The organism is Nitratidesulfovibrio sp. HK-II (genome assembly GCF_003402415.2).
GTDB lineage: Bacteria > Desulfobacterota > Desulfovibrionia > Desulfovibrionales > Desulfovibrionaceae > Cupidesulfovibrio.
Map to the genome: position 1 here is coordinate 2,222,071 of NZ_AP036014.1, position 109,541 is coordinate 2,331,611.

Sequence of the window (109,541 nt, forward strand, 5' to 3'; positions counted from 1 at the left end):
CCAGGTCGGCGTCGTCGATGCGCAGGACGGCCGTGCCGGTCAGCACCACCTGCGGCGAAAACCATGGCGTGGCGGCCGGGGAACCGGGGCGCGGCGCGTCTTCAGAGGGATGAGGGAAGGATTGGGGGACGGATTGAGGGGAAGAGTGGAACGCTGGAGCGCCCCCGGCAACTGGGGAGGTTACAGAGGCGGCACCGGCCGCGGACACGGAAGCCGCAGGGGCGTCGATGGCGGAAGGCGCGGCCTGCGTGCCAGCACCGGCCTCGGCCCCCGCCTCGCCACCGGCTCTCGTGCCAGCCGCACGGCCGAGCAGGTCGTCCCATCCGTTGCGGCCATCGCCGTCGGTCAGCAGCAGCAGGCGCGGCCGGTCCACCTCCACGCCGCGCACCTCCACGCGACCGGAAAACAGGGCCGCCAGCCCCAGGTCGAGCCGGACCTCGTTCACGCGCAGCAACGGTTCCTGCCCGGCGAAGGGGCCGGTCTGGGCCATGACCACGTTGCGGGCCACCACCGTGGGGTCGGGGTCGAACACCACCCGCACCCCGCCCTCCACCCGGCTTTCATGGCCGGTCAGCGCGGTGAGCGTCTCGCCCAGTTGGCGCGCCGCCACGTCAGAATCCACCAGCCGACGCAACGCCACGTAGCCGCCGCCGACGGCGAGCAGCATGATGCACAAGATGATCAGCAGGAGGCGCAAACGCATGAATGTTCCGGTTCGACGGTGTGGCGCGGGCGGCGCGGATGGCGCGGCGGCGCGGCTTACGCAGCGTCACATGCTATAGCGAACCGCCCGCGAAAACGCCACCCCCGGCGGGGGGAAACGGGGCCGCGCCCAGCATGCCGACCAGATCCCCCGCGGCCAGGGGCGGCGCATACAGGAACCCCTGCGCGTACCGGCAGCCCAGCGAGGCCAGGATATCGGCCTGGGTGTGCGTTTCAACCCCCTCGGCCACGATCTCCAGCCCCAGGTGCAGCCCCAGAGAGAGGATGGACCGCACGATGGCCTGACCGTCTCGGTCGTGCTCCAGCCCGGCCACGAAGCTGCGGTCGATCTTGATGGAGTCCACCGGCAGCCGCTTCAGGTAGCCCAGCGAGGAGTACCCCGTGCCGAAGTCGTCCAGACACAGCCGGATGCCCAGTTCGCGCAACTGACCCATGACCGTGATGGCCTGGCTGCCATGGCGCATCAGCACGCTTTCGGTCACCTCGAAGCGCAGCGTGCGCGGGTCGGTGCCGGTGCGGTCCAGCAGGGTTTCCACGGCGTGGGGCAGCCCCGGCTGCATGAACTGGCGGCCGGAGATGTTCACGTGCACCACGCCCGGCGGGGGCAGGCCCGCGTCGGACCAACGGCGCAGTTGCGCGCACACTTCTTCCAGCGCGAAGGCCCCGATGGAGGTGATGAGCCCGGTGTCCTCGGCCACGGGCACGAACTCGGCAGGCGAGATGTCGCCCCCTTCGGTCCGCGTCCAGCGCAACAGCGCCTCCACTCCGTGCAGGCCGCCGTCCTCCAGCGACACCACGGGCTGATAGTGCAGGCGCATTTCCTGCCGTTCCACGGCGCGGCGCAGGTCGGTCTCTATGGTCAGCAGGCGCAGCGCCTCTTCGCGCATGCGCTTGTTGAACACCTTGAAGCGCGACTGCCCCTGCTCCTTGGCGCGGTACATGGCGGTGTCCGCGTCGCGCACCAGCTCCTCGGGCGTGGAATACTGGTCGGTGCGCAGCACGATGCCGATGCTGGCGGTGGTGAACACCTCGTGCGGGCCGATGCGCACCGGCTCGGCCAGACGCGCCCGGATGCGCCGGGCCACGCGCACCGCCGTGCCCCGGCTGGGGGTTTCCTCCAGCAGCACGCCGAATTCGTCGCCGCCGAAACGGGCCACGGTGTCCACGTCGCGCACGCACTCGCGCAGCTTTTCGGCCACCACCTTCAGCAGGGCGTCGCCCACGTCGTGGCCGAGGCTGTCGTTGATGACCTTGAACCTGTCAAGGTCCAGGTACAGCATGGCGAAGGTGTAGTTGCGGCGGCGCGCGGCGCGCTTCAGGGCCATTTGCAGGCGGTCGTGGAACAGCAGCCTGTTGGGCAGGGCGGTGAGCGGGTCGTGGAAGGCCTGGTGCTCCAGCCGTTCGCGGCTTTCGTGGCCCAGGGTCACGTCTTCCAGAAAGCCCTCGTAGTACATGGTGGCCCCGTCGGCCCCCGGCACCCGCCGGGCGTTGACCGAAAGCCAGACGTACTCGCCGCCCTTGCGCCGGGCGCGGAACTCGAAGCCGGTCACCTGGCCGAGCTCTTCCATGCGCTCCACGAATTCGGCGCGCCGGGCGGGGTCCACATACACGGCGGTGCCTATGGACTCCACGACACCCAGCAGTTCCTGCTCGTCGTCGTACCCAAGGATGCGAGCCATGGCCGGATTGACGCTGAGAAAGCGCCCCTCGGGCGTGCTCTGGAAGATGCCTTCCAGCGCATGTTCGAAAATGCCGCGAAAGCGCGCCTCGGCCCGGCGCAGCGCCTGTTCCACCGTGCGGCGTTCGGCGTTTTCCAGCATCAGTTGGGCGTTGGCGCGGCTCAGTTCACGGGTGCGCTCGCGCACCTTGCGCTCCAGCAGCCCGTGGGCGCGGTGCAGGGCGTCCTGGGCACGGCGGCGTTCGGTCACGTCGCGCACCAGGCAGATGCCGTAGGTGGTCCCCATCACCTGCCGCCGCACCAGCGAAAGCTCCACCCAGCAGGGCGTGCCGTCGCGCCGCACCGCCGCCACCTCGCCCGAACGCAGGGCTGCCCCCACGCCAGCCCCCCCGTCGCCCGTGCCGCAGGGAGGCGCGGCCACCGGCCCCGGCAGGGTGCAGGACACGCCGGGCATGGGGTCGCCCGGCACGTCGGCCCCCGCCAGAAAGGCCAGCAGGGCCGCGTTGTCGTGCACTTCCGGCTCGGGGGCGATGTCCTCGCCGTCCTCGGTCTCGAAGGCGAATTCGTGAATGGCCACGCCCGGCGGGGGGGCATCGGGTGCCACGAAGCCGAACACCTCGCCCACGGGCTTGCCGTCGGGGTCCGCATCCAGCCCGAACATCGCGCACAGGGCCGCGTTGCTGCGCAGCACAAGCCCCTGCGGATCGGTGACCAGCAGGCCGTCGGCCATGCCCGCCACGATGGTGGAAAGCTGTTCCAGCGCGCCGCCCAACTCCGCCGTGGCCTGGCGCACCGAATCCTCCAACCCTTCCACCAGACCGGCGAGATCGCGCGACATGGTGTCCATGGCGCGGGAAAGATCGCCTATCTCGTCGTCGGCCTTGGCGGCAGGCAGTTCGGGCGGCGCGGAAAAGTCGTGCGCGGCCACCCGGCGGGCCTGCTCGGTCAGATGCATGAGCGGCCGCGAGATGGAATGCAGCAGCACCCACGCGCCCACGGCGCACGCGGCGAAGAAGGCGAGGCCCAGCCCCTGCTGGCGCAGGATGGCCCCGTCGATGTATTCGCTGATGCGCCCCCGGTCCATGCCGATGTGCACGAAGCCGCCAACGCCGGAAAAGACCGGCATGGTCACGTGCATCACCTCTCGCCCGGCCTTGCCCGCCGGATCGTCGATGCGCAGCCTGTCACGCAGCACGGTGACCTCGTGCATGCGCGCGCCAGCCAGCGAGGCGGCAAGCTGGCGCACCGGCTCGGGCACCACCGGCACGAAGGTGTGGGCCAGGGTTTCGCCCCGACCGTCGGCCACCAGCACGTAGGAAACTCCGTCTATGCCCAGGAACTGGTCGATACGCGACTGCACCGTGGTCACGTCCCGCCCGATCAGGCTTTCCAGGTCGGCCCCGGCGATGGCACGGGCGATGGCCAGCGCCTTGCTTTCGTATTCGCGGGTCAGCAGGGTGTGCAGCGTCCAGCCGGAATAGACGGACGTGACGGCGGCGTACACGCCGAACAGCACGATGAGCCCCCGCAGGGTGCGGCCGAACAGGCGGGAACGCTTCATCGCCGCAACTCCGCGAAGTCGGAAAGCTCCACCACCGCGCCGCCGCGCACCGTGGTGAAGCGCACCAGCCCCAGACCCTGCATGGCGGGCGTGTGGCGGTACGGCAGGCCCACGCCGAGGTCGCACCCGTCAAGCCCGGCCAGGGCGGCCGGGAGCCCGGCGGGGTCCGGGTCCTGCCCCATACGCTCGAGCGCCCGCACCACCAGGCGCGCCGCCAGATACCCCTCGAAGCTCACCTCGTCCGGGATACCCGCCGTCGATGCGGCTCCTTCTGCGGATGCGAGCGGCGCGGGGGGCGCATAGCCCGCCTTGGCCAACCGCGTCATGTCGCGACGAAAATCCACGGCGGCGGGCAGGTTGCCGTCCCAGGGCGGCACCACCTCCACCATCACGAGGTCTTTGGTGTAGTCGCGCCGCGCGGCGTGGCCCAGATCGGCCAGCAGCCCCAGCAGGTGGCGGCTGTCCACGAACGAGGGCATGGCCACGGGAATGGCCGGACCGGGCGGCAGCGACGCCGAAAGGTCGCGCAGGTCACGAATGAAGGTGGCGCAGGCCGCGTCGGTGCCCACGCAGACCACGGCATCCGGCCTGCCCTCCAGAATCAGCCCGGCCTGTTCGCTGAAATCCGCCTCGCTGCCCGCGCCGCGCGGATACGAAGCTTCCGCCGTCAGGGCCAGACAGTGGCAGGCCAGCGCGTCGCGCAGGTCGGCCCAACCCTCGCGGCCGTAGGCGTCCGCCTGGTAGAACACGGCGATGCGCGCGCACCCCGCCCCGCGCAGCCGTTCCACCAGCGCGGAGAATTCCCTGTCGTACGGGGCGCGCAGACGGAACACCAGGCCCGCGTGGCGCGGCAGGTACAGGGGACGCGCCCCGGTGAAGGGAAACAGCAGCGGCACGGCGCGGTCCGGATGTGCGCCGATCAGCGGCAGCACCCGGGTCACCGTGGGCGTGCCCACCAGGCCGAACAGCGCGAAGACGCGCTCGTCCTCGATGAGCCGGATGACGTTCCAGACCGTGCGCTCGGGGTCGTAGCCATCGTCCAGGGCCACGATTTCCACCCGCCTGCCGTGCACCCCGCCCTCCGCGTTGACCTGGGCCAGGCAACTGGCCGCGCCGCGATGGAATGCGCGCCCCAGCGAGGCGCCGGGACCGGTGAACGAAGCGGACATGCCGAGACGCACGGGCGCGCCGGGGGCCAGCGCGGACTGCGCGGATAGACTGGGTTGAGCGGGTGGAGCGGGTTGCGCACCGGGCTGGACGGATACGGCCTGGCCGGGCGCATCCACGTCCTGCCCCGCTCCGGGCATGCATGCCGCGTCTGCCGCGGCAGCAGCACCCGCAAGCAGCAGCGACAGCAAAAGGACCGTGCAGGCCACGGTCACGCGGTGCGGCTGGTGCTTCATCGCGGCATGCGCCATGCCCATGGTTCCCGATCCCGTATGCGTCTGGTGCTCCCCAATGCGGCCGCGGGCTTTACCCCGGCCCGGCTCTCACGTAGAATTCAAAAGGTTACGTTCAGACTTACTGGACCCAACGCCACGTGGCAACAGAAAAACTCTTTCGGAGCACACCCATGCGTATCGTCGTACTGGACGGCTACACCCTGAACCCCGGGGACAACCCGTGGGACGCCGTGGCCGCGCTCGGCGAACTGACCGTGCACGACCGCACCCCGCGCGAGGCGATACTGGAGCGCGCCGCTGGCGCGCACATGGTGCTGACCAACAAGACGCCGCTGGACGCCGCCACCATCGCGGCTTTGCCCGACCTTGCCTACATCGGCGTGCTGGCCACCGGATACGACGTGGTGGACGTGCGCGCCGCCGCAGCCCGGTCCATACCCGTATGCAACGTGCCCGGCTACGGCACAGAGGCCGTGGCCCAGCACGTCTTCGCCTTTCTGCTGGAGCTGTGCCGCCGCATCGCCCGCCACGACGCCAGCGTGAAGGTGGGCAACTGGAGCGCCAACAAGGACTGGTGCTTCTGGGAAACCACGCAGATTGAGCTGACCGGCAAGACCATGGGCATCGTGGGCTTCGGCAACATGGGCAAGCGCGTGGGGCGGATCGCCAACGCCTTCGGCATGAAGGTGCTGGCCTATTCGCCCAACACCCGCACCATGCCGGGATACGAGCCCTTCTCCTACGTCTCCCTTGACGAACTGTTCGCCCGGTCCGACGTGGTCACCCTGCATTGCCCGCTCACCGACGCCACGCGCGGCATGGTCAACAAGGTGCGCCTGGCGTCCATGAAGAAGGGGGCCATCCTCATCAACACCGCGCGCGGCCCCCTGCTGGACGAAGCCGCCGTGGCCTCGGCGCTCAACGACAATCACCTGGGCGGCCTTGGCGTGGACGTGGTGGCGGTGGAACCCATCCGCCCCGACAACCCGTTGCTGACGGCCAAGAACTGCCTGATCACCCCGCACCTGGCCTGGGCCACCCTGACCGCGCGCCAGACCCTGATGCGCGTGACGGCGGAAAACATCCGCGCCTTTCTGGCCGGGTCGCCCGCCAACGTGGTCAACGCGACCAAGGCCTAGCGCACGGCCGGGCGCACGCACAACCGCCCGTTCCCCGGCCCCCCTCGGCATGTACCTCCCCGTCCCCCCCTCCGGCCCGCGCGCCGGGCGGGGCGGCGCGTTGTCGGAGGGGCATTCCGCCGGGCCAGCCCAACCCGCCCCGCAGACGCAGAAAACGGGAGGGACATGCATCCCCCCCGTTTCCGGATTTCCGCCGTTTCCGCCCGTGGCCGGGCGTCCGCGCGCGCTGCTACAGCGCGCCCTGCGGATCGTCGCGCAGCATCTTCACCGCGCAGAACTTGCCGCACATGGCGCACTCTTCCTCGTTGCGGTGCTCGCCCCGGCGGGCGTCCACCATTTCCGGGTCCAGGGCGCGGCGCTTCATCTCGTCCCAGTCCAGAGCCATGCGGGCCTGCGACATGCCAGCCTCGCGCTCCAGGGCGTGGCGGCGGCCAAGGGCCACCTCGCCCGCCTGCGCGGCGATGCGCGAGGCCATAACCCCGGCCTTCACGTCGTCGATGGTGGGCAAGGTAAGGTGTTCGGCGGGGGTGAGGTAGCACAGGAAGTCCACCCCGGCGCGCACGCCGATGGCCCCGCCGATGGCCCCGGCGATATGGTCATAGCCCGGCGAACTGTCGATGGTCAGCGGGCCCAGCACGTACAGCGGGGCGTTGTTGGTCAGCTTCTTGATGCCGATGATCTGCGCCTCCACCTCGTGCATGGGCACGTGACCGGGGCCCTCGATCATGCACTGCACGCCCTCGGCCAGGCCCGCCTTGGCCAGGCGACCCAGCATCATCACCTCGTCCCACTGGGCGGCGTCGCCCGCGTCGGACCCTGCGCCGGGGCGCAGGCCGTCACCCAGCGACAGGGTGACGTTGTGCTTGCGGGCAATCTCAAGGATGCGGTCGTACCGTTCAAGCAACGGGTTCTCCTTGCCGTTCTTGCGCATCCAGCGGGCCAGGATGGAGCCCCCCCGCGAGACGATGCCCAGCACGCGGCTACCCTCGGTGGCCCATTCCGCGCCACGCCGGGTCAGGCCGCAGTGCACGGTCATGAAGTCCACGCCCTGCTCCGCCTGCATCTCTATTTCGGCGAACAGTTCTTCCGGGTCCATGCCGGCCGGGTCCTTGCCCTTGTCCAGGTACTTCTGGGCCACGGAATACAACGGCACGGTGCCCAGCGGCAGCGGGCAGGCGGCCAGCATGCCCTTGCGGATGGCCAGAAGGTCGCCCGCGATGGAAAGGTCCATCACGGTGTCGGCCCCGGCGGCCAAGGCGGCGGCCAGTTTTTCGATCTCGCGTTCGGGATTGTTGCACAAGGGAGAGGTGCCGATGTTGGCGTTGACCTTCACGCGGGAAGGCTGGCCGACAAGCAGCGGGCGCAACGAAGGGTGCGACGGGTTGCCGAGCAGCACCATGGTGCCGCGCTCGATGCCGTCGCGAATGGTGGAGGGTGCTAGGCCCTCGTCCGCGGCCAGGGCCGCGAGGTGGGTTTCGAGAACGCCCGCGAGCGCGGTGTTCCGGGTAAGGATGGACATGATGGTCCCCGCTGCTGACTCAACGGGAAGGGGCCGGTGACGCCGACAACACGACGCTCTTCCCCTACCCGTTCGGGAAGCGGCTGGCAAGGGGCGACCACGACCGGGCGCCAGCGCGGTCCGCCGAGGCGTCGCGCATGCCCCATGCGCCCGATGCGCCCGGTGGCCCGCCGTCCCGCGTTGCGCCCGCAGCCACGGCGCGGTATACCCCGGCCATGACTGATGAACGCGGAAGGCGCATGCGCAAGCTTTTCTGGATCGGCAGCCCGTTCTTTTCGCAGGCCCTGCGCGAAGAAGGCTGGCAGGTGCACGCCATGGACTTCCAGCAGGTGGCCGTGTTCGGCTGGGAGGACATCGTGCGCGCCGCAGGCTGGGAGCCCGACGTGGTGGTGGTGGCGGACAAGAGCCGCCCTCCCTTCGTGCTGGGCATGGAATCGTTCCCGTGCCTGACGGTGTTCTACTGCGTGGATTCGCACATCCACAGTTGGTACCCGCTGTACGCCCAGGCCTTCGACGTGTGCCTGATGAGCCTGCGCGACCACATCCCCCTGGTGGCCGGGCGGCGGTTGCCCGACGAGCGCATCTGGTGGACCCCCGCCTTCGCCAAGGACGCGGATCTGCCCCGCCCCCCCGCACCGGAATGGGACCTGCTGTTCGTGGGCACCGTGGACGCCGCCCGCACCCCGGCCCGACACGCCTTCCTGCAACGGCTGGGGCAGCGCCTGCCCGGCCTGCACGTGACCAGGGGCGACTACCGGACATTGTACCCGCGCGGACGGCTGCTGCTGAACTACTGCGAACACGGCGACCTGAACTTCCGGGTTTTCGAGGCCCTGGGCTGCGGCGGCTGCCTGGTCACCCCGCGCATCGGCCACGGGCTGGCCGACCTTTTCGAGGACGGGCGCGATCTTTTGCTGTACGAGCCCGACGACATCGAAAGCCTGCTGGCCGTGGCCCGCGCCGCGCTGGCCGACCCGGAGCGATGCGCGCGCATTGCCGCCTCCGGGCTGACCAGAGTGGACGCCGCCCACCGCGCACGCCACCGGGCGCGTACCTTCACCGAGCGGCTGCGCGCGCTGCCTGACGCCGTGGTGGACGAACGCCGCGCGGCGGCGGAAGACATCCGCCGCACCCACCTGCGCCTGATCTACCTGCTGCTGGCCGAGCAGATGCCCTCGCCCCTGCTGCGTGAAGCCTACCTTGCCGCCTCGCGCTGAACGCAAAACGCCCGGCGGGCCAGTTGGCGCGCCGGGCGTGGGTGATTTCCGAAATCCTGATTCCTGCGTCCAGCGCTCCTGCTGCTGGCAGGCGCTTTCGGCGCGGGCTACGCCGCGCCTTCACCGTCCCCGGGCGGGAACTCCTGCGCGACGGTGGTGCGATGCTGCCGCCTGTGCTCGTCGCGCTCGGCGCGCAGCACATCGGCGGTGATGAAGCCGAGCAAGGCCAACACTTCTTCCTGCGGCAGGGGGTTGCCGGTATTGCGGCGGTAGGCTTCCGCCTTGGCCACCTGGTCCTCTGAAACCAGCCCCTTGCGCAGCAGCCGTTCGGTCAGGCTCTCGCGCTGTTCCGTGGCCGTCTGCGCGGCGCTTGCGCGCAATTCCACGACGCGGTCGGCCTCGCGCTCCGCATGCGCGTGCAGTCGCCCGCGCATGGCGGCCACGCTGGCCTGCAGGGTGCCGTAGGTTTCGGCCAGGTTGGCGAGGCGCAATTCCATCAGCTGGATGTCGCGCTCAAGGGCCGCCTCCGCAAGCCGGGGCGCACCCCCACCGCGCAGCTTGGCGTACAGCAGCACCGCCGCCACGCAGCAAGCCAGAAGGATGAAGACGATTTCCATGCGCCCTCCGCCGTTCACAACCATCCGGATACGCCGCGGGACCTGCGTTCCTCGGCGTCCTGGGGATTGAAGCCCCTGCCCGGCCTTGCCAGCAGAAATCCAAAGCGGCACGTGGCGGCCGACCTTGCCCGCCCTCAAGCCACCGGTGCGGACCGCCCCTGCCTAGTCGTCCAGCTTGAGGTCCGGCAGGTTGCCCTTCCCGCCGCGCGAGGCGCGGGCATCGGTCCGGCGCTCGCGGCCTTCACGGTAGGCGGCGGCATCGTCGCCGAACGAAAGCAGGTCGGATTCGCTGGCCCCAAAGGCGGGCCGGGCATCACGGGCATCGGCCTGCCCCTGGGCCGCTCCGCCGAAGGCCGAAGTGTCCAGCGTCGAGGCGTCCAGGCCATTGGCCAGGCCGTTGTCACGGCCGCGTGGGGCACCGGAGCCCGGAAGGTCCAGCCGGGGCAGTTCCACGTCCTGCGCGGCGTGGGCCGTGGCCGTGTCTTCGTGGCGGTCCACCAGTTCCACCGGCAGTTCCCCCGGCTCCTCAAAATCCATGCCCAGGCCGCCCGGCAGGGAGGATGCGTCGTCCGCCTCCTGCACCAGGCCGTACAGCGGGTCGCCGCCCGCTCCGTACCCCGTGTCGGTCCGGGCGTCGGGGCCGGTGCCGTACTGCACGTGGTACTGGCCCGCCGGTTCGTCGAACGCGTCGTGCGCCGGATCGGCATGGGCGGTGGGGGGCAGCCCGGCCGCGGCCGCGCGCTGGGCGCGGGCCAGTTCGTTCACCCGCGCTTCAAGGGTGCGCAGGCCAGAAGCCAGCATGGCGTGCTCGTCACGAATGCCGCGCGCAAGCTCGTCCATGCCGCGCAGCACAAAATAGAACATCACCAGCAATCCCGCGAAACACAGCAGGATGAACATCATGAACATGGTGGCGTTGTCGAACATGGTTCCTTTTCTCTCCCGGAAAAAAAAGGCGGCATTCCCCCGGCCACCGGCCTGCGGGCCGGATATGCACTTGCCGGGGAACCCCGCTTGCAGTAACCATCCGGCACCTAGCACATCCAACGATGCACCACAATACATGAGAACAAAGGGCACCACATGGCCTCATCCAATATCCGACCCCATCTCGTCGTGGCCGACGAGAACGGCGAGATATACGACCACCCGGACCTGCTGATGGTCTGTCGGCGCGGGCACGAATTCGCCCTGCCCCGCCCGGACGAACTGATGCCCCTGCCCGACGAGAGCGAGCTGTTCCTGCTGCCCGGCCGCCGCGCCGTAGGGCTGGACCCGGAAACAGGCGAGGCCGTGGGCATGGACGAACTGGCCGTGGCCGCCTTCGCCGCGCCCGCGCACACCCTGACCGCCCACCCCGCCTACACCAGCGAGCCGGACGCGCCCACCCTGCCCCTGTTCGCATACGGGGCCGTGGGCTTCGCCAACGGGCGCTTCTACGTGTGCGCCAAGCGCGTGGACGAATCGAACCGCCAGGTGTTCCGGGGCATCCACCGCAAGAAGGTGGAACAGACCGCCCGCGAACTGATGCGCCGCTACCCGGACAACCGGCTGATGCAGCACCTGACCGCCAAGTGCGCCCTCACCTATTCCTGCCCGGCCGCGCGCAACCTGTGCCTTGGCCGGTACGAGGCCCCGCTGCCCGTCTCGCGCGCGTGCAACGCCCGTTGCGTGGGGTGCATCTCGCAGCAGGAGGCGGGCTCGCGCATCTGCGCGACCCCGCAGAACCGCATGGCCTTCACCCCCACGGCGGCGGAGATCGTGGAGGTGATGCGCCACCACGCCCGCAACGAGGTGCGTGAACCTGTCTTTTCCTTCGGGCAGGGCTGCGAGGGCGAACCCCTGACCGAGGCCCCGCTGATCGAAGAGGCGGTGCGCCTGTTCCGCGCCGAAGGCGGGCGCGGCACGGTGAACCTGAATTCCAACGCCTCGCTGCCGGGGGCCGTGGAACGCATCGCCGCTGCGGGCCTTACCTCGCTGCGGGTCAGCCTGAACAGCGCCCGCGAAGAAACCTACAGCCGCTACTACCGCCCGCACGGCTACACCCTGGCCGACGTGCGCGAAAGCATCGCCACGGCGCGACGGAACGGGGTGTTCGTCTCGCTGAACCTGCTGTACTTTCCCGGCATCACCGACACCGAGCCGGAACTGGAGGCGCTGCTGGACATGGTGCGCACCTGCGGGGTGAGCTTCATCCAGTTGCGCAACCTGAACATCGACCCGGAAATGTACCTGGAATTGCTGGAAGGCATCGAATTCGGCCCCAGCATGGGCCTGGTGAACTTCCGCAAGCGGCTGCGCCGGGAATGCCCGTGGCTGGGCTTCGGCTACTTCAATCCGTATCTGGGCGACCACCCGGACCTGACCGCGCCCCTGCCCGGCCAATGGCAGCCCACGCCGCTGGCCGACCTGCTGCGCGACGCGCCAGAGGCCCTGCCCGACGCAGGACCCGATGCCGACCGCACGGCGGAGGGCGACCTTTCCGGCGTCGAGGACACCGAGCCCGACGACGCGGACGAAGGGCTGCCCAGGGGCCACCGCCACGCCGGAACCGGTGTGCCGGACGACGACGAGGCCCCCGGCTGCGAGGACTGATCCCGCGCCACGCGGCACCCAGCCCGAACCCACGCATGAACGCACGACGGGCCGGAACCCCATGGGGTTTCGGCCCGCCTTCATTCCCGCCTGCCAGAGAAAACAGACGGGGCCGCCCCGAATGGAGCGGCCCCGATGGAAGACTGTGGTCTGCCCCGGTCTGCTAGAACGCGATCTGCACCTGTTCCGCCGTCTTGTCGCGGCGGCGACCGATGGTGCCGATGCGCCAGGCCTGGGCGTGCATGGCGTTGACGCGGCCCAGCACCTCGTCGCACACGTCGGGCGAGACGATCATGATGTAGCCGATGCCGCAGTTGAAGATCTGCAGCATTTCAGGCCAGGTCAGGTTGCCCTGGGCCAGCAGCCAGCTGAACACCGGCGGCACGGTCCACGAGCCGAAATCCACGTGGGCCTCGACGGTGGCGGGCAGCACGCGGGGAATGTTGTCGTAGAAGCCGCCGCCGGTCACGTGCACCATGCCCTTGATGTCGAAGTCGCGCATCACCGAGCGCACGATGTCCACGTAGATGGCGGTGGGCTCCATCAGCACCTCGGCCACGGTGCGGTCGGAGCCGGGCAGCTGGGCGTCGCCGCCAAGGCCGCTCTGGGCCAGCACCTTGCGGGCCAGGCTGTAGCCGTTGGAATGCAGGCCGGTGGAAGCGATGCCGATGATGGCGTCGCCCACGCGGATGGACGAGCCGTCCACGATGCGCGCGTTGTCCACCAGGCCCACGCAGAACCCGGCCAGATCATATTCGCCGGGGGCGTACATTTCGGGCATTTCGGCGGTCTCGCCGCCCAGCAGAGCGCAGCCCGCACGGCGGCAGCCCTCGGCCACGCCGGAAATGACGCTGGCGGCCACGTCCACGTCCAGCTTGCCGGTGGCGAAATAATCAAGGAAAAACAGCGGCCGCGCGCCCTGCACCAGAATGTCGTTGACGCTCATGGCCACGAGGTCGATGCCCACGGTGTCGTGCTTGCCGAACTGGAAGGCGCACTTGAGCTTGGTGCCCACGCCGTCGGTGGAGGAAACAAGGACCGGGTCGTCCATGCCCGCGAGGTCCGGCTTGAACAGGCCGCCGAAGCCGCCGATGTCGGATATCACGCCATTGGTGTGCGTGCGGGCGACAATGGACTTGATGCGCGACACGAGGGCATTGCCGGCGTTGATATCCACCCCCGCATCGGTGTAGGCTTTGGAACGGTCCTCAGACATTAACGTAGGCTCCTTGGGTCATCTGGCTTCGGATTTTCCGGAAGCCCTTCATAGGCTTTTACCCCCCGAAGCGCAAGAGGAACACGCCATGAAACCCTTGTCGGCACGGCCTTTCCCTTATGGTATACTGGCAGCGGTCATGCTGTCCACAGTGATGACGCCGGGCGTTGCGCCCACGGGCAAGGCCATGGCCGCGCAGGCAGGCAGCCACACCCGAACCGAGCAAACCGTGACCGGCGAAACCGCCGCCACGGGCGGCATCCCCCCGCAGCAGGAACAGCCCCGCAACGACACCTTCATGGGCACCGGGGGCGACCAGTCGTACATCGGGCGCGACCCGGCCACGGGCGACCGGATCATGGAATCCAAGGGACCGCCCCGGCATCAGGACATGCCGCAACAGCAGGTGCCCATGATCATCGCACCGGAAATCAACGTCAACGGCACGTGGGGCCAGCAGCAGCCCAACTGGTCGGGCGGGCAGGGCAACCAGGGCGGCCAGAGTGGCCAGGGCGGCGGCGTCATGCGGCCCACCCCCCTGCCCAAGGGCGGCATCGGGACGGGAAAACGGCAGTAAGCCGTCCATCCCCCTGTCACCCCCTGTCACTCCCTGTCCCCCCCCGCCATCGCCTGCCGCCAAGGAGCATCGCCATGCTCGACGCACGCCTCTGGAAGCCCCTGCCCCCCGCCACCGGCTCCCCTGCCGACGCCACCGGTTCCGCTGCCGCAGAAGCGGACGGCGGGCGCGTGCAGTGCCGCCTGTGCAGCCATTACTGCGTCATCCCAACTGGGGAAACGGGGCGCTGCGGCGTGCGGGTGAACCGCCCGGACGCGCATGAGCCCGGTGAAACCGGTACCGGCAGGCTGTTCACCCTGGTGGGCGACAACGTGGCCGCCGTGAACCTGGACCCGGTGGAAAAGAAGCCGCTGTTCCACTTCATGCCGGGCACGCTCACCTATTCCTTCGGCACCATGGGCTGCAACCTTTCGTGCAGCTTTTGCCAGAACTGGTCGCTGTCGCGCCCACCCTCCGAGCAGGGCATCGTGCGCGGGCAACGCACCACCCCGGCCAAGCTGGTGGCCGAGGCGAAAGCCAGCGGTGCGGCTTCGGTCTCGTTCACCTATTCCGAGCCCACCATCTTTTTCGAACTCATGAGCGACACGGCCGACGCCGCCCGCGCGGCGGGCCTTGCCACCATCATGGTCTCCAACGGGTTCCAGTCGCCGGAGTGCCTGGCCGAACTGGAACACCGCATCGACGCCGCCAACATCGACCTCAAGGCATTCACAGAGCGCTTCTACGCCGAGCAGTGCGGCGCGCGGCTGAAACCCGTGCTGCACACCCTGCGCGCCATCGCCCGCATGGGCTGGTGGCTGGAGGTGACCACCCTGCTCATCCCCGGCCTGAACGACGGTCCGGACGAATTGCGCGACATGGCCCGGTTCATCCACGACGAACTGGGTCCCGACGTGCCGTGGCACCTTTCGCGCTTCCACCCTGCCTACCGGCTGACCGACCGGCCGCCCACGCCCCCCGCCACGCTGGAACGGGCCTGGGAAATCGGCCGGGGGGAAGGACTGCGCTTCGTCTATCTGGGCAACATGCCGGGCCACCCCGCCGAATCCACCCATTGCCCCGCCTGCGGCGCGCTGTTCGCCGGGCGCGAAGGCTTTCACACCCATCTTCCCGCCTCGCCAAGGTGCGCCCGCTGCGGGGCCGCCATGCCGGGCGTGGGCTGGGACACCCCGGAGAACTGATGCTGCTGATATACACCGGCAACGGCAAGGGAAAGACATCGGCCTGCGTGGGCCAGGCCATCCGCGCCCTGGGCCAGGGAATGGCCGTGGCCTTCGGCCAGTTCATGAAGCGCTCCGGCCAGGCGGGCGAACAGGTGATGCTGGAACGGCTGCTGGGCGAACGCTTTCGCGCGGGGGGCAAGGGCTTTCTGCGGCGTGAAGAGGACCGCCCGGCCCACCGCAAGGCCGCGCAGGACATGCTGCAATGGGCCGGGGAAACCCTGCCCGGCGTGGACATGCTGGTGCTGGACGAGGCGCTGTACGCCCTCGGCTACGGCATCGTGACCCGCGAAGAACTGGAGCACCTGCTGGAACTGGCGGAAACGGAAGGGAGGCACCTCGTGCTGTCCGGGCGCGGCCTGCCGGACTGGCTGGCCGAGCGGGCCGACCTGATCACCGAGATGACCGAGGTGAAGCACCCCTGGCAAAAGGGCGTGCAGGCCACCAGGGGCATCGAGTTCTAGACGGGGCGCGCCGTGGCCCCCGGCTGCGGCGTGGGCAGGGGTATGGACGCACGCCATGCGGGCATGCCTTCAGGCAGCGCCACCGTGCGGAAATCATTGCCGCTGGCGTGCGCATGCCTATATATTGTACGTACGCATCGACCCCTTTCAACCCGAAGGAGGCGCTATGGAACCCCTCGCCATGACCTCGTTCACCGGAGCTTCGGGCAAGACCTACACCTTCGCGGTGTACCCGCTGGGGGCCACCCTGGCCGACTTCAGCGGGGTGTTCATGTTCGCCAGAAAGCCGCAGGCGGTGCTGGACATGGGCTACAGCCCCATGTTCATCGGCCACGCGGCGGAACTGGGCAGCCACCTTGGCACGCACGGCCGACGCGCCGCAGCCGTGGGCCAGGGGGCGGACTGCCTGTGCGTCCACCCGGCCGATGACGCGGAGCGCGCCGCCATCGCCAACGATCTGCTGCAATCGCACCCCACCCCCTGCAACTGACGCGCAACGCCACGCGCGGGCGCATCCCGGCCCCGCCCCACAACAGCAAGCCCCCGCCAGCATCGCCAGCGGGGGCTTTGTCATGCGGGCGGAAACGCCTACGCGCGGCCCGGATGGACCAAAGAAAAACTCCGCAAGGGATGCCCGCGCCAAACACCTGCGCCAAACGCTTGGGCCAGACGCTTGGGCCAGACGCTTGGGCCAGACAGGCATCCGCGCCGCCGCGCCTACCCGGCCATGCGCCGCACCGCGTCGAGAAAACGAGAGCACAGCGCCTCGCCCATCAGCGCGCGTTTGACCGGGCCAAGGCGCAGAAAGCCGCCCACCAGTCCGCGCATGAACTCCTGCGTGCGGCTGTTGGGGTTGTCGAACACCAGGTTCTGCAGGGTGCCGCGCTCAAGGCTTTGCAGAATGACCCGCTCGAAGCTGTCGGCCGGGTGCAGTACCTTGCGCTCGCGGGGGTGCAGTTTCAGCGCGCCTGTGGGGCACTTCAGGGCGCAGGCCCCGCAGCCCAGACAGTAGGCCTCGTCCACCAGGCAACGCCTGTCACGCTTGCGGCCGCCGGGCGGCACGGGCAGCGACACCGCGTCGATGGGGCAGGCCCGTTCGCACAGGCCGCAGCCGTTGCACAGGCTGGCGTCGCACCGGGCAATGAACGACGAGGTGACCAGCACCCCCGCGTGCCCCCACTGGCGAATGCCCTGCATGAGATTGCAGCAGCAGCTGCAGCAGTGACAGATGAACCCCACGCCCTGCTGCACGTTGTCGGCGGACAGGGTGAAGCCGAGGTCGCGCGAGCGGGCCAGGATGTCGTGCATGGCAGCCTTGTCGATGCGCCGCGCGAAGCCGTGCCGGATCAGGTATTCCGCGCCGGAGCCCATGGAAGTGCAGGTTTCCATGTCCACGTCGCACTGGCGGGTGCCGAGATGGTGCTTTTCATGACGGCACGAGCACAGCCCCACGGCGAAGGTGCGGTTCTGCTCCACCAGCGCGGCGGCGCGCTCGTAGTCCAGGATTTCCACGTGGTCGCCCAGGGTCTGCTGGTGAGGCAGGGCACGCATGACCGAAACGCGCTGCCCGTCGCCGAAGTTGGCGTCCAGAAAGGCCCGGTCGCCGAACATGTAGTCGTGGAACAGTTCCGCCCAGCGCTTGCTGGGCAGTGCGCCGCCGGTGCGCATCATGGTGAACTCGAAGATGCCGATGACTATGGGGCTGATCATGTACAGGCAGCCGTCGTCGGCGTCCGGGGAAGCCGGGGCGGCGTGCGTGTGGGCGTGTGGGGCGTGGACATGGGGATGGGAGTGGACGGCATGGGTATTGTCATGCGGGTACGGGTGCCCGGCATGGCCGTGCGCCGACTCGCCCAAGCGCTCGGCGGCATCACTTGCATCAGGGGCGCGGTCGCCGTCCTCCCGGATGTCCAGCACCAACCCCTTGTCGCACAGCCGGTCCAGCAGCGGCTGCAACCGGGCGCGGTCCATGCCGGTGACCCGCGCGAGCCGCCCGATGGACGACGGGCGGTACGGCATGCGCACCACCAGTTCCGCTTCCTCCGGCGTGTACAATTCGCGCAGCATGGCGTGGAAGGCGTCGTTCCACGGCGTGCGCACCGGCGTGTTGTCGATGGCGTGGCCGAGGCGGCGGTAGATATCCCTGGCGGCGATGTGCCCCATGTTCGGCTCCGGATGGGTACGATGGAGGTGGCGGGAAGACCGTGCGGCCGCTGAAGCATCAGGCCCGAACGGCTGTGGGAATGCCTTCGCCAGACCGCAATGCCCCATGCGGGCGGGGGTGTCAAAGCGCAGTCCGTTGTCCGATCATCCCGGCAAAGGACACGAACAGCGCCACCCCGCAGGCAAACGAAAAGCCCCCGGCGGCACGCAACCGACGGGGGCCTTCAGGCTTCGGGACACGGCCGGAGCCGTGGCGGGCCGCCTAGCGTTCGCGAAAAACGATACGGCCCTTGGTCAGGTCGTAGGGAGACATGGCGACGCGCACCTTGTCGCCGGGCAGGATGCGGATGCGAAACTTGCGCATTTTGCCGCACAGGTGGCTGAGCACGGTATGCCCCGTCTCCAGTTCCACCCGGAACAAGGTGCTGGGCAGGGCTTCCTGCACAACGCCAGCAACTTCGAAATAGTCGTCCTTGGGCATGTGGTCCTCCTCCGGCTTGTGGCGCGCGTTCGCGCCGAAAAGAAAAGGTCCCGCCCGAAAGGGGCGGGACCCGGTCCAGACGATGGGGAGCGAAGACCTACCAGCGGGGCTGGCGGGGAGCGCGTTCCTGCGCTTCGTTCACCTTCAGGCTGCGACCCTGGAAGTCGCGACCGTCCAGGGCTTCCATGGCGGCGCGGGCACCGTCGTCGTCCATTTCCACGAAGCCGAAGCCACGGGGACGACCGGTTTCGCGGTCCATGATCAGGGCGACGGACTGCACTTCGCCGTGGTTGGAGAACAGGGCGCGCAGGTCGCTTTCGCTGCTGGAGAAGGGAAGGTTGCCGACGTAGAGCTTCTTGGACATGTGTGATACTCCGGAATTTTCTCAGGCTCTTCTTTTCATCTGTCCGGAGCTTTGCACATGCGAAGATCGAACGAGGGAAACAAGAACGCTGCCAATTGGTAAGGAAAGGCGTAAATACGCATCTTCCCCACCGCCGTCAAGCGCGCCGCCCGAAAAATAACGCGATGCCCCACGAAAAATGTCGTCGCGCCGAAAAACATCCCGCCACGGTTGATGCATGGCGCATGACCGGAGAGCTTCGGGGGGTAAAAAAAGGGGCGCCAATGGTGCGATGCGCCGCGTACCTTCTTGGTCTCGCGCGCGGACGCCAGGATCAGCCACGCACGGCCCGCATGGTGACGCCGAAGCGATGCCTCCGTGCTCCGCGTGAAGCCAGCGCCTGGCCGCAGGCCATGGGACGCAAAGCCCCCATCATGCCCGCTGCCGGAACCTGCATCAGGACCGCCGTCTGACGCCCGCCCACCCTTTTTCCTTGCGCCACGACACGCTTTCGACTATCTGACCACCGTACGCCACGGCGAGAACGCCATGGCCCCACCGGAACGTAGCGCAGCCTGGTAGCGCACCTGCCTTGGGAGCAGGGGGTCGCTGGTTCGAATCCAGTCGTTCCGACCAGTAAATACAATGGCTTACGGCATGGTCGTAAGCCATTTTTCAGTTTAGGGCATACAGTTAGGGCATACAGCCTCCAAAGGGCGCATGAAGGCCCTTTCAGAAAAATGTGTCCTTTCGGGTCATTACCCAAAGCCTCCTCCTCCCCGCCAGTGCAATGAGCTTGCACGACCTTGCACGGGGTTGCACACCGCGCAATGAGCCACAGCGGGCGATAGCCAAGGAGGCCCAAGGAACACGCCGGGGATTGCACCCGGAGCCCGGTTGCACAATCGCGCTCGAAAAAGGCCGAAGGTTTGGGGCGGAGGAGTGATTTTTTTCGGGGGGCGCTGGGTTTTCGCGGGCGGGCTGGGAACGCAGCGCGGCGCATGACGGCTGCGCCACCTGGTGGGCGATTGCCCGCGCGGGGCGGGCGCGCCGGGAGAAAATGGAAAGGGCCGGGAGTGTATCCCGGCCCTGGTTCGTTCATGGGGTAGTGCGCGTGGCCGTGCAACGGTGTGCAACGGCATTGATGCCTACGTGATCAGGCTGCCACCTTGGGCTTGGCCTGAAGCGAAACGCCCATGGCCCCGAGCAACTTGACGATGGTCCCGTAGCGAGGCTGGGCACCAGGCGCGAGGGCCTTGTACAGGCTCTCACGGCCGAGGCCCGAGTCCTTGGCAAGCTGGCTCATGCCCCGGGCCTTGGCCACGTCGGCAACAGCCGCAAGGAATACGTCCGGGTTTGGATCTTCGAGCGCGGCCGAAAGGTATTCGGCGATGGCTTCTTCGCTGTCGAGGAATTCGGCAGCGTCGAATCTAGCAATCTTAGTCATGGCTATCCTCCAATTCCCGCGCCAGCTTCTTGGCGAGCACGATATCACGCTTCTGGCTGGACTTGTCGCCACCCGCGAGCAGCAGGTAGATCGTCTCGCCCCGGCGAGTGAAGTAGACCCGATATCCCGGCCCCGCGTGAATGCGCATTTCGGAGACGCCCTCGCCTACCGGTTCGCAGTCACCGAAGTTGCCCGCCTCAGCCGACCGTATCCGCACGAGTATCCGGGCCTTTCCCGCCGCGTCCTTGAGGCCGTTCAGCCACTTGGCGAAAACATCCGTGCGGAAAAACGTGTTCATGCGGTATGTGTATCCATTTGGATACACTTCGTCAAGCATCTTGACGCTCCGAGCCTTCTTTCATCTCACGCGACGGCATACGATCCATGACGCCCAGCAGGCGCGCGCAGGCCAGCTCCGCATACTCCGGCGACAGCTCGACGCCCAGGTAGCGCCGCCCGGTGCGCAGGCACGCCTCACCGGCGCTGCCGCTGCCCGCGAAGGGGTCAAGCACCACCCCGGCCGGGGCGGTCACAGCCAGCAGGTCCTCCAGGAGCGGGACCGGCTTTTCGGTGAGATGGATCTTGCGCGCCGTCTGCACGTGGTGGCGGTAGACGCCGGGCGGGCACGTGCGGGTGTGCATGACCGGCTTGCCCTTGCTGCCGGTGATGACGAACTCCGCGTCCCGCTTGAAATCGCCCAGGCTGGGCCGGGCGCTGGGCTTGTGCCAGGTCACCACGCCGCGCCACATCCACCCGGCCGCCTGCAGGGCGTCGGTCATGGCGGGCAACTGCCGCCAGTCGGTGAACACCATGATGCGCGCCCCGTCGCGGGCCACGCGCCAGCACTCCGCCAGCCACAGCGATGCCCACAGGGTGAAGCTCCGCTGGTCCCGGTTGTCGCCGATCATGGCGGGGTAGGACCGCTTCGTGTTGCTCTGCTGGTACTTCTGCGCGGGGTCCGCCTGCCGTGCGGCCATGGTCATGCCGCCGCTCGAATAGGGCGGGTCGGTCAGGACGGTGTCGACGCTGGCGTCGGGAAGGGTGCGGAGAACGGCGAGGGAATCGCCCTGAATGAGGGTAGCGCGGTCAGTCGAGAGGATGGTCTGCATGCGAGGCTCCTTGCCGTGGCTCATGGCCATCCGGATTGGGCCTCGCGGGCCTCACATGGTTGTCCGCCCGGCAGCGCGGGCAGCGGATATGCAGGTGTACGACGACTCCACGGGCCAGCAGCTTGCCGCAGTGCCCGCAGCGGATCTCGTCCGATGTCACGCCGTGATGCCTCCTATGCGCCCTCGGTGGGTGCCCAGCCGGGATGCGTGGTTCGCCACCGCGCCGCCTTCCGTGATGGCCGTCGTGGTGGGGTGGGTGTGGGAGGCCAGCACATCGAGCGCCGCCTTGATTTCGTCCAGGCAGGCCAGCAGCTCCACGAACAGGCTTACCCCTGCCCCGCTGCCGGATGTCGACACGCACGAGATGGTGCCCGCCTTCAGCGCCAGGTTGGCCGCCTCTATGGTGCGGTCGCCCCCGGCCTTTTCAGTGCTGCTGCCGTCCACCGTTAGCTCGTGGTCGCCGCCCACCGTGCCGGACTGGTTGCCGTCCACGGCCACGGTCCTGTCGCCGCCGATCTGCGTCTGCTGGCCGCCCTGCACAGCCTCGCTGCGGCCCCCGGCAACGGTGATGTACCGGCTGCCCTTCACCGTGCTGGCGTGGTCGCGGCCCACCGTTTCGGTGGCCGCGCCCGCCGTGGTGTGGCTGGAATCGCCCCCGGCGGTCAGGTTCAGCGCGCCCAGGGTGCCAAGGTCGGCCCGCAGCCCGGCCAGCAGGGTGAGCACCGCGCCCGTCTCCACAGTGTACGTGCCCTCCACCTCGGTGGTGGAATGCTCCGACACGCGGCGGATCTCGCGCGCCACCTCGGTCACCGCCTCCATGGCCCGGACCAGCCGGGTCTGCGATTCGTCGGTGATGGCCGCATCGGTCTGGCGGGTCCAGTTGCCGTCCGCGTCGGCCCGCTGGAACACGGCGGGCGACTGCTGCGCCAGCCATTCGCGCGGGGCCACGGACGGCAGCGACGTGCCCATGGGGTACACCTGCCGGATGATGGGATGGTCCGGCCTGCCGTAGGCAAAGCCCACCACCACCAGCGCGCCCGGCTCCGGAAAGGCGTAGGTTCCGCACTCCTGCCCTGCCCCGCCGGGCACCGGCAGCGGCACCGCCGGAAACACGGGGAAGGCCGGGTCCGGCTCCAGCTCCGGCGTCAGGATCTGCACGTCCACGGCATAGCGCGGCCGGAACCGTTCGCAGGTCACGCCCTCGCCGGGCTGGTCCGCGATGGCCACCACCCGGCCGTACCTGTCCAGATGCAGCCCGCCGGACAGCTCCGGAAACAGCCGCAGCACCGCCGCCCTTATTGCGTCCTGCATGTGACCTCCATCTGGTGCCCGGCGAACCGCACCGCCGTGACGCGCCCGCCGTCCAGCACCGCGCCGGGGCGCAAACCGGGGATGGCCGTCACCGTGCGCGCGCCCGTGGCCATGGTCTTTCCCCATGCCTCGTCCGGCAGATCCACGGCGCGCCCGGCCCAGCGGGAATCCGCCCACGCCCCCACGAACACCTGCCCGTCGCCCTGCGCCTGCCACACGTAGTCCTCGATGCCGAACACCTGCCCCAGCTGCGCCATGCCGTGGAAGCCGGATCCCACCGCGCCGAAGTACGGCACCCGGGTGGCGGCATACGGCCTGTCCGGCACGATGAAGCGCACCCGCGCGGCCTGCGCGTAGGCGGCCAGCACCTCGTGCAGCGTGGGGTGGCGCAGCGCCAGCGGGATGGCCACGTCCAGCCGGGCCGACACCTCGCGGCAGAACAGCCGCTGCTGCGCGCCGTCCACGGGCGTGCACCGCTCCACGTCGCCGCTGAAGAACAGGGTAAGGGCCGCATCCCAATGCCAGCCCATGGCGAACGACACCTCGCCGGAAAGCGGGGCATCCGCCCGCACCTGAAACACGGCCCTGCCGGGCCGGTCCAGATCCAGGCGCACGTCCTCGCTCACCAGCGGGACTTCCGCGCCCGCCACGGTCAACCGCTTTTGCAGCCTCATTTCCCGGCCCCGCTGCCCGTGCTGTCATAGTCGCCCAGCGCGTCGCTGGCGGCCTTCAGCTTCTTCTCGAACCACGTCAGTTCCTGCGCCGGTTCGGCATCTTCCGGTGGCGCCACGGCCTGCCCGGCGTTCTGCTGGGCGGTGGCCGCCTTGGCTGGCTCGCGCGCCTCGGCCCGCTCCGGCACGGACACGTGCTCGGACAGGCTGAAGGACACCAGCCAGCAGCGGCGCTCCTCCTGCTCCTCGGCCTTGAAGTCGCCGGTGAACCGCCCCTGCCGCATTCCGGCCGCGTTGGCCGTGCGGTTGGTGACGGTGTAGATGCGCCCGTCGCCGCCGCTCTTGGCCTCTGCCACGCGGGTCAGGGCGCGCAGATCGTCCTCGTCCGTGAACCGGATGAAGATCTTCGCCTCCAGCTTCTTGGCCTTGGTGCCCTTGCTGGCCTTGGACGTGCTGCTGGTGTCGCCGCTGGCGTCCTCGTCCTTGAAGGGCAGGGTCATGGAGGCGACCAGGCCGAAGCCCGGAATGGTGAAATCGTCAAGGCGCAGAAAGCTCACAGGATACCCTCCAGCGGGTTCTCCAGCCCGAAGGCTTCCTTGTAGTAGGCCACCTGCCGCTTGGTGCCGTACCAGCACACGGCCGCGCAGCACTTGAAGGCGGCATCCATGGGCGGCGCGAACTTCACCAGCAGCTTGGCCAGTTCCACGGCCAGCCCTTCCAGGTACACCCCGAACCACCCCGGGTCGCTGCCGGTCATGGACCCGTGCAGCGCATCAAGGTCGGCCTGCCGGGCAGCCATGGCCGCCTGCCGCTTGGCCCCGAACGCGCCCAGCCGCGCAACCGGCGACGTGCCGACAGCGGAAAGCCCCTCCGCCATGGCCAGTTGCCCGCCCAGCGCCCGCGACGTGGCCAGCCCCGGTCCACCCCGCTGCGGAGACGATGCGCCCCACGCCGGATAGCCGGGCGCGGCCGGGATGGTGAACTTCTGCCGCTCAAGCCCGGCCAGCCCACCGGCGCGGCGCTGCGCCTGCTGCAATTCGGTGATGGGGAAGACGCCGTTGAACCGGCCCAGCGAAGTGGCAAGGCCGCCCTCGTCCGGCGCGGCCATGACCAGCAGCACCATGGCCGTGTCCATCTCCGTGAGGTCCGGAAGCGCTCCGGAGGCCAGCAGATCTTGCGCCTCGCCCATGCGCCCGGCCACCGCGCTGATGGCCCCCTGCGGCGTCAGGTAGGCCCGGTCGCCCCGGCGCTGCCCCACGCCCTGCTGGTACGGCGTGACCGCGATGTACGGGCACGGGCTGGCCAGCATGCCGGAGGCTTCTGTACGCAGATCCGCGGTCTCCTCTCCGCCGGGGGGCGGCCCCTCCGGCAGGCCCAGCCCGGCAAGGGACGCCGCGCCGCTGGCCACGGTGGACCCCACCGCCCCCAGCGAACCGGAAAGCCCGTCGCCCACCGCGCCGATGCTGGCCGGGGGCGTGAACGTCACGGGTTGCCACAGCATGGACCGCTCCCCCCGCTGCTACGTCGGGTAGCTGACCACGATGGCCAGCACGGCGGGCACCGGGGCCGCGTCAGCCTGCGCGGCCAGCAGGGCCTGTTCCAGTTCCACCCGGCGGGCGGTCAGCCGCGCCACCAGGTATTCCAGCCCTTCGGGGTCCGAGACGGCCATCAGGGCCGAGCCCACGGCCACGCCGGTGGCGGTCGCTTCCGCACCGGCCAGCACGCCCGCAAGGGCCGTGTCGTACCCGGCGCGGATCTCGCGCGCCTTGGCGGAAGCAACCGCGTCCAGCGTCGGATCTGGCCGATCTACGGTTATAGGCTGACCATCCGGCCCGGCCAGAATGACCAGCCCCTGCGCCTGGGCAGCCAACAGGGCCGCATGCTCGTCAGCCGAGATGGGCACGGCATCTTCGGGAATGTCATGATGCATGCCATCGCGGTAAAACCAGCCCGAAGACGGGGAATAGTAGTGTTGCATGCAGCCTCCTTACTTGCCGATGGCGAGATAGAGAAATGGTTGCGGTGAGTTAAGCGAGTTTTCAGCGACAAATCCCCCCTGCGTTTTGGAGGAAATGACAACATGACTATAACTGTCGGCTGTCGGACCAGAGACCGGAAGCACGACAAAGCAGGCGTTGGGGAACGCCACAGGAAACGCATTGACGGGAGCTGTGGCTGCGCTGCCTGTGCTTGCGGATGCGGTGCCCGCCCCCCACTGGAGAATGAGGCCGCCGGGCAACTTCTGCCATCCGTTGTCGCCATGGCTTTGCGACCAATCGCTGCGGTCCACCTTGCCCGCCAGCGTGGTGGCCAGCGCGGCCCAATCAAGCTCGCCTGTGTTCACCACGGCATCATAAGCCTTGATGCACGGCAGCCAGTTGACGGACTTGGGGCGTGCTTCAGTGCCGCCCACGGCGTTGGTCTCCGGGGTGTCGGTAATGCTGCCCGTCTGGTCGGTGATGTAGTTGGACTTCGTTTGGCCGGTCGCCTTGGCGCCGTAGAAGGTGCGCGCCGAGGTGGGGTACGGGACGCCGGTCAGGTGGCTATGGCTCTTGTTTTCGTCCGCATCGTACTGGCCCAGGGCGCGCCCCCCGGCCGGGTACGCCGCGCGCGCGAAGTCGCGCCAGCGCGGGCAGCGGAAGGTGGTGGCCCCGTCCCCGCTGGAGAACTCGCCCACCGACGACTGCACGGCGGCCTTGGCCTGCCATGCCGCCTCGGTGATGATGTTGCCGCTGGCCTGCGCCACGGCCCACAGTTGCGGGTACGCCTCACGCAGCAGCAGCGGCCCGTCCACGATGGACAGACACCCCGCAGGGGGCGTCGTGCCGGGAAACAGGAACGGCATGCCGATGGGCAGGCCGGATACGCGCAGCAGCGCCGCCTCCAGCTCCTCGTGCGTGACCGCGCCCATCTGCTCCGGGGCGATGCCGATGCGGCGGGGCCGCAGATCCGTCACGCTGCCGTCGGCCTCGATGCGGGCCACCTTCTCGCAGTAGTGCTGGGTGTTGTGCGGCGCGGCCGCAACGTAGTCCGGGCTGTCCGTGCCGATGGCCAGGCACAGCGGCGTCACCATCGTGACCACGTCCGAGCCCTGCCCCTGCATGGAAACGTCCAGCCACACCTCGCACGGGGTCACGGTGGGCACCACGGGCGCGGGATCCTGCAGCGCGGCGCGGATGCCCTCCACGTAGCCGCGCCCGGCCTCGAACCGGTACGCCCCGCCGGTGTGCGTCAGCAGCCAGCCGTCGTCCAGAAACGCGGCGCGCCCGTAGATGTCGCGGTTCGACAGGCGTTCGCGCTCGTCGATGCCCTTCAGCCGCACCGTGAAGTCCAGCTGCCACACCGCCGCCTCGACGGTGATCTGCGTCAGCTCGCGCGCGCCGCTGAACTCCAGCAGGAAGTTGCGCGTCAGGTTGTTGCCCTGGGTGTTGGTGGCCGGGTCATACCGGCGCTTCTCCAACCGGGGGAAGGTGGCCACGGCCACCAGCGTGGCGTGCTCGGTGCAGTACAGGCCCTGCCAGTTGAACGAGAACGGCCCCACGTCGCTGCCCAGCAGCGCGGAGTACACCACCTGGTTGGGGGCGACAAAGGCCCGGTACTCCTGCGGGATGGGAAACTCGTGCACCACGTTGGCCGTGGGCACGCCCTGCGCGGGGCTGGCGGGCTGGGTGTGATCCTGCCCGGGCACGTCCGCGAAGATGAACCGGTCTATGACAAGGGGGGTGCCTTCCGCCTGCAGGCGGGCAATCAGGGCCTCCCCGGCGGCGGTCAGGGTAACGCTCATGCGTGGGCCTCCGTGGTGTGGTGGCTGTTGTCGAACGCGGCGGCGCGCATGCCCGCCGTGACCATGGTAAGGGGGTTGCTCACGGCGCACACCGTGGCGTGATCGTCGTCGAAGGCGCAGGCGGCAACGCGCACGGCCTGCGGAATGCAGCTGATGAAGCGGTAGCGGCGGCAGGTGCGGCCATACTCCTGCACGATGATCTCCAGCACGTTCTGCTGGTCGGGGAAGGCCGTGTCGTCCACCACCACGCCGATTACGTCCCAATCCTGCCCGGCCACGCGCTCTTCCAGCGCCACGCCTCCCAGCTCCAGCCGCTGGAAGATGCGCCCCCACCCCGCCACGCTGCCCGCGTCGCGGGCGTTGGCGTAGGCATGGGCCACACGCAGGCGGTACAGCCGCTCCGGTTCGCCCTGGTAGGTGGTGACGTTGCGCTGCCAGGCCAGCAGATCCAGCACGGTGGACGTGCAGGTAAGCGGGTCCAGCTGGCGGGCGGGCAGGGCCGCCCATTCGCCAAGGCGCGTGAACCAGTTGTGCGCGGCCCGGGCGAGCTTGGAACACTCCTCGCCGCCCATCCAGAACGGCAGGCTGGGCTGGTCGAGCTGGGGCAATTCGCTCATGCCCCGCCCCCAAGGGTAACGGTCAGGCTGCCCAGCACCGGCAGCTGCAGCTGCGCCACGATATCAGCGCCCACGGCCCCGCCCTCGCCGTCGTGGGTGAACTCCACGCTTTGCAGATCGGGCAGCGCCGCGTGCAGCTCCTCCGACAGGCGCGAGAACGAGAACCGCGAAAGCGGCAACGTCCTGGTCATGGGGAAGTCGGCATTCTCGCGCCACGCGCAGCGCACCCGGTTCTCCACGGCCAGGCGCAGGGCCTCCGCCCGCGCCGTGCTGGCCGTGGCCACCGGGTACACCGTCACGGCCAGCGCCACCGGCATGGCCGCCATGGGCATGCACAGCATGTCGTCGCCGTGCCCATGGTTGCCGGAGGCCCGCACGTAGGCGTTGATGGTGTCGATGAACTCCTGCGGCGGGATGCCGCTTTCCACCATCACGTGGCAGTTGGCCGTGCCCGGCCCGCGCGGCCCGTCCTTCTCGAAATGCAGGTAATCGGTGCGCACCCCGGCGAACTCCGCGATCAGGGCGCGGTATGCCGCGTCGTGGTGGTACTGGCCCACGGCGGCGAACTGGTTGCGCGCCCGCAGCCGCAGCGATTCGTCGTCCTCGGTGTCCGCCCCGGGCGAGGTCAGCCAGTCGGCCCCGTTGGTCACGGCCGTGATGCCCGGCACCGGCCGGATGAGGATGGAGTAGTAGCCCGGCCCAAGGTTCCACGCGGCTCCGGCCTGTTCGGCCTGCACCGGCACGGCCAGCGACAGTTGCCCGGCGGGTATGACGGCTTCCGCCACGGTGGCCACGCGGTAGGTCACGTCGTTGATGGGGGGCGATTCCACCAGCGTGCCCGCCGGGATGGTAAGGGCTCCGGTTGCCGTGGCCCGCGTGAACGTGACCACCCCGGCGGCCGTGGCCGCCGCCTTGCGCTTCACGTCCACGCCCCAGGCGAACACGTCCAGCCAGGCGTCTGCTGCGAACCGCAGGAAGGTGTTGGGCAGGGCGTGCTCCACCAGCAGGCCCACCAGCCACTGCGCCGGGGCCGTGACGATGGCCGAAATCAGCCGCCAGAACGGCGACCACGCGCTGTTGTTGGTGATCTGGCTGCCCTCGGCCGTGTTCAGGGCGTCCCACTGCTGCTGCATCTCGGCCTGCGTCACCGGCATGCCCGACTCGCGCAGCATGAGGGTAAACAGTTCACGCGCGGCGCTGGTGATGGCCATTGCCCCCTCCCGTTCGCTTTCTCCCTTGACCGGGTGTAACCAAGATGGTTACGCCTTCAACACGAGCAGATGGAGGCAGCATCATGCGTACCCGCACCAGAAAGCCCGCGCACCCTGGGGGAATCCTGTTCAGGAAGCACATGGAACCGTTGGGCATCACCATCACCGAACTGGCGCACCGCCTGGGCATTTCGCGCAAGGCGCTTTCGGCCATCGTCAACGGGCGCGCGTCCATCACACCGGACATCGCCCTGCGCCTTTCCCGGGCGCTGGGCACCACGCCGGAACTCTGGCTGGGTATGCAGCAGGCGTACACCCTGTGGGAAACCGCCAATACCCGGATGGAATGGCGGGACGTGCAGCCTCTCAACGTTGAAGATATTCGCAAACTGCGCCCGCTCACCGACGGTGCGCGCAGCCGGGGCTTTTCCGACGCCCAACTCACCGCCAACGCGGAAAGCGACCCCGACAACCCCCTTCTGAATGAAGCGTTCTGGGAACATGCCCGGCGAGCGTCCCCCGCCTGCAAGACGCCTCGATAGCCCCTCACCTCACGCCCCCAGCTGCAGCGAAATGCTGCCGTATTTCACGGTGGTGGCCGTCAGCCAGTATTCGCCAAGGGCTGATTCGCTGATGACCGTGGTTCCGGGCACGATGCGCTCGTCGTCGTCCACGGCCATGGTGATGCGCACCAGGTTGGTGCGCCGCGCGCGGGCGTCCCGGTTGGCGATGATGTCCACCAGCAGGCCGCTCTCGCGGATCATGTGCTGGATGTCCTGGGCGATGGAGGCCCGGCCATCGAGCAGCACGGGCTGCCCCCCGGCGTCCAGCGTCACGTCATCCTTGGAAATGCGCAGGTCGATGTACTCGGCCATGGTCTACCCCGCCTGCAGGGCGGCCCATTCGTCCAGTTGACCGGGCGTCATGGGCTGGTCGGCGTTGATGGTCACGCTGCCGATGGTGGTCTGGCGCGTGCGGCCCTTGTTGATCTGGTTGGTGGTGGCCTGCAGCAGCCCACCGGCTGGTATGGCCGGGGTGCGGGCGGCTTCCAGCGAGGAAAGCGGGCCGGTGGCCGACGCGGAGGTCAGCGCGGTGGCCGTGCTTTCGATGGCGGCCTGCGGCGCGCCCGTGGCGGCGCTGATGGCTGCCGTGGTGGGCGTGGCGGCCAGACCCAGCTTCTGCTGCAGCCAATCCCACGTTTCGCCCAGGGCGCGGAACGGAGCCATCACGGCATCTATGGTCTTCATGAGGGCCTGGCCCCACGTCGTGTCCAGGAACGCGGCCTTCAGATCGTCCCACCAGTAGACCAGCGCTCCCACGGCGGCGATCAGCGCCACGATGCCCAGCACCACCCACGTGGTGGGGTTGGCCCACAGGGCCGCGTTGAACAGCCAGGTGGCCGCCGTTTGCAGGCCGGTGAGCTTGGTGAGCAGCCCGAAGGTGAACGCCACCAGCTTCAGCGGCCCGCCAAGCGCCATCAGCGCGATGCGGTTCACCGCCACCACGGCGGTGAAGATCCCCATCACGGTGGCCAGCGACATGACCGCAATGGCCCCGTAGCCCACCCACCGGGCAAGGTTGGGGGCAAGGTCGATCCAGCGGACAAGGTTCTGCAGCACGTCCACCACCTTGCCCACGATCTCCTCCAGCGGCGGCAGCAGCTTCTGGCCAAAGCTGCCCGCGAGCACGTTGACCGTGCCGCCCAGCCGCCCCCAGATATCGGTCATCCTGGCGGCCATGCTGGTCACGTTGTCCATGCCCTTGATGTTGGCGATGTTCGCCATGTTGGCCTTCAGCCCGTCCGTGTCCATCATCAGCTGCTTGATCAGCGACACGGCCTCGTCGGACCCGAACGCCTTCTTCAGCTGGTCGCTTTCGGCCACGGACAGGGTGTCGCCGAACTTGCCGCGGATCCTGTCCAGGATGTCGACCATGCCCAGCATGTTGCCCCGGGTGTCGGTGAACGTCAGGCCCAGCTCCTTCTGGGCCGTGCCCACCCCGGCAAGGAACGCCTTGTACTTGGTGCCGGATTCGCTGCCCGACATGGTGGCCTGCAGCGTGCCGAGGATGGCCATCTGCTCCGCAGCGCTCCGGCCCGCCGCCGTGGCGTTGGCACCCAGCGCGGTGAACGCGGCGGACATTTCCGCCCCGGACGACTTGAACAGGCCCACGGCGTAAGCCGTCTGCCCGGCGATCTCCTCTACCCAGCGCGACTTGCCCATTCCGTCAGCGGTGTTCTTGAAGATCCCGTACATGGTGCCCATGTACGAGGTCATGGTTGCCACGTCGGCCTTGGACGCCTTGGCCAGAACGCCGGATGCGGCGGTGAACCGGGCCAGCTCCCTGTCCGTCAGCCCGTCGATGGCCGACTGGATATCGTACCCGGCCCGGATGACCTCTGCGGCGCTGCCGCCATAGGCCATGGCGAACTTCTGCGCCTCGGCCTGCAGCACTGCCAGCCCGGTATCCGACCGGCCAAGGCTGGACACCTCGCCCAACGCCCGGTTCAGGTCGATGGCCGGGGCCACCATCTGGTGAATGGAGTAGCCGGTGGCCACCGCGCCCAGCACGCCGTCGCGCGCCTGACCGAACTGCCTGCTTGCGGATCCGGTCAGCTTGTCCAGCGAGGAGCGCAGTTGCCCCAGCTTTCCCGATGCCTGGTCCTTCATGCCGATGGCAAATTCCAGCCGCTCCAGCTTGGTGGCCATGCCCTACCCCCCTATCCGTTGAACGCCTTGGCGATGCCGTTGCACACGGCCACCGTCATCTTTTCCCAATGGTCCCGTTCCAGCCACAGCGCCTCGGCCATGGCCTCCGCGTCCACAGCGCGGCCGGGGAACCACCTGCGGGACAGCGCGACGAGCTGCGCCGCGCCGTTCTCCGCAAGGGCCGCCGCCCGCGCCTCTACTTTCCCACCTCGATCTCGATGTCGGGCGTGTAGTCCTCGAACAGCTTGCTGGCGATCTGCACGGCCATGCCGGGCAGCTGCAGCAGCTCCTGCAAGGCCGCCTTGCTTTCGTCGGCAACGCTGCGCGTGCACAGGTTCTGCGCCGGGCCGACCTTGCTGGAAGGCTGCAACTCGTTGATGTAGCGGTTGTAGATCCCGAGGCTCATGTTGAAGGTCAGTTCGCGGCCGTTCACGTTCAGCTTAATAGTCTTGTCCACGGTCATCTCCTTGTGTCGGTTGCGATTCACGCCGGGCACCCAGCAGCGCGGCCAGAACGTCGGCGATGCGTGTCTGCAGGGCGTCCAGAACGGCCCCGCCGGAATAGGCGGATACGGATGCGCAGGCCACGCGGGCCGTCTCGGGCAGCGAGGTCAGGTCCACCAGGATCAGGTTGGTCACTACCCCGGCGAACAGCGCCACCAGGACGGAGCAGAACCACGCCCACAGGCTGCGTTCCCCGCACTTTGCGGCGCGGGCCATACCGCCAGCCACGGACAGGGCAAGCACCAGCCATGTGCTGGCCAGCCACTCTTTGACCTCGGTCATTTGCCCTGCCCCGTGGCGGTATCCTCCGCCCATGCCCGTAATTCCGCCTTGTCGGCATTGCATCGGTTCACGGCTCCTTCCAACTGCTTGGCGAACCCCGACAGATCACCGTTGGTCACGCCGCTCCACTCCGGAACCGCCGTCTCCCGTGTCAGCGAGGCCGGGGGCAGCACCCGCTCCGTCACCGGCACGGGCACCCGTTCCACCCTTGCCGAACAGCCGGTGCACGGCAGCAGGCACAGGCACAGCATCCCAAGCGCGAGTAGCTTCATCATTCTGCACCTCTTCCTTGTAGGCGCGCAGGGACGCCGCCTGTTCCCTTTCCAGAGCCTCCACCTTTCTGTCGCGGCGGATGATGGCGTCGTCCCGGACCTTGATGTCACCGCGCAGCAGCGCAATGGTCTGGGCGTTGGCCTGCCGCGCCTCTTCCAGGGTGGCCACCGACCGGCGCTCCGTCTCCAGGTTGCCCCGCAGATCCTTGATGGTCTCCGCCTGCCACCACAGGGCCAGGCACAGCACGGCGGCACCGGCAACGATGGCCAGCAGCCGGTTCACGCCATCCCCTTGGCGCGCCGTATGGCCGCCGCGTAGGTGGCCGGGGCGTAGTGGTCCGCCCAGCCCCTGCCGTTCTCGTGATCCACGATGGCGCGCATCAGCGGCTCCAGGTTGTCCTTCACGCTGATGGGCGCGCCGGGGGCCACGCCGATGCGGGCCGCCACGTGGGCGATGTAGCCTTCGGTGTCGTTCTCGGTGTCCGGGGCGTACTTGTTCAGGATGCCCCGCACGGTGTTCAGGCCGTCGCGCTCGTACTTCAGCAGCACCTTGGCCAGCGCCCGCAGGCCGTCCTCGTCCCGCACGAAGGTGCAGAAGGCGGAATCGGTCTGCGCGGCCGCCAGCCCTTCCCACGGCGAACCGTGCCGCAGGTTGCCGGGGTTGTTGTTGCGCACGCCACGGGGGGGATTGTTCCGGTCGATCATGCTTCCAGCTCCTTTTGGCAGGTGATGCACAGGCGCACGCCGGGCACCGCCGCGCGCCGGGCCTGGGGTATGGGGTCGCCGCATTCCTCGCAGGTGGCCCGGCTGGTCAGACCGGTCAGGCTGGTCCGCTGCGCGCCGCGCGCGGCGTGCAGGCGGGCCAAAGCCTCCTGCCGCAGGATGCACTCGCGTTCGGTGGCGATGTCCGCTGCGTCGGCCATGCTAGTTCTGCGAGCCCATCAGCCCTTCCGTGTCCGCCTTGGACAGGTAGGGCACGCCGTTGATGCGGATGAAATCCGGGCTGGTGACCATGTATTTCAGCTTGGTCACGTGCTTCTCGCCGCCCTTCTTGTCGATATCCAGCAGCCCTTCGACCTTGAACTTGCAGCCGAAGGCCTCCACCTTCATTTCCTCGCCGTCGCCGGTCTTGGCGTAGAAGAGGATGTCGAACACGGGCAGGTCGCGGTACGACCCGGCGCTGTTCGCCGCCTCGCCCAGCAGGCGCACGCCCGTGGCGTCCAGCTCGATCTCGCCGTCGGCCTTCGCGTCGCCGGAAACCCAGCCGTTGGGCACGCCGTTGTCCTGGGCCACCTCGGTGTTGTCCTCGATGTTCAGCGATGCCTTGGACACGGTGATGGCCAGCGTGCCGATGGTGATGTCGAAGTTCTTTCCGCTGATGCGCTGCATGTGCTCACCCCCTCTAGGCGTAGTTGGTCAGGTCCAGCAGGATGTTGCAGGTGATGGACTTGGGGCAGTTGTAGGGCCGGACGGCCATCCAGATTTCGACGGCGTACTTGCTGGGCCACGTGATGACGATGTCGCCTTCCTTGGGCGGCTCCACCTCGCCGGGGAACACCTGCCCGAGGATCTGGCGCGACCGGCTCATCTCCCGCAGCGGCCGCATGAAGTACATGGCGGCCGCCGCCATGCTGCCGGGGGTGTTGTTCAGGCGTCGGTCGGCCACGCGGGCCACGGCCAGCGGATAGACGCGGCGCATGGCCTTCTGCACCACCCGCAGGTTTTCGACGGCCTGGTAGTCGCCGCCGGGCACGTCCAGCACGTTGCCGTCGGTCCAGTAGACGCCGGGGTAGTCCGGGTACCACTGCGGGGCGGAGAACCGCGCGGCGTCCAGCGCCGAGATCACCGACATGTCCAGGATGCGTCCGTTCTTGTCGGTGGGGCGCACGGACCACCCCTCGCCCAGCAGCGGGCCGGTGGCCACGCGCATGGGCGAATCGGCCACGGTGACGGCGCTGTTGCACAGCCGCCCGGCATACGCGCCCAGCTCCGGCCCCCAGATGGTGGCCACGGGGTTCACCTGGTCGGCGGCGATGTTGCTGGTCAGGGGGCGGACGGCATCCAGCCAGTCTTCCCACGTCTCGGTGGGCAGCGGCCCCCGGCAACGCGGGATGAAGAACAGCGGGCGCATGTAGCGGGCCATGATGCTTTCGGCCTTGGCCTGCATGGCCTCCAGCTCCGTGGGCAGGGCCACGGCATCGGTGATGACGATGGCCTCCACCGTCACCCGCTCCATGGCGAAGTCCACGGCATCGGCCCACGTGTCGCCGCTGGCCAGCGGGATGGCGCAGCCGTTCCAGTTCTGCCCGGCGTTCAGCCGGGCGGCGGCCACGTGGGTTTTCAGGTCCGAATCGGCGCTGCCGAACACCCCGTCGAGGTCCGTCTCGGTGTTCAGGGTGATCAGCTTGCCCTCGTTGGTGCCCGCGCCGCGCCCGACGAACAGGAAGTAGTTCTCCACTTCCTCCAGCGGGCCCTGAATCAGGTTCAGGTTGTTTACCTGCACGCTTCCGAGCATGGGTGGTCTCCTATCCGGGCACGCGGCCCAGCACGTTTTTGGCCAGCCGTTGGCACATCCTGTCCGCCTCGGCGGCCGTCACGCCCAACGCGGCGCGCTCGGGCACCGTGTCGCGCCATTCCTGCACCCCCTTGGGCTTGCCGGTGCGCATCAGCCGCAGCACCAGGCCCGCCTGCCCGAGGGTGAAATGCTTCTCCAGCCACATCACGGACACGCGCCGCGTTGCCCTGCCGCCGCCCTTGCCGGGCACCGGCAGGCGAAACCCTTCCCGCAGCAGCGCCTTGGCCTGCCTGCGGGTGCACCGGGCCTTGTAGTCCGGCACGCCGTAGGCCCGCGCCGCGCGCTGCGGCCCCCACTCCTCGCCCACGCCGTGCTGGTGCCGGTAGGCGATCCGCGCGTCGCGCGGGTTCTTCCACGAAACAACCACCCCGCCATCCGGCCCGCGCGGGATGATGGCCAACGTCCTTGCCAGCCCGGTAAGCATGGCCCGCTTGTCCCGCTTGTCGCGGCGCTGCGCGAAGGGCGCGCCCTCCACCGTCTCCTGCTTGCGGATGTTGCGCCGCGTCTGCGTGCGCACGTACCCGGCAAGACGGCGGGCATGCTTGCGACGGTCGCGGATCTCGCCGCCAAGGGCGTCGATCTGCGTATCCAGCCGGGCCGACCGGCCATGGTCGGGCGAAACGGAAAAGCTAACCTGCATCGCCGCCCCCGCGCCGCGCGCCGAAGGTGAACGAACCCGCCGCCACGATCTCTGGCGCGGCCACGCTCCAGCGCCTGCCGTCAAAGGGCACGGCCCCGTCCGGGTCTTCCACCACGGTGATGCGTTCCTCGAACTCCACGGCCAGCTCCACGTCGCAGGTGCGGGCATCGTTGATGTCCACGTCCAGCTCCGGCTCGGCCAGCCCGTCGCGGTCGCCGTCGTGGTCGGCCAGCCAGCCAAGCACGATGGCCATCAGCGTGGGGCCGTCGCCCGCGTAGCGTTCCAACCGGATCACCGCGTCGTACTTCCACACGCCCACTTCCAGTTGCGCGCGGCCATCGGGCGTCATGCCCAGGTCGCGCCCGGTGGGCTGCAGCTCGCCCTTGTCCGCAAAGGCGTGCGCCTGCTCGCGCGGCAGGCGGGTGGTGGTCAGCAGGTGTTCGACGAGGGATGAAATCTTGCGCATGCCCGCCTCACACCAGATCCGCGTCGATGCGCCCGCGCCCGCGCAGATCCGCAATGGCGTCGTGCGCCCAGGCATAGAAGCGGTCGGCCACGTCCGGGCCTTCCTTGGCGTCTTCGCGGGCGGCCTCGCGCCGCTCCACGGTGGCGAACTGGCCCAGCAGCAGCGCCTTGGCGTGGCAGAACACCGCCCGCTTGAAGAGCCGCGTTGCCTCCCCGGCCATGCCGAACACGGGCACGGCATCAAGGCTGGCGAACCCGGCCGCCTCCTGCGCCGCGCGCCACGCCTGCAACTGGCGCATGGCCCACAGCCGGGCCAGGCCAAGGTGGTCTTCCACCAGCGCCGCCGCGTATTCTGCGGGCAGCCGGTACACGCGCTGGAACTCGCCCACGGAAAGGTCCGGATACCAGCCGTCACCCGGCAGGGTGACGGTGGAGGGCTGGTCGGTAATGGCGCTGAAGCTCATGGCGTGGCCTGTTGTGTCGTGTTGGGGGCGGGCCCGGGCGTGCGGTCACCGGCACCCTGTGCCGTGCTTCCGCCCGGGCCGCCCCGGCTGGGTGGAGGAGTACCTAGCCCGCCCCGTCGCCGCCCGCCGGTTCTTCGGGGGCGGCAGCGGGTGCGGGGTCATTGCTTTCTTCATCGCCGGGCGCGGGCTGCCCGCCATCGCGGGCCAGCCGCTTGCGCACGCCGTCCAGCGCGGTCTTCACCTTGGCCCCCAGCTCCAGCGCGCGTTGCAGCTCGCGCTCCGCCGTGGGCAGGTCGCCGCCCTGCTCGGCCCGCAGGCCGAACAGCCGGTGGAAGCCCGCGCGCACCTTGTCCGGCACCTCGCCGCCGGGTTCCACCAGCGCCTGCGCCTGCGACAGGTACGGCTCGAAGTCGTGCCCGGCGTCGTGCTGGCGCTCGGCCCACGCAGCCACGGCAGACGCCACGAACAGCGGCACGCTGGCGCGGAAGCGTTCCGGCAGCGGCAGGCCCTGCTCCATGGCCCACGCGGCCACGCGCAGGCCCTCTTCCATGCAGCCCGCGTCCAGGCACCACACAAGGTAGTAGCCCAGCAGCTCGTGCCGCTGGCCGTCGGCCATCAGGCGCGCCGCATAGTCGCGGTACTTGGGAATGAGGGTGTCGCGCTTCAGGTCGATCTTGCGTTCGACGGAAGCGATGGCAGACAGCGCCGCCAGATCCTCGGACAGCGAGGCGGAAAGGAAGGTGCCCAACTGGCTGCCGCCCAGCAGGCCACGGGGCGCGGCGGGCATGGCCCCCAGCACCACGGCCCCGGCCCCTATCCGCTCGCCCGGCACGCCGGTAACCACGCGCACGGCCTGCTGGTGCTTGCGCATCAGGCTCATGGCTAGGCCCACCCGCTCGCGCCGTCGGGCAGCTTCACGTTGTCGAACTCCACGGCCACGAAGCGCTCGGGTGTTTCCACCACGTAGCCCTCGTTGCGGCTGTTGTAGTCCTCCACGCGGTCCTTCTTGGGGTTGTCCTCCACCTTGCGGCGCCACGAGCCGTTCTGCAGGTAGACGGAAAGGTTGTCGTAGCTGGTGACCACAAGGCCGCGACCGGGGAAGTTGCTGGGGGTGTCCCACGCCAGCCCGCCAAAGGTGGTCAGCGCGTTGCCCAGCAGGGCCTTTTCCGTGGGCTTGCCGCCCACCACGGCGAACAGCGCGGCCTTTTCCTGCGCGATCAGGTCGGTGCCGATCAGGGCCACCAGGTTCTGGCGCATGTAGGTGGGGATGCCCTGCAACAGGTCGTGCACGGCAATGTCCAGGTTGGCCCAGTCGCCGCCCGCGCCGATGCGGATTTCACCGGCGGTCGCGCCGCCGCTCAGGATGTTGCCGGGCAGGTTTTCGCGCATGTACTGCATCCAGCCCTTGTTCACGTCCTGCATCAGCGGGAAGGCGGAAAGGTCGGTATCGGCGGCAGCCGAGCGGCCGTGCCAGCCCACCAGTTCGCGGTCGTTGGCCATGCGCTCCTGCACGTAGCGGGAATACCGGTCGCCCATGTCGGGGAACTTGGACCACGCGTCCATGGTGGCGTAGCGCAGGTAGACGTCGGTGTTGGTCTGGACCAGCTTGTAGCGGTAGGGCTTCAGGCCCAGCACGTTGCGGGGCGTGCGTTCCTTGTCGGCGCTGGTGTCCGTGCGGCCCGAAACGGGGCCGGTGGCGGAGCCGAGCAGGGTTTCGCCTTCCAGGTCATCCACGGGGATGGTGTTGATCTTCGGCAGGAAGGTGGACCGCTCCACGATGGCGTCCTGCAGGCGCTGTTCAATGGTGGGCGAAACGGAAAACTGCTGGCGCACGCTGGGCACGCCATAGGTGGCGGCCATGCGGCTGCACAGGGTGTCGAACTTCTTGCGGGTACTTTCGCGCATGTGGGTTCCTCCCGCCCCTACAGGAGGGGGGCGTTGTCGTCCGCCGGGCCTTCGGTGGGGGGCACCGGCGTGCCGGGCCGGGCGGCCTCGAACCGGGCGGCGATGCCATCCATCTGCGCGCCCAGCTTGGTGATGGCGGCGGCCAGCTCGGTGTACTTTTCCGACTCCGCCCCGACCGGGGCAGCCGGGGCCGCAGGTGCGGCGGGGGCGGCGGGCTGTGCCTGCTCATTCGGCTTGGCCGTGAAGCTGGCCACGGTGGTCTTGATCTCGGTAACGGCGGTGGCAAGGGCGTCGATCTTGCCCTGCATCTCCGCGTACTGCTGTGCGTCCATGGGCTCCTCGCGTTGGGTGGCGTTGGGGGTGAACAACTGGAAAAGCCGGGCCACCCACGAGGGTTCCCGGTCTTCTGCCTCTGCGGGCAGGGCGCATTCCACGTTGGACAGAAACTGGCTGCCCGGCGTGTTGCGGCGGGCAGAGAACTTCAGCTCGCTGGTGGCCAGCGAGGCGGGCGAATCGGTAATGCCCAGCCCCACAAGGTAGGCCCGGCCCGTGCCCGCGAAGTTGTCGTCGATCTCCATGGAGAAAAAGAGACGCTGCCCGTACTGGTTGCCCATCAGGTAGCTGGCGTTGGGTTGCAGGCGCGCGTACAGCGCCACCACGCCGCCCTCCTCTTCCGTCTTCAGCTCCAGCACCTTGCCGTAGTTCTGAAAGCGGAAGTGGTCCGGCCAGATCAGCGCGGTGTACAGGGCCGGGCTGTAGGATTCCGCCGCCTGCAACAGCCACGCGGGGTCGATGGTCCGCCCATCCACTGTGGGGCCGGACTGGCCTATCCTGACGAAATCGGTGGTGAGGGTGGGCTTGCTCATGCGCGCCATGTAGGCACAGCACGCAAGGCAAGGTCAAAGACACGGCGTCCGATTTTGGCAAAATCGGATTTGTGGTGCGTTGGCGGTTGCCGCAACAGTGCTATTGCAGCACGATGGAGACCATTGCAGACGGCGGGAATACGCAGGAAGCCCGGCAGGGCGTGCGCCAGTACCCGGACGAGATACGGCAGGCCGCGCGGGGCATGTACCTGCGGCGCTACACCGTGGCGGACATTTCCGACGCGCTGGGCGTGCCGCGCCGCACCGTCTACCACTGGAGCACGGTGGGCGAATGGGACGCCCTGCTCACGCACGAGACGGCGGAAGAAGCCGTTACCCGCCGCCTCACCCTGCTGGCCGAGCGCGACCCCAAGACGCCCGGCGAGCTGCGCGAGGTGGATCTGCTGGTGGGCACGCTTGAGCGGTTGCAGGCCCTGCGCACCAAAGAGGTGGCCCTGGCGCGCCAGCGTGGACAGGAGCAGGGCAGCGCCCACCCCGGCCCGGCCCCCCAGCCGGACGCCCCCGGTGATTGCGCCGCGGACTCCCCTTCCGCCCCTTCCACCGGGCCGCGCGCCGCCCGCCCTCGCCGGGGCAAGCCCATAAAGAACGACGTTACCGCCCTCACGCAGCAGCTCTTCGCGGACAAGTTCCACCGCCGGTACTTCGGCTACCAGCACGCCCTGCGCACGGCCAAGCAGCACCGCAACCGCATGCTGCTGAAGGCCCGCCAAATCGGCGCCACCTGGTACTTCGCGCAGGAGGCGTTCGAAGACGCCTGCCTGACCGGCGACAACCAGCTGTTCCTTTCCGCCACCAAGGCGCAGTCGCAGGTGTTCCGCAACTACATCGTGCAGGCGGCGGGCGAAGCCTTCGACATCACCCTTTCCGGCAACCCGCTGATACTGCACACCCGCAACGGCAAGGCCGAGCTGCACTTTCTGTCCAACAACTCGCGCAGCGCGCAGAGCTACCACGGGCACGTCTACATCGACGAGTTCTTCTGGATCACCAAGTTCCGCGAGCTGTACAAGGTGGCCACCGGCATGGCCGCGCACAAGAAGTGGCGGCGCACGCTGTTTTCCACGCCATCGGCCATCACCCACGACGCCTACCCGCTGTGGACCGGCGAAGCCTTTCAGAAGCGCTTCGCCAAGCCCCGGCCGTGGCCGGACGCCGCCGCCCTGCGCGCCGGGTTCCTTTGCCCGGACACATACTGGCGCAACGTCATCACGCTGGCCGACGCGGAGGCGGGCGGCTGCGACCTGTTCGACGTGGCCCAACTGCGGCTGGAATACACGCCGGACGAATTCCGCCAGCTGTTCGACTGCGAATTCATAGACGACACGCAGGGCGTGTTCCGCCTGGCGCTGCTGGAACGCTGCATGACAGACCCGGCGGACTGGCCGGACTACGCCCCCGGCGCGCCCCGCCCCGTGGGCAACCACCCGGTGTGGGGCGGGTACGACCCCAGCCGCTCGCGCGACGACGCATCGTTCGTGGTGCTGCAACCGCCCCTGAAGCCGGGCGGGGTGATCCGCTGCGTGGAGCGGCACAAGTGGGTGGGCAAGAGCTACCTGTGGCAGGCGGAACGCATCCGCGAGCTGGCGGACAGGTACCGCTTCGCGCACCTGGGCATAGACACCACCGGCCCCGGCATTGGCGTGTACGAGCACGTGCGCCAGTTCTGCCCGGTGGCCGCGCCCATCAACTACGCCGTGGCCAGCAAGGCCGCCCTTGTGCTGAAGGCCCGCGAGGTGATCGAGGAGCAGCGGCTGGAATGGGACGCTGCGGAAACGGACATCGCCCACGCCTTTCTGACCATTCGGCAGACCACCACCGACAAGGGACAGATTACCTACGCCGCCGGGCGCACGCCCACCACCGGGCATGCCGACGTGGCGTGGGCCATCATGCACGCGCTGGCGGCGGAACCGCTGGCGCGCCAGACCGGGCACGGCGGCTGCACCGTGGTTATCGGCGCGTAGCGCAAACAGGAGGGATACATGGCCAGGGCCAGAACGAAAAAGCACGCCAGCACCACCCGGCCCGCGCCGGGGGCCGACGCCGGGGCGATCATCAACGATGCCCTGCGCGGGGTGCAGGCCTTCACCTTTGGCGACCCGGAACCGGCGCTGGCCGGGGCGGTGTACGACCACCTTGGGGTGTGGCTGCTGGACAACGGCAGCTACTACCAACCGCCGGTGCCCCTGCGCGGGCTGGCCCGGCTGCTGCGGGCCAACGCCTACCACGGCCCCCTGCTGGAATTCAAAACCAACGTGGTGCTGCGCGGCTTTGTGCCCACGGCGGCGCTGCCCCGGCGGGCCATGCACGCCATGACCACCGACTACCTGGTGTTCGCCAACGGGTACCTGCAGAAAATCCGCAACTGGTACGGAGAGGTGGTGGAGCTGCGCCACCTGCCCGCCATCAACATGCGCCGCATGAAGGAGGAGGACTGCTACGGCCTGCTGACCCTGACCGGGCAGATCCACCGCTTTGCCCCCGGCGAGGTGGTGCATATCCGCAACTACGACGTCAGCCAGACCATTTACGGCCTGCCCTCGTACCTGGGGGCCATTCAGTCCATGCTGCTGAACGAGGATGCCACCCTGTTCCGCCGCCGGTACTACCGCAACGGCGCGCACATGGGCTACGTGTTCTATTCCTCTTCCAGTTCGCTGGAGGCGGACGACCGCGACCGCATTCGCTCTGCCATAGAGGGCAGCAAGGGCATAGGCAACTTTCGCAACATGTTCCTGCACATACCCAACGGGCGCGAGAAGGACGTGCAGATACTGCCGGTGGGCGACTTCAGTACGCGGGACGAACTGGAGAAGATCAAGAACATCAGCCGCGACGACATCATTGCCGCGCACCGCATACCCCCGGCCATGGCCAGCATTATCCCCAACAACACCGGTGGCTTTGGCGACATAACCAAGATAGACGCGGTGTACGAGAAGAACGAGATAACCCCGGTGCGCGAGCTGCTGCTGGAAGTGAACGAGCACCTGCCGCCCGCCGCCCGCGTGGGCTTTGCCCCGCAAACGGAAAACCCGCCGGTGGCCTGACCACCGGCGGGCGAAACGCATAGGACGTGCTGCCCGATTGACAGCAACGCCCCCTTGTCATTGTGTTTGTGCAGGAGGATGAACACCATGCGCATTATCTGCGACAAGTGCCACGGCAAGGCCCGCATAACCACCCGCCGGGAGATAACCCCCCGCTTCACCAAGCTGTACTGCGTGTGCAACAACGCCGAATGCGGTCACAGCTTCGTCATGCACCTGGAGTTTGCGCACTCGCTGTCGCCATCTGGGTTGGAGTGCCCACCCCTCACCGCAAAATTTACTCATCAGCAACTCGCAAACAATAGCCGCCCTACTTCGCAGTAGGCGCATAGTTTTTCATCGCGCGATCTCGCGCAATGAAATCTTTAGACATCATTTCAATATTATACATCACAAGTTTACCATCGTAAAATAACGTTTCCATCTGCTTGAATGCCTTATCAACATTGTACGATAACCGTGAAATTTCTTTTATGCATTGCCTATCTGCTTTTTCAATCTTGACGTCACCAAATGCGTGCACAATAGACTCAAATACCCTATGCGCTTCTTTATCTACAAAATGGAATGCATTTCTGCAAAAATCCGAATACTCATGAACACTATGCAACCTTCCTTGCAATTCAAACACTATCACCGCGTCAACACTGCTCATGTCATGATCTTTCACCTTCTCTAAAAATTCTTTTGTTTTAATCAAACAGTGCCTTGTATAAAGGAAGAAGCCAAATGCAACTATGCAAACATGCTCATGCCTAGCATACTCATCGCACGTTATAATTCTAAAAAAGAAATAGCTTGCAATATATCCAGCACATAGAGATATAGACACATCAAAAACAGGCTTAAGAGGGCTTTTACTCCACACCATACAAAGAACAACAAAAAAAACAATAGCAACTACAGCAACCTGAACCATCACCGTAGCTAAACAGTACTTCCGAGTATTCACATAAAAGAAAACCCTTTCATCAACGCCCCTAGCGGCCTTCACCCTATTCCAGCTTGACAACAAATACGGTTTAAACCAACACCTAGCCCACCTCAGCAGAACAGCAGGCTTTCGCACACACTTAGAAAAACGTTTTACATCCACCTTCGCCTCCATTGTTTTGCCACTTGTATACAAGAGTTACCATATCGCCTCAACTTAAAGCGACAGAAAACCTAACGCCCCCGACATCAACCGATGCCGGGGGCGTTTCGTTATGGGGTGATCTTCAGGGACGGGCTAGGAGGGGCGACCGCAGGCCCACGGCGGGCCGTCGCCCTGCCCGGCCCCCGTTCCGCCGCGCGCGGGGGCGCTGGCGGCTGCGCAGGGGGTATCGTCCAGCGCCTCGCCGCAGTGTTGCAGGTCTTCGCCCAGCAGGGCCAGAATCAGCGCGAGGCCGCCGTGTTCTTCCGGCAGGCGGGCGGCGATGGTGCGCAGCGCCGCCGCGTGGCTGTAGATGCGTCCGATGGGGTCAACGTCCATGGTGTGTCTCCTCCTGCACGAGGGCGGCATGCATGCGCGCCACATCGCCCGACAGCCAGGCAAGCTGGCGTTGGAGGTTCTGCAACACACTGGCGGACTGGTGGCGGCGCTGCTGGCTGTGCAGCACGCGGCGAAGGCCCGACGCCGCGCCCGACACCTCTGCTTGCAGCTCCGCGAGATCGTGTTGCAGGCGGTCCAGCCCGGAGACGACGGCAAAGGCGTCCTTGTAGCGTGGGTTCCTGTGGGTGGTCATGCTGCCGCCTCCACAGGGGTTGAGGTTTCAGGACGCGCGGATGCCGTGGTCCCCCTGTGGCCGGTTTGCGCGAACGGCGAACCTACATCAGGCAATGCGTCTTGGGCAACGGATGGCGCAAGACTGGCCGAGGCATCGGCCATCGCCTCGCACGCGGAGACGGAAAGCCGGGCCGCCTGCTGTGAAAGCGCCGCCGCACGATGGGCCAGCCAGTCCACGGCCAGGCGCTCCGGCCCGGACAGGAAGGCCACGTGCGCGCCCACGGAACGCGACAGCCCCAGCAGGCGCACGGACACCACCTGCAACGCCAAGGGGACCAGCGCGGGCGCTCCGGACGGATCGCCGGGCAGGCTGCCGGGCAGGCCGCCGGGCAGGCCGCCGGTGGGGTCGCTATCGGGGCCACCGTCCAGATCGGGCAGCGATTCGTGCAGCAGCTCGTCCAGTTCGGCAAGGTCGCCCTGGGCGGCGCACAAGGCAGGACGCACGGAAAGGTGGACGCATTCGGCGGGCAGCGCGAACTGGGCACCCAGTTCGGCCACGGCCTCGGCCAGCAGGCGGCCGCGCTCTACGATGAACGCGGACAAGGTGGGGGTGGGATGCATAGAGGCTCCTAGGATTTTGAGATTGGCAGCCTCAAGAGAGAAGACTGCCGGGAGCTCTCAACCGTCCTAGGGCGGCGGGCGTATTCCCCCGAAGGGTATTCTATTAGCCTCACTCCCGACAGAATATCGCGTGGAATGGGTGCACCACCCCTAATGGCCGCGCGGACCATGCGCAAGACGCATGGCCACCGCCGGACGGAGGGCGCAAAAAAACCACGGCTGACGGGCGTGATTGCCGCCTAGGAAGTCAAGGTGTTGAGAGCACCTGCGGACAGATTGACCTATAGGGTTGGGGTGTGTCAAGAGAACGGGCAAGAACTCGATTAACAGGGCAACCATGAACGCCATAATGCCCTTCCGCACAGAGCAATCCACAGGACGTACCATGCTCACGCTCCCCCCCAAATCCGACCTACGCATCCAGCTTGGCACTGCTTTTAAGTCCATAGAGAATTTCACAGATTTCCTTAATGAAAAAGAAGGATCTATAGCCAACGAAATACAATACCTTGGCGACAGCATTAGAAGACGAATGGAAGACAGCATAGCATTTGAAGTCCTTGGCGGATACATCGCCGCTGTTGATAACGGCCTTGTTGGCGTCATTAAAACATCAAAAGATTCAAATCTATCAGAAGTTAACAATACAATAAAAAGATTCTCAACAGTTATAGATAGAATTCACAACGCAGTTATCCCACACATAGCGCGCACTTGGTCCGGAGTAGATTTACGATTTACCTTAGAGAAAAATGACTCTATTTTTTTCACAAAAACACTAAGCCCCTCACCCAAGAAAACACCACTTCACGAATTACTTGAAAGATTCGACAATAAATTCTCACATTCAATGTCATTTGTCGCAAACCTCGACGACAAAATTCTCTGCTTCACGGAGTTGAAGGCAGTCCCACCGACAGAAACTTTCTCTTTTAATTTCATTGAACCCAAGGGCACAAACCTTGTATCAACATATGAGCACATTATAAGCAAAAGATATTACGAAATGGCTCTCAACATCGTAACATACGCGTCACCTAGCGAGTGATCCACAATGTCGACCAACCCCCTTCACACGCCCGACACTTCTCCCCCAAAAAAACCACACCCGGACCCCTTCTCATTCTTCGCAAATATGCCTCAGGAGCGCGAATCTCCACCGTCATACATAGAACAAACAGAAAAAATACTGCTCGGGCAAGACAAAATCCACGACGACACCCTGCGCATTTTAACATCAAATCAGGAAATACTTGCACGCTTAAGTGCACTTGCAGCAACCGTAATATCTCTTGAGAACATTCTACACGAACAACATACAAGACTACTCCGCCTTATAGTGTGTTTCCTTTCTATATTCGCCTTCATCATTGCTACTGCTGGCCTAGCAAACAAAACCGATACGGCGCTCATTGACGGCGTATTTGCCACACTACTACTACTATTCTGCGCAGGATACGGAATAATGGTCACCATAGCCCTCCATTACCACAAAAACAAAGCGAAAAAAGCATCATCTCGGTAAAACAATGGAAAATGACATCGCTAAAATACTTACAGACACAATCCCAACAGTCATAGCCACATGCTTCGACATACTAAAAAATCCAAATGTCGATATCCCATCAAAGCTAATCTCTGCCACCCTCATCCTTGGACTATTTATTTTTATTACTGTAGTAGCATATGACGCACTAGTTTCTACAATTAAAAAAGCCCTTGAAAAACGACTTGCAATCATCAACCTCGTTATAGTTCTTGTCGGCTTTGTAACACTTATCACCCTGACAAGAACATGCGCCACATCGCGCGTAATGCTATATTTTATATCTTTTTTCTTCCTGACGGCTCTGTGTCCATTAATAATTTACATAGCCAAAGACCCACCACAACCTCAATAACCCCCATACGCTTTCAACGCCCCACCGCTAGGCCCAACTTAATTGCGCACCCACCCCGAGCCGCGCACCCACCTTCACCCCGTGGCCGGGCGCGATATGATCGGCCCCATGATCCGCGACGACTCGAAACTCTTCGACCCCCTCTCCTGGCTGCTGGCCCACGACTGCAAGCCAGAGATCCTGCGCGACGCGGATGGCCGCCCGCGCCGCCTGCTGCTGCACCATGACCGGCGCGGCGCGCCAGCGCCCGAACGCGTGGCCCGCGCCACCATGATAGCCGAACGGTTCAAGCACCTGATCCTGCTGCAACTGGACGTGAAAAAAGGCGAGCGCCCGCGCTCCGTGCGCTGGCTGCTCGCCCATGGCCTGGTTGAACTTAAGGGGGGCCGGTACAGAAGGCCGAGGTAGGCGCATCATCACCCGATAGACCGCCGCCGGACGCCGCCCACTCACCGCATTGCCAACATCACCCCCCTCTTATATCTTCCCCGATACCCACCACAGGAGGATCAGCATATGGGCTGCTGCAAATGCGAAGAGTACAAATGGAGGCACCCACAGGAACCCATCGCGACAGACAGCCACGGGAACGCATACTGCCTGTTCCATGCACCGGCCCACCTCAAGGAGGGGCGGCACGAGGAACTAGTTAACGCTGTTCGCGCCTACATCCAAAACAGTGCCACAAGCCAAATACCAATAAGTAGATTCATAATAAACCATCAGCTTACAGGTATTGTTTTTAGCGATACAGTGAACTTAGAAAAGTTACAGCTTTCGGCACTGGACATAAGCCATGCGACATTTCATGGCGATGTAACCTTTGAACATTCCAAGTTCTCTAGGGTAACATCTTTTGAAAATTGCGAATTTCACGGGAGAACAAACTTCGATTACGCTACTTTCGAAAGCAACGTCACATTCAAGAAATCTCTATTCAACGGAAGGACAACATTTTACAGTACAGAATTCAGCGCAATGCTATCCATGGAGGAATCACGAATCAATGACGCTACAAGCATCATGTTTAGCACAATAACGGGATTTGCAGACTTTACACAACTACATATTGATAGCACAATTACATTTGGAATGGTCTCATTCCTAGAGAATCTAAATATTTCAAAATCATCCATACACGGCACCCTTACATTATTTAAATGCAATATATGCGAAAAAGAATCATCAATATTTTATGCATCACACATATCAACATCAAAAGACAGTAATTTTTACATTACGCACTCAACAATAAATGGGATGTTAAATTTTTCTGAATGCGAAATAAACGGAATTTTAGACATGTCATCAACAATTATAACGCAGAGAGCATATTTTGAAGACTCAAACATAGGCTTTGCAAAGTTTAAGAACTGCGTAATTAAAGATTTGACAACATTTGACCGTGTAGATTTAAGGCGTGCTTCTTTTTCAGGAGCACCTATTGAAAATTTTCGTATGATCGCATGTCGATGGCCGACATCGAGCGGTCGACGGTTAACATACGATGCACGAAAACTTGAAAATTGTGGATACTTAAAAATCGACAACACGGAAGCACTCGCATTCCCCCCCCAAAAAAAACCTGACAAAGCCCTTCCGCCACAGCATCTCGAAGACCTCTACAGACGCATAAAGAAGACAGCACGCGAAGGAATGGACGAAACCCTCACGTCAGACTTCCATTATGCAGAAAAGGAGATGCAACGCCTACGTGGCTTTCAACAATTTCGCGATGACTGGGCATGTCGCCACTCACCCGACGCAGCCCTCCCCATCAAAGAACGGCTACGAGGCCTTGGCCTCTACCTAACCCTACTCTGCTACAAACTCACCAGCGGCTACGGAGAAGCCCCCGGACAAGCCGCCCTTTGGTTATTATTCCTCACCTTCGGCGCGCCTCTCATTGGACTTCTAATTCCCCCTGCCTGGTGCCCGGCTTCCCTGGCAATCCCTCTCCACATTTACGGTGCCAACCTTGGCGACAAATGGCTCCATTTCCTCCCACTGGTGAAGCTGCCAGATGCAGATGCCGCAGGCTGGTTGGCCCGTTTCCTTATGCTCCTTTCACAGGTGGCCATCACCTTGCAGGCCGCCCTCTTCGGCTTCGCCCTTCGCAACAGGTTTCGCCGTTAGGTCCCGTTCAAAAAGTGAGTGCCCGCGTCTAAATGCGGACACTCAAAGATCCTGCCACTGCAAGCCAAGCCCTACTAGGGCTGCCAAGCCATACACTAAAAATCCTATCCGACGTTCTACATTATCACCAACATCCTCCTCGCGGGTTATTCGGATCCGAGCAATCGCCCCCGCAGCTCTGGTTACTTGGACACTGCCAGCTATACGACCGGCCAGTGCTACACGTCACCGTACAAGTCTTCATTGGCTGACGAACTCCCGCCTCGACGATAACATGCCCTACAGTTATACAATCGTCTTCTTCCTTCACCTCAAACACGATCTCTCTGCCGCCAGAAATGCTAACCGTATGCATATGTCCTCCGCAAATAGTCTGAACCCAACACACCGGAACAATACACTATTTGACACATTGCATGCTATAAATAAACGCGCCACAGTTGTATTATTTTTTAAGACACTAGAAATCGCGCGAGATTGCCAACCCAAAACGCCTCACTCAATTTTGAACCGGTTCAAACGGTTCACACGCCCGAAAAACCGTTTTCAAAGAACGCAACATGCCAATTTAATAACACTATTCTTTGAACCACCCCAATCCGCCCCTTTCCTGCGCAAGCAATAAAATCAACCCGTTGCGCAGGTTCACGGATGTTCAGCAGGGGTTCAAAACAGAGGTTCAGTTTGAACCATTTTTGAACGGCGTCAGGTTCAAAAACGGTTCACTCTCACATACTATAATTTTAGATAATTATAGTTAATTTTTTACTTTTTGAACCTTTTGAACCCTAAATGAGAAAGCCTTCGTTTTGGAAAAACTCTCCGCGCGCGTCGTGCGCATACGCGTGCGCGTATCGCGCATATACCATGTAATTTCTGACCATTGGACGCAAAAAAGCCCGCCGGGGGTTCGGCGGGCTTTCCGTCAGGGGTTCTCGAAAACCCAACATCGAATGTGCTTACCGAGCAGACGTGATCGCACCAACAGGTTGCTGCCCACCAGAGGTCGCCGGGCAGACTTCTTCAACGCGGCCTGTAGCCGGGGCCTCTCGATGACTGGAAGCTCTGAATTCGCCCAGACCTCATAGAAGTGCGGCATGCTGATGGCGATCCGCGTTGCGTCCGTGCTGTGGTTCAGCGGCTCCGGCAGGTCGCCGCCAATCCCCTCCGTCAACGTTTCGTATGCTGCCCAGAACTGTGCAACGCGGGGTGGCTCTTCGACAGCAAACACGGCCAGCCCCCGCCGGGGCAGATACGGAACGGTAGGCGGGACAGCCACAGGCAGCATGCCGGGGTGGTACACCTCCTTCCAGACGGCACCGCAGCGGCGCATCTCGTTTGCGATGGCCCGCAGGGCACGCAGAATATCGGGCATGGCCCCTTCCCTTTCCAGCCGCTTGGCAAGCAGTTTCAGCTGGCCAGCATAGTCGATCAGCCGGTCCGTCGGTTCAGGATTCTGAAGCGCCATTTCAATCCTCCAGGGTTGGCAGTTTGGCCTCGCGGAACACCCAGCATTTCACGTTCTTCTTCTCGTGCTGCGAATAGACGCAGCGGTTCGACGCAACAAACCGCCGCACGTTGCTGGTGTGCAGCAGCTTCTTCAGGTTGCCCACGTCGGGCATGGCCTGCCCGCAGTTGCGGCAGGCCTCGGTGTACTGGTTGAAGTTCACGGCAATGAAGCCCGGCTTGCTCTCGTGGTTCAGCGGGTCCAACCGCGAGGTGGTCTTGGTCAGCTGGATGGACAGGTAGTCGTAGGTGTCCCAGAACTGCTCCACCAGCGGGTGGTCCGCAGCCAGGCGTTGTTCCCGCGCCTTGGCCCGCAGGAACAGGTATTCGGTCAGGCCTTCGCGCAGGTAGTCCGACATGGTGGGAAACAGCACCTTCAGGGCGTGGCCGCACGCGGCAATCTGCGCATGGTTCTTGATGATGCGCTCGTTCTTCAGGGCGCCGCTGTCGGTGTAGCGGGTTTCGATGCTGTCGAAGGCCGCCGCGTAGGCGTCCAGAATCTCGCGCTCGTGCGACAGTGCCGCGCCCAGAAAGCCGCCCACGTCGGCCGCCGTCTGCCGCTCGAACCACCGGGCCACGTCGCGCGTGCCGGTCTTGTGGTGCTTCTTGTCGGCGTGGCAATGCACGATGCGCTGCAACAGCGCCTCGGACCCGTCCACCTCGGCATTCTGGCTGATGACCAGCGACGCCTGGAACAGGTGTTCCTCCACGTCGTTGGAGCGCTTGGCCACGCCCAGCGTGCCGGTGCCGCGCCCGTTGTAGAAGGGCTTCACCTCGTCAAAGCCGAACTGCCGCTGCTTGGCGTCCTTGTCGCCGTTGTCGCGGTCCGATTCGATGATGACCACCGGCAGGTTGCTCACCTGCGAAAAGGCGCGCCGCCGCCCGGCGGGGGTGGCCTTCAGCAGGTCGAAGCCTTCGTAGTCGTCGCGGCCCACGCACTTCCACAGAAACTCCAGGATGGTGGACTTGCCCGCGCCCGGCTCGCCGGTCAGTTCAAGAAAGGGGAACGTCTTGTGCCGCGCGCGGATCTGCTGCACGAACAGCGACCCCAGCCAGTAGGCCAGCGTGGCCAGCCCCTGCCAGTGGAAGGCCTTTGCGTAGTTGTCCAGCCAGTCCGGCGTGAAGCGGCCATCGGTGCGGATGTACACGCCGTTCAGCATCGACTTCACGCCGCGCCGGTTCACCTCGAAGTAGCCGTGCTTGTTCACGGCCAGCTTGCGGCCCTTGCTCCATGCGTGCTCCTGAAATATCCACGCGTCGGATTCGCGGTCGTAGCCCACGAAGGGCAGCGCGCTCACGGTGGTCATGCGGCTGTTCAGCCAGCGGTCGCGCAGTATCTTCAGCTGCCGGGCGTCGCCGTCAAAGGTGCCCCCGCGCGACCGGTTCAGCATGGCCTTGTGGAAGGCGTCCGGGCTGGTGATGGCGGTGCCTTCCAGGGCGATCAGGTCGTCGGCCTGGCCATTGGAATAGGCCACGCTGAACACGTAGCGCTGTTCGTCCATCAGGGCGTCGCGCTCCATGTACAGGAACTTGGGCAGCACGTTGGATATCTGGTCGATGCCGCAGTGCATGGCGAACAGGTCGCGCCCGGTGGGTGAATCGAGCACGGCGTCTATCGGGTTTGGGGGATTGGGGGGCGGGGATGCCGGGGCGGGCGCGGGCGTGTCGGCGGCGGGATCTGCGTCGCCGCCCTGCCCTCGGCCTTCCGATGTGCTGGCCACCGTGCTGGCCGGGGCGGCGGTCGGCACCTTGCCTGCGCGCTTGGCCTCCAGTTCCTGCTCCATCCACTGCCCGGCCGCCTCGGCCAACCCCTTCTCGAAGTCCGCGCCCAGCTTGATGGAGTACAGCGCGTTCTCGAAGTCCATGATGAAGGTCATGCGCCGGTTGCGGGTGTAGTGGATGTACGCCTTCTCCTGCACCGTCTCGGCCATGAACAGCCGCCCGTAGTACAGGCGGTCGCGGATGAAGGCGTCGTCTATGCGCCCGGCCCGGTACAGGTCGTCCCAGTCGCGGCCATCGGGCAGCATGCACACAAGGGCCAGCTCGCCCATGGCCTTGAGCGTCTTGTGGTGCGTCTTGCACCACTTGGACCCGGCCTTGTCCGAATCCATGGCCAGCACCCAGCGAATGCGCCGCCCCTTGTGGGCCTGAATGAACGCCGCCGGAAAGTGGTTGCACGAGAAGCAGGCCGCCGCCTTGTGCCCGCAAAGGGCCAGCGCGATGGCGTGAAAGATGCCCTCCACCAGCCACACCCGGTCGCCGTCGTTTATCTGCTGCCCCGGCGGCGTCCACACGTCGCCCTGGAACAGCGTGCCGTCGTCCTTGCGCTTGCCGCCGAAGTGGGCCTTCTGGCCGTCCTTCTTGGTGCGGCCTATCAGCCGGTCCCACCAGCGGATGCGCCCCTCGTCCAGGTAAAAGCGCACCGTGGGCACGTAGTCGGTGGTGCCCGGCACCGGCCATGCCGCCTGCTCGTACCAGCCGCGAATGCGCGAAAGGTCGAAGCCGCGGTCCAGGCCAAGGTAGGCATCTGCCGTTGCCTGACGGTTTTCTTCCGTGGGCGGGAAGCGCCGCGCGAAGTCCTCGAACAGGTCGGGCAGCGCCTCGCGCGTGGGTTCCTCGAACCCGCATTTGTTCAGCCGTTCGCAGCGCAGCATCCACGGCTTCTGCTTGCCCACGTACAGGGTGCGCTTGCCGCAGCAGGGGCACACGCCCCGGCGCAGGTAGTTGGCCTCTTCCTTGAAGTCGAAGCGGCGATCTCCGAGCAATGCGCGGATGATCTCCTCCGTGCGGATGCCGTTATCCATGGCGGCCTTCCCCCTTCGCCTCCTGATTCCGGGGGCAGCTTGAGCAGTGCGTCCGGTAGATCCACAGCATGGTCCCCCGCGAGCCCCGGTAGCGGGGGCATGGCCGCAGGTGCGGGCGCGCCACGGCGGCCCGTTTCAGGGCCTCCACGGTGGCGCAGCCCGCTTCCTGCGGGGTTCTGGGGCAGCAGGGGCTAGGCATCGGCCATGCGCTCCATCTGGCGCAGGTCGCCCACAAGGGCCATGCCGCGTTCGAGCACGTCGGCCAGTTCCTTCAGCAGGCGGCGCAGTTCCGTGACCTGCAACCGGTCATCGGACGCGGCGCGGCAGGCTTCCTCCGCCACGTGGCCAACCTCCGTGAAGAGGTCGGCCACGCGCAGCAGCAGCGAGGCGCAGTCGAGGGGGGCGTGGGGTTGGGCCTGCTCGTCGGGGGTGGCCTTGGCCAGCAGCCAATGCACCACGGTCAGGTTGCCCACCGCGATGCAGAACCGGGGCAGGTCGGGGAACGAGGGGAAGTACTTTTCGGCGGAGAACACCCGCCGCGCTTGCGGCATGGACCAGCCCATGCGCTTGGCAATTTCGGGAAGGGGCAGGCCGCTTTGCTCCACGGCCAGCTTGAAGGCGTCCACGGCGTCCAGGTGATGCAAGGGGTAGGCGTCAGGCGCTGGCATTGTGCCGCCTCCCGAGTTTGGACACCGACGTGGCGCGCGGCGCGGGTTTGGGGCTAGGGGTTTCCGAAGAGGACATGGCCTCCCATGCCGAGCGCAGATCATCGTCCGTGACTGCGCCCGCAGCGCGGAGCTGCGACAACAGCTCGCGCAGGACGTACAGCTTGCCGGCCAGCACGATGATGCGCCGGGTTGGGGTGTTCGAGGCGCGCCGGGTGCGGCGCAGGCAGCGCGGGATCAGCCCGAGGGCTCGGGCCGTGGCGGAGTAGTTCCCATGCCGCCGGACCATACGACTGAGGAGAAGTTCGGTTGCTTTCATGTCTGACGACATAGGATTTTAAATCCTATTCCGTCAAGAGATATTCCCCTCTGTCGATAGGATTAGATGTCCTGTATGAAAAGCGGATGGAAAATTCAGTCGCCTTTGAACGCGCGCTGGTCGCGCTGGTCGCGGAAAGGGTCGAAAACTCGGACCTGTCGCACTCCGAGTTTGGTCGGCGCATCTTCGGTGAAGAGTCGGGTTCCCGCCTGTGGCGCAGTTGCCGCGACGCCACGCGCCCCCGGCGCATCCTTCTTGCCGAGGCATACCGAATGGCGGAACTTCTGGGCATGGATTTCCCCACCATGATCTGGCAGTTCACCCAGGAAGCGAAAGCGCGAGGGTTAATCTAGGATTACGCATCCTAATTTTTCTTGATATAGAGGATTTCATATCCTAGCATTGCGCCTCCAAGGAGGTGCCTATGCCATCACATGTGCTTTCTTCCCCCGCAGTTCGCCCCTTCGGCGGCGAACCGCCCGCCCGGAACATCATCGTCACGGCGGCGATGCCCGCCGCATTCGTCTCGGCCAACGCGCCGGAACGGCACGACCGGCAGCGCGCCCATTTGGCGCGCCGCGCATGACGGAGGCCCCATGCCCGCCGACATGCCGCCCGGCTACCTCAACACCAAACAGGCCGCCGCGTACCTGGGCTACAGCGTGAAGCGCTTCAGCATCTACGCCCGCGAGGGGGCAATCCCGCGCCGTGGCCCCCGGCTGAACCGGTTCCGCATCGTCGATCTGGACGCCTTCATGGAAAACCCGCGCGTGTTCGTGTCGCAAGCGCCTACGCCCCGCCCCCGCACGCGCGAAGGATTCACGCCCATCCGGATATGAGCGTCCACAAGAAACCCAACGGCACGTGGTTCGTGCAGTATCGTATTCCCGGCGAGCGTACCCCTCGCCGGGAATACTTTCCCAAGGGGCCGCTGGGCGAGCGCCAGGCGCGCATCCGCGATGCCGAGATCAAGCTGGACAAGACGCGCGGGCAGGAGCCCGTCGTCGCCCCCGGAAAGACCTACCTGGACACCGTGGCGCAGATCTACGTGGTGGAGCGCAAGACGCGCGGCGCTTCGCAACGGTGGCTGCACGACTTCGCGCTGCTCATGAACAACTACGTCCTGCCAGGGCTGACGCAGCTGCCGCTGGACGCCATCACCTACGCGGACGTGATCGCCTTCGTGGACAAGACGTGGGGGCACCGCAAGCTGGCCACACGGCAACGCTATCTGGGCTACCTGAAGGCGCTGTTCCGCTTCGCCGTCGAGCACGGCCACACGACCAACAACCCGCTGGCCAAATGGCGCAAGACCAAGGAACCACGCCACGACATGCGCCTGACCCTGCCGGACCTCGGCAAGATCATGAAGCACGCCGCGCCGCACCTTCAGTGGGCCATCGAAGTGGAATGGGAGCTGGGCACGAGGCCCGGCGTGACGGAGCTGTTCGCCATCCGCTGGGCCGACGTGGACTTCGAGCAGTGCCGCATCCACGTGAAGGGAACCAAGACCCACGACGCAGACCGGCTGGTGCCCATCACGCCGCAATTCCGCGACAGGCTGGCGCAGATGCGGGCGGAACTGCAGGGCGAGTACGTGATCGAGTACAAGGGGCACCCCGTCACCCGAGTGAACAAGGGGCTGGCGCGGGCGGCGCAGCGCGCGGGCATCCCCTACCCGGTGCGCATGTACGACATCCGCCACCTGTTCGCCTCGACCATGCTGGCCAACGGGGCCGACCTGGCGGCGGTGTCGAAGATCCTGGGGCACTCGAACATCACCACCACCCAGAAGCACTATTACCACGTGCTCAAAGGCGAAATGAATCGGGCCATCCGCACCCGGCCCCCAATTTCCACTCCTGAGTAGTGGGGCATACACGTAGGGCATACAGGGGGCGGAATCCGCCAGCTACAGACACCCTAACCGCCACCCCGGATTACACAAAATCAACCACTTATCCCCCCACCCTTTCTCTTGGGAGCAGGGGGTCGCTGGTTCGAATCCAGTCGTTCCGACCATGAAAACAAGGGTCTGCCAGCACAGTATGCTGGCAGACCCTTATTCTTTGCTACCCTATTGCTACCCTGCGGCGAAAGTCGCCCCACCACCACCAAAAACTTCCCAGAAAATCTTTTTGTTCTGCGTGTTGCCTACGGCTCAACGCCAAGACACAACCGTAAACGCCGTATACGGCTCTGAAAATGGGGGGGGACGACAATGAGCCGGACTTGGGAGACCTGAATCAGCGCAAGGCACCCCGGGGCGTTGCACCGGCAGCCCGGCGGCACATTGAACCCGTACGGCTCCAACGCTAACGACGAGGCGTGATTTTTCCAGGCTGCTGCTTTCGCCGGGCGGGCCAAGGGCCCAGGGGCCGCAGGATACTGTTGTGGCGCTTGCCCAAAAAGCTCTCCGCATAACCCGAAAAAGCTCCCTCCCGCGCTCCGTATGTAAAAAATTCGCTTGTGGGCAATGCGTACGATACCCAGGCCGAAACAAGACTCTTGCGGCCACTCCGGATTTTGGGGTGAGCCGCTCCATGCGTATGCGAAACTTCTGCCTGATGCTCCACGGCGACAGTGCCCCAGCCACCCCAACCGCACACCTGGCCGCTCCATCTTTGCCGCCACAGCGGCTCGGAAGGACAGGAAAAGCAGCAAGAAATCCCGCGAATGCCTCCAGATACAACCAAGCCCAACCGGCAACATGGCATCGGGGACGTGCCTGATGCGGTCCGCTCCCACACGGGAGCGGACCGCCTGCAGCCAGGCATCCACCTCGAGGAGGTGATGTGGAGCCTGACCGCAATCGCGGCCCAGCAAGCGGGGGAAAGCTGCCAAGCCACCGGCCCAGAGGGGAGTGTGACCCACCGAGTATCACACCCTATAGACAACATACCGACATGGTAACATTATTTTTAAAAATCTCGACACCACGCAGCCGTCCGGGGCATAATAGCCTCCTACAAAAGTACTCACACCACGAATCAAGAGCATATTACATCCAGGTGAGAGTCCACCTCGCTGCGAGAGCGCCCGATATCGCCTCCCCCCCAACAAACACGAGTTCCCGTTTGCTTTACCGTGGCGAGAGACGTACACTCGGCAATGCCCAAGCCCCTGCTGAAACACAAAGGACGCCCGCATGCCCAGCCTTTCAACGATAGAAGGCAAACTGCGCGCCTACACGGCGGTCCTGCTGGCCCTACCGCTGCTTGCGTCATGTATTGCTTTCTACGCCATAATCCGACAAGCCAATATCAACGCAGCGTACCACGACATACACACTGCAACGAGCTATACGAAAGATTCCATAAACGTATGGCTTGGGCATCGTGCTGGCGACATTGAGCATGTCGCCTCCATCCCCTCCGCACTGCTGAAGGACCCCAAATTCACCAGCGATTTTTTTGAATCCTTCCTAAAATCGCATGCGGACTTCAAAAGCCTTCTGCTTTTCGACACGGCAGGAAATGTCAACACAAGTGCACGCGAACATGCACGAGGCAATGTTGCCGATCGTGAATATTTTGCACGGGCCCGCAACGGGCTTGCAACCATTACGTCACCTCTCAAAAGCAGGTTTTCCGGAGAATACATCATCATCGTTGCGCACCCCGTGCGAAATGAAGCGGGGGATTTCTCCGGAGTTCTGGCGGGCGCAATCAGTATCAACACCATTCTCCAGACGTTCTCCCTTTCTTACAGCAGCAATTCATGGAGGCCCTTCCTTCTGGATTCGCGCACCAGGCTTCCCCTTGCGGACATGGAAGCAGGCACCGCGAAGATCATCCCGCCAGCCGATGGCGAAACGGACACCCCGCAGATATACAAAAACACCGACAACGCGCGGGTCATCGGCGCCTGCATGCCGGTCAAGGACGGCGAATGGCTTGTGGTCATGGAAAGGCCCGTTGCCGAAATTCTTGGCGGCATGGAAAGAATGCTGCTGGTGCTTGCCGTTGCGTCACTTGGCACCATGGTTGCCCTGCTGCCCTACATCCGGCGGTTCTCCTCCGGCGTTCTGGGTCCGGTAAAGACCATCTCCGCCCTTTCGACAAGAATGCTTGAAGGACAGTACGACGCCGAATGCATCCTCATCGACACCAACAAGACCCCCGTGGAAATCGCCACCCTGTACGACAACTTCTGCAAGATGTCAGAAAGATTGATCCGTTACGTGGAAGAACTGGAAATCTACACGTCCACGGACCCGCTCACCGGCCTTGGCAACCGGCGCAGCCTGCAAAAGGAAGGTGCGCGCATCATTGAAATGTGTCGGCGCAGCGGGGCCGAGTGTTCCTGTCTTGTCCTTGATCTGGACCATTTCAAGCGCGTCAACGACACTTACGGACACCCCACGGGCGATGTGGCCTTGCAGACGGCCAGCGCCATCATCATGCGCAACATCCGCAAGGCGGACTTCGCCGCCCGCCTGGGCGGAGAGGAATTCACCGTCATCGCCTCGCACACCCCCACCGGGCAGGCCATGGTGCTTGCCGAGCGAATCCGGGCCGACGTGGAAAGAACGCCCATCACCCACGACGGGCACACGTTTACCATGACCATCAGCATCGGCGTTGCCCCTGTCAGCGCCAGTTGCGACAGCAGCACCACCCCGCTGGATGACGTGATAAGCAAGGCCGATTGCGCCCTGTACAAGGCCAAGAACAATGGCAGAAACCGCGTGGAGCAATGGCGCGCCGAAGACGCCACGATGAGTTGCAAGCACCACTTGTAACCCACGACGACAGGCGGATCAGTTCTCCCCTGAAGGATGCTCTACCCGACATTTCCCCGCCGAAAGACACCATGCCCCACGCCAGCGTGACGCTGTTTGTCATCTCGCGTCGCGAAGGCGGGACATTTTCGCAAGACCCTGCCCCGTTGCCGCCGCGTTCCATCATCCCTGATGCCAATGGATATGAAAACAGCGGGTTGCGCTAAAAAGCGCAACCCGCTTCACGATATGGGCATGCTTGCGAGTATCGTTCCTCCCCAGCCCCTCACGCCTCCCACAGCCGCGTGGCCCGTTGGGCCAGCGGCCCGCTGAGTCGCACGAAATTGCCCACCAGCAGCGCGGAAACCACCGTGCCCTCGCGCAGCCCCAGGATGGAGCCCGCGAAGATCAGGCTCAGGATGACCGCCGCCACCACGTGCCCGCAGTCGAACAGCGTCTTCACGTTGCCCACCATCAGCCGGGTCTTGTACGCGATGGCCACCACCAGCCCCTCGCCGGGCAGTATGCCCACCTGGCAGACGATCTCGAAGGCGATGCCCAGTCCCAGCAGCGCGCTGCCCACCAGCACGGCCGTCATTTGCAGCGGGTACCCATCCATGGGCAGCGATTTGGTCAGGGCCATGGCGATGTCGATGAACACGCTGAACACCATGACCACCGGCATCTGCACCAGGTATTTGCGCGAAAGCCCCTCGCGCATCACCAGCATTTGCAGGGCAACGAACACGATGTTCACCAGCAGGGTCAGCATGCCCAGCGACAGCCCGGAAAGCAGCGCCAGCACGTAGGGCACGCTGGTGATGGGCGTGGTGCCCAGCCGGGCATTGGTGACCAGGGCGATGCCGAGGGCGCACAGGAACAGGGAAAATCCGAAAAACAGGTACCTTTTCATAGCGTTCGGGCGATTCATTGGTATTTCCACCATTTCTTGTTGTAGCGGCGGCGCCCCCAGGGCGCGCCGCCGGGCGGCACACCGGCCAGGGCGTTGCGTCCAGCAGGGTCTCCGATGGATATCCTGCCACTGCCAAGGGGCGCATGCTGGCCAGGTCCGGGCAAAGAAAAAACGGCCGGGGGACGCGCGGACGCGCCCTCCTGGCCGGAAACAGGCACCAGCGGGTGTTGCCGGAGAGGCAACTTCCCACCTTTCGGGAGAAGTTGCAAACAAGGCAATGTCAAGCCAGGCGGCGGAGCGCCAGACGCAGGGCCGCACAGCAGCACCCCGCAGGATGTGCGGACAGGCGCAAGGCAGCGGGCACGCGGGCAATCCGCCCCAGCCCCTGACTACGGCTTCGGTTTCATCTCGATCTTTCTGGTCTGCCCGCCGGACACGGAAACCCGCTGCATCAGGCCCACGCCCTGGGGCTTTCCGTCGGCGGCTTGCCACGCGAACCCGGTGACGATGAAGAACTGCCCGTCGGCGATGTCCTTGAAGACGAACGCGCCGCTGTCGGTGCACACGGTCTGCGGATGGTCGGCGAGGTATTGCGGGTCGTCGTTAGTGATGACCGGCGGCGGGGCCGCGCCCTGCCCCAGGCGCAGGGTGCCCTTGTCGTCACTGCCGTAGAGGGCGAACATGCGCTCGCTGGAATAGGCCGTGACGGGCACCAGCGTCACCGGCTTGCCCGCGCAGGTCTTTACCTCGCCGCCGGGCAGCCTGGCCGTGGCCGTGCCCCGGACGGTGTTCCTGCCGGGGGCCAGCTTGCGGCGCGCTTCCTTGGAATCATACGGCGTGGACAGGGTGACGGTGCGGGGCCGCTGCGGTTCGGCCTGCGGCGCGGGGCGCGCCTCTTGCGTGCCCCCGTCGGGAATGCCGGTGATGGACCGCTTGGGGGCGCAGCCGCCCGCCAGCAGCGCGGCCAGCAAAAGGGCCACCAGTGGGGTCGCCACGGCCAGCGCATGGCGTGTATGCATCATCGTGCGTCTCCTTTTTTCCGGCGATAGCAGACCCGCGCCCCGTTAGGCAAACCGGGGCATGGCGCAAGGGGCGCATTGCCCCCACCCACGCTTACCGACGGCCGCTTCCGCCCTTTCCGCCGTTGCCGCTCCGGTCCGGCAGCCCGCCGCCAGACGCGGCCGCCTGCTGCATGCGCCGGGTGGTCAGCCGTGTGGGCGGCGCGGACAGGGGGTCTTCTGGCCAGGGATGCTTGGGGTAGCGGCCGCGCATTTCCGCCCGCACCGCAGGGTAGCCGGTGCGCCAGAACCCGGCGAGGTCGCGCGTGACCTGCAACGGCCGCCCGGCGGGCGACAGCAGGTGCACCACCACGGGCACGCGCCCGCCGCCCACGCGGGGCGTTTCGCGCGCGCCGAACATTTCCTGCAGCTTCACGGCCAGCACCGGGCCGCCCTCCGCCGCGTAGTCCACCAGCACCTGCGAGCCGGACGGGGCCTCGATGCGCTCTGGGGCCTCGGCATCCAGCCTGCGGGACAGTTCCCACGGCAGCATGGCCGCCAGCGCGCCCGCGAGGTCGATGCGCGAAAACTGCGCGCGCCGGGTAATGCCCGACAGATACGGGGCAAGCCAGTGTTCCAGCCCGGCCAGCAGGGCCGCGTCTGAAACGTCCGGCCATCCGCCTTCCGCCGCCTCGCCCCCTTCCGCTTCCAGCCCGCGCAGAAAGGCCACCCGCGCCCGCCACTGTTCCAGTTCAGGCGTCCAGGGCAGGCAATGCAGCCCGCTGGAGCGGACGCCGGCCACCACGGCCGCAGTCACGGCCTCGGTGTCCGCCGCGTCATGGGGGGCGTCATCCAGCACCAGCGCGCCCATGCGCCGCTGCCGCCGCGCGGCCACGGCCTCGGCCCGGTCATCCCAGACCACGAAGGCCCCTGTGACGATGGATGCGGCGAACGCCTCCGCGATGTGTTCGCGCGTCAGCGGCGCGCAACGGCGGATGCGCCCGCGCGCGGCCTCGCCGTCCATGTCGGCCACGGCCAGAAACGGTTCGCGGGCCAGCGGGTCTTCCGGCGGCAGGAAGGCGCCCCGCCCGCAGGCCAGGCGAAACTGCCCCTGCCCCCGCGCCTCGGCCACCCTGTCGGGATAGGCCAGGGCCAGCACCTCGCCAGCGGCTTCCGGGTCGGGCCGGGTGTCCGGCCCCGTGCTCGGCCCCGCGCCACGGCCGCTCTGGCGCGCCTTTCCGTCGGCATCGCCGGGCCAGGCAACGTCCGCCAGCCGGGCCACCTGCCGGGCGGCCTCGCGCAGCCGGGCCAGCATGGGGCCGTTGGCCGCGTTCCGGCCGTCGCCCGCCAACAACGCCACCCGCACCCGCAAATCCGTGCCCGCATCGCGAAACGGGTCGCGCTCTTCCAGCAGGGCCGCCACGCAGCAGGCCGTGGATCCAAGGCCCAGTTCTTGGGCGCGCACCACCATGTGCGCAAGGCGCGGGTGCAGCGGCAGCGCCGACACCCGCCGCCCGTGCGGCGTCATGCGACCGGCGGCGTCCAGCGCGCCCAGCAAGGCCAACAGTTCGCGCGCCTGCGCGAGGTTGGCCTGCGGCGGCGCATCCAGCCAGCGCAGGGCCGAAGCATCCGGCACGCCCCACAGGGCCAGTTCCAGCAGCAGCGGGGCAAGATCCGCGTCGAGAATTTCCGGCCGGGCAAAGGGGCGCAGCGCGGCCTCCTCTCCCTCGCGCCACAGCCGCCAGCACACCCCCGGCCCGGTGCGCCCGGCGCGCCCCGTGCGCTGGTCCGCCGCCGCGCGCGAAACACGCTCCGTGATCAGCCGCGACATGCCGGAACGCGGGTCGAAGCGCGGCACGCGGGCAAGGCCCGCGTCGATGACCACGCGCACGCCGTCGATGGTCAGGCTGGTCTCGGCGATGGCCGTGGCCAGCACCACCTTGCGCGTGCCCGGCGGCGCGGGGGCGATGGCCGCGTCCTGCACGTCGGGGGCGAGATCGCCGTACAGGGCGTGCACGGCCACCGGGCCGTGCGGCGTGGCGGCAAGGCCCTGCAATCGCTCCGCCGTGCGGCGGATTTCGCCCGCACCCGGCAGGAACACCAGCACGCTGCCCGCATCTTCGTGCAGGGCGCGGCGCACGGCGTCGGCCACAGCGTCTTCCAGCACGCCGGGCGGGGTGGTGTCGTAGGGCAGCCAGCCCCGCGCGGGCGGCAGATGGCGGGTTTCCACCGGGAAGGCGCGGCCCGCGCTTTCGATGACCGGGCAGTTGCCCAGCAGTTCGGCCACGGGGCCAGAATCCAGCGTGGCGGACATGACCACCAGTCGCAGGTCGGGCCGCAGCCCGTCCTGACAATCCAGACACAGGGCCAGACCGAGGTCCGCGTGCAGGCTGCGCTCGTGGAATTCGTCGAAAATCACGCACCCCGCGTCGGCCAGTTCCGGGTCGGTCTGGAGCATGCGCGTCAGCACGCCCTCGGTGACCACCTCCACGCGGGTGCGCGGCCCCACGCGGGTGTCCAGGCGCATGCGGTAGCCCACGGTTTCGCCCACCGCCTCGCCCAGAGTGGCCGCCATGCGCCGGGCCGCAGCGCGCGCGGCGAGACGGCGGGGCTCCAGCAGCACCACCTTGCGCCCGGCCAGCCACGGGGCCGCCAGCAGGGCCAGAGGCACGCGGGTGGTCTTGCCCGCGCCGGGCGGGGCCTGCAATACCACGCGCGTCTCGTTGGCCAGCACCTCCAGCAGGCACGGCAGTTCCGCATCGACAGGCAGCGATTGGCCGCCCGGCAGCGCAGTGCCGGATGCCAGCAAGTGGACGAGGGGATGGACGGGGAGATGCGCCGGAGCGCCGGGCGGATGGGATGCGGGCATGGTTCCGTGGGGTTTCGGGTGGCGGAAAGACACGGCTGGCGGCGCGCAGGCGCGCGGGCGACCGGTGCGGCGTCAGGCTATGGAAAAGCGCACGTGATGGCAACGCGCACGCCAACGCCAGACATCATGGCAGAGAACGCCGCGCAGCAGGGGCATCCACGCATCCAAACGCATCCAAACGCATACGGACACCTCCGGGCACATGCGAACACATACGGCCGAACCTGATGGCGCAAACACGGCATGGCCCGGCGTCACGCCACGACGCAACAACTGCCCCAGCGTGCACCAGCGTCATTTCGCAGCACAAGGGGCATCTGCAGCATGCAACACCATCAGCGTGCAATTTTTTACACATATAGTTTGAAAATCAAGCAAGAAAATTGAACCATACCATCATGCAAACAACCATATGATGGCCCTTCATGAGGGCCTTGTTTGTTGAATTCTTCCAGTTTTACCCCCCGCACATCCACAGTCTCGCACAATGTCGAGTTTTTCTGATTGACTTTTGCAGCCATGAGCGCAGAGAAGGCGCAAACAAACCCCTGCAGGAGGCTGCATACCATGAAGACCCTGACCAAAGCCCTTCTCGTCGCCCTGTGCGTGTCGTTTCTGGCCCTGCCCGCCGTCGGCCACACCGCCACGGTGAAGAAGCCCCAGACCATCGAAAACCAACAGGCGCAACAAAAGAAAAAAGCCACCAAGAAAGTGGCCGTAAAGAAAAAGAACACCCAGCAGGTGGCCGCCAAGAAGCAGATCAAGGTCGCCAAGGCGGACAAGACCGCAAAGGCCGCGAAAACCACCAAGACAGCGAAGAGCCAGAACCAGTAGCGCCGCACGGGGCCGGGCAGCGTGCCCGGCCTCTCCCTTTTCCTTCACCGCCGCACGCGCATGCCACCGAGCTTGCCGCCGCGTATGGTGGACGGCCAGTACTTGTCCTTTGTCGGCAAATGGCGCAAGGTATTTTTCTCTCTTCCACCATCGCGGGCCTTCACTGGCCGGAGGTGCGCCATGTCCAGCCGTCGCTTCGGCACCCTGAATGAATTCGCCGAATTCCTGAACCGCAAGTGCATGCCCATGCACGAGGTCATCCGCAGCATCGACGACTTCGACGCCCTGCGCGAGGCCGTGGACGCCCTGCGCTCGCGCATGCCCTCCATCGGGTTCTTCTCGCCCTCGCGGCGGGTGCAGTGCTTCTACGCCGTGTGCCGCCAGCTTGACGCCTTCATCGACAAGGGCCGCCTGACCATCGACGACGCCCTCATGGCGCTCAACATGCTGGGCTTCGAATCGGGCCGGTTCCGCAAGGCCGTGCGCATGTTCCGCCGCCGCTGGGCCCGCCGCCGCGAAGGTGACCGCGCCAGCCTGCCGCAGGTCACCCGCTTCTACATGGACGGCATAGGCACCTGCCTGTAGGCGCGTCGCCGCACCGCCCTCCTCTCCCTGTCGCTCCACAGCCTCGCGACCGCGCGTGCCCCTTCAATACTGTTGAAGCGCGCGCGGTTCTGTCGTAAGGCAACCCATCACACCACATGACCAGCCACCGCAGCCGCAGGAGACCAAACCGCATCACGCCCGCGCGCCGGGCCCCGTCGCACAAGGACCACGCATGGCCTCTCCGTACATATTGACCATCTCCTGCCCCGACCGCATCGGCATCGTGGCCACGGTCTCCACCTTTCTCGCCGTGCAGCGCTGCAACATCCTGGACAGCGCCCAGTTCGGCGACCGCGAAAGCAAGCGCTTCTTCCTGCGCATCCATTTCGAAATGCCCGACGACGGCCCCGGCCGCCCCGAACTGGAACGGCTGTTCGCCGGGGTCGCCGCCACCTTCGACATGCAGTGGCAACTGTTCGACGCGGGCAGCACCGCACGCATCCTGGTGCTGGTCTCGCGCTTCGGGCACTGCCTGAACGACATCATGTTCCGCTGCGAGACGGGCGCGCTGAACGCCACCATCCCGGCCATCGTCTCGAACCATCAGGACTTCCAGCGCATCGCCGAGATGCACGACATCCCCTTCCACTACCTGCCCATTTCCAAGGAAAACAAGGCAGAGCAGGAAGAGCGCATCGCCAAGATCATCGAGGAACAGTCCATCGACCTCGTGGTGCTGGCCCGGTACATGCAAATCCTTTCGCCGGAATTCTGCGCGCGGTTCAAGGGGCGGGTGATCAACATCCACCACTCCTTCCTGCCCAGCTTCAAGGGCGCGTCCCCCTACCACCAGGCCTTTGCGCGCGGCGTGAAGCTGATCGGCGCCACCGCCCACTACGTGACCGAGAACCTGGACGAAGGGCCGATCATCGAGCAGGAAGTGGCGCGGGTGGACCATTCGCACATGCCGAACGACCTCGTGGCCGTGGGCCGCGACGTGGAATGTCTGGCCCTTGCGCGGGCGGTGCGCTTTCACATCGAACACCGGGTGCTGCTGAACGGCAGCAAGACCGTGGTGTTCCGGTAGACGCGCCGTCTCCGGATACCGCCCCCCTGTGCGCAACGCGCCCGGAAGTCTTCTGCTTCCGGGCGCGTTTCCGTTCCGCCGCCTCATGCGGCGCACGCCGTGCCTCTACCCCGGCGCGCCTCAAAAGACGCACAACCGCTCGCCGCCTCGCAACGGCCCGTGTTTTGTCTTGAAGCCGCCAAGGGGCTGCGCTAGAGTCCCCACCGGACGCACGGCGCGCACTCTTCGTCGCCCTGCCGGGCCGCCCCTCCGACCGCCGGAGGCAGCCCGCGCCCGCGCCCCGCACGGCCCTGTGCCGCACGGGTTCACGCGGCGCGTCGCGTTTCCGAAGCAAGAAGCACCACCCCACTGGAGGACCGTTGATGGAAGCCCCGCAAAAGAATCTCGCCCTCGATCTCGTGCGCGTCACCGAAGCCGCCGCGCTGGCCTCCGCCCGCTGGCTGGGCAAGGGCAACAACGACGCGGGCGACGGCGCTGCCGTTGACGCCATGCGCCTGTCCTTCAATTCGCTGAACGTGGCTGGCCACGTGATCATCGGCGAAGGCGAGAAGGACCACGCCCCCATGCTGCACAACGGCGAGAAGGTGGGCACTGGTCGCGGCCCAGCCATCGACGTGGCCGTGGACCCGGTGGAAGGCACCAAACTGCTGGCCTATGGCCGCCCCAACGCCATTTCCGTGGTGGGCGTGGCCCCCGCGGGCACCATGTACAACCCCGGCCCCAGCTTCTACATGCAGAAGCTGGTGGTTGGCCCCGCCGCGCGCGACGTCATCGACATCGACGCCCCGGTGAAGGAAAATCTGCAGAAGATCGCAAAAGCGCTGGGCAAGGACGTGGACGACCTGGTGGTGTTCGTGCTGGACAAGCCGCGCCACGAAAAGCTCATCCAGCGCATCCGCGAATCGGGCGCGCGCATCCAGCTGCACACCGACGGCGACGTGGCCGGTGCGCTGATGGCCGTGGACCCGCGCTCTGAAGTGGACGTGATGATGGGCACCGGCGGCACCCCCGAGGGCGTGCTGGCGGCCTGCGCCATCAAGGGCGTGGGCGGCCAGATGCTGGCCCGCCTGGACCCGCAGTCGTACCCCGAAAAGGAAGCCCTGCACGACGCGGGCCTTGACCTGCGCGAAATCCACACCGTGGATACCCTGGTACGCAGCGACGAGGTGTTCTTTGCCGCCACGGGCATTTCGGGCGGCACCTTCCTGCGCGGGGTGCAGTACACCGGTGTGGGCGCCATCACCCATTCGGTGGTCATTCGCGGCAAGACCGGCACCATCCGCTACATCGAATCGTACCACAACTGGGACCGCCTGATGAAGATCAGCTCGGTGAAGTACGACTAGCCACGGGCAACACCGCATGACGCCCGCTTTCGGGCGATGCGCCCCCCCATGTTCCATCTGTTCCATCCGGCCGGTGCGGCAACGCACCGGCCGTTTCGTTCCCGCACCGACGTGATGAACGGCCGGACCTGCGGCCCGTCGGCACGCGCGGCGCACGCCGCAACCGCCATCATCGTCCGGTCCCCCGCCGGGCTTTCCTTTCGCCGCCCCCGCCTGTAGACAGGTTGGTGCATCCGGGGCGCGCCCGCACACCGCTGGCGCTCCCCCTACACCGCAACCCGAGGATATCCATGCCCGCCTCGCCTTCGTCCCGCCCCGTCTGCCTGCGTACCCGCGCCATCCTTGTGATGCCGGTCGCCTGTATCTGCCTTGCGCTGCTTCTGCTGGCCGCGCCGCAGGCCCGCGCGGCGGGCTTCTACGATCAGCCCCCCTTCGACAGCGCCGAGCTGACCCGCTTCATCGACGACTTTCCCCGCTTCCGCGACTGGACCAAACGCACCACCGACCTTGGGGATGCGCCCCACCCCGCCGTGGACGCGAACGGCCTGCCCGGCTTCGCGTACAGCCCCGCCGCCGCTGCGGAGGTGGAACGCATGGGTTGGAAGCCGGACCGGTTCTTCTGCATCATGGGCCGCGCTGCCGCGGCGCTGGCCGACATAGAGGAAGGCGACGCCCTGGCCGGACCCAACCGCCCCGCCGACATGCCCCAGGTGACCGGGGCCGAGACGGAATTGGTGCGCCGCCAGTTGAGTTCGCTGCTGCGCGCCGTGCTGGGCGAATAGCGGGGCGGCCTCGCACTGCTCCCCCCGGTCTCCCGAACCTGAACAAGGGGCACCCCTTTCCCCGTCAGGCTCCATCACGCCCCGAAGCGTGCCGTCGAAGCCCCCTCTCCAGGACAACGCACCGCGCCCCGCCGGAACACCATCCGACGGGGCGCGTCACGCATACGGCCCGGCTGCCCTGACAGGACAGACGCGCGTCCGCACCACATTCCCCGGCACAGGGACGCACAGGGGGGGCTACATGGTGATCACCGTGTAGCCCCGTTCAATCCATTCGCCCATGGCCGGGTGGCCACTCATGTCGCCGATAAGCTCCAGCCCGGTGGCCTGGACTTCTTCGGCAACGCGCTGGATGGAAGCGCAGGCCTTGCAGGCCCCGGCGAACAGCCCGGCATCGCGCGCCTTCTCGAACAGCGGGCGCATGGTGTGCCCGGAGCCCGCCACCACGGGCACAGTCTTGATGGCCTGGCCCTCCACCACCACGCGCACGTCCCAACCTCGCTCGTGCATGTCCAGCGCGTTCAGCATCACATGCACGAAGCAGGGCACCTCGCCCTGAATGGCATACAGCACGACCTTGTGCATGGCACTCCTCCCTTGCGTATCCCGCGGGCCGGTGGCGCATCGGCCACCAGCCCAACGGCCGAAAAGACAATCTCGAAACTGCTGCTACGTGTAGGACTGCATCAATGCCCGCAACCCGTCCCGGTCCACTGGCTGGCGGCCCAACGGCCCCTTTTGCAAAACCGGCAGGCTGCCGTCCAGTGAAGGCCTGTCGTTGCGGTAGATGACCCCGATGGGAATACGCTCGCCAAACTCCTGCGCCACCTGCATGGCGGCAGCCCAGTCGGTGGGGTCGTAATCCTCCGGCAGTTCCTGGCAGCGTTGCTTGTACCAGCCGAAGGTGTTGACCTTGTTGAACGACACGCACGGAGAGAACAGGTCCACCAGCGCGAAGCCCTTGTGCTGGATGGCCAGCTGGATCATCTTCACCAGGTGCGCGGTGTTGCCCGAGAACGAACGCGCCACGAACGAGCACTTCATGGCCACGGCCACGGAAATGGGGTTGAACGGCGCGTTGCGCACCCCATCGGGCTGGCTTTTGGTGACCTGCCCTTCCATGGTGGTGGGGCTGGCCTGGCCCTTGGTCAACCCGTATATCTGGTTGTCGTGCACCAGCAGGGTCATGTCCACGTTGCGGCGGATGGCCGCCAGAAAGTGGTTGCCGCCCTCGCCGTAGTTGCAGCCGTCGCCGCTCTGGGCGATGACGGTCAGCTCCGGGTTGCACAGCTTGATGGCCTGCGCCGGGGGCAGGCCGCGCCCATGCAGGCCGTTGAAGCCGTTAAGGTCGATGTAGTGCGGGGCCTTGGCCGCCTGCCCGATGCCGGAAACGTGCGCCACCTTGTTGGGGGCAAGGTCCAGCCCGGCCAGCGCCTGCCGCACTGCCTTCATCACGTCGTGGTTGCCGCAGCCGGGGCACCACGAGGTATGCTTGTATTCGCCGTAGACTTCGATATCCATGATCGCTCCTGGAAATTCGGTTGTCCGAGCCACCCGCGGGAAAAAGGCCGGGGTGCCCTAGCCGAGGCGCTCCGCAAGCCACTTGGGCGTGAAGATGCGCCCGTCATAGCGCAGCAGCGTGCGCGCCTCGAACCCGGTCTCCTGCCGCAGCAGGCGGGCGAACTGGCCCGTGGCGTTGCCTTCCACGCACACCACTTCCCCGGCAGCCTGCAAGGCGGGCAGGAACTGCGCGGGGTCCAGCGGCCAGACCTGGGTAAAGCTCATGACGCCCACCGTGCGCCCCTTGGCGCGCAGCAATTCTGCCGCTTCCGCCACCGGCCCCTCGCTGGAACCCCAGCAGACCAGCAGCAGATCGGGCTTGGCATCGCCGATGACACGGGGGGGAATGCACAGCTTGCGCAGCCCTTCTCCCTTGCGCAACCGCTTGTCATTCATGGCGTTGCGCAGGCCAGCGTCCTCGGTGATGTTGCCCTGCTCGGTGTGCTCGTGACAGTCGGCCAGCACCAGGGTTTCGGTGAAGCCGGGCACCTTGCGCGGCGAGACGCCGCTTTCGGTCAGCTCATACCGCTTGTAACGCTTGAACTTCGGCCCGCCGCCCGGTGAAAAGTCCGGCTCGGCCACCGGGGGCAGCGCATCAAGGTCGAAGGGCGTCACCGCCCGGTACGAATCGGACAGGTACTGGTCGGTCAGCACGAAGACCGGCGTCTGGAAGCGCTCGGTCAGGTCGAAGGCCGCGTGGGTGAGATGAAAGCAGTCCTCGATGGTGGCCGGGGCCAGGATGGCGCGGGGAAATTCGCCGTGCCCCGCGTACAGGGCCAGGTTCAGGTCTGCTTGTTCAGTGCGGGTAGGCAGGCCGGTGGCCGGGCCGGGCCGCTGGGCCAGCACGATGACCACCGGGGCCTCCATGACGCCCGCAAGGCTGACGCCTTCGGTCATCAGCGCAAAACCGCCCCCGGACGTGGGCACCAGCGCCCTGGCCCCGGCATAGGTGGCCCCGAGGGCCATGTTCATGGCGGCTATCTCGTCTTCGGCCTGTTCCACCACCACGCCCAGCTTGCGCCCCTTGGAAATGAGTTCCTGCGCCACCGAGGTGGCCGGGGTCATTGGGTAGAACGAGCAGAACTTGACGCCTGCCGCCAGCGCGCCGAGGGCGATGGCCTCGTTGCCGTGCAGCATCATGCGGCCCTTGGGTCCCTTGGGCGTGGGCAGCGCGGCGCAGCTTGCGCGGTGGGCTTCCGCCCATTTCCAGGCGTCGTCCAGCACCTTCATGTTCTGGCCGACAACCTCGTCGCCCTTCTTGCCGAAGGTCTCGCGCACCAGCCCTTCCATGGTGGGCCTGTCCACGCCCAGCAACGATCCCAGCACGCCCAGCGCGGCCACGTTCTCGAAGATGGGGCGGGGGGCCACATCCTTGAACGGCACGGGTACGGCCCTTGCGCCTTCGGGGTCCAGCGCCGCGTCCAGGATGATGATGCCGCCTTCCGCCATATCTCCCTTGTGCAGGCTGACGGTTTCCTGATTCAGGGCCACCAGCACGTCCATGGCCTCCGCCGGGGCGGCGATGGGCGCGTCGTGCACACGGATGCTGTAGGTGTTGTGGCCGCCGCGCACGCGGGACATGTAGTCCTGCGACACCACGACCTCGTAGCCGCTGCGGATCAGAGCCCTGGTCAGCATCTGGCCGATGGTGACCAGACCCTGCCCGGCCTCGCCGCCGATGACGATGTTTCTGCCCGTGTGGCTCACGCCGCACCTCCTTGCTTGTGTGCCGTCTCTCCGTTGTTCCGCTCCGCGCACGGGGGGGCATGCGCAGGCGGGCGACCGGTCCGGGGCCTCCCCTGGGAGGAGCCCCGCCGGTTCGCCCGCCCTGATGTCGTTCGCGTCTAGGCAGGGGCGGCAGGCATGGTGAACACCCGCGCCGCCAGATCCTTGTCCAGCATCAGCACGCCCTGCCCTTCGCCATTGATGAGCCGCAGCTTGTTCAGCAGGTCGTTCACGCCGTCCTCTTCCTCCACCTGCTCGGTGACGAACCATTGCAGGAAGATGTTGGTGGCGTGGTCGCGCTCTTCGATGGCCACGTTGACAAGGTCGTTGATGCGCGCGGTGACGTGCCGCTCGTGCTCCAGGGTCTTCTGGATGACGTCGAGCGAGCCGCCCCACGTGGCGGGGGGCGCGTCGATGGGTTGCAGGATCACCCGGCCGCCGCGTTCGTTGATGAAATCATAGAACTTCATGGCGTGGAACAGTTCTTCCTGCGCCTGCACCCGCATCCAGTTGGCGAACCCGGCAAGCCCCATGTCCGCGAAGTAGGCGGACATGGAGAGGTACAGGTAGCTGGAGTACATTTCCCACTTCACCTGATCGTTCAGGGCCTGATTCATGCGTTCGGAAAGCATCGTGGTCTCCTTGGGAATGGGCGGATATCCGCCGGAACGCGCAGTCCCGCCTGATGCGGCCGGGACGGGAATAACACGGCCGGGCCGGGCGATCGAATCCGCCCGACACCGGTTCACGCAATATCCGGCAGTACTTACCATAGTACACGAAGGGCGGGTTTGCGCAAGGGGATGGCCGGAAAGGGATTGCCCGCACCGGCGCGATGCGGTATGCCCCCGCCTGCGCGGCACGACGTGCGGGACCGCCCCGCCGCCGTCCACACGGACGCCACGTCCCACAGCACCACGTCCTGGCCGCGCCGCAAGGAGACCACATGTACAGCATGAGTTATGGCTTCGGGCACGCCCGGGCCGCCCAGACCACCATTCCCTGCCGCGCCTGCGGCACCGCGCTGCGCGTGGAACGCACCTGCCACGAGGTGTTCCTGCGCTGCGAAACCTGCCGCACCACCCACGGTGTGGGCGAATACGTGGCCCAGATGGACGACGCGCTGGAGTCGTTCATGGAAAACGTGTACTGCGACCGGACGTAAGGACGGGCAGACGCGTTTGCGCAGGCAGCGACGCGAAAGGGGACGGAGGCCACGAGGCTTCCGTCCCCTTTCGCGTGCGCGGCGGATGACCAGCAGGAAAAACGGCCGCAGGCAATGACGGCGCGAGGGGGGGCGGATGACCGGCTGGCTGACTGGCCGGATGGCTAGGCGAAAGGCGGGCCGAATGACGGAGCAGAAGACGGGAAAGGGCACATCAACGGGGGGGGGGCAACGCACGGGCGCTGCCCCCTGCATCCTGCCGTCAGAAATAGCCCAGGGCGTGCAACGAGGCCAGCATCGCCTCCTTGTCGGCGGCCCGCCCGGCCCGTTCGCCGCCGCCCTCGGCCCCGCCCGCCACGGCATCCGGCGGCATGGTGCACGGCACGCAGCCCAGCGAACGGTAGCCCCGGTCGTACAGTTCGCAATGGGGCAGGCCAAGCTGCATGGTGGCGGCCCACACGTCCATCTCGGTGAATTCCAGCACGGGGTGCACGCGCAGGTGGGGCGGGTCGGCCACCGGTTCGCGCGCCGGGCGCTCCGCCCGGTCGGGATGCTCGTCGCGGCGAATGCCGGTGAGCAGCACGGCCGCGTCCAGTTCGCGCAGGGCGCGCAGCAGCGGAAGCACCTTCAGGTCGCGACAGCAGGCGGCCCGGTCCACCGCCACGGCATAGCCGGGCGCGACGCGGGGGCGGGCGATGCGCAGATCAACGCCCCAGCGGGCCGCCAGTCCGTCCCGAAAGACCAGCACCTCCGGAAACTTGCAGCCCGTGTCCAGGTTCAGGGCCAGCGGCGTCGCGCCGGGGGCATCCCGGTGCAGCACGTCGCGCCACAGGGCCAGCGCCAGGGTGGAATCCTTGCCGCCAGTCCAGGCAACGGCCACGCGGTCCGGCCCGTGCTGGGCCAGCACCTCGCGCAGCAGTTGGCGCGCACCGTCAATCTTGGCATCAAGACTCATTGACATCCTCCATCCGGCTGGGCCGGAGAGGGACGGTCTATCCCTTTCACAAGGCCTGGGCAACCGTAGCCAGCGCGTGGCAAGGACAAGATATCCCGACGGACGTGGCCATGCCCCCGCATCCACATGTCTCTGATGTGGACCTATGCGAGGCAGGTGCTGGTTTGGTGCTGGTCTGGCCGCATACGGCGCGGCCAGGCGGGCAACCTGCCGCCGTCCCAGAAAAGAAGTGCATGCGCCCGCACGAAATCGCTTGACGATCCGACCCCATCGGGCATATATGCCTTCTCTCGCTGCGCCAGTAGCCCAGCTGGATAGAGCAACAGGCTACGAACCTGTAGGTCGGAGGTTCGAATCCTTCCTGGCGCGCCAGCAAAAAATCCGGATTTGGCAGGATAATGCCAGCCTTTCCGGTAGTGTTCCGGAGACACGCGCCAGTAGCCCAGCTGGATAGAGCAACAGGCTACGAACCTGTAGGTCGGAGGTTCGAATCCTTCCTGGCGCGCCACTCTTGCATGCACCGGACCATGCGCCACGGCAGTCGCTTCCGTGGCGGGCGCAAGCCCGCGAAACAGCACACCTTGCGCGCCAGTAGCCCAGCTGGATAGAGCAACAGGCTACGAACCTGTAGGTCGGAGGTTCGAATCCTTCCTGGCGCGCCATGCAAGCAAGCCCCCGGAGCCCCGCTCCGGGGGCTTTTGCGTTGCATGCCGTATCTTGACAGGCAGCGGAGACCGCGCAAGAATGTATATGTGTTTTGGGGCGCCACCGCGACAGCAGAGAATCTAGCTGGCTGCATACCCGCCGCCACATAGGCGGAGAGGGGATGGAGGGAACGCTAGTCCTCCCCGGCGGTCATCCCCTTCACGCAAAGCCCCGGCAGTCCGCCGGGGCTTTGGTGTTCATGCCCCACCGAGCAATGCTGCCGCATGCGCCTTGCCGCTTGACCTCCCTCCCCCGCGCCGCCTACCATCGGCACATGAATATGGGGTGATACTCCGGCACGCGTCCACCGGGTCCTGCCACATTTCCTGGCAGCATCCGCGTGCCCTACCCGAAAAGACAGCCCATGCACGCCAGCCATTCCTCTCCCATCTCTCCCACGTTCGCGGGCCTTGCCCTGGCTGCCGCGCTCTGGTGCTTGCTGGCCCTGCCCGCCGCCGCGTACGCGGAAACGGAGCAGACGGCCCCAGCCCCCCAACGGGAACTGGCCATCATCGCCTTCCACCGTCCGCCATATTACACCTTCACCAACGACAAGGCGGGCGGGCTCCTCATCGACGCCGTGTGCCGCGTGCTTGACGCCGCGCGGATTCCCTACCACGTCGCGGAAATGCCGCCCAAACGCATTCTGATGTACCTGGAACAGGACGCAGACGCCTACGCCTGCTCCCCCGGCTGGTACCGCACCCGCGAACGCGAGGAATTCGCGCGGTTCAGCGCGCCCATCTACCGCAACCTGCCCCCGGTGGCCGTGCTGCGCGCCGACATGGCGCATCGGGCCAGCGGGGGCAAGGAGCTGCCCGCGTTGCTCGCGGCCGAGTTGCGCCTGGTGCTGCGCGGGGGCTTTTCCTACGGGGGGGCCATCGACGAGGCCCTGGCCCGGTCACGCGCGCCCATCTACCGCAGTACCGCCGACAACGGGGCCCTGCTGGAAATGCTGGCCTCCGGCCGCTACGACATGACCCTGATGGAACAGGAGGAGGCCGCGGAACTGCTGCGCCTGTCACCCCGCCTGCAACGGGCGCTGGTGCTGGTTCCCCTTGCCCAACCCGGCGGACAGGCCGGACAGGCCCCCCAGACCCGGCACCTGATGTGCGGACGCGGCGTGGACGAAGCGCTCATGCAGCGCATCGACGACGCAATTGCCAGCGTGCTGCCCGACATGCCGGGGGACATGCCGGGCGGCGCGACCGCCCCTTGAGCACATTTTCCATCCCGATCACACGGGACCGCCGTCGCCGCTCTCCCCACGGCCGTCCCGCCCGTCCCCTTCGCCCCCCAGGCGCGGCAGATGCCCGCCCTGCAAGACCTCCGGCTCGCATGTGATAATCATTCAGCCTCGCTGCGCATCGCGGCAATCTGCGGATAATCCGGCGTCTCGCACGACGCCACGAGGTTGCCATGCACACCCCCCATCCCCACCCCGCGCGGACAATGCCTGCCCGCTGGCTGCAGCCCCTGCTTCTGGCGCTTCCGCTCGTCGTGTGGATTTCCTTCCAGCCCGCCTGCCACGCCGCCCCGCCCCCGTCCCGCACGGCTGGGGGCGCACCACGCGAAATCGCCGTGTACGTCTACCATCGGCCCCCGTTCTTCACGGCCACCCCCGAGGGGCAAAGCGGCGCCATGGTGGAAATGACGCGAATGGTGCTCGAACGGGCGGGCCTGAAGCCGCGCATGATCACCAGCGACTTCAATGAAATTCTCGACATCTTCCGCAGCGGTGCGCCCTTTGCCTGCGCACCCGGCTACTACCGCACGGACGACCGGAAACAGTTCGCCCGTTTTCCCACCCCGCTGTACCAGCCCCTGCCGCCAGTGCTCATCGTTCGCCGCGCCGATGCGGGGCTAGCCGCCTCTGCGCGCAGCATCGATGCGCTGCTGGCGGGCGGGATGCGCGTGGTGCTGGGCGATGGATACGGCTACGGCCGCTGGCTGTCCGAGGCCCTGCAACGCACCGGGGCGACGCCCGCGCGGTCACGCGAGGAGAACGCAGAACTGCTGCGTTCCATCGCGAACGGCGCGCACGACCTCACCTTCATGGGGCACGAAGAGGCCGTGCTCCTGCTGCGCGACCATGCCGACCTGTGCGGCAGGTTGGTGCTGCGCCCCGTGCCGGGCGCCCCAGCGGGCGAACCACGCTGCCTGATGCTGGGGCGCGGGGTGGACGAGGCCACCGCCTTGCGCATTGAGGCCGCCATCCGCGAACTGGCCGATACGCCGCGCTACCAAAAACTGGTGCAGTCGCTGCGACGTGAATGAACCGCCCGGCCCGCGCGCCAAGGTTTCGCCAAACGCCCTCCCCCAAGCGCCCGCGCGCGTGTGCCCGCCACCTCACCGCCGCAGCGCTTCGCCCCTGCCCGTCCTGCAGGCGCCACCCTCCGCGACACAAAGCATCGGCCCCCGAAAGGCGCGGGCCTGATGACGACAAAGTAAAAGGGACGCCCCGGCCAGCCGGAGCGTCCCTGTCTTACGGATGTGCGAGCCTGCCGCAGCGTTACTGCTTGGGCGCTTCCGCCGGCTTGGCCGGGGCTTCCGCCTCAAGGCGCTTGAAGGCGATGTTCAACTTGTTCAGTTCGGCCACGATGTTGCCGGTAACGTCGGCGTTGGGACCGGCGGAGAGCACGTTGTCGTTGCCCACGATGACGTCGAGGCCGTTCTTTTCGCGGTAGGAATCCAGCACCTTCTGCAGGTTCTCGTTCAGCACGGAGATGACCTGCTGCTGCTCGGCGCCCATGCGCTTCTGGTAGTCGGCGAAGGCTTCCTGGAACTTGCGCTTGTTGTCGTCGCTCTGGTCCTTCTGCAGCGATTCCTGCATCTGGTTGAGCTGGTTCTGCATTTCCTCGTGCAGCGCTTCGAGGTGCTTCACCCCGGCCTTGCCCGCCTCGCTTTCCTGGTAGACGCGGGCGGTGTTCACCACGGCGATGCCGCCGGACTTGGGCTGGTTGCACCCGGCAAGCGCCACCATGGCGGCAAGGGCCAGCAGTACGAGGGCATATCTCTTCATGAACGACTCCTGTTTCGGAACGGTTGGCCCCGCGCGGGGGCGACCACGGGCTTGAATGCCGTGCCCGCTGGGCAGGGCGGCGCGCCGAACGGCGCGACCATCACCCCTTACGCCCTTTCGCGTTGCAACACAACGAGGCAGGAAGGGCCTGGCCGGACCATCCGCCTCATCAGGCATGCGACAATAGGGCATTACTATTTCACCTTGAGCGCAGCCGATGGACAGCACATGCCGCGCGCTCCGGCGGCAAACCGCGTCGGTTGCATCCGGGGCGCGTGAAAACCACGCTGTGCCGCAAACGCCGGAAAGTCCCCCTTCCCGGTGCCCGGCTAATGGATGGATGAAAAATTCTCCAGCGAGGCAAGCACCTTGTCCACGTACTTGCGCGATTCGTCGGCGGGCATGTGGCGCACCAGCTTGTCGTAGACCTGCTGGGTGGTCATGGCGTTGATCATGGCCACGGCCTTGTCCCTGTCGGGGTGAAAGACGCGCAGCAGCGCGTTGGGCCCGCCGTTGTAGGCTGCGATGACGCACAGTTCGCGCGTGGCCGGGTTGGCGATGTCGAAGAAATGCCGGTTGGCCAGAAGGTGCAGGTACACCGTGCCGTAGCGGATGTTGGTGCCGGGGTCGAACAGGGCGTCGCGGGGCGGCTGGCCGGGCGTGCCGTGCAGGTAGGCGTGCACCTCGCCCCCGGCTGTTTCCGGCACGATCTGCATCAGTCCCAGGGCCTGCGCCGGGCTGACCGCATTGGGGTTGAAGCCGCTTTCGGCGTGCATGATGGCCAGCACCAGACGGGGGGAAAGATTGTAGCGCCGGGCGTAGCGGTCCACCATGTCGCGGTATTGACGGGCGCGCAGCAACATCTGCTCGGGGGTGGCTGCCGCCAGCACCTCGCGCGAATTGCCGCCGTACACCGGCCGACGCACCCCGGCCACGGCCGAACGGCGCGTGGTGGCGCATTCTCGCGCCAGCAGCCGGGCGCTTTCGCCGCGCGTCCAGCGCAACGGGCGACCACTCTGGTCCAGCGCCTCTCCGTAGAAGGTGGGCTCGACCACTTGCATGGGTTGCATGGGTTGCATGGTCTGCATGGGCGGCATGCCGCCATCAATGCGCAAGGGGTCCAGCCCCGGCAGGATCATGGGGGCGGCGTCGGCCATGGCGTCCACGGGACGGTGCCCGTCCACCGTGGGCACGGCCACCCCGCCCCCGGCAAAACTGACCGAGGGCGTCGACTGCGAAACCACGGCTTCTTCCGCCACGGCCCCGAGCACGCCGGGCAGCCCCATCGACGCTGCCACGGCCGGATGCACGGAGGCGGGAAGCGCAAGGGATTGCGTGGCGGGCGAAGCCGCGGCGGCGATGACGTCATCAAGCTGGGCGCGGGCATCCTCGGGGCGTGCTGTTGCGGCGCGCATGCGCCACTGCTCGCCCATGGCCACGGGGCGCTCCACGGCGGGCTTGGCGCGCAGCACCCTGTCGCTCAACGGCGCACGCACGAACGGGCTGCCCGCGTCGGGCACGAACCCGGCCACCAGGCCGAGCACGCCCACCGCCAGCGCCGCCGCGGCCAACAGGCCGCCACATGCCGTGCGTTGCCGTTTCACCCACCCTCCATCACGAAACAGGCGCGGCATGCGGGGCGCTGGACGCGCCGCGTGCATGCCTGCATTACCGCCTTTCGTTTCGTGAACCGTTTTCCGTGACTGCGCCATGCCCCGACAAAAAGCAAATTCCGCGCCAAGGCCCACGCACGCCTTGTTTCCGTGCGCCGACCGCAGGCCGGGACCGGACCGAAGCCGGCGCGCCAGCGCGCGGCAGTCGGAAAGCCGACGCCGCGTTATCCCGAGCATAGGGGGTGAACGCCCGGCGGGCAAGCCCCATGGCCATCTTACAGAGTATCGGACGACGGTGGGCACGGCTTAAGCCCCCTCGCCCTCATGGCGCGGCCCCGGCACGGAGCCACGTCCCCCCATGCAACGGGCCGCCGCCCCCTGCAACGGGCCGCCGCCCCCTGCAACGGGCCGCCGCCCCCTGCATGGGGGCGGCGGCCCGAAGTTCAGCCATTATTGTGTTTCTACAAGCCCTTGCGCTCGAACCACCGGAACAGCAGCAGCGCCCCCGCCGCCAGCGGCACGATGACCAGCCAATGATTCACGCCCAGCATCTGCGGCAGGGTGATCTTGCCGTAGTTGCCCCAGGTCAGCAGGGTGGCCTTCATGGCCGGGTAGGCTTCGGCGTACAGGGCAGCACCGCACAGGCTGCCAAGGATGCCCCACAGGGCGTCCCAGCGGCCTTCGCCCAGCGCGCCCAGCGAGGTGCCGGGGCAGTACCCCAGCAGGCCCCAGCCCAGCCCGAAGGCCAGCCCGCCTATCACATTGCCGCCAAGCACCAGCGGCTTCACCGACAGTTTCGCCATCTCCAGGTCCACCAGCAGGTACACGCCCACCATGGCCACAACCACGGTGGACAGCATGAACTTGACGATGGTCATGTCGCGCAGGCGCAACGCGCCCAGTTGCCGGTCGTGGCGCAGCACTTCCGAGCGTTGCAGGAAAATGCCGAACAGAATGCCCGTGACCAGTCCGTAGGTAAGATCCATGGCTACCTCCCCCGGTACAGGATGCGCGCCATCACCAGGCCGCCCGCGAAGAAGCAGGCCAGCGCCACGAAACCGCTCACCGAAAGCTGCAGCGCCCCGCTGAGCCCATGCCCGCTGGGGCAGCCATCGGCCAGACGCGCGCCGAACATGGCCAGCGCGCCGCCGCAGAAGGCCGCAATGCCGCGCCGCACCTTCGACGGGCCGAAGCGTTCCGCCCAGCCCGGCGGCACCGCCTGCCAGCGGAAGGTGCCCGAGGCCAGCGACGCCAGCAGCGCGCCCACGAATATCCCGGCCACGAACATCCACTGCCAGTCCACCTTGGGCGCTTCCTTGACGAAGTATTCCAGCGCGGCCACGCGGTCGGGCGCGAACACTCGCTCCATGAAGCCCGCCGAGCGGACGAAGGTAGTGGACGCGCCAAAGTACTTGCCCGTCACCCACACCGATCCCACCACCAGCAGGCCGCTCAGCGCCCCGCCCAGATAGGGGCTCCACGGCTTGCGCCCCGGGCTTCCGGAATTCTGTGCGTCCATGAACGCCTCCCTGAAGTTTGGCGCATGCTACACCGCGCGTGAGTGTGTGGCAACCGACATGAAGAATTTCGCACTACGTGACGCCCCGGCGGTGGCGTGCCGACGCGGTACCGCATGCCGTGCAAACACGTGGAGACGAGCGGGGGTATGGCAGCGAAGGACAAACGTCCGGCGCGGCGGGAATGCCGCAAAGCGGCAACCGGCGGCCTGCGCCGCCCTACTCCGTGGATTCGCCGTTCAGGAAGGCGGCCGCCAGCGCGGTCATGGCGTCGAGGTCGTCGGGCCTGATCCAGTGGATGCGCCTGTCGGCGCGGAACCACGTCAGCTGCCGCTTGGCGTAGGCACGGGTGTTGCGCAGCCACAGCAGCCGGGCCTCTGCACAGGGCAGTTCGCCGGTGAGGTGGCGGTACAGTTCGGCACAGCCGATGCCGGACCAGCCGGGCGCGGCCGGGTCGTCGCACACGGCGCGGGCCGCGCGCGCCTCGTCCAGCGCGCCCGCCGCGAGCATGAGATCGATGCGGCGGTCGAGCCGGGGCGTGAGTTCTTCGAGGCTCATGTCCATGCCCATGCGCAGCGCCGCGAAGCGCGGCGGCGGCACGGGCCGGGCATGCCACCACGAAAGGGTGTGTCCGGTGCCCTCATGCACCTCCAGCGCGCGCACGGCGCGCTGACGGTCGTTGGGGTGGATGCGCGCGGCGTACTCCGGGTCGATGACCGCCAGCCGGGCATGCAGGGCGGGCGCGCCCAGCGCGTCGCATTCGCGCTCCAGCCGCGCGCCGATGGCCGGGTCCACGCGGGGGATGTCGGCGATGCCGTCCAGCAGGGTCTTCAGGTACAGGCCGGTGCCGCCCACCAGCAGCGGCAGCAGCCCGTTTGGGCGTGACGTGTTCTGGCGCAGCTCGTCGATGGCCGCCGTGGCCCGGTCGGTCCAGACGCCCGCGCTGATCTTTTCCGTGCTGGGCAGAAAGCCGTACAGCAGGTGCGGGCACACCGCGCGTTCCTCCGGCGAGGGCTGCGCGGTGATGATGGGAAAATCGCGGTAGACCTGCCGCGAATCGGCATTGACCACCCCGCCCCCGAAGGTGCGCGCCAGGTGCAGCGCCGCCGCCGTCTTGCCCGCCCCGGTGGGGCCGACCAGACAGATCACGCGGATGGGGGGCGTACGGGTCAATGAACCTGAAGGATTATCGGAGAGGGCCATCACAATGCCGCCCCCCGTTTTATAAGCAAACGAGGATTTTTGTTCGCTGGCAAGGAAAACAAGTCTGCCATGAGGGAGTATACTCTTGTCGTATTCGACCGACATGGCAGGCGAAGTTTGACGCCGCCAGCGGACAAAAGGACCGTTTGCTTGAATACGCTAAAACGTAGGCGCCATCGGCGGCGTCCCCCCGCCGTAGCCCTCGTCGTCGGAATCCAGGCCGCCGTTGCGCAGGGCATCGTCGCCTTCGGCGCTGAGGCCCGCGCCCATGCCGCGCGGCAGAAAGCCCCCGTTGCCAAGTCCCGCCCCGAAGGCGGACCCCGCCGCGCCGCCCCGGCCCATTCCGCCGGGTCCGCCCTGGCCGCTGCCGCCACCGATGCCCCCGATGCCAAGGTCGATGTCGTCGCCCAGCGGGTAGGGGTAGCCGTACTTCTCGCGCAGCTTGCGGTAGATGTTTTCCGGCACAAGGCCCTTGATGTCGCCGCCCAGGCTGGCCGCCGCCTTGATGATGGTGGAGCTGATGTACAGCCACTGGTAGTCCGTCATCAGGAACACGGTCTGGATGTGCCGCTTGAGCTTGCGGTTCATCAGGGCCAGCTGGAATTCGTACTCGAAGTCGGACACCGCGCGCAGCCCGCGCAAAATCACGTTGGCCCCGCGCCGCTCCACGTAGTCCACCAGCAGGCCGGTGAACGGCTCCACGGTGATGGAGGGGTGCCCGGCAAACACTTCCTCGGCCATGCGCACCCGCTCGTCCAGCGAGAACAGCGGCGTCTTCGGCGTGTCGGCGGCCACGGCCACCACCACGTTGTCGAAAATCTGGCAGCCCCGGCGGATGAGGCTGACGTGGCCGTTGGTCAGCGGGTCGAAGGTGCCGGGGTAGATGGCAAGCCGCCCTACCCGTTCTCGCGCGTTGTCCATAGCACGATCCTCGTCTGTCCGTAGGTACGGTCGACAATGGGTTCCAGCGCCGCGTTCTCGCGGTCCGGGTCCAGCGGCAGGCGCGCTTCCACCTCCACGGCCACGATGGCCCCGTCGGCCAGCCAACCGTTGCGCACCGCGTTGCGCAGCGTGGGCGAAAGCTGCCCTTCGCCGTAGGGCGGGTCTATGAACACCACGTCGAAACTGGTGCGCGCCCGGCGCGCCAGCAGCTTGTTGCAGTCTTCCTGCAACACCTGCCAGCGCTCCTGGGCAATGCCCAGCGTCTGGGCGTTCTTGCGGATGAGCTCCGCCGCCTTGGGGGCGGTTTCGACAAACCACGCCTCTGCCGCGCCCCGGCTGAGCGCCTCGAAGGCCAGGCTGCCGCTGCCCGCGAACAGGTCCAGCACGCGCAGGCCGGGCCAGACCACCCCGCGCGATTCCAGCATGGAGAAGAGCGCTTCGCGCACCCTGCTCATGGCGGGCCGATAGCCCGGCCCTTCGGCCGTCTTCAGCACGCGGCCGCCGTATTCACCTGCGATGATGCGCATATCTCTCCTGAAGCATTGAAAGCTTAAACCGAGGTGCTGTCTCAAAATTAGGATTTTTGCCCGTTGGCAAGGAAAACGAGCCCGCCATGAGGGAGTGCGGCAGCCGTTAAGTGAGCGAAGCGAGCTTTATGGATGGCGACCGCAACGCGCACTCTTATCGTATTCGACCGATATGGCAGGCGAAGTTTGACGATGCCAACGGGCAAAAAGACAATTTTGAGTCTACACCTGCGAGAGCAGGCTCAATATCTCGCGATTCAGGTCGGCCACCCGGTCGCGGATGTCCACCTGTTCCACCCAGGGGCGGGTTTCCACCCCGGCCAGGCGCTGGCGCAGCAGGGCCACCTTGGCCTCGGTGTCGCCCAGCAGAAATTCCCAGTCCACGCGCGGATGGGCGCGGCTTTCGTCGGGCGCGGTCAGCATGGTGCGGCCCGGCTTCAGCGTCACCTCTTCCATGTAGGTGGGCACGTGCACGGTAAGACCGTAGCGTTCGTGCAGCTTTTCCGAAAGGGTGGTCTGGGCCTTTTCTTCGCCGTGCACCAGAAACACTTCCATGTCCTTGTGCTGGAAGGCCCCCACCCAGTCGAGCAGGTGGCTTTGCCCGGCGTGGGCGGAAAAGCCGCCGATGGTGAACACTTTGGCGTTCACCGCCACGTCTTCGTTGAACAGCCGGATGGTCTGCGCGCCGTCCACGATCTTGCGGCCCGGCGTGCCCACGCCCTGGTAGCCCACGAACACGATGGCCGCCCCCTGCCGCCACAGGTTGTGGCGCAGGTGGTGCTTGATGCGGCCCGCGTTGCACATGCCGCTGGCCGAAATGATGACCGCCGGGCCTTTCATGCCGTTCAGCGCCTGCGATTCCTGGCTGTTCAGGGTGTAGCGCAGGTTGGGCAGGGACAGCGGGTCTTCTCCGCGCGCGTAGGCGGCCTTCAGGTCTTCATCGTAGAAGCGCGGGTGCTTGCGAAAGATTTCCGTGGCGCGGATGGCCAGGGGGCTGTCGATGTACACCGGCATGTCGGCGGGCAGTTTGCCGTCCTGCCACAGCATATGCAGGGTGTACAACACCTGCTGGGTGCGCTCCACGGCAAAGGCGGGAATGATCACCTTTTCGCCGTGGCCGTAGCTGTAAGCGATGGCTTGCGCCAGTTCGGCCCGGCTGTTCTCGGAATCCTTGTGGTCGCGGTCGCCGTAGGTGGATTCCATGAACAGGTAATCGGGCCGGGCGGGGTGGTCGGGGTCGTTGACGATGAGCTGGTTGGGCCGCCCCAGGTCGCCGGAAAACACCAGCCGGGTGGGCGTGCCGTTTTCCGTCACCTCTATTTCAAGGAACGCGGACCCCAAAATGTGCCCGGCGTCCTTGTAGGTAACGCGAATGCCCGGCGCGGGCTCGAACGGGGCGTTGTATTCCACGGGGCGCAGCTTGCGCACGGCGCTCTGCGCGTCGGCCATGGTGTACAGCGGCTCCACCGGCTTGCGCCTGCCGAAGCGGCTTTGCTTGCGGGTTTCCCACTCCGCTTCCATTTCCTGGATGTGGGCGGAATCCTGCAACATGATGTCCATCAGGTCGCGCGTGGGCGGGGTGCAGTAGATGTCGCCCTTGAAGCCTTCACGCGTCATGCGCGGCAGAAGGCCGGTGTGGTCGATGTGGGCGTGGGTGACGAGAAAGAAGGCGATGTCGCCGGGGCGGTAGATGTCCGTATTCTCGTTGCGCTTGTCGATTTCGGAGTTGCCCTGGTGCATGCCGCAGTCGACCGCGAAGCGGGTGCCGTTGGCTTCCAGCATGTAGCACGAGCCGGTAACGGTCTGCGCGGCTCCCAGAAACTGTATGTTCATGCGTTCCCCTTGTTCCGGTGAGGGTGAAGTGGCGCGGATGCGGACGGACAGGACGGATGGGCCAGCAGCGCCGGGATGGGGGCCACGCCCGGTCATGGGGGCGCCCCGTGGCGCCCGCGGGCGATTGTCGGCCGGTCATGCCAGGAAGGCTCCGGCCGCCCGTTCACGAACCCCGCGAACGATTTCCGGGCGTTGCGCGGGCTGCGCGGAATCCGTATAGTGCGCAAAACTCAAGGAGTGCGCAATGGGTTCTTCCAAGCAGTACGTGATTGACAACCTGTCCATAAAGGAGTCGTGGCGGCTCTTCAAGATAATGGCCGAACTGGTGGACGGCTTCGACACGCTGAGCGACCTGGACCGCTGCGTGTCCATCTTCGGGTCTGCGCGGGTGAAGCCGGACAGCCCCCTGTACGCGGAAACGGAAACCATTGCCCGCAAACTGGTGGAGGCCGGGTACGGCGTCATCACCGGCGGCGGCCCCGGCCTGATGGAAGCAGGCAACAAGGGCGCTGCCGAAGCGGGCGGCACGTCCGTGGGGCTGCACATCCACCTGCCCATGGAACAGGGCGCCAACAAATTCGTGAAGACGCGCTGCGACTTCCGCTACTTCTTCGTGCGCAAGCTGATGTTCATCAAGTACGCCATGGCCTACGTGGTCATGCCCGGCGGCGTGGGCACGCTGGACGAACTGACCGAGGCCTTCGTGCTGACGCAGACCCACCGCATCAAGCCGTTCCCCATCATCCTGTACAAGAGCGACTACTGGAACGGCCTGCTGGACTGGATTCGCGACAAGATGGTGTCGTACGACTTCATCCGCGAAGAGGAAATGGAACTCTTCACCGTGCTGGACACCCCCGAGCAGGTGGTGGCGTACATAAAGAAGCACGTGATCATCTAGGGGCGGTCGGCGGGGCTTTACTGCCTTCGCCGCGCCGCAGACGTAACCGACACCGGCCCGGCCACCAGACGGCAACCGGGCCGGATATTTTTCGGAGCAGTATCGTGACGGACGACGCCTTCATCCTGCCGCCCTACGCCCTGCGCGGCCCGGCTGGCCCCGTGCCCCCCGCCCCGCCCGGCTGGACGTGGGACGCGCTGATGGATGCCGCCCTTGCGCAGGCCCGCAAGGCAGCGGCCCTTGGCGAGGTGCCCGTGGGCGCGGTGGTGGTGGACCGGCAGGGGCGCATCATCGGTGCGGGGCACAACACCCCCGTGGCCACGCACGACCCGTCCGCCCACGCGGAAATGGTGGCCCTGCGCGAAGCCTGCCGCAGCACCGGCAACTACCGGCTGGACGGCGCGGTGCTGGTGGTGACGCTGGAGCCCTGCCTGATGTGCGCCGGGGCCATGGTGCATGCCCGCGTGGCGGGCGTGGTGTACGGCGCGCCCGACCTGAAGGCCGGGGCCGTCACCTCTTGCCTGGACGCGCTGGACCAGCCCTTCCACAACCACCGGGTGTGGCATATGGGCCATGTGCGCGCGGCAGAGTGCGGGGCGCTGTTGCAGGAGTTTTTTAGAGAGCGGAGGTAGAAGCCCGGACCGCCCACTGGGGGCTTGCTTTCCTTCCCGAAATTTCCTAAAAGGTCACTCCGCCACGGGCAAGCCCCGGTTGGCAACGCGGAGAGGTAGCGAAGTGGCCGTAACGCGCTCGACTCGAAATCGAGTTATCGGTTAGTAGCCGGTACGTGGGTTCGAATCCCACCCTCTCCGCCATATTTCAAGGGGTTGGACACAGTCCGGCCCCTTCTTTCGTTATGATGCCAGCCAGTGGGAACGAGGACACTTACGCCCTTCTCCACCAGAAATACCAGCCGGAGCCAGCATGAACGTCTTCCACCTTGCACCGCACGACCTTCTCGAAGAAGGGGCCATTCCCACCACCTCCAAGGGCATGGACAAAGAGGATGAGCACGCCCTGTGCGCCTTCGTGGAGGTGCGGCGGGAGGCGGACTACAGCCTGTACGTCCAGTGCTTCGCGGACAGGCCGGGCACGCGCGGGGTCATTCCCGCCACATGCAAGAGCGGCAGCGCCGCGTGGACGGCGGGTGACAGCCGCTACCTCACCAACCGCGTATGGATTTTCACCGACGCCATGCGCGCCAACGCCATGGGCAGTGCTGGCGCAGGTCAGGGGGACGGCGCGGGTCACGACGACGGCGCACAACAGGCCGAAGCCCCCAAGCCCGATGCCGTTACCGCCAAGGGCATTCAGGCCATCGCCAAGGAATGCGCGGAAGCCCTGAAAAAGGCGCGCCGCCTGGCCGACTACCACGGCTTCGGCGAGGACATGGAAGACGAGGATCTGGACTAAACGCAAGCGACCCCACCCATATCACGCAGCAAGGCCCCCGGCATGACACCGGGGGCCTTGTTCATGGCAATCCATGGCAGAGACGGGCAAGTCTGGCGTGAAGTCATCCCTGCGTCCGTCACCGGCCCAGGTCGGAAGGCGCTGGCAACTGCTTTCCTTCCGCCTCCCTACCCCGTCCTGCACAACCCTACGCCGCCCTGCGCACCATCATGCCACCTTACACGACCGGGGCCAGCACGCCCGCCGCCGCCAGTTCGCGCACCACGGGGATGCACTCGTCGGCGGGCACGCCGATGCGGCCGGCAATATCCACCAGATCCAGCGTGCCGTCGGCATAGGCCAGAAAGTCGATGATGATGTTCACCTTGTTGCCGTAACCGTTCTTCACCGACGTGGTGGGGTACAGCCCACGCTTGCCTAGTTGCGGCTCGCACAGGCAGGTGGCGCGCCAGGTGCGGTTGTTCTCGATGATCTCCAGGCACCGCGCCAGCGTGGTGAACGAATTGGCCAGCCCCGCCGGAGAAACCACGGAAAGGTCGTCCAGCGAGGTGTGGTACTCGGGGTAGTGGCGGTACAGGCTGCGGGCGAAGGGAATCACCGGCAGGTCCACGCCGGGGCTGTTGTACTGGCGTTCGTCGCTGGCCCGATCGAGAAAGGTGTAGCGCGTGTAGTCCGGGTGGTACGCGCCCAGCACGTGGCGCGAAACGCGGTCCGTCAGGGTGTTGCCCTGGCGCGAGGGCAGGTACGACCAGCCCCGGTCGTCGCCCACGCAGCTCAGCACGTACCCGGCCACCACGTTGCGCTGCATCTCGGCCAGGTGCTGGCTGAGATACCAGATGGTGCCGATGGTTTCCGGCACGAACACCAGCAGGTACGACAGCTCGCGGTCGCGCTGCATCAGGTGGCGGGCCATGGCCGTCTGCAGCACCGGGCCGGAAAGCTCGTTGTTGGCCATGGAGGGATGGCACACGTAGGTGGAAAGCACCACCGTCTTCTCCGAGCGGCCGGGCAGGAACAGGTCCGCGCAGGTCATGTGGCCGGGGGCCAGGGTGGAATCCACTTTCACCCGGAACGGGCCGGGGCCCAGGGAATCGCGCCTTTCATGGGCGATGCAGAAGCCCCAGGTGCGCTTGTAATACGAGGTGACGTAGGGAATGGCGTCGGGCTGGTCGGGCAGCGAGTAGAGCCGGGCGTCCAGTTCCTCTCGCGTCACCACGGCGTCCACCGGTTCGGAATAGCCCACCAGGTGCAGGTTGCTGGCCTTGAAGTCGATCAGCCGGTTGCCCTGCATGTCGGCCACGTAGGCGTCACGCACGTTCCATTCGTCGGGAACGGTCCAGTCGAAGCAGCGGGTGCCGGTGGGCACCTCGTGCAGGCGCAGCCCCGGCATCAGGCCGCCGAGATAGCGCAGGGTCTCGCGCACCCCGTCGCCGGTAAGGCTTCTACAGATGGGAAAAAGGTCCGCCATCCAACGGTACATGTCCTGCCCGAGACGATCTGCGTCCATACCCTTCCTTCGGACCATGCGACGACCGACCGACGCGCAGCGCGCGTCCGCCCGGACCGCAAGGTCGATGCGCCTTTGAAAGGCCCCCGCCCTGCGCCGTGCCCGTCTGCGCGGGAACGATGCGGGCATGCCAGATGATGCATCCCCGCCGCGCCGGGCAACCCCTTGCCGGTGCGGCGGCCCGCCATTCACGGCAGGCCGGAGGACGCGCAAAACGGACGCCCGGCACTGCACGGGCGTCTTCCGCCGCCAATGGTGGCGCGGCGGAAGGCTTTTCTACTGCACGGATGAAACGTGTTCAAGCGACAGGAATGTTGCGAAACAGCCGCATTGTCTCAACATAGCCATGCGACAGGAAAAAATATTCATGCATCGTTTGGACATGCGCATGCCCGCCATTGTTCCACCGCTGTGTGAAACATATGGGACATACGACGGATCCGAAATCGCCACTCCACATGGGGCGGGTAACGGCGGCGGAACCATCGCGCCCCGCGCGCGCCACGTTGCACGGTGGGAACTGCGCGGCCACCCGCGATCACGGGCATGCGGCAGCGCGGGCGCAGCGTGCCGCACGCCGCCTCGCCGCTGGCGACGCATGGCGGTGGTGCGCGCCAACCCGCGCCGCCGTGCCGCATTTCAACGCACCCCGTGACTACGGCGTGCCGCGCGGGAGAATTCATGTTCCCGCGCCTTGCCGTAACCGGACCTCCGGTGTAGGCTGCGTTCCGCCGCGACAACAGGTGTGGCAACGCGGCGCACGACAACACTTTCATCACGGCGACACATCTTCGCATGAAGCACACAGACGTCGAACCCGTCACCGCCAAACGCCCCGCCCCCTGGAAGAAGCACCTGCGCTCCCTGGGCTCGGTGGCAGTCTTCGCCATCTTCTGCGGGGCCGTGTGGCTGCTGTACAACGAAGTCAGCAAGTACCACATCGACGAAATCCGCGAGAGCATGCGCCAGATGCCCGTGAGCAGCCTTGTGGCGTCCCTTGTGCTGATGGTGTTCAACTATCTGGTGCTGGTGGGGTACGACGCGCTGGCCCTGCGCGCCATCAACAAGCCGCTGTCCATGGCCCGCACCGCCCTCGTCTCGTTCGTGGGCTGCGTGACCAGCTACAACTTCGGGGCGCTGCTGGGCGGCAGTTCGGTGCGCTACCGGTTCTATTCGGCGTGGGGCTTTTCGGTGGTCGACGTGGTGCGCCTGGTGGTCATGCTGGCCATCACCTTCTGGGTGGGCGCGCTGGGCGTGGCCGGGGCGGTGTTCATCATCCAGCCGCTGCCGGTGCCGCCTTCGCTGGACATTCCCCTGCGCGACGTGCGCCTGCTGGGTGTGGTGCTGCTGGCGCTGACCGTCGGCTACCACATCCTGACCCTGGTGGCGAAGCACCCCATCCGCGTGATGGGCAAGGAATTCGCGCTGCCGCCGTTCCGGCTTGCCATCATGCAGACCCTGGTGGCCGGGTTGGACCTGGTGGTGGCGGCGGGCTGCCTGTACGTGCTCATGCCCGCCGACCTCGGGCTCGACTTCATCCAGTTCCTTTCCGTGTACCTGATGGCCGTGGTGGCCGTGGTGCTCAGCCACGTGCCTGGCGGCGCGGGCGTGTTCGAGCTGGTCATCCTCAGCCTGTCGCACACCCATTCGCCGCAGACGGTCATCGCCGCGCTGATCTGCTTCCGGTTCATCTACTACCTGCTGCCGCTGCTGTTCGCCGCGGTGCTGCTGGGCGGGCACGAACTGCACCTGCGCCGCCACGAGGCGGAACGGATTCTGGACGAGGCGGGCCGCTGGACCGACGCCCTGTCGCATACCCTGATGGCGTACCTGGCCTTCGCCGCCGGGCTGATCCTGCTGTTCTCCAGCGCCATTCCCCTGGCGGCGGACAGCCGCGCCGTGCTTGCGGCCAGCGTGCCGCTGTGGGCCATGGAATCAGCCCACTTCATGGGCGGTGTGGCGGGCGTTGGCCTGCTGCTGCTTTCACGCGGGCTGCAACGCCGCCTGGCCTCGGCCTGGCGGCTGGTGACGGCGCTGGTGGTGCTGGGCATCGCCAGTTGCGTGCTGAAGGGGCTGGACTGGCAGGAAGCCATATTGCTGGCGTTGGTGCTGGCGTCGCTGTGCGTGACCCGGCGGCGCTTCTTCCGCCGCACCTCGCTGCTGCGCGAACGGTTCACCATGCGCTGGCTGGTGGCCGTGCTGCTGGTGGTGGGCTGTGCCCTGCTGCTGGGGCTGTTCGTGCATGCGCGCGTGCCCTACGCCCACGACCTGTGGTGGACCTTCGCGGCAGACAACGACGCCGCGCGCCTGCTGCGCGCCTTTGGCGGCATCGCAATGGTGCTGGCCGTGTTCCTGGTGCGGCGGATGGCCTTTCCGCTGCACGGGCGGCTGGGCGATTTCACGGCGGCCCGGCGCGAGCGCTTCCGCCGCATCTACAGGGCGGCCCAACGCATCCGCGAAAACGCCCTGCGCCGCAAGAAGCCCGGCGATGCCGGGCCGCAGGACGACACGAAACAAGCGGGCGGCGACTAGCCACCCTGGCCTGCCCTGGCATCCCCCCGCCCACGCATTTTTCTGACCCGCCATGCAAACGAGGCGAAACCGCAACGCGGTTTCGCCTCGTATCGTTTCCGCACGACGCAGCACAGGGTACGGCCCTTGCGCGGCCCTAACGAATGGACAGCAACACCTCGTCGCGGCCATCGCGCTCGCGCAGCAGCACGTCCACCTGCTCGTTGCGGCCGGTGTTCACGGCGCGGCCCACGTAGTCCGCATGAATGGGCAGTTCGCGATGCCCACGGTCCACCAGCACCAGCAGCTCCACGCGCCGGGGGCGGCCGTAGTCCAGCAGGGCCTCGAGCGCGGCGCGGATGGTGCGCCCGGTGAACAGCACGTCGTCCACCAGCAGCACGTCGCGGCCATCCAGGTCCACGGGAATGTCCGACGGCCCGATGGCCGGCTTGGCGGACAGGGTGGTCCAGTCGTCGCGATACAGGTTGATGTCCAGCGCGCCAGAGGGCAGCGCGCAGCCGAGGCGCTCGGCGATGACGCGCCCGAGGCGCACGGCGATGTCCGCCCCGCGCCGCTGGATGCCCACGAGCACGAGGCCCGCGCAGTCGCCATGGCGCTCCAGCACCTGATAGGCCAGACGCTCCAGCGCGCGGCGCATTTCTTCTTCGGTCAGCAGAATGGTCTGTTCCATCGGGGGTATCCATCCGGTGGGAATTCGTAGATATCTTCATCACTAACCGGTTTCCGTCCGCTTGGCAAACCGCCGGGGCGGCACCCGGCGACGCACCGGGCAAACCTGCCCCCGGAACCGCCCCGCAGCCCGGCCCAATCCCGACCCATCCCGGCACAGTAACGGCGCGGTCATGCCGTTGGCCTTTTTGCCGGTTCTGCGGTAGGGTATGCCCCAACGTCGCCACAGGCCGCAAGGAAACGGACATGATCACCCTTGAAGACGGCGCGCGGGGCATTCTCGACGAATACTTTTCCGAGAATCCCAAGAGCGCCATTCGCATCTACATATCGCCGCGCGGCAGCCGGGGGCCGCACCTCGTGCTGGGCCCCGACGAACCCAACGAACGCGACCACGTGCTGGAAGTGGACGGCTACACCTTCTGCATCAGCCAGCGGCTGGCCCACCAGGTGGGTGCCGTGCGCGTGCGGGCGCGCAACGCCGGGTTCGAGGTGATTTGCGAACGGCCCCTTACCGCCATGCGCTCCAGCGAGGCATCCTGACGCTTCCTGGTGACTCCGACGCATCCTGGCGGCAGCCTGCTGACCAGCATCACCCATCAGCCTCGCGCTCCGAAACAGTTTCCCCCCCCCTCGACGTTCCCTGACAAGATGCCCTGACGCCCTGTGCAAGGCCCCCCTGCACCATTCGCAGGCGCCCATCCCGGGCGCCATCCCTCCGCCAGCCCGCCTCGCGCGACGCCTGGCGGCGACAGGCAGCGTCAGGCAGCGTCAGGCAGCGTCAGGCATCAACGGGGCAATGGGGCGCCCCTCCGTCCTCCCCAGACCAGCAACCCAGCACGCATCCATGAATCCAGCGGGTTACGTTACCCCTCACGCGTCCTGCCGCCGCATGCCATAGACTGTCGCTATAGGGTCGTGGCCGACACATTGACAAACACCCCACGGGTACGTACTTGTTGCTCTCCGTACATCCAACAGTGGAGGACACATGTTCGAACTCACCGAAAACGCCCGCAAAGAGCTTGATGCCTACTTTGCGGACAAGCAGAAGAACCCCATCCGGGTCTACCTCGCCCCCGGCGGCTGAAGCGGTCCCCGGCTGGCCCTGGCTCTGGATGAGCCTAACGATACCGACAAAGTCTTCGAGGAAGGCGGCTTCACCTTCTGCGTGAACTCCGAACTTCTTGCCATGGCGGAATCCATCCGCATTGATATCAGCTACATGGGCTTCTCCGTGGAATCCGGCAAGCCGCTCGGCGGCGGCAGCAGTTGCGGCGGTTGCGGCAGCGCCGGTTCCTGCGGTTCGTAGCCCGCCCTGTTCTCATAATGCTCAACGGCCCTCCTCGCGGAGGGCCGTTTCCTTTTGTTCTGCAGGGGGAGATGGCCCGGCGAACGGCGACGCCCCCGGAGCGCCGGCCCCTGCCGCGCCGCCCCATGCGCCGCCCCATGTGAGCCCAAGACGCGGACAGTCGGACGCGCGCGGAACCCGCCCGCCATCGAGCTTGACGCACCACGGGGTCGCGGGCATTCTCGCGCATCATTCACGCGGGAGCGCCATCGGAGCCATCATGACCTTCAAGGAAACCGTCATCCTCGCCATCAAGCTTGCCCACCGGCAGCAGCAGGAACTGGTCGTCGGCCGCGAAGACGGGCGCTGGGAGATCGTGCCCATCACCGACGCCCGTTCCGACCAGTTGCGCCCCAGCGTCATCGTAACCGGCTCGGGGCTGAAATACCCGGAACACGAAGACCTGTACGCCCGGCTGGTGTCCGAGGGGGCTTGAGCGCGCATCGTCCGTGACGCCCGCCAGCGGATGCCTTGTCCTTCGCCAAATGCAACGCATGACGGCCCGCGCCCCGGAAAAATGGGCGCGGGCCGTCATGTCTTCAAATCACCCCGTAGCGCCAAGGCGGCACGGGCTCAAACATCAACGCCCGGCGGACCGGCCCCCAACGGGTAAACGACCATTCATCCGCCTAGCGCTTGACGTTGGTGGCGATCCATCCCGCGAAGGCGTTCATGAACTTGCCGCCGAACTCGCGCGTGGAGGCGTCGGTCAGCGCGCCATCGGGGCCAAACAGCTTGTCCGCGCCGCCGATGTACGCTTCCGGCTGCTGCAACGGGGGCATGTTCAGGAACACCAGCGACTGGCGCAGATGATGGTTGGCCCCGAAGCCGCCGATGGCCCCCGGCGACACGCTGACGATGGCGGCGGGCTTGCCGTTCCACACGCTGCTGCCGTAGGGGCGCGACCCCACGTCCAGGGCGTTCTTGATGGTGGCGGGCATGGAGCGGTTGTATTCCGGCGTCAGGAACAGCACGGCGTCCACGCCCTTGATGGCCTTGCGAAAATCCGACCACGCGGCGGGCGGGGTTCCTTCGTCGTCCAGATCCTGATTGTACAGCGGCAGGCCGCCCACCTCGACGAATTCGAAACGCAGCGCGGGCGGGGCCAGTTCGGTCAGGGCCCTGGCCATCTTGCGGTTCAGGGAATCCTTGCGCAGGCTGCCCACGATGACGGCGACGGTGAATATGGTGCTCATGGTGTCTCTCCTGTGGTTTCGGGTATCGCCGAGGCCCGGCGGGCGCGACCGCCCGGGGAGAAACGACGTTACCGATAGAATACTACCTTGAGCACGCCGGGGCAACGCCCGCTCACGTTTTTTCATGTTTCTCCCGTCACGCAGCAAAAGGGCCGCCCCTTGCGGAGCGGCCCTTCGTCGATCATGGAATGCGAATGAGGCTGACGGCTACTTCTTGTGCAGCCAGGGCATCATGCCGCGCAGCTTGGCGCCCACCTTCTCGATCTGGTGGTCGGCCTCGATGCGGCGGGTGGCCTTGAAGCCGGGGTACCCGGCCTTGGCCTCGAGGATGAAGTTGCGGGCGAAGGTGCCTTCCTGGATTTCCTGGAGCACCTTCTTCATTTCCTTCTTCGTTTCCTCGGTCACGACGCGACGGCCGGTGACGTAGTCGCCGTATTCCGCGGTGTCGCTGATGGAGTAGCGCATCTTGGCAAGGCCGCCCTCGTAGATGAGGTCGACGATGAGCTTCACTTCATGCAGGCACTCGAAGTAGGCGATTTCGGGCTGGTAGCCCGCTTCGACCAGGGTTTCGAAACCGGCCTTGATGAGCGACGAAAGACCGCCGCACAGCACCGCCTGTTCACCGAACAGGTCGGTCTCGGTTTCTTCCTTGAAGGTAGTTTCGATGACGCCGGAACGCGCACCGCCAACGCCCTTGGCATACGCCAGAGCCTTCTCCATGGCCTTGCCGGTCGCATCTTGGTGGATGGCGACGAGGCAGGGGACGCCGCCCCCCTCGGTGTAGGTGCGGCGAACGAGATGGCCCGGCCCCTTGGGGGCGATCATGAACACGTCGACGTCTTTCGGGGGCTCGATCTGGCCGAAGTGGATGTTGAACCCGTGGGCGAACAGCAGCGCGTCGCCCGGCTTCAGGTTCGGCTTGATTTCCGCTTCGTAGACCGCGGCCTGTACCTGGTCGGGGAGTAGGATCATGATGAGGTCGGCCTTGGCTGCGGCCTCGGCCACGGGTAGCGGCGCGAAGCCGTGTTCCTTGGCGAGTTCGTAGTTGGCCCCGCCGGGACGCTGCCCGACGACGACGTTGATCCCGGAGTCGCGCAGGTTCTGAGCGTGCGCGTGGCCCTGGCTGCCGTAGCCGATGATGGCCACGGTCTTGTCCTTCAGGACCTCCAGTGTCGCATCCTGTTCATAATAGACCTTCATCATCTACTCCCTGCCGCACACGGGTGCGGCGTCCTCGAATGACGGTTGCGGTGTATGAAGACCCCGCCCGGCCCCGGAAGACCCCCCGGAGACCCTGCGGGTTTGCCACCGTAGACAGCGAAAGCGCTGCCGCAATGGATTGCGATACCGGATTCGGCGGCGGAACGCTACCCCCCAGGGAGGGCTGTGGCGCGCCGGGTTGAATATTTATTCAATCAGCGCCGCGTTTCCCCTGCCTTGCAAGGCGCGCGGCGGAAGGCGGTGTACCGCCCGCCGCCGCGCGTGAAGATTGCGGCTGGTTCCGGCGCATTGGCGCCGTCACCCGGCACCGGCAAGCGCTACGCCGATTCGGGCTGCATGGACCGCCGCATGGCCACGGTGCCGGTGCGGGCGATTTCCTTGATGCCGAAACGGGCCAGCAGGCTCAAAATGGCCTGGACCTTGCCGTGGTCGCCGGTGGCTTCCAGGGTCAGGTCGTTCAGGCTCACGTCCACCACCTTGCAGCGGAAGATGTCGGCAATGCGCAGCACCTCCGCCCGGCGGGCGTCGTCGGCCTGCACCTTGACCATCATCATCTCGCGCTCCACGGCGGAAACGTCGATGAAGTCCACCACCTTGATGACCGTCACGAGCTTGCGCAGCTGCTTGACGATCTGCTCGATGATCTGTTCTTCGCCGCTGGTGGTGATGGTCATGAGCGAAACGCCCTCTTCCAGCGTGGGGGCCACGTTCAGCGATTCGATGTTGAAGCCGCGTCCGCTGAACAGCCCCGCCACCCGGGACAGCACGCCCGGTTCGTTCTCCACGAGAACGGAAAGCACATGTCGCATGGGCTGCCCTCCCTACACCAGCAGCATTTCGTCAAGGGCCGCGCCTGCGGGCACCATGGGGTACACGTTCTCCTCGCGCTCCACGCGCACGTCGATGACGGCGGTGTTGGGCGAGGCGAAGGCCGTGCGCAGCGTCGATTCAAGCTCGCCGGGGTCGGTGATGCGGTAGCCTTCGGCCCCGTAGGCCTCGGCCAGCTTCACGAAGTCGGGCTGCGCCTCCATGCAGGTGGAGCAGTAGTTGCGCTGGTAGAACAGTTCCTGCCACTGGCGCACCATGCCGAGGTAGCCGTTGTTCAGGATCACGATCTTGATGGGCAGCTTGTTGCAGACGGCGGTGGCCAGCTCCTGGATGTTCATCTGGATGGAGCCGTCGCCCGCCATGTCGATGACCAGCTTGTCCGGAAAGGCGAACTGCGCCCCGATGGCGGCCGGAAAGCCGTAGCCCATGGTGCCGAGCCCGCCCGAGGTAAGCAGCGTGCGCGGCTTGCGGAAGGTGAAGAACTGGGCCGTCCACATCTGGTTCTGGCCCACCTCGGTGGTGACGATGGCGTCACCCTTGGTGATGGAGAAGATGGTTTCCACCACCTGCTGCGGCTTGATGGAGCCGTTCTTCACGTAGGTCAGAGGCTGTTCGGTGCGCCAGGCGGAAACCTGGGCCAGCCACGGCTCGTGCGCCGTGGCCCAGTCCTTTTCGGCCAGGCGGGTGGTGGCTATCTCGCGGATGCCCGCCAGCGCCTTGCGGCAGTCGCCCACCACGGGAATGTCCACCCGCACGTTCTTGCGGATGGACGTGGGGTCGATGTCGATGTGGATGATGCGCGCGCCCGAGGCAAAGGCGGAAAGGCGGCCGGTCACCCGGTCGTCGAAGCGTGCGCCCACGGCCACGATGCAGTCGGCGTTGTTCACCGCCTTGTTGCCCGCGTAAGTGCCGTGCATGCCGATCATGCCCAGCCACAGCGGGTCGTCGCCCGGAAAGGCGCCAAGGCCCATCAGGGTCGAGGTAACGGGAATGCTCAAGGTGCGGGCCAGCCAGCCAAGCTCCTCGCTGGCGTCGGACATGACCACGCCGCCCCCCGCGAAGAACAGCGGGCGCTTGGCCTCCAGCAGGGCTTCCACCGCGCGGCGCAGCTGGTTCAGGTTGGGCCGGTAGGTGGGGTTGTAGCTGCGCAGCTTGACGTCCTCGGGCCAGACGAATTCGGTCTTGGCCTGCATGACGTCTTTCGGCAAGTCGACAAGAACGGGACCCGGCCTGCCGGAGCGGGCCAGATAAAAGGCCTGCCGGAGCACGCGGGCCAGGTCGCGCACGTCCTTCACCAGATAGTTGTGCTTGGTGCACGGGCGGGTGATGCCGACGATGTCCACTTCCTGGAAGGCGTCGTTGCCGATGAGGGGGGTGGGTACCTGCCCCGTCAGCACGACCATGGGAATGGAGTCGGCGTAGGCCGTGGCGATGCCTGTGACGGTGTTGGTGGCGCCGGGCCCCGAAGTGACCAGACAGACGCCCACCTTGCCCGACGCGCGGGCCAGACCGTCGGCGGCGTGCACCGCCGCCTGTTCGTGCCGGACCAATACATGCCGGATGTCGTGCCGCGGCAGCTCGTCATAAATGTCTATGACGGCCCCGCCGGGATAGCCGAACAACACGTCGACACCTTCCCGTTTCAGGCACTCCAGCAGAATCCGGGCCCCGTTCAGTTCCATCTAGCCCTCCAGGGAGCGGTACCGGTCCAGTATGGCGTGGAGCCGGGTCTTTCCGTCGAGTTTCTGTTTCTTCAGTTCCTTGGCCTGCTTTTCTTCGGCGGGGGTCAGGAACGACTTGGCTTCAATCTTCTCCAACTGCTTCTCGAACAGAATATGCTCGTCCCATAGCGCCTTCAGTTCGGGATCCGTGGCGGCGTACTTTTCGATGAGCGCGTTGTCTTTCGGTTCCATGGAACTTTCTCCTCTGGCGTTGAGGGTTGCTATTTCCCACATGTGCCAAGCAGGCCCCAGCTGGGCTCCACATCCGATTCGACGATCAATTTCTTCAACCGGCTCGTGTGGCCGGATACGATGCGCACGCGGTTGCGGCGCATGCCCAGCGCGGAAGCCACGAAATCCTCGAGCGCCTTGTTGGCCTTGTTGTCAACGGCGGGCGCGGCCAGGCGCACCTTCAGCCGTCCGTCTGCGGTGCCTTCGCACGCGCTCTTGCGCGCTCCGGGCACCGCCCGCACCAGCACCGCCCATTGCCCCTCACCGACGGGGGCCGCCCATTCGGGGCGGCCGGAATCAGGCCGGTCCACCCTTCTGCCGCCCGGCGATGCGCGCGGCCGCGGCCTCCAGCGCCTCGTCGTCCTCGCGGCTCATGTCCAGCATGCGCAGGTGCTGCTCCACCACGGCACGCACCTTCATCTCGAACTGCGCCTTCACCTTGCGGGCTTCGGCAATGTCCTCCTGAATGCGCGCAAGGCGGAGCTGCCCCTGATTGATGAGGTTCTCCGCCTTGGAATGGGCAGCGTCGATGATCAGCTGCGCCTCCCTTTGGGCACTTGCCTTGAGGTCGGCGGTAACCCTTTGGGTGGTCATCAACGTATCGCGCAACGTTGATTCCCGCTCCCTGAATTCTGCCAGGCGCGCCTCGAGCTGGGCCACCTGCCCGGCCAGCGCAGCCTTTTCCTCGCTCAATCGGCCAATGGTATCCGCAGCCTCCTGCATCAACCTGTCCACTTCTTCGGTGGCGTAGCCCCGCAGGGACTTGGAAAAGCTGTGGTTCAGCAGATCTATGCGGCTCACGGACATGTGACGCCCCTATCGCACCGTCATGGCGAACTGGTACAGCGACTGGATGAGCACGGCGTTGATGAACTGGATGGCCAGCAACACCACCACCGGGGACAGGTCGAGCCCCCCCACGTAGGTGAACGGAATCCACTTGCGGACCCGGTAGAACACAGGTTCCGTCAGGTTGCGCAGAATGCGCACGATGGGATTGTAGGGATCGGGGTTGACCCACGAGAGAACCGCCGAAACGATGACGATCCAGAAATACAGGTTCAGCAGGGCATCGAGCACGCGCGCCACGCCGAAAACGAGATTCGAGAAAACGAACATGAACCCTCCGGTTAAGCGCGCCCCGGAATTGGGGGGCGACCGTAACACCGATACTTCCACTTACCCGCGACAAGAATCAAGCAAAAAGTGGTTACTCCTGCACGGGCACGCGGTAGGCGCGCCAAATGGCCGCAGCGGACGGCCCAAGGCGGACGCCCTGCTAGCGGGCGGCCCGCGGTGCGACGCGCCCGTGCCCGGCACCCCGCCCATTGCCCTGCCCCGGCATGTGCCCGCGCTCCTGCCCGCACTGCAGCCGGGCATATTCGGCCAGCACGCGGCGCAACGACCAGAAGTCGTCCAGATGCAACCGCGCGGCCAGCGCCGGGCTGCGGTACGCCCAGAAGCACACCCCCGCCATGCGGGCGGTTTCCTCGTCGGCGATGGTGTCGCCCATGAAGGCCACCTCGTCGCGGGCAAGGCCCCAGGCGTCCAGGGTGGCGCAGATGCCTTCCGGGTGGGGTTTGGCCCGCACGCGTGACGCCGTCATGACCGGGAAGAACAACTCGGTCATGCCGAAGTGGTCGAGCACGTATTCCATGGTGGTGGTGCGGTTGGTGCAGATGCCCCGGCGAAAACCGGCGTCCCGCAGCCAGCGCAAAAGCTCCATCAGGCCCGGCTCCGGCTCCAGCAGCGGCAGGATGTCGCGACGGTAGACGATGCGCTTGCGCGCCTCCGGCAGCCTGGGCATGAGCGCGGGCGGCACGATGCGCGCCAGCGACTGCCCCACCGAGGCCATGTGGGTGTAGTCCTCGTCCTGTCGCGACATGGGCGGCTGGCCCAACGCGCCGAGGATGAGGTTGTAGTACTGGATGTTGGACGAGCGCGAATCGAACAGCACGCCGTCGCAATCGAAGATGATGCCCTTGAGGCCCCTGGGAAACAGCTGCTGGATGCGATGAACCGTTGGATACACGAAAACCTCGCGAAATATCTTCCTCCAGCACAACGGATTCCGGGGCTGGAGGATATGTAGCGCCGCTGCAAGCAGATATGACACTGGCAATAGCAAACGGGGGTGCAGGGGGTCTCGCCCCCTGCCCGCCGGAGGCTTACAAAAAACCTATCCTTTCATACACTTGCCGCAACAGACAACGTCGAACACGCGATCCAGCCACGGGCGCGCGGCGTCGGGGCCGGGACGGCCCGCCACCTGCCACAGGGGCAGACGGGCGTGCACCACCAGCCTGGCCACCTTGTCGCCCCATGCAGGGCACAGGCTGGCGGCCTGCTCGGCGGATACGGGCGCGAAGGCCGCGCCGCCGTCGCGCAAAGTGGCGGAAATCTCGGCATCACAGGTGAACAGCACCGCGCCATCGGGCAAAAAGGCCCCCATGTTCTCGACGATGACCCGCCACGACGGGCCGATGATGTCCGCGCCGCTGCCGGGCAGCATGGCGGAATACGGATCGAGGGCGGGCAGTTCGCGCAGTTCCTCGTCCGTCTCCACGCCCAGGATGTCGGCCAGGCTTTCGCGGCTGCGCGAAAACTTCTCCTTCAGGGCGTCCAGTTCGCGCACCCGCTCTTCCAGGTGCCAGGCGAGAATCAGCGTCTTCTGCGCGGCAATGCGCTGGCGGCGCAGGACCTCCGCCGGGTCTTCGGATGCCGCTCCGGCCACCGCGCCGTCGGAGGCGAAGCCTTCCAGCGCGGCCAGTTCGGAGCGGCCCAGCGAAAACGGGGCCTCGTCGTGCGCGCTTTCCAGCGCGGCCACCATGGCGGCCAGGTCGCCGTGCGGGCCGGAGCCTACGTTCAGGCCGAAGTCCAGCAACTCCGCCAGGCAGGCCCGCGCTTCCGGCTCGGACAGGGGCAGCAGGGGCGAACGCCACGCCGGGATGGCGTCAGCGTCCGAGTCGCTCCGTGGCGCGGTACCGGTTACCGACGGCGCGGCGGGCAGGCCCGGCGACAGGAATTCCACCCCATCGGGCAGGCACGGGGGGGACAGTTCGCGATGCAGCAGCGGAATGTAGAGCACGGGATGTTCGGATGCGTTGTGCATGGTCACCATCGGTATGAGCTTGAAGTCATTGAAACCACAGGGGGCGTGAGCGGCGCGGCGCGCCGCTCACGCCCCCTGAAACCGTTCGCAGACGCCGCCGCAGCGGGGCAGCAACAGCACGCAGACCCCCTCGCGGAAGTGGGTGCAGTCCAGCCAGTCCGCCTCGCCCCCGCACTCGCCGTCCGTGCAGGACCGGCAGGACGGGCAGGACGGGCAGGACGGCGGCGGCGTGTAGTCCGGGCACAGCCCCCCTGGCGGCGGCATGGTGGCCAGGCGGCGCTCCCACAGCGCCGTGGCCTGCTCCGAAGACAGGTCGAAGGTCTCCGCCTGTTCGAGGAAGTGGTCATAGGCGCGGACGATGCGCTGTTCCTCGCCGCAGCGCCAGTCCTCGTTCAGGCCGGGGTTCATGGCCTCGTCCACGGCGCAGTGCCCCGCCTCGTGGAAGCGGCAATGGATGCCGGGCAGCCGCATGACGCGGCCGCCCCCACCCGGGGCCTTCATCCCGCCGCCGGGGCTGTCGCGGATCATGCCGTCTCCAGCGCGTGGGGCCAGAAGGCCATGCCGCCGTCGAGCACGTAAAGGTCGGTGGCCCCCAGGCCGCCCAGCATGCAGGCCACGCTCCACGCCGCGTCGGACGTGGCCGCCACCAGCACGATGGGGGTGAAGCGCGGCACCTCATCCTGCAACCGCTTGCGCAACTGGGTGTGGGGGATGTTGTAGGCGTCGGGCACGTGGCCCGCGCGCCAATCGGGCGTGCTGCGCAGGTCCAGGGTGAAGAACTCCGCCCCTGCCTCGCGCGAGGCGATGAATTCGTCCGGGGTGATGCCGAAGTAGCGGCCCGCAAGCTTGTTGGACAGGATGGCCGACGCGCGGCGCAGCAGTTCCCCGGCAGCGCCGGGCAGGTCGGCCTGGGCCAGGTCGGCCGCGCGCATGCCCGCGCGCAGCGCCAGCGAGGCCGCGGAAACAACGGCGGCGCACAGTTCGGGGTCGCGGCCGACCACCTGCGCGCCCAGCAGCAGGCCGCCGGATTTGGCGGCCAGCAGCTTCACGGCGTGCCCGGCGGGCAGGCCACGCCACGCACCGGTTTCGTCATCACCCTGCCCGGCTTCCCCGGCAGGGGTGGCGTACACGGAAAATTCGGCTTCCAGTTCCGCCCGGGCGCAAACGGCGGACCCAAGGCCCACGGCGGCCACGGACACGCCCGGCCCTTCGCCGTGCACCACGCCCAGAGCGGGCAGGCGGCAGGGGCAGGCGTCGATGTCACTGGCCAGGTCCGCCAGTTCGGGATCGTCCGAACCGGCCAGTTCCGCCGCCAGATCGCGCGCGGGGCAGGCCGCGACGCCGCTGGCCGGGGGGACCGCGCCGCCGCTGGCGTCGATGGATGCCAGATGGTCGGCCAAGGCGCGGATCATGCCCGGAACCTCGGAAGGCGCGGGAGCGGCCTGCTCCACGCCGCCATCCGGGGCCATGCGCTGCGCGCTCACCCCGGTGCCGAACACGTACACGCCGGGAGCGCCGGTGCGCAGGCAGCCGTCCACGTCGATGCGGCCGGTATCGTCCAGGCTGATGCCGTCCAGGGCCAGGGCCGGGTTCTGCACCACCATGGGGCTGGTCCAGATGAACAGGTCGCCTTCCACGCGCAGGTCGGAACCGTCTGGACCAACGGCCACCAGCGCGGCGAAGCCGCCGCCCTCGCCGGGCAACGCGCCCATGCGCTCGAGGGCCACGCCCGTCCAGTTCACCACGTCCACGCCGTTCCTGCGGGCTGCGCGCGCGGCGTGCCGCCACATGTCGGCGTCCACGGAATTGGCGGAATCGCTGCCCGCGCCACGGGTGCGCACCCACACCGGGGCGGCTCCGGCGGCGCGCGCCAGGCGCAGCGCCTCCAGCGCCTCGGCCCCCTGCCCCACCACCACGGCGCGGCAGGCCCCTGCGGCCACGCGTTCGGCCAGCAGCGCGTCAAGGGCGGCGGCATCCCCGCCCGGCCAGGCAAAGACGTTGGGCGCCCCGCGCAGGGCGCGGGGAATGCGCGGGGCCGCGTCGATCTCCATGGCCAGCTGGTCGTAACGCACGGACAACCGGCCACGGGAAGACCCGGTGATGACGGTCTGCCCGTCGAGGTCGATGGAAAGTTCGGCGGCGTCCAGCACGCCAACCTCACGCGCGGCCAGCAGCACGCGCGAGGCGCGCCGCCCTGCCGCGCTGGCGGAAAACGGCCCGCTGGCCTCGCCGCCCGCCTCGGGCATGATCATGTTCACCTCGCACCCCGGCAGCAGCCGTTTGACGCGCGCGGCAAGCTTGCCCGCCCCAACACCGGAACCTATGACAACGATGCGTCGCATGTATCGCTCCATTCATTGAAGTGTGCGCAACCACCTTGGAACACAAGCCATATCCCCGTGTTGCGCGCCTTGACCGGGGGGTACCCGATGTGTATATGCATGACACCACTAACGGAGGCATGCATATGTTCGGTATCGGCATTCAGGAATTGTTGGTCGTCCTCGTTCTGGTCCTGCTGGTGTTCGGGGCCAACAAGCTCCCCGAAATCGGCGGCGGGCTCGGGCGTGCCATCCGTAACTTCAAGCGGGCCACCAGCGAGCCCGATGAAATCGACATCACTCCGGGCAAGAAGAACGAAAAGATCGAAAAGGACGACAAGCAGGCATAACCGGGCCACGCGCCCGACAGGCATTTTTCCGGAACCCGGCGCGGCATGTTCCCGCCGGGTTTCTTCGTTTCCGCCCCCAGAATACACCCAGCCGTGAAGCCGCCCTGTTTTCGACTCCCGCCTGAACTGGCTGGCGAGCCTGGCCAAATTTGGATTTTCGTTCGTTGGCAAGGAAAACGAACCTGTCATGAGGGAGTATACTCTTATCGTATTCGACCGACATGGCAGGTGAAGTTTGACGAAGCCAACGGACGAAAGGACAATTTGGCCCCCGTTACTGGGAGACCTCGCGCGTAAGCTTGCGCGGCGCAAGGTATTCGTCCAGCCGCCGGTCCAGTTCCACCCGGTTCACCAACACCAGCTTCCAGGTGGCCACCAGCCCGCCGGGGCGCATGGTCACTTCCTGCAACTGCGCGCTTTGCAGGGCGCGGTCCCAGTCGTGCAAGGCCCGGTCGAAGGCTTCCACGCTGTCGGCGGTGAGCCAGCCGGAAACCCGCAGCACGGCCTGCTGGCCGGAAGCGGCCCCGGCCACCTGGCGGTGCGAGAAATACCACGCCCACAAGGTGCGCCAGACGTCGTCCACGCTGGCCCCATCGGCCGAGGTGGAACCCTCCGGCGAATCCAGGGTGCCGTACCACGCCTTGTTCTGGGGGCGCAGGGCCAGGCGGACCGAAGCCCCGGCGCGCTGCTCCACCCCGTACAGCAGTTGCAGCCTGGTCACCCGCTCGGCCACCTCGGGCGTTGCGCCCGAAAGCTGCAACACCATGGCCACCGGTTCTTCGGCGGTGTAGTACGCGCCCACTTGGCGCAGCCGCTCCTTCAGCATGTCGCGGTTCACGTCCACGTCCACGGCAAGGCGCGTGCCGCCCTGCACCTGGGTCATGCCCGCCTCGCTGTAGCCGCGCACCACCTCGCCGGTGATGGTGGCGAGGTATTCGCGCAACGCCGCGCGGCGCGCCTCGGAAAGGGGCGCGCGCAGGATGTCCAGGGCCTCGTCGGTGACGGCATTGGTGAAGGCCTCGCCCTGGGCCTGGGCGCGGGTCTTGGAGACCTGCCCCTCGCCCCACACGGCCTCGGCCCGACGGGCATGGCCCGTGGCGGCGTGGCACAGCACCAGGACCATGGCGACCAGGCCGCACAGCACCCGCCAGGACGACGCACGCACGCGCGGCGAGAACGCCGGAATCGCATGCAGGGAACGTATATGACGGGGGGACGGAGCCGCCCCGAGGCCGCCTGCGTGGGGGCCGGTACAACGGAACATCATGAATACTCCGGTGTTCTGCAAAATGGTGTCGTTCCGTGGCGTTGTAGCCGATTTCGGCCCCGAACGCCAGCGCGGGCAGGATGATGCACCCTGACGGAGGGACATGGCGGGCGGGACGCGCCGGGCTGCGCGCGAAACGGCGACGGGAAAGAAAAAAGATGGCGCGGCCGAGGCGCACGACGGTTGCCGGGTGGAAAGAGCGGAAACGGCCGCCCCCGCCGCGAAATCAATCCCGGTCCTGCCCCGCGTCCGCATCCAGAGCGCGGAAGGCCACGCCCAGATGGTCCAGCCAGATGTCCACGAAGCCGCCGTATTCGGCGGTGCCGCGCAGCACGGGCAGACACTCCATGCCCGCCGCCACGATGCGCGACCGCCACGAGTCGGGTTCGTCCCCGGCCATGTCGCGCACGGCATGCCGCCCCACCACGGAAAGCAGCGGCAGCAGCCACGCCCGGCGCACTCCGGCCGCTTCCAGGCGGGGCAGGATGTCGTCGATGGTGCAGGCCCCGTCCATGGTGCCGATGTGCACCAGCGGATCGCGCTCGCGCACCTGGGCGGAAAGCGCCTCGTAGCGCGATTCGCCCTCGTGCCACGTGCCGTGCCCCATGAACACGCAGGCGTCGCCGGGGGCGCGCTCCGGCGGCAGATGGGCCAGCAGCGCGGCCGAGGCGCGGCGGATGTCCTCGTCGGAGTCGAGCAGGGGCGCGCCCACGGTGGCCCGCTCGAACCCGCCCTGGCCGCTGCCGTCCTCTCCGGCGCAGGGCCCGCGCATGGCCTCCACGTCGGCCAGCAGGTCGGCATATTCCGCGCCGGGAATGGAGTGCAGCGACTGCACGGCGACATGGGTGTACTTTTCGAACCACATCTTGCGCAGGGCCTTCTGGACGGAATCGGTCTTCTTGCGGGCGACCGCCAGCCGGTGGCGCATGACCACCGAGGTGAACGCCCAGCGCACCGGCACGCCGGGAAACAGCGCGCGCACCCGTTCGTCGAACAGACGAAGGGTGGACTGCCCCTGCGGGGTGCCGGAGCCGAATGCGGCGAGAAGGATGCCTTTCTTCATGATGATGCGAAAACCGTGCGGGCCGCGCGCCGGGCGCGGCCGGTCAGGATGAGCGCCGGTGCGGCGGCCCGGGCGAAGCGGTGCGACACAGACGAAGCGGCGCGACACCGGGAAGCGCCATTTTGCAGGCTACCCACGACGGTAATGAATTGCAAGTTATTTCTGGACGATGCGCTCGGCGCACCAACCCCGCCGCACCATGTTGACCTAGCCCCGCCGCTGCCTGTACCATCCGCCATCCGTTCCCGGCCCGCGCGCATTGCGCCCGGCCGCAGTACCAAGCAAGACCGGAACAGGCCGCCCGCTCCGCCCCACCCGGCGTCGGCGCGGCGCGCCGCCGGGCACCACTTCCTGCACACCCGTCACCTTCACGGAGACATGATGCGCCTACTCGTCACGGGCGGTTGCGGCTTCATCGGCACCAACTTCGTCCGTCTCGTCCTTGACCGCAGCCCCGACGTCACGGTGGTCAACCTCGACAAGCTGACCTACGCGGGCAACCCGCTGAACCTCGCCGACGTGGAAAAGACCCACGGCGGCAGCCGCTATTTCTTCGAGCACGCCGACATCGCCGACGCGGACGCGGTGCGCCGCATCCTTACGCAGCACCGCATCGACGCGGTGGTCAACTTCGCGGCGGAAACCCACGTCGATCGCTCCATAGACGACCCCGCGCCCTTCGTGATCACCAACGTGCTGGGCGCGCAGACCCTGCTCACCGCCGCGCGCGAGGCCGGGGTTTCCCGCTTCGTCCACGTTTCCACCGACGAGGTGTACGGCACGCTGGGGCCTGAAGGCCGCTTCACCGAAACAACCCCGCTGGCCCCCAACAGCCCCTACTCCGCCTCCAAGGCGGCGGGCGACCTGATGGCCCGCGCCTATTTCGAAACCTACGGCTACCCGGTGGTGGTCACCCGCTGCTCCAACAACTACGGGCCGTACCAGTTCCCCGAAAAGCTCATCCCGCTGATGATCGGCCGGGCCGGGCGCGACGAGCCCCTGCCCGTGTACGGCGACGGCATGAACGTGCGCGACTGGATCCACGTGGACGACCACTGCCGGGGGGTGCTGCTGGCCCTGGAAAAGGGCCGCCCCGGCGCGGTGTACAACTTCGGCGGCGCGGCCGAGCGGCCCAACCTTGAGGTGGTGCGCGCCATCCTGCGCCTGGTGGGCAAGCCGGAAAGCCTCATCCGCTACGTCACCGACCGGCCCGGCCACGACCGCCGCTACGCCATGGACTTTTCCCTGGCCGCGCGCGAGCTTGGCTACGCGCCGGAATACGATTTCGAACGCGGCCTGGCCGAAACGGTGGCCTGGTACCGCAACAACGCGGCATGGCTTGAAAGCGTGGCCTCCGGGGCGTACAGGGAATTCATGCAACGCTGGTATGGAGAACGATTGTGAGCCCGCGTCCCAAGGCGCTGGTGCTCGGCGGCAGGACCGGGCTGCTCGGCCAGGCCCTGGTGCGCGTGCTGCGCGAATCGGGCTGGGACGCCCTGCCCACCGGGCGCGACGACGTGAACGTGCTCGATTCCGGGGCGCTGGCCTCGTTCATCGAGCGGGCCGAACCCGCCGTGATCTTCAACACCGTGGCCTGGACCCAGGTGGACCTGGCCGAAGAACGCGAGGAAGACGCCACCCGCCTCAATCGCCAGTTGCCCACGTGCCTCGCGCGCATGGTGCGGGGCACGTCCATGCACCTCGTGCACTTCAGCACCGATTTCGTGTTCAGCGGCAAGAAGGGCGCGCCCTACACGCCGGAGGACACGCCCGACCCGGCATCCGTCTACGGGGCCACCAAGCTGGCCGGTGAACAGGCCGTGCTGCAGCAGTGCCCGGACAACGCCTGCGTGGTGCGCACCTCGTGGCTGTTCGGGCCGGGCCGCCGCAACTTCGTCAAGGTCATCCTGGACATCTGCCACGACAAGGGCGAGGCCCGCGTGGTGCACGACCAGATCGGCTCGCCCACCTACACACTGGATTTGGCGGCGGGCAGCGTAAAGCTGGCCGAACTGCGGGCCACCGGCATCTTCCACGTGGCCAACGCCGGGCAGGCCAGCTGGTGCGAACTGGCGTCCGAGGCCGTGAGCCTGGCCGGGCTGCCCTGCAAGGTGCACGCGATTCCCTCGCGCGATTACCCGCAGAAGGCCCAGCGCCCGCCCTTCTCGGTGCTGGACACCTCGCGCTTCACCCAGGTTACCGGCATCACCCCGCGCCCGTGGCCGCAGGCCCTGCGCGACTATATCTTCAAGGAATGCCTGCCCGCCATGCACGACGCCTGACGTCGCGCGGACAGCCCGCACTTCGGCCAGCGGCCATCACGATCAGGACACCGGAAGGAACACGACCATGCCGCCCGCCGAAACCCTCCGCACCCTCGCGCGCGCCGCGAAGGGCACCACGAAGGACGCCTTTCACGTCTGGCTGACGCTGGTGAAGGTGATGGTGCCCATCATCATCGCGGTCAAGGTGCTTACCGAGCTGGACCTGGTGCGCTACCTGGCCCTGCCGCTCTC

At 66.5% G+C, this 109,541-nt stretch carries 117 protein-coding genes, 5 tRNA genes and 1 pseudogene (2 of these 123 only partly in view); 44 read left to right on the forward strand and 79 right to left on the reverse strand.

Annotated elements, in window-relative coordinates; all coding sequences use genetic code 11:
• From RVX_RS09010 to RVX_RS09020, 3 genes are all read right to left on the reverse strand, one after another.
• Window positions 1–703, reverse strand: the start of a protein-coding gene (locus RVX_RS09010) for an AsmA family protein (protein WP_172596554.1). The gene continues 2,999 nt to the left of window position 1, outside the view; only the first 703 of its 3,702 coding nucleotides appear in the window; it begins with the start codon at window positions 701–703; the stop codon falls past the left edge of the window.
• Window positions 704–776: 73 nt separating this feature from the next.
• Window positions 777–3,962, reverse strand: a complete 3,186-nt coding sequence (locus RVX_RS09015; RefSeq protein ID WP_116305606.1) for an EAL domain-containing protein — start codon at window positions 3,960–3,962, stop codon at window positions 777–779.
• Complete coding sequence (locus RVX_RS09020) at window positions 3,959–5,380, reverse strand: ABC transporter substrate-binding protein (protein WP_230404502.1); 1,422 nt, start codon at window positions 5,378–5,380, stop codon at window positions 3,959–3,961. Before RVX_RS09020 ends, RVX_RS09015 begins: the two co-directional genes overlap by 4 nt.
• Before the next feature lie 155 nt (window positions 5,381–5,535).
• Here RVX_RS09020 and RVX_RS09025 point away from each other — a divergent pair, with 155 nt between their 5' ends.
• Window positions 5,536–6,504 (forward strand): D-2-hydroxyacid dehydrogenase, encoded by a 969-nt coding sequence (locus RVX_RS09025; RefSeq protein ID WP_116305608.1) that lies wholly within the window; start codon window positions 5,536–5,538, stop codon window positions 6,502–6,504.
• 229 nt (window positions 6,505–6,733) lie between these two features.
• On the opposite strand, the gene thiC is transcribed toward RVX_RS09025, so the two are convergent.
• Window positions 6,734–8,023: a phosphomethylpyrimidine synthase ThiC gene (thiC, locus tag RVX_RS09030; protein WP_116305609.1), complete on the reverse strand. Its 1,290-nt coding sequence runs from the start codon at window positions 8,021–8,023 to the stop codon at window positions 6,734–6,736.
• A gap of 239 nt (window positions 8,024–8,262) precedes the next feature.
• Between thiC and RVX_RS09035 the strand changes: the two genes are divergently transcribed.
• Window positions 8,263–9,240, forward strand: a complete 978-nt coding sequence (locus tag RVX_RS09035) for a glycosyltransferase (protein WP_116305610.1) — start codon at window positions 8,263–8,265, stop codon at window positions 9,238–9,240.
• A 107-nt stretch (window positions 9,241–9,347) separates the two neighbouring features.
• On the opposite strand, the gene RVX_RS09040 is transcribed toward RVX_RS09035, so the two are convergent.
• The gene (locus RVX_RS09040) at window positions 9,348–9,857 is read right to left on the reverse strand and encodes a hypothetical protein (RefSeq protein ID WP_116305611.1); all 510 of its coding nucleotides are present in this window, start codon (window positions 9,855–9,857) and stop codon (window positions 9,348–9,350) included.
• A 162-nt stretch (window positions 9,858–10,019) separates the two neighbouring features.
• Complete coding sequence (locus RVX_RS09045) at window positions 10,020–10,784, reverse strand: hypothetical protein (RefSeq protein ID WP_116305612.1); 765 nt, start codon at window positions 10,782–10,784, stop codon at window positions 10,020–10,022.
• 156 nt (window positions 10,785–10,940) lie between these two features.
• On the opposite strand from RVX_RS09045, the gene RVX_RS09050 reads away from it, so the two are divergent.
• On the forward strand, window positions 10,941–12,452 hold the full coding sequence (locus tag RVX_RS09050) for a radical SAM protein (RefSeq protein WP_116305613.1): 1,512 nt from the start codon (window positions 10,941–10,943) through the stop codon (window positions 12,450–12,452).
• 163 nt (window positions 12,453–12,615) lie between these two features.
• On the opposite strand, the gene purM is transcribed toward RVX_RS09050, so the two are convergent.
• On the reverse strand, window positions 12,616–13,668 hold the full coding sequence (gene purM, locus RVX_RS09055) for a phosphoribosylformylglycinamidine cyclo-ligase (protein ID WP_116305614.1): 1,053 nt from the start codon (window positions 13,666–13,668) through the stop codon (window positions 12,616–12,618).
• A 139-nt stretch (window positions 13,669–13,807) separates the two neighbouring features.
• On the opposite strand from purM, the gene RVX_RS09060 reads away from it, so the two are divergent.
• From RVX_RS09060 to RVX_RS09075, 4 genes are all read left to right on the forward strand, one after another.
• Entirely contained in the window at window positions 13,808–14,245 is a 438-nt protein-coding gene (locus RVX_RS09060) for a hypothetical protein (RefSeq protein ID WP_230404505.1), read from the forward strand.
• A gap of 74 nt (window positions 14,246–14,319) precedes the next feature.
• Entirely contained in the window at window positions 14,320–15,426 is a 1,107-nt protein-coding gene (amrS, locus tag RVX_RS09065) for an AmmeMemoRadiSam system radical SAM enzyme (RefSeq protein ID WP_116305615.1), read from the forward strand.
• Window positions 15,426–15,929, forward strand: coding sequence for a cob(I)yrinic acid a,c-diamide adenosyltransferase (locus RVX_RS09070; RefSeq protein ID WP_116305616.1), 504 nt, complete (start codon window positions 15,426–15,428; stop codon window positions 15,927–15,929). Before amrS ends, RVX_RS09070 begins: the two co-directional genes overlap by 1 nt.
• A gap of 166 nt (window positions 15,930–16,095) precedes the next feature.
• Complete coding sequence (locus RVX_RS09075) at window positions 16,096–16,419, forward strand: hypothetical protein (RefSeq protein WP_116305617.1); 324 nt, start codon at window positions 16,096–16,098, stop codon at window positions 16,417–16,419.
• Window positions 16,420–16,646: 227 nt separating this feature from the next.
• Here the strand turns inward: RVX_RS09075 and RVX_RS09080 are convergent, their stop codons facing one another.
• The 3 genes from RVX_RS09080 to RVX_RS09090 all read right to left on the reverse strand — a co-directional run bounded on the left by RVX_RS09080 (window position 16,647) and on the right by RVX_RS09090 (window position 18,937).
• The gene (locus tag RVX_RS09080) at window positions 16,647–18,092 is read right to left on the reverse strand and encodes a 4Fe-4S binding protein (protein ID WP_116305618.1); all 1,446 of its coding nucleotides are present in this window, start codon (window positions 18,090–18,092) and stop codon (window positions 16,647–16,649) included.
• Between the two features lie 262 nt (window positions 18,093–18,354).
• A complete protein-coding gene (infA, locus tag RVX_RS09085; RefSeq protein ID WP_007521359.1) occupies window positions 18,355–18,573 on the reverse strand; it encodes a translation initiation factor IF-1 in 219 nt (72 codons plus the stop codon).
• A gap of 97 nt (window positions 18,574–18,670) precedes the next feature.
• Window positions 18,671–18,937 carry an RNA recognition motif domain-containing protein gene (locus RVX_RS09090; protein WP_007521357.1) on the reverse strand — a complete coding sequence of 89 codons (267 nt, stop codon included), beginning with the start codon at window positions 18,935–18,937 and terminating at the stop codon, window positions 18,671–18,673.
• Window positions 18,938–19,475: 538 nt separating this feature from the next.
• Between RVX_RS09090 and RVX_RS09095 the strand changes: the two genes are divergently transcribed.
• Window positions 19,476–19,552 (forward strand) — tRNA-Pro (locus RVX_RS09095).
• 520 nt (window positions 19,553–20,072) lie between these two features.
• Here RVX_RS09095 and RVX_RS09100 read toward each other — a convergent pair.
• The 12 genes from RVX_RS09100 to RVX_RS09155 are packed head-to-tail and all read right to left on the reverse strand — an operon-like array spanning window position 20,073 to window position 29,066.
• Window positions 20,073–20,363, reverse strand: a complete 291-nt coding sequence (locus RVX_RS09100; RefSeq protein ID WP_116305619.1) for an addiction module antidote protein — start codon at window positions 20,361–20,363, stop codon at window positions 20,073–20,075.
• Window positions 20,356–20,661 (reverse strand): type II toxin-antitoxin system RelE/ParE family toxin, encoded by a 306-nt coding sequence (locus tag RVX_RS09105; protein WP_116305620.1) that lies wholly within the window; start codon window positions 20,659–20,661, stop codon window positions 20,356–20,358. Before RVX_RS09105 ends, RVX_RS09100 begins: the two co-directional genes overlap by 8 nt.
• Before the next feature lie 31 nt (window positions 20,662–20,692).
• Entirely contained in the window at window positions 20,693–21,496 is an 804-nt protein-coding gene (locus tag RVX_RS09110; RefSeq protein WP_420192303.1) for a DNA-methyltransferase, read from the reverse strand.
• Window positions 21,450–21,632 carry a Com family DNA-binding transcriptional regulator gene (locus tag RVX_RS09115; RefSeq protein ID WP_116305621.1) on the reverse strand — a complete coding sequence of 61 codons (183 nt, stop codon included), beginning with the start codon at window positions 21,630–21,632 and terminating at the stop codon, window positions 21,450–21,452. Before RVX_RS09115 ends, RVX_RS09110 begins: the two co-directional genes overlap by 47 nt.
• Window positions 21,629–22,783, reverse strand: coding sequence for a bacteriophage T4 gp5 trimerisation domain-containing protein (locus RVX_RS09120; RefSeq protein ID WP_116305622.1), 1,155 nt, complete (start codon window positions 22,781–22,783; stop codon window positions 21,629–21,631). The genes RVX_RS09115 and RVX_RS09120 overlap by 4 nt, the downstream gene beginning before the upstream one ends.
• A complete protein-coding gene (locus RVX_RS09125; RefSeq protein ID WP_172596556.1) occupies window positions 22,768–23,457 on the reverse strand; it encodes a hypothetical protein in 690 nt (229 codons plus the stop codon). Before RVX_RS09125 ends, RVX_RS09120 begins: the two co-directional genes overlap by 16 nt.
• Window positions 23,454–24,011 (reverse strand): DNA-binding protein, encoded by a 558-nt coding sequence (locus tag RVX_RS09130; protein WP_116305623.1) that lies wholly within the window; start codon window positions 24,009–24,011, stop codon window positions 23,454–23,456. Before RVX_RS09130 ends, RVX_RS09125 begins: the two co-directional genes overlap by 4 nt.
• Window positions 24,008–24,955, reverse strand: coding sequence for a hypothetical protein (locus RVX_RS09135; RefSeq protein ID WP_116305624.1), 948 nt, complete (start codon window positions 24,953–24,955; stop codon window positions 24,008–24,010). Before RVX_RS09135 ends, RVX_RS09130 begins: the two co-directional genes overlap by 4 nt.
• Before the next feature lie 18 nt (window positions 24,956–24,973).
• Window positions 24,974–25,432: a phage tail protein gene (locus RVX_RS09140; protein WP_116305625.1), complete on the reverse strand. Its 459-nt coding sequence runs from the start codon at window positions 25,430–25,432 to the stop codon at window positions 24,974–24,976.
• A gap of 9 nt (window positions 25,433–25,441) precedes the next feature.
• Window positions 25,442–27,238, reverse strand: coding sequence for a phage tail protein (locus tag RVX_RS09145; RefSeq protein ID WP_230404508.1), 1,797 nt, complete (start codon window positions 27,236–27,238; stop codon window positions 25,442–25,444).
• Window positions 27,235–27,855: a phage tail protein gene (locus RVX_RS09150; RefSeq protein WP_116305626.1), complete on the reverse strand. Its 621-nt coding sequence runs from the start codon at window positions 27,853–27,855 to the stop codon at window positions 27,235–27,237. The genes RVX_RS09145 and RVX_RS09150 overlap by 4 nt, the downstream gene beginning before the upstream one ends.
• Entirely contained in the window at window positions 27,852–29,066 is a 1,215-nt protein-coding gene (locus tag RVX_RS09155; protein WP_116305627.1) for a baseplate J/gp47 family protein, read from the reverse strand. Before RVX_RS09155 ends, RVX_RS09150 begins: the two co-directional genes overlap by 4 nt.
• An 83-nt stretch (window positions 29,067–29,149) precedes the next feature.
• Between RVX_RS09155 and RVX_RS09160 the strand changes: the two genes are divergently transcribed.
• Window positions 29,150–29,608 carry a HigA family addiction module antitoxin gene (locus tag RVX_RS09160; protein WP_116305628.1) on the forward strand — a complete coding sequence of 153 codons (459 nt, stop codon included), beginning with the start codon at window positions 29,150–29,152 and terminating at the stop codon, window positions 29,606–29,608.
• Window positions 29,609–29,617: 9 nt separating this feature from the next.
• Here RVX_RS09160 and RVX_RS09165 read toward each other — a convergent pair whose 3' ends face one another.
• The 17 genes from RVX_RS09165 to RVX_RS09245 form a co-directional block, all read right to left on the reverse strand.
• Window positions 29,618–29,941: a DUF2590 family protein gene (locus RVX_RS09165; protein WP_007521332.1), complete on the reverse strand. Its 324-nt coding sequence runs from the start codon at window positions 29,939–29,941 to the stop codon at window positions 29,618–29,620.
• A gap of 3 nt (window positions 29,942–29,944) precedes the next feature.
• Window positions 29,945–31,774, reverse strand: coding sequence for a phage tail tape measure protein (locus RVX_RS09170; RefSeq protein WP_116305629.1), 1,830 nt, complete (start codon window positions 31,772–31,774; stop codon window positions 29,945–29,947).
• An 11-nt stretch (window positions 31,775–31,785) separates the two neighbouring features.
• Entirely contained in the window at window positions 31,786–31,920 is a 135-nt protein-coding gene (locus RVX_RS09175) for a DUF6890 family protein (RefSeq protein WP_371682108.1), read from the reverse strand.
• Between the two features lie 50 nt (window positions 31,921–31,970).
• Window positions 31,971–32,237 carry a putative phage tail assembly chaperone gene (locus RVX_RS09180; protein WP_116305630.1) on the reverse strand — a complete coding sequence of 89 codons (267 nt, stop codon included), beginning with the start codon at window positions 32,235–32,237 and terminating at the stop codon, window positions 31,971–31,973.
• The gene (locus RVX_RS09185) at window positions 32,215–32,559 is read right to left on the reverse strand and encodes a phage holin family protein (protein ID WP_116305631.1); all 345 of its coding nucleotides are present in this window, start codon (window positions 32,557–32,559) and stop codon (window positions 32,215–32,217) included. Before RVX_RS09185 ends, RVX_RS09180 begins: the two co-directional genes overlap by 23 nt.
• Complete coding sequence (gene lysC / locus RVX_RS09190) at window positions 32,556–32,765, reverse strand: hypothetical protein (RefSeq protein WP_230404661.1); 210 nt, start codon at window positions 32,763–32,765, stop codon at window positions 32,556–32,558. The genes RVX_RS09185 and lysC overlap by 4 nt, the downstream gene beginning before the upstream one ends.
• Complete coding sequence (locus RVX_RS09195) at window positions 32,665–33,114, reverse strand: hypothetical protein (RefSeq protein WP_172596557.1); 450 nt, start codon at window positions 33,112–33,114, stop codon at window positions 32,665–32,667. The genes lysC and RVX_RS09195 overlap by 101 nt, the downstream gene beginning before the upstream one ends.
• Window positions 33,111–33,536, reverse strand: a complete 426-nt coding sequence (locus tag RVX_RS09200) for a hypothetical protein (protein ID WP_007521324.1) — start codon at window positions 33,534–33,536, stop codon at window positions 33,111–33,113. Before RVX_RS09200 ends, RVX_RS09195 begins: the two co-directional genes overlap by 4 nt.
• Window positions 33,533–33,754 (reverse strand): TraR/DksA C4-type zinc finger protein, encoded by a 222-nt coding sequence (locus RVX_RS09205; protein ID WP_116305633.1) that lies wholly within the window; start codon window positions 33,752–33,754, stop codon window positions 33,533–33,535. Before RVX_RS09205 ends, RVX_RS09200 begins: the two co-directional genes overlap by 4 nt.
• Before the next feature lies 1 nt (window position 33,755).
• The gene (locus RVX_RS09210; protein ID WP_007521320.1) at window positions 33,756–34,220 is read right to left on the reverse strand and encodes a phage protein; all 465 of its coding nucleotides are present in this window, start codon (window positions 34,218–34,220) and stop codon (window positions 33,756–33,758) included.
• Window positions 34,221–34,233: 13 nt separating this feature from the next.
• Complete coding sequence (locus RVX_RS09215; protein ID WP_116305634.1) at window positions 34,234–35,346, reverse strand: DUF2586 domain-containing protein; 1,113 nt, start codon at window positions 35,344–35,346, stop codon at window positions 34,234–34,236.
• A 10-nt stretch (window positions 35,347–35,356) separates the two neighbouring features.
• Window positions 35,357–36,046, reverse strand: a complete 690-nt coding sequence (locus RVX_RS09220; RefSeq protein ID WP_116305635.1) for a virion morphogenesis protein — start codon at window positions 36,044–36,046, stop codon at window positions 35,357–35,359.
• Complete coding sequence (locus RVX_RS09225; protein ID WP_116305636.1) at window positions 36,036–36,512, reverse strand: phage tail protein; 477 nt, start codon at window positions 36,510–36,512, stop codon at window positions 36,036–36,038. The genes RVX_RS09220 and RVX_RS09225 overlap by 11 nt, the downstream gene beginning before the upstream one ends.
• A gap of 7 nt (window positions 36,513–36,519) precedes the next feature.
• Window positions 36,520–36,975: a head completion/stabilization protein gene (locus RVX_RS09230; protein ID WP_007521314.1), complete on the reverse strand. Its 456-nt coding sequence runs from the start codon at window positions 36,973–36,975 to the stop codon at window positions 36,520–36,522.
• Window positions 36,976–37,078: 103 nt separating this feature from the next.
• The gene (gene gpM / locus RVX_RS09235; protein ID WP_116305637.1) at window positions 37,079–37,855 is read right to left on the reverse strand and encodes a phage terminase small subunit; all 777 of its coding nucleotides are present in this window, start codon (window positions 37,853–37,855) and stop codon (window positions 37,079–37,081) included.
• Between the two features lie 2 nt (window positions 37,856–37,857).
• Complete coding sequence (locus RVX_RS09240; protein WP_116305638.1) at window positions 37,858–38,880, reverse strand: phage major capsid protein, P2 family; 1,023 nt, start codon at window positions 38,878–38,880, stop codon at window positions 37,858–37,860.
• A gap of 17 nt (window positions 38,881–38,897) precedes the next feature.
• The gene (locus RVX_RS09245) at window positions 38,898–39,746 is read right to left on the reverse strand and encodes a GPO family capsid scaffolding protein (RefSeq protein WP_230404512.1); all 849 of its coding nucleotides are present in this window, start codon (window positions 39,744–39,746) and stop codon (window positions 38,898–38,900) included.
• Window positions 39,747–39,859: 113 nt separating this feature from the next.
• On the opposite strand from RVX_RS09245, the gene RVX_RS09250 reads away from it, so the two are divergent.
• The 3 genes from RVX_RS09250 to RVX_RS09260 all read left to right on the forward strand — a co-directional run bounded on the left by RVX_RS09250 (window position 39,860) and on the right by RVX_RS09260 (window position 43,141).
• Window positions 39,860–41,731: a terminase large subunit domain-containing protein gene (locus RVX_RS09250; RefSeq protein ID WP_230404514.1), complete on the forward strand. Its 1,872-nt coding sequence runs from the start codon at window positions 39,860–39,862 to the stop codon at window positions 41,729–41,731.
• Window positions 41,732–41,749: 18 nt separating this feature from the next.
• Window positions 41,750–42,817 carry a phage portal protein gene (locus RVX_RS09255; protein WP_116305640.1) on the forward strand — a complete coding sequence of 356 codons (1,068 nt, stop codon included), beginning with the start codon at window positions 41,750–41,752 and terminating at the stop codon, window positions 42,815–42,817.
• 87 nt (window positions 42,818–42,904) lie between these two features.
• Window positions 42,905–43,141, forward strand: coding sequence for an ogr/Delta-like zinc finger family protein (locus tag RVX_RS09260; RefSeq protein ID WP_116306504.1), 237 nt, complete (start codon window positions 42,905–42,907; stop codon window positions 43,139–43,141).
• Here the strand turns inward: RVX_RS09260 and RVX_RS09265 are convergent.
• From RVX_RS09265 to RVX_RS09280, 4 genes are all read right to left on the reverse strand, one after another.
• Entirely contained in the window at window positions 43,128–43,913 is a 786-nt protein-coding gene (locus RVX_RS09265; RefSeq protein WP_147307516.1) for a hypothetical protein, read from the reverse strand. The genes RVX_RS09260 and RVX_RS09265 overlap by 14 nt on opposite strands.
• 135 nt (window positions 43,914–44,048) lie before the next feature.
• Window positions 44,049–44,291, reverse strand: a complete 243-nt coding sequence (locus RVX_RS09270) for a hypothetical protein (protein WP_116305641.1) — start codon at window positions 44,289–44,291, stop codon at window positions 44,049–44,051.
• The gene (locus tag RVX_RS09275; protein WP_116305642.1) at window positions 44,281–44,544 is read right to left on the reverse strand and encodes a hypothetical protein; all 264 of its coding nucleotides are present in this window, start codon (window positions 44,542–44,544) and stop codon (window positions 44,281–44,283) included. Before RVX_RS09275 ends, RVX_RS09270 begins: the two co-directional genes overlap by 11 nt.
• Entirely contained in the window at window positions 44,541–45,146 is a 606-nt protein-coding gene (locus tag RVX_RS09280; protein ID WP_116305643.1) for a hypothetical protein, read from the reverse strand. Before RVX_RS09280 ends, RVX_RS09275 begins: the two co-directional genes overlap by 4 nt.
• 385 nt (window positions 45,147–45,531) lie before the next feature.
• Between RVX_RS09280 and RVX_RS09285 the strand changes: the two genes are divergently transcribed.
• From RVX_RS09285 to RVX_RS09305, 5 genes are all read left to right on the forward strand, one after another.
• Entirely contained in the window at window positions 45,532–46,194 is a 663-nt protein-coding gene (locus RVX_RS09285) for a hypothetical protein (RefSeq protein ID WP_007521293.1), read from the forward strand.
• Window positions 46,195–46,200: 6 nt separating this feature from the next.
• Entirely contained in the window at window positions 46,201–46,671 is a 471-nt protein-coding gene (locus tag RVX_RS09290; protein WP_147307517.1) for a hypothetical protein, read from the forward strand.
• 4 nt (window positions 46,672–46,675) lie between these two features.
• On the forward strand, window positions 46,676–47,047 hold the full coding sequence (locus tag RVX_RS09295) for a hypothetical protein (protein WP_007521290.1): 372 nt from the start codon (window positions 46,676–46,678) through the stop codon (window positions 47,045–47,047).
• Between the two features lie 42 nt (window positions 47,048–47,089).
• Window positions 47,090–47,455 carry a hypothetical protein gene (locus tag RVX_RS09300; protein WP_147307518.1) on the forward strand — a complete coding sequence of 122 codons (366 nt, stop codon included), beginning with the start codon at window positions 47,090–47,092 and terminating at the stop codon, window positions 47,453–47,455.
• 108 nt (window positions 47,456–47,563) lie between these two features.
• Window positions 47,564–49,183, forward strand: a complete 1,620-nt coding sequence (locus tag RVX_RS09305; protein WP_116305645.1) for a pentapeptide repeat-containing protein — start codon at window positions 47,564–47,566, stop codon at window positions 49,181–49,183.
• A 925-nt stretch (window positions 49,184–50,108) separates the two neighbouring features.
• Here RVX_RS09305 and RVX_RS09310 read toward each other — a convergent pair.
• From RVX_RS09310 to RVX_RS09325, 4 genes are all read right to left on the reverse strand, one after another.
• A complete protein-coding gene (locus tag RVX_RS09310; RefSeq protein WP_116305646.1) occupies window positions 50,109–50,651 on the reverse strand; it encodes a hypothetical protein in 543 nt (180 codons plus the stop codon).
• A 1-nt stretch (window position 50,652) separates the two neighbouring features.
• Window positions 50,653–53,493: a toprim domain-containing protein gene (locus tag RVX_RS09315; RefSeq protein ID WP_116305647.1), complete on the reverse strand. Its 2,841-nt coding sequence runs from the start codon at window positions 53,491–53,493 to the stop codon at window positions 50,653–50,655.
• A 191-nt stretch (window positions 53,494–53,684) separates the two neighbouring features.
• Window positions 53,685–54,161 carry a phage regulatory CII family protein gene (locus RVX_RS09320; protein ID WP_172596558.1) on the reverse strand — a complete coding sequence of 159 codons (477 nt, stop codon included), beginning with the start codon at window positions 54,159–54,161 and terminating at the stop codon, window positions 53,685–53,687.
• Window positions 54,148–54,477: a hypothetical protein gene (locus tag RVX_RS09325; RefSeq protein WP_116306508.1), complete on the reverse strand. Its 330-nt coding sequence runs from the start codon at window positions 54,475–54,477 to the stop codon at window positions 54,148–54,150. The genes RVX_RS09320 and RVX_RS09325 overlap by 14 nt, the downstream gene beginning before the upstream one ends.
• Before the next feature lie 86 nt (window positions 54,478–54,563).
• Here RVX_RS09325 and RVX_RS09330 point away from each other — a divergent pair, with 86 nt between their 5' ends.
• The 4 genes from RVX_RS09330 (at window position 54,564) to RVX_RS09345 (ending at window position 59,221) form a co-directional block, all read left to right on the forward strand.
• Entirely contained in the window at window positions 54,564–54,830 is a 267-nt protein-coding gene (locus tag RVX_RS09330) for a hypothetical protein (RefSeq protein WP_116305648.1), read from the forward strand.
• Window positions 54,831–55,073: 243 nt separating this feature from the next.
• Window positions 55,074–55,316, forward strand: coding sequence for a helix-turn-helix domain-containing protein (locus tag RVX_RS09335; RefSeq protein WP_007521266.1), 243 nt, complete (start codon window positions 55,074–55,076; stop codon window positions 55,314–55,316).
• Complete coding sequence (locus RVX_RS09340; protein WP_116305649.1) at window positions 55,313–56,347, forward strand: tyrosine-type recombinase/integrase; 1,035 nt, start codon at window positions 55,313–55,315, stop codon at window positions 56,345–56,347. The genes RVX_RS09335 and RVX_RS09340 overlap by 4 nt, the downstream gene beginning before the upstream one ends.
• Window positions 56,348–57,625: 1,278 nt before the next feature.
• Window positions 57,626–59,221, forward strand: a complete 1,596-nt coding sequence (locus RVX_RS09345; protein WP_116305650.1) for a sensor domain-containing diguanylate cyclase — start codon at window positions 57,626–57,628, stop codon at window positions 59,219–59,221.
• A gap of 265 nt (window positions 59,222–59,486) precedes the next feature.
• Here the strand turns inward: RVX_RS09345 and RVX_RS09350 are convergent, their stop codons facing one another.
• The 3 genes from RVX_RS09350 to hrpB all read right to left on the reverse strand — a co-directional run bounded on the left by RVX_RS09350 (window position 59,487) and on the right by hrpB (window position 63,980).
• Window positions 59,487–60,113, reverse strand: a complete 627-nt coding sequence (locus RVX_RS09350; protein ID WP_230404515.1) for a YczE/YyaS/YitT family protein — start codon at window positions 60,111–60,113, stop codon at window positions 59,487–59,489.
• Between the two features lie 389 nt (window positions 60,114–60,502).
• Complete coding sequence (locus RVX_RS09355) at window positions 60,503–61,135, reverse strand: hypothetical protein (RefSeq protein WP_116305652.1); 633 nt, start codon at window positions 61,133–61,135, stop codon at window positions 60,503–60,505.
• Between the two features lie 91 nt (window positions 61,136–61,226).
• The gene (hrpB, locus tag RVX_RS09360; RefSeq protein WP_116305653.1) at window positions 61,227–63,980 is read right to left on the reverse strand and encodes an ATP-dependent helicase HrpB; all 2,754 of its coding nucleotides are present in this window, start codon (window positions 63,978–63,980) and stop codon (window positions 61,227–61,229) included.
• Window positions 63,981–64,547: 567 nt separating this feature from the next.
• Between hrpB and RVX_RS09365 the strand changes: the two genes are divergently transcribed.
• The 5 genes from RVX_RS09365 (at window position 64,548) to RVX_RS09385 (ending at window position 68,575) form a co-directional block, all read left to right on the forward strand.
• Window positions 64,548–64,814: a hypothetical protein gene (locus RVX_RS09365; protein WP_116305654.1), complete on the forward strand. Its 267-nt coding sequence runs from the start codon at window positions 64,548–64,550 to the stop codon at window positions 64,812–64,814.
• Window positions 64,815–64,994: 180 nt separating this feature from the next.
• On the forward strand, window positions 64,995–65,399 hold the full coding sequence (locus tag RVX_RS09370; protein WP_116305655.1) for a hypothetical protein: 405 nt from the start codon (window positions 64,995–64,997) through the stop codon (window positions 65,397–65,399).
• Between the two features lie 193 nt (window positions 65,400–65,592).
• Window positions 65,593–66,447 (forward strand): formyltetrahydrofolate deformylase, encoded by an 855-nt coding sequence (purU, locus tag RVX_RS09375; RefSeq protein ID WP_116305656.1) that lies wholly within the window; start codon window positions 65,593–65,595, stop codon window positions 66,445–66,447.
• Between the two features lie 362 nt (window positions 66,448–66,809).
• Window positions 66,810–67,793: a class II fructose-bisphosphatase gene (glpX, locus tag RVX_RS09380; RefSeq protein ID WP_012611343.1), complete on the forward strand. Its 984-nt coding sequence runs from the start codon at window positions 66,810–66,812 to the stop codon at window positions 67,791–67,793.
• Window positions 67,794–68,083: 290 nt separating this feature from the next.
• The gene (locus RVX_RS09385) at window positions 68,084–68,575 is read left to right on the forward strand and encodes a hypothetical protein (RefSeq protein WP_116305658.1); all 492 of its coding nucleotides are present in this window, start codon (window positions 68,084–68,086) and stop codon (window positions 68,573–68,575) included.
• A 237-nt stretch (window positions 68,576–68,812) separates the two neighbouring features.
• On the opposite strand, the gene RVX_RS09390 is transcribed toward RVX_RS09385, so the two are convergent.
• The 4 genes from RVX_RS09390 to RVX_RS09405 all read right to left on the reverse strand — a co-directional run bounded on the left by RVX_RS09390 (window position 68,813) and on the right by RVX_RS09405 (window position 72,492).
• Window positions 68,813–69,160 carry a cytoplasmic protein gene (locus RVX_RS09390; protein ID WP_116305659.1) on the reverse strand — a complete coding sequence of 116 codons (348 nt, stop codon included), beginning with the start codon at window positions 69,158–69,160 and terminating at the stop codon, window positions 68,813–68,815.
• Window positions 69,161–69,244: 84 nt separating this feature from the next.
• Window positions 69,245–70,096 carry a 2-oxoacid:ferredoxin oxidoreductase subunit beta gene (locus RVX_RS09395; RefSeq protein ID WP_116305660.1) on the reverse strand — a complete coding sequence of 284 codons (852 nt, stop codon included), beginning with the start codon at window positions 70,094–70,096 and terminating at the stop codon, window positions 69,245–69,247.
• 57 nt (window positions 70,097–70,153) lie between these two features.
• Entirely contained in the window at window positions 70,154–71,842 is a 1,689-nt protein-coding gene (locus RVX_RS09400; RefSeq protein ID WP_116305661.1) for a 2-oxoacid:acceptor oxidoreductase subunit alpha, read from the reverse strand.
• Window positions 71,843–71,979: 137 nt separating this feature from the next.
• Entirely contained in the window at window positions 71,980–72,492 is a 513-nt protein-coding gene (locus RVX_RS09405) for a ferritin (protein WP_116305662.1), read from the reverse strand.
• Window positions 72,493–72,806: 314 nt separating this feature from the next.
• Between RVX_RS09405 and RVX_RS09410 the strand changes: the two genes are divergently transcribed.
• Entirely contained in the window at window positions 72,807–73,025 is a 219-nt protein-coding gene (locus RVX_RS09410) for a dual CXXC motif small (seleno)protein (RefSeq protein WP_116305663.1), read from the forward strand.
• 262 nt (window positions 73,026–73,287) lie between these two features.
• On the opposite strand, the gene RVX_RS09415 is transcribed toward RVX_RS09410, so the two are convergent.
• Entirely contained in the window at window positions 73,288–73,980 is a 693-nt protein-coding gene (locus RVX_RS09415; RefSeq protein WP_116305664.1) for a phosphoadenosine phosphosulfate reductase family protein, read from the reverse strand.
• Between the two features lie 295 nt (window positions 73,981–74,275).
• Here RVX_RS09415 and RVX_RS09420 point away from each other — a divergent pair.
• The 5 genes from RVX_RS09420 to RVX_RS09440 all read left to right on the forward strand — a co-directional run bounded on the left by RVX_RS09420 (window position 74,276) and on the right by RVX_RS09440 (window position 76,962).
• Window positions 74,276–74,352 (forward strand) — tRNA-Arg (locus RVX_RS09420).
• Window positions 74,353–74,411: 59 nt separating this feature from the next.
• Window positions 74,412–74,488 (forward strand) — tRNA-Arg (locus RVX_RS09425).
• Window positions 74,489–74,565: 77 nt separating this feature from the next.
• Window positions 74,566–74,642, forward strand: a tRNA-Arg gene (locus RVX_RS09430).
• 407 nt (window positions 74,643–75,049) lie between these two features.
• Window positions 75,050–75,904: a substrate-binding periplasmic protein gene (locus RVX_RS09435; RefSeq protein ID WP_116305665.1), complete on the forward strand. Its 855-nt coding sequence runs from the start codon at window positions 75,050–75,052 to the stop codon at window positions 75,902–75,904.
• Window positions 75,905–76,104: 200 nt separating this feature from the next.
• Window positions 76,105–76,962: a substrate-binding periplasmic protein gene (locus tag RVX_RS09440; RefSeq protein WP_230404516.1), complete on the forward strand. Its 858-nt coding sequence runs from the start codon at window positions 76,105–76,107 to the stop codon at window positions 76,960–76,962.
• A gap of 235 nt (window positions 76,963–77,197) precedes the next feature.
• Here the strand turns inward: RVX_RS09440 and RVX_RS09445 are convergent, their stop codons facing one another.
• The 8 genes and pseudogenes from RVX_RS09445 to RVX_RS09480 form a co-directional block, all read right to left on the reverse strand.
• Window positions 77,198–77,707 carry an OmpH family outer membrane protein gene (locus RVX_RS09445; RefSeq protein WP_007521230.1) on the reverse strand — a complete coding sequence of 170 codons (510 nt, stop codon included), beginning with the start codon at window positions 77,705–77,707 and terminating at the stop codon, window positions 77,198–77,200.
• Between the two features lie 329 nt (window positions 77,708–78,036).
• Window positions 78,037–79,311 carry a transglycosylase SLT domain-containing protein gene (locus RVX_RS09450; RefSeq protein WP_230404517.1) on the reverse strand — a complete coding sequence of 425 codons (1,275 nt, stop codon included), beginning with the start codon at window positions 79,309–79,311 and terminating at the stop codon, window positions 78,037–78,039.
• A 470-nt stretch (window positions 79,312–79,781) separates the two neighbouring features.
• Window positions 79,782–80,306: a DUF6691 family protein gene (locus RVX_RS09455; protein ID WP_116305667.1), complete on the reverse strand. Its 525-nt coding sequence runs from the start codon at window positions 80,304–80,306 to the stop codon at window positions 79,782–79,784.
• A gap of 2 nt (window positions 80,307–80,308) precedes the next feature.
• The gene (locus tag RVX_RS09460) at window positions 80,309–80,839 is read right to left on the reverse strand and encodes a YeeE/YedE thiosulfate transporter family protein (RefSeq protein WP_116305668.1); all 531 of its coding nucleotides are present in this window, start codon (window positions 80,837–80,839) and stop codon (window positions 80,309–80,311) included.
• Window positions 80,840–81,056: 217 nt separating this feature from the next.
• Window positions 81,057–82,040, reverse strand: coding sequence for a tRNA (adenosine(37)-N6)-dimethylallyltransferase MiaA (gene miaA, locus RVX_RS09465; RefSeq protein WP_116305669.1), 984 nt, complete (start codon window positions 82,038–82,040; stop codon window positions 81,057–81,059).
• A gap of 390 nt (window positions 82,041–82,430) precedes the next feature.
• Window positions 82,431–82,961: pseudogene (gene coaD, locus RVX_RS09470) on the reverse strand (pantetheine-phosphate adenylyltransferase); the annotation flags it as partial.
• Window positions 82,937–83,509, reverse strand: coding sequence for a 16S rRNA (guanine(966)-N(2))-methyltransferase RsmD (rsmD, locus tag RVX_RS09475; protein ID WP_116305671.1), 573 nt, complete (start codon window positions 83,507–83,509; stop codon window positions 82,937–82,939). The pseudogene coaD and the gene rsmD, both read right to left, overlap by 25 nt.
• A 222-nt stretch (window positions 83,510–83,731) precedes the next feature.
• Window positions 83,732–85,342: an MBL fold metallo-hydrolase RNA specificity domain-containing protein gene (locus tag RVX_RS09480; protein WP_116305672.1), complete on the reverse strand. Its 1,611-nt coding sequence runs from the start codon at window positions 85,340–85,342 to the stop codon at window positions 83,732–83,734.
• A 244-nt stretch (window positions 85,343–85,586) separates the two neighbouring features.
• On the opposite strand from RVX_RS09480, the gene RVX_RS09485 reads away from it, so the two are divergent.
• The 4 genes from RVX_RS09485 (at window position 85,587) to RVX_RS09500 (ending at window position 87,656) form a co-directional block, all read left to right on the forward strand.
• Window positions 85,587–86,243 carry a TIGR00730 family Rossman fold protein gene (locus tag RVX_RS09485; protein ID WP_116305673.1) on the forward strand — a complete coding sequence of 219 codons (657 nt, stop codon included), beginning with the start codon at window positions 85,587–85,589 and terminating at the stop codon, window positions 86,241–86,243.
• 200 nt (window positions 86,244–86,443) lie between these two features.
• On the forward strand, window positions 86,444–86,875 hold the full coding sequence (gene tadA, locus RVX_RS09490) for a tRNA adenosine(34) deaminase TadA (protein WP_116306511.1): 432 nt from the start codon (window positions 86,444–86,446) through the stop codon (window positions 86,873–86,875).
• An 89-nt stretch (window positions 86,876–86,964) separates the two neighbouring features.
• Window positions 86,965–87,058 (forward strand) — tRNA-Ser (locus RVX_RS09495).
• 109 nt (window positions 87,059–87,167) lie between these two features.
• Entirely contained in the window at window positions 87,168–87,656 is a 489-nt protein-coding gene (locus RVX_RS09500) for a hypothetical protein (protein WP_116305674.1), read from the forward strand.
• A gap of 217 nt (window positions 87,657–87,873) precedes the next feature.
• On the opposite strand, the gene RVX_RS09505 is transcribed toward RVX_RS09500, so the two are convergent.
• Complete coding sequence (locus RVX_RS09505) at window positions 87,874–89,163, reverse strand: DUF4910 domain-containing protein (RefSeq protein WP_116305675.1); 1,290 nt, start codon at window positions 89,161–89,163, stop codon at window positions 87,874–87,876.
• Window positions 89,164–89,958: 795 nt separating this feature from the next.
• On the opposite strand from RVX_RS09505, the gene RVX_RS09510 reads away from it, so the two are divergent.
• A complete protein-coding gene (locus RVX_RS09510) occupies window positions 89,959–91,695 on the forward strand; it encodes a lysylphosphatidylglycerol synthase domain-containing protein (RefSeq protein WP_116305676.1) in 1,737 nt (578 codons plus the stop codon).
• Between the two features lie 136 nt (window positions 91,696–91,831).
• Here the strand turns inward: RVX_RS09510 and pyrR are convergent, their stop codons facing one another.
• Window positions 91,832–92,365: a bifunctional pyr operon transcriptional regulator/uracil phosphoribosyltransferase PyrR gene (gene pyrR / locus RVX_RS09515; protein ID WP_116305677.1), complete on the reverse strand. Its 534-nt coding sequence runs from the start codon at window positions 92,363–92,365 to the stop codon at window positions 91,832–91,834.
• Window positions 92,366–92,610: 245 nt separating this feature from the next.
• Between pyrR and RVX_RS09520 the strand changes: the two genes are divergently transcribed.
• From RVX_RS09520 to RVX_RS09530, 3 genes are all read left to right on the forward strand, one after another.
• The gene (locus RVX_RS09520) at window positions 92,611–92,907 is read left to right on the forward strand and encodes an adhesin (protein ID WP_116305678.1); all 297 of its coding nucleotides are present in this window, start codon (window positions 92,611–92,613) and stop codon (window positions 92,905–92,907) included.
• Between the two features lie 448 nt (window positions 92,908–93,355).
• Window positions 93,356–93,676, forward strand: a complete 321-nt coding sequence (locus RVX_RS09525; protein WP_116305679.1) for an IscA/HesB family protein — start codon at window positions 93,356–93,358, stop codon at window positions 93,674–93,676.
• Window positions 93,677–93,935: 259 nt separating this feature from the next.
• On the forward strand, window positions 93,936–94,151 hold the full coding sequence (locus RVX_RS09530; RefSeq protein ID WP_116305680.1) for a hypothetical protein: 216 nt from the start codon (window positions 93,936–93,938) through the stop codon (window positions 94,149–94,151).
• 193 nt (window positions 94,152–94,344) lie between these two features.
• On the opposite strand, the gene RVX_RS09535 is transcribed toward RVX_RS09530, so the two are convergent.
• From RVX_RS09535 to RVX_RS09590, 12 genes are all read right to left on the reverse strand, one after another.
• Window positions 94,345–94,911 (reverse strand): NADPH-dependent FMN reductase, encoded by a 567-nt coding sequence (locus RVX_RS09535; protein ID WP_116305681.1) that lies wholly within the window; start codon window positions 94,909–94,911, stop codon window positions 94,345–94,347.
• Between the two features lie 207 nt (window positions 94,912–95,118).
• Window positions 95,119–96,111: a ketol-acid reductoisomerase gene (gene ilvC, locus RVX_RS09540; protein WP_116305682.1), complete on the reverse strand. Its 993-nt coding sequence runs from the start codon at window positions 96,109–96,111 to the stop codon at window positions 95,119–95,121.
• Window positions 96,112–96,449: 338 nt separating this feature from the next.
• Complete coding sequence (gene ilvN / locus RVX_RS09545) at window positions 96,450–96,941, reverse strand: acetolactate synthase small subunit (RefSeq protein WP_116305683.1); 492 nt, start codon at window positions 96,939–96,941, stop codon at window positions 96,450–96,452.
• Between the two features lie 12 nt (window positions 96,942–96,953).
• Window positions 96,954–98,642: a biosynthetic-type acetolactate synthase large subunit gene (gene ilvB, locus RVX_RS09550; protein WP_007521183.1), complete on the reverse strand. Its 1,689-nt coding sequence runs from the start codon at window positions 98,640–98,642 to the stop codon at window positions 96,954–96,956.
• Window positions 98,643–98,873 carry a DUF465 domain-containing protein gene (locus tag RVX_RS09555; protein WP_116305684.1) on the reverse strand — a complete coding sequence of 77 codons (231 nt, stop codon included), beginning with the start codon at window positions 98,871–98,873 and terminating at the stop codon, window positions 98,643–98,645.
• 29 nt (window positions 98,874–98,902) lie between these two features.
• Window positions 98,903–99,223 carry a DUF167 domain-containing protein gene (locus RVX_RS09560; protein WP_116305685.1) on the reverse strand — a complete coding sequence of 107 codons (321 nt, stop codon included), beginning with the start codon at window positions 99,221–99,223 and terminating at the stop codon, window positions 98,903–98,905.
• On the reverse strand, window positions 99,210–99,719 hold the full coding sequence (locus tag RVX_RS09565; protein WP_116305686.1) for a DivIVA domain-containing protein: 510 nt from the start codon (window positions 99,717–99,719) through the stop codon (window positions 99,210–99,212). Before RVX_RS09565 ends, RVX_RS09560 begins: the two co-directional genes overlap by 14 nt.
• A 9-nt stretch (window positions 99,720–99,728) precedes the next feature.
• Window positions 99,729–100,031, reverse strand: a complete 303-nt coding sequence (locus RVX_RS09570) for a YggT family protein (RefSeq protein WP_116305687.1) — start codon at window positions 100,029–100,031, stop codon at window positions 99,729–99,731.
• A gap of 160 nt (window positions 100,032–100,191) precedes the next feature.
• Entirely contained in the window at window positions 100,192–100,944 is a 753-nt protein-coding gene (locus RVX_RS09575; protein WP_116305688.1) for an HAD family hydrolase, read from the reverse strand.
• Between the two features lie 147 nt (window positions 100,945–101,091).
• Window positions 101,092–102,024, reverse strand: coding sequence for a hypothetical protein (locus RVX_RS09580; RefSeq protein WP_230404519.1), 933 nt, complete (start codon window positions 102,022–102,024; stop codon window positions 101,092–101,094).
• Window positions 102,025–102,090: 66 nt separating this feature from the next.
• Complete coding sequence (locus RVX_RS09585) at window positions 102,091–102,552, reverse strand: hypothetical protein (RefSeq protein WP_116305690.1); 462 nt, start codon at window positions 102,550–102,552, stop codon at window positions 102,091–102,093.
• On the reverse strand, window positions 102,549–104,366 hold the full coding sequence (locus tag RVX_RS09590; RefSeq protein WP_116305691.1) for a rhodanese-like domain-containing protein: 1,818 nt from the start codon (window positions 104,364–104,366) through the stop codon (window positions 102,549–102,551). Before RVX_RS09590 ends, RVX_RS09585 begins: the two co-directional genes overlap by 4 nt.
• 125 nt (window positions 104,367–104,491) lie before the next feature.
• Between RVX_RS09590 and RVX_RS09595 the strand changes: the two genes are divergently transcribed.
• Window positions 104,492–104,695, forward strand: coding sequence for a twin-arginine translocase TatA/TatE family subunit (locus RVX_RS09595; RefSeq protein WP_043607897.1), 204 nt, complete (start codon window positions 104,492–104,494; stop codon window positions 104,693–104,695).
• Window positions 104,696–104,969: 274 nt separating this feature from the next.
• Here the strand turns inward: RVX_RS09595 and RVX_RS09600 are convergent, their stop codons facing one another.
• Window positions 104,970–105,860 (reverse strand): hypothetical protein, encoded by an 891-nt coding sequence (locus tag RVX_RS09600; RefSeq protein WP_230404521.1) that lies wholly within the window; start codon window positions 105,858–105,860, stop codon window positions 104,970–104,972.
• A 328-nt stretch (window positions 105,861–106,188) separates the two neighbouring features.
• Entirely contained in the window at window positions 106,189–107,025 is an 837-nt protein-coding gene (locus RVX_RS09605) for a sirohydrochlorin cobaltochelatase (protein ID WP_116305692.1), read from the reverse strand.
• A gap of 381 nt (window positions 107,026–107,406) precedes the next feature.
• On the opposite strand from RVX_RS09605, the gene rfbB reads away from it, so the two are divergent.
• The 3 genes from rfbB to RVX_RS09620 form a co-directional block, all read left to right on the forward strand.
• A complete protein-coding gene (gene rfbB, locus RVX_RS09610; RefSeq protein WP_116305693.1) occupies window positions 107,407–108,429 on the forward strand; it encodes a dTDP-glucose 4,6-dehydratase in 1,023 nt (340 codons plus the stop codon).
• Window positions 108,426–109,307 carry a dTDP-4-dehydrorhamnose reductase gene (gene rfbD, locus RVX_RS09615; protein WP_116305694.1) on the forward strand — a complete coding sequence of 294 codons (882 nt, stop codon included), beginning with the start codon at window positions 108,426–108,428 and terminating at the stop codon, window positions 109,305–109,307. The genes rfbB and rfbD overlap by 4 nt, the downstream gene beginning before the upstream one ends.
• A 67-nt stretch (window positions 109,308–109,374) precedes the next feature.
• Window positions 109,375–109,541: the start of a hypothetical protein gene (locus RVX_RS09620; RefSeq protein WP_116305695.1), read on the forward strand. 817 nt of this gene lie beyond the right edge of the window; 167 of the gene's 984 nt are visible here — the first part of the coding sequence; its start codon is at window positions 109,375–109,377; its stop codon lies off the right edge, out of view.

What these genes read in the sequence shown, in the direction of transcription:
- RVX_RS09015 (WP_116305606.1), bottom strand. Translation starts at nt 3,962, where the DNA reads ATGAAGCGTTCCCGCCTGTTCGGCCGCACCCTGCGGGGGCTCATCGTG.
- RVX_RS09020 (WP_230404502.1), bottom strand. Translation starts at nt 5,380, where the DNA reads ATGGCGCATGCCGCGATGAAGCACCAGCCGCACCGCGTGACCGTGGCC.
- RVX_RS09025 (WP_116305608.1), top strand. Translation starts at nt 5,536, where the DNA reads ATGCGTATCGTCGTACTGGACGGCTACACCCTGAACCCCGGGGACAAC.
- thiC (WP_116305609.1), bottom strand. Translation starts at nt 8,023, where the DNA reads ATGTCCATCCTTACCCGGAACACCGCGCTCGCGGGCGTTCTCGAAACC.
- RVX_RS09035 (WP_116305610.1), top strand. Translation starts at nt 8,263, where the DNA reads ATGCGCAAGCTTTTCTGGATCGGCAGCCCGTTCTTTTCGCAGGCCCTG.
- RVX_RS09040 (WP_116305611.1), bottom strand. Translation starts at nt 9,857, where the DNA reads ATGGAAATCGTCTTCATCCTTCTGGCTTGCTGCGTGGCGGCGGTGCTG.
- RVX_RS09045 (WP_116305612.1), bottom strand. Translation starts at nt 10,784, where the DNA reads ATGTTCGACAACGCCACCATGTTCATGATGTTCATCCTGCTGTGTTTC.
- RVX_RS09050 (WP_116305613.1), top strand. Translation starts at nt 10,941, where the DNA reads ATGGCCTCATCCAATATCCGACCCCATCTCGTCGTGGCCGACGAGAAC.
- purM (WP_116305614.1), bottom strand. Translation starts at nt 13,668, where the DNA reads ATGTCTGAGGACCGTTCCAAAGCCTACACCGATGCGGGGGTGGATATC.
- RVX_RS09060 (WP_230404505.1), top strand. Translation starts at nt 13,808, where the DNA reads ATGCTGTCCACAGTGATGACGCCGGGCGTTGCGCCCACGGGCAAGGCC.
- amrS (WP_116305615.1), top strand. Translation starts at nt 14,320, where the DNA reads ATGCTCGACGCACGCCTCTGGAAGCCCCTGCCCCCCGCCACCGGCTCC.
- RVX_RS09070 (WP_116305616.1), top strand. Translation starts at nt 15,426, where the DNA reads ATGCTGCTGATATACACCGGCAACGGCAAGGGAAAGACATCGGCCTGC.
- RVX_RS09075 (WP_116305617.1), top strand. Translation starts at nt 16,096, where the DNA reads ATGGAACCCCTCGCCATGACCTCGTTCACCGGAGCTTCGGGCAAGACC.
- RVX_RS09080 (WP_116305618.1), bottom strand. Translation starts at nt 18,092, where the DNA reads ATGGGGCACATCGCCGCCAGGGATATCTACCGCCGCCTCGGCCACGCC.
- infA (WP_007521359.1), bottom strand. Translation starts at nt 18,573, where the DNA reads ATGCCCAAGGACGACTATTTCGAAGTTGCTGGCGTTGTGCAGGAAGCC.
- RVX_RS09090 (WP_007521357.1), bottom strand. Translation starts at nt 18,937, where the DNA reads ATGTCCAAGAAGCTCTACGTCGGCAACCTTCCCTTCTCCAGCAGCGAA.
- RVX_RS09100 (WP_116305619.1), bottom strand. Translation starts at nt 20,363, where the DNA reads ATGACTAAGATTGCTAGATTCGACGCTGCCGAATTCCTCGACAGCGAA.
- RVX_RS09105 (WP_116305620.1), bottom strand. Translation starts at nt 20,661, where the DNA reads ATGAACACGTTTTTCCGCACGGATGTTTTCGCCAAGTGGCTGAACGGC.
- RVX_RS09110 (WP_420192303.1), bottom strand. Translation starts at nt 21,496, where the DNA reads ATGAGCCACGGCAAGGAGCCTCGCATGCAGACCATCCTCTCGACTGAC.
- RVX_RS09120 (WP_116305622.1), bottom strand. Translation starts at nt 22,783, where the DNA reads ATGCAGGACGCAATAAGGGCGGCGGTGCTGCGGCTGTTTCCGGAGCTG.
- RVX_RS09125 (WP_172596556.1), bottom strand. Translation starts at nt 23,457, where the DNA reads ATGAGGCTGCAAAAGCGGTTGACCGTGGCGGGCGCGGAAGTCCCGCTG.
- RVX_RS09135 (WP_116305624.1), bottom strand. Translation starts at nt 24,955, where the DNA reads ATGCTGTGGCAACCCGTGACGTTCACGCCCCCGGCCAGCATCGGCGCG.
- RVX_RS09140 (WP_116305625.1), bottom strand. Translation starts at nt 25,432, where the DNA reads ATGCAACACTACTATTCCCCGTCTTCGGGCTGGTTTTACCGCGATGGC.
- RVX_RS09145 (WP_230404508.1), bottom strand. Translation starts at nt 27,238, where the DNA reads ATGAGCGTTACCCTGACCGCCGCCGGGGAGGCCCTGATTGCCCGCCTG.
- RVX_RS09150 (WP_116305626.1), bottom strand. Translation starts at nt 27,855, where the DNA reads ATGAGCGAATTGCCCCAGCTCGACCAGCCCAGCCTGCCGTTCTGGATG.
- RVX_RS09155 (WP_116305627.1), bottom strand. Translation starts at nt 29,066, where the DNA reads ATGGCCATCACCAGCGCCGCGCGTGAACTGTTTACCCTCATGCTGCGC.
- RVX_RS09160 (WP_116305628.1), top strand. Translation starts at nt 29,150, where the DNA reads ATGCGTACCCGCACCAGAAAGCCCGCGCACCCTGGGGGAATCCTGTTC.
- RVX_RS09165 (WP_007521332.1), bottom strand. Translation starts at nt 29,941, where the DNA reads ATGGCCGAGTACATCGACCTGCGCATTTCCAAGGATGACGTGACGCTG.
- RVX_RS09170 (WP_116305629.1), bottom strand. Translation starts at nt 31,774, where the DNA reads ATGGCCACCAAGCTGGAGCGGCTGGAATTTGCCATCGGCATGAAGGAC.
- RVX_RS09180 (WP_116305630.1), bottom strand. Translation starts at nt 32,237, where the DNA reads ATGACCGTGGACAAGACTATTAAGCTGAACGTGAACGGCCGCGAACTG.
- RVX_RS09185 (WP_116305631.1), bottom strand. Translation starts at nt 32,559, where the DNA reads ATGACCGAGGTCAAAGAGTGGCTGGCCAGCACATGGCTGGTGCTTGCC.
- RVX_RS09200 (WP_007521324.1), bottom strand. Translation starts at nt 33,536, where the DNA reads ATGATCGACCGGAACAATCCCCCCCGTGGCGTGCGCAACAACAACCCC.
- RVX_RS09205 (WP_116305633.1), bottom strand. Translation starts at nt 33,754, where the DNA reads ATGGCCGACGCAGCGGACATCGCCACCGAACGCGAGTGCATCCTGCGG.
- RVX_RS09210 (WP_007521320.1), bottom strand. Translation starts at nt 34,220, where the DNA reads ATGCAGCGCATCAGCGGAAAGAACTTCGACATCACCATCGGCACGCTG.
- RVX_RS09215 (WP_116305634.1), bottom strand. Translation starts at nt 35,346, where the DNA reads ATGCTCGGAAGCGTGCAGGTAAACAACCTGAACCTGATTCAGGGCCCG.
- RVX_RS09220 (WP_116305635.1), bottom strand. Translation starts at nt 36,046, where the DNA reads ATGCAGGTTAGCTTTTCCGTTTCGCCCGACCATGGCCGGTCGGCCCGG.
- RVX_RS09225 (WP_116305636.1), bottom strand. Translation starts at nt 36,512, where the DNA reads ATGCGCAAGATTTCATCCCTCGTCGAACACCTGCTGACCACCACCCGC.
- RVX_RS09230 (WP_007521314.1), bottom strand. Translation starts at nt 36,975, where the DNA reads ATGAGCTTCAGCGCCATTACCGACCAGCCCTCCACCGTCACCCTGCCG.
- gpM (WP_116305637.1), bottom strand. Translation starts at nt 37,855, where the DNA reads ATGAGCCTGATGCGCAAGCACCAGCAGGCCGTGCGCGTGGTTACCGGC.
- RVX_RS09240 (WP_116305638.1), bottom strand. Translation starts at nt 38,880, where the DNA reads ATGCGCGAAAGTACCCGCAAGAAGTTCGACACCCTGTGCAGCCGCATG.
- RVX_RS09245 (WP_230404512.1), bottom strand. Translation starts at nt 39,746, where the DNA reads ATGAGCAAGCCCACCCTCACCACCGATTTCGTCAGGATAGGCCAGTCC.
- RVX_RS09250 (WP_230404514.1), top strand. Translation starts at nt 39,860, where the DNA reads ATGGAGACCATTGCAGACGGCGGGAATACGCAGGAAGCCCGGCAGGGC.
- RVX_RS09255 (WP_116305640.1), top strand. Translation starts at nt 41,750, where the DNA reads ATGGCCAGGGCCAGAACGAAAAAGCACGCCAGCACCACCCGGCCCGCG.
- RVX_RS09260 (WP_116306504.1), top strand. Translation starts at nt 42,905, where the DNA reads ATGCGCATTATCTGCGACAAGTGCCACGGCAAGGCCCGCATAACCACC.
- RVX_RS09270 (WP_116305641.1), bottom strand. Translation starts at nt 44,291, where the DNA reads ATGGACGTTGACCCCATCGGACGCATCTACAGCCACGCGGCGGCGCTG.
- RVX_RS09275 (WP_116305642.1), bottom strand. Translation starts at nt 44,544, where the DNA reads ATGACCACCCACAGGAACCCACGCTACAAGGACGCCTTTGCCGTCGTC.
- RVX_RS09280 (WP_116305643.1), bottom strand. Translation starts at nt 45,146, where the DNA reads ATGCATCCCACCCCCACCTTGTCCGCGTTCATCGTAGAGCGCGGCCGC.
- RVX_RS09285 (WP_007521293.1), top strand. Translation starts at nt 45,532, where the DNA reads ATGCTCACGCTCCCCCCCAAATCCGACCTACGCATCCAGCTTGGCACT.
- RVX_RS09290 (WP_147307517.1), top strand. Translation starts at nt 46,201, where the DNA reads ATGTCGACCAACCCCCTTCACACGCCCGACACTTCTCCCCCAAAAAAA.
- RVX_RS09295 (WP_007521290.1), top strand. Translation starts at nt 46,676, where the DNA reads ATGGAAAATGACATCGCTAAAATACTTACAGACACAATCCCAACAGTC.
- RVX_RS09305 (WP_116305645.1), top strand. Translation starts at nt 47,564, where the DNA reads ATGGGCTGCTGCAAATGCGAAGAGTACAAATGGAGGCACCCACAGGAA.
- RVX_RS09310 (WP_116305646.1), bottom strand. Translation starts at nt 50,651, where the DNA reads ATGGCGCTTCAGAATCCTGAACCGACGGACCGGCTGATCGACTATGCT.
- RVX_RS09315 (WP_116305647.1), bottom strand. Translation starts at nt 53,493, where the DNA reads ATGGATAACGGCATCCGCACGGAGGAGATCATCCGCGCATTGCTCGGA.
- RVX_RS09320 (WP_172596558.1), bottom strand. Translation starts at nt 54,161, where the DNA reads ATGCCAGCGCCTGACGCCTACCCCTTGCATCACCTGGACGCCGTGGAC.
- RVX_RS09325 (WP_116306508.1), bottom strand. Translation starts at nt 54,477, where the DNA reads ATGAAAGCAACCGAACTTCTCCTCAGTCGTATGGTCCGGCGGCATGGG.
- RVX_RS09330 (WP_116305648.1), top strand. Translation starts at nt 54,564, where the DNA reads ATGGAAAATTCAGTCGCCTTTGAACGCGCGCTGGTCGCGCTGGTCGCG.
- RVX_RS09335 (WP_007521266.1), top strand. Translation starts at nt 55,074, where the DNA reads ATGCCCGCCGACATGCCGCCCGGCTACCTCAACACCAAACAGGCCGCC.
- RVX_RS09340 (WP_116305649.1), top strand. Translation starts at nt 55,313, where the DNA reads ATGAGCGTCCACAAGAAACCCAACGGCACGTGGTTCGTGCAGTATCGT.
- RVX_RS09345 (WP_116305650.1), top strand. Translation starts at nt 57,626, where the DNA reads ATGCCCAGCCTTTCAACGATAGAAGGCAAACTGCGCGCCTACACGGCG.
- RVX_RS09350 (WP_230404515.1), bottom strand. Translation starts at nt 60,113, where the DNA reads ATGAAAAGGTACCTGTTTTTCGGATTTTCCCTGTTCCTGTGCGCCCTC.
- RVX_RS09355 (WP_116305652.1), bottom strand. Translation starts at nt 61,135, where the DNA reads ATGATGCATACACGCCATGCGCTGGCCGTGGCGACCCCACTGGTGGCC.
- hrpB (WP_116305653.1), bottom strand. Translation starts at nt 63,980, where the DNA reads ATGCCCGCATCCCATCCGCCCGGCGCTCCGGCGCATCTCCCCGTCCAT.
- RVX_RS09365 (WP_116305654.1), top strand. Translation starts at nt 64,548, where the DNA reads ATGAAGACCCTGACCAAAGCCCTTCTCGTCGCCCTGTGCGTGTCGTTT.
- RVX_RS09370 (WP_116305655.1), top strand. Translation starts at nt 64,995, where the DNA reads ATGTCCAGCCGTCGCTTCGGCACCCTGAATGAATTCGCCGAATTCCTG.
- purU (WP_116305656.1), top strand. Translation starts at nt 65,593, where the DNA reads ATGGCCTCTCCGTACATATTGACCATCTCCTGCCCCGACCGCATCGGC.
- glpX (WP_012611343.1), top strand. Translation starts at nt 66,810, where the DNA reads ATGGAAGCCCCGCAAAAGAATCTCGCCCTCGATCTCGTGCGCGTCACC.
- RVX_RS09385 (WP_116305658.1), top strand. Translation starts at nt 68,084, where the DNA reads ATGCCCGCCTCGCCTTCGTCCCGCCCCGTCTGCCTGCGTACCCGCGCC.
- RVX_RS09390 (WP_116305659.1), bottom strand. Translation starts at nt 69,160, where the DNA reads ATGCACAAGGTCGTGCTGTATGCCATTCAGGGCGAGGTGCCCTGCTTC.
- RVX_RS09395 (WP_116305660.1), bottom strand. Translation starts at nt 70,096, where the DNA reads ATGGATATCGAAGTCTACGGCGAATACAAGCATACCTCGTGGTGCCCC.
- RVX_RS09405 (WP_116305662.1), bottom strand. Translation starts at nt 72,492, where the DNA reads ATGCTTTCCGAACGCATGAATCAGGCCCTGAACGATCAGGTGAAGTGG.
- RVX_RS09410 (WP_116305663.1), top strand. Translation starts at nt 72,807, where the DNA reads ATGTACAGCATGAGTTATGGCTTCGGGCACGCCCGGGCCGCCCAGACC.
- RVX_RS09415 (WP_116305664.1), bottom strand. Translation starts at nt 73,980, where the DNA reads ATGAGTCTTGATGCCAAGATTGACGGTGCGCGCCAACTGCTGCGCGAG.
- RVX_RS09435 (WP_116305665.1), top strand. Translation starts at nt 75,050, where the DNA reads ATGCACGCCAGCCATTCCTCTCCCATCTCTCCCACGTTCGCGGGCCTT.
- RVX_RS09440 (WP_230404516.1), top strand. Translation starts at nt 76,105, where the DNA reads ATGCACACCCCCCATCCCCACCCCGCGCGGACAATGCCTGCCCGCTGG.
- RVX_RS09445 (WP_007521230.1), bottom strand. Translation starts at nt 77,707, where the DNA reads ATGAAGAGATATGCCCTCGTACTGCTGGCCCTTGCCGCCATGGTGGCG.
- RVX_RS09455 (WP_116305667.1), bottom strand. Translation starts at nt 80,306, where the DNA reads ATGGATCTTACCTACGGACTGGTCACGGGCATTCTGTTCGGCATTTTC.
- RVX_RS09460 (WP_116305668.1), bottom strand. Translation starts at nt 80,839, where the DNA reads ATGGACGCACAGAATTCCGGAAGCCCGGGGCGCAAGCCGTGGAGCCCC.
- miaA (WP_116305669.1), bottom strand. Translation starts at nt 82,040, where the DNA reads ATGGCCCTCTCCGATAATCCTTCAGGTTCATTGACCCGTACGCCCCCC.
- rsmD (WP_116305671.1), bottom strand. Translation starts at nt 83,509, where the DNA reads ATGCGCATCATCGCAGGTGAATACGGCGGCCGCGTGCTGAAGACGGCC.
- RVX_RS09480 (WP_116305672.1), bottom strand. Translation starts at nt 85,342, where the DNA reads ATGAACATACAGTTTCTGGGAGCCGCGCAGACCGTTACCGGCTCGTGC.
- RVX_RS09485 (WP_116305673.1), top strand. Translation starts at nt 85,587, where the DNA reads ATGGGTTCTTCCAAGCAGTACGTGATTGACAACCTGTCCATAAAGGAG.
- tadA (WP_116306511.1), top strand. Translation starts at nt 86,444, where the DNA reads ATGGATGCCGCCCTTGCGCAGGCCCGCAAGGCAGCGGCCCTTGGCGAG.
- RVX_RS09500 (WP_116305674.1), top strand. Translation starts at nt 87,168, where the DNA reads ATGAACGTCTTCCACCTTGCACCGCACGACCTTCTCGAAGAAGGGGCC.
- RVX_RS09505 (WP_116305675.1), bottom strand. Translation starts at nt 89,163, where the DNA reads ATGGACGCAGATCGTCTCGGGCAGGACATGTACCGTTGGATGGCGGAC.
- RVX_RS09510 (WP_116305676.1), top strand. Translation starts at nt 89,959, where the DNA reads ATGAAGCACACAGACGTCGAACCCGTCACCGCCAAACGCCCCGCCCCC.
- pyrR (WP_116305677.1), bottom strand. Translation starts at nt 92,365, where the DNA reads ATGGAACAGACCATTCTGCTGACCGAAGAAGAAATGCGCCGCGCGCTG.
- RVX_RS09520 (WP_116305678.1), top strand. Translation starts at nt 92,611, where the DNA reads ATGATCACCCTTGAAGACGGCGCGCGGGGCATTCTCGACGAATACTTT.
- RVX_RS09530 (WP_116305680.1), top strand. Translation starts at nt 93,936, where the DNA reads ATGACCTTCAAGGAAACCGTCATCCTCGCCATCAAGCTTGCCCACCGG.
- RVX_RS09535 (WP_116305681.1), bottom strand. Translation starts at nt 94,911, where the DNA reads ATGAGCACCATATTCACCGTCGCCGTCATCGTGGGCAGCCTGCGCAAG.
- ilvC (WP_116305682.1), bottom strand. Translation starts at nt 96,111, where the DNA reads ATGAAGGTCTATTATGAACAGGATGCGACACTGGAGGTCCTGAAGGAC.
- ilvN (WP_116305683.1), bottom strand. Translation starts at nt 96,941, where the DNA reads ATGCGACATGTGCTTTCCGTTCTCGTGGAGAACGAACCGGGCGTGCTG.
- ilvB (WP_007521183.1), bottom strand. Translation starts at nt 98,642, where the DNA reads ATGGAACTGAACGGGGCCCGGATTCTGCTGGAGTGCCTGAAACGGGAA.
- RVX_RS09555 (WP_116305684.1), bottom strand. Translation starts at nt 98,873, where the DNA reads ATGGAACCGAAAGACAACGCGCTCATCGAAAAGTACGCCGCCACGGAT.
- RVX_RS09565 (WP_116305686.1), bottom strand. Translation starts at nt 99,719, where the DNA reads ATGTCCGTGAGCCGCATAGATCTGCTGAACCACAGCTTTTCCAAGTCC.
- RVX_RS09570 (WP_116305687.1), bottom strand. Translation starts at nt 100,031, where the DNA reads ATGTTCGTTTTCTCGAATCTCGTTTTCGGCGTGGCGCGCGTGCTCGAT.
- RVX_RS09580 (WP_230404519.1), bottom strand. Translation starts at nt 102,024, where the DNA reads ATGCACAACGCATCCGAACATCCCGTGCTCTACATTCCGCTGCTGCAT.
- RVX_RS09585 (WP_116305690.1), bottom strand. Translation starts at nt 102,552, where the DNA reads ATGATCCGCGACAGCCCCGGCGGCGGGATGAAGGCCCCGGGTGGGGGC.
- RVX_RS09590 (WP_116305691.1), bottom strand. Translation starts at nt 104,366, where the DNA reads ATGCGACGCATCGTTGTCATAGGTTCCGGTGTTGGGGCGGGCAAGCTT.
- RVX_RS09595 (WP_043607897.1), top strand. Translation starts at nt 104,492, where the DNA reads ATGTTCGGTATCGGCATTCAGGAATTGTTGGTCGTCCTCGTTCTGGTC.
- RVX_RS09605 (WP_116305692.1), bottom strand. Translation starts at nt 107,025, where the DNA reads ATGAAGAAAGGCATCCTTCTCGCCGCATTCGGCTCCGGCACCCCGCAG.
- rfbB (WP_116305693.1), top strand. Translation starts at nt 107,407, where the DNA reads ATGCGCCTACTCGTCACGGGCGGTTGCGGCTTCATCGGCACCAACTTC.